Source organism: Streptomyces cinereoruber (assembly GCF_009299385.1).
In the GTDB taxonomy this organism is placed as follows: domain Bacteria; phylum Actinomycetota; class Actinomycetes; order Streptomycetales; family Streptomycetaceae; genus Streptomyces; species Streptomyces bikiniensis.
Window position 1 is genome coordinate 2,277,365 of sequence record NZ_CP023693.1, and the last position, 111,036, is coordinate 2,388,400.

Here is a 111,036-nt window from a genome sequence, read left to right on the forward strand (position 1 = left end):
GAAGACGGAGGCGAGGGTGTAGTTCGCGCCGTCCTTGTAGGACAGGGTGTCGCCGACGCGCTCGGTGTCGTGGTTGTCGACGAAGACGCCGGCCCGGCCGGAGGGCATGTGGCCCCAGGCCTCGCCGAAGTTCTTCAGGTACGCCAGCTTCTCGTTCTGCAGGACGCGCTTGAGGTCGCGGGCGTAGCGGAACTCCTGCACGTCGCCGCTGCCGAGGTACTCGCTCGGTGAGACGGCCTCGCCGGCGCCGTGGATGGCCTCCTGCTTCCAGTACGCGCCGGGGTCGGTGAGCCGCGACTTGATGTTCGCGAGGTCGGCGGCCGGCATGTGCTTGGCGGCGTCGATGCGGAAGCCGTCGACGCCCAGGGAGAGCAGGTCGTTGAGGTAACCGGCTATCCGTCCGCGGACGTGGTCCTCGCCGGTGTCGAGGTCGGGGAGGTGGACCAGCTCGCAGTTCTGGACGTTGCCCCGGTCCTGGTAGTTGGTGATCTCGGCCCGGCAGTCGTCCATGTCGGCGCCCGAGTAGAGGCCCGGGTAGTCGTACTTGGAGAACGGGGTCCCGCCCGTTCCCGTGCCCGACCCGTTCGCCATGTGGTTGACGACCGAGTCCACGACGACCTTCACGCCCGCCGCGTGACAGGTGTCGATCATGCTCTTGAAGGCGGCGCGGTCCCCGAGGCGGCCGGCGATCTTGTAGCTGACGGGCTGGTACGAGGTCCACCACTGGCCGCCCTGCACGTGCTCCTGGGGCGGGGAGACCTGGACGTAGCCGTATCCGGCGGGCCCGAGGCGGTCGGTGCACTCCTTGGCCACCGAGGAGAACTTCCACTCGAACAGCACCGCGGTGACGTCCTTCTCACCGGGCGGTGCGGCCTGGACGGGACTGTTTCCCGTGACGGCCACAGCGGCTCCCGCCACGAGGGCGAGTGCAGCGGCCACGGTCCTTCTGGCCATGTTTCCTCCTGCTGACTTCACTGTCGCAAGAAGTTGCCGAAAATGTCAGCAACTGTTTTCAGCCGTGACCGTATGAGTGCCCCGACGCCCGGTCAACCCTCCGGACGCCGCGACGCAAGTTGTTACGAAAGGACTTGCGGCTCCGCGGAACCCGAAGCGCCCGGGACGTCCCGCACGGGCGGCTGCGCCGTCGAGCCGCGCACCACCAGCTCCGGCTGGAAGACGAACTCGGTGCGCTGCACCGGGTTCCCCTCGATCTCCTCCAGGAGCGCGCCCACGGCGGCCGTGGCCATCGCCTGCACGGGCTGGCGGACGGTGGAGAGCGGCGGGCTGGTGAAGGCGATCAGGGGCGAGTCGTCGAAACCGACGACGGAGACGTCCCCGGGCACGTCGAGGCCCCGGGCGCGGACCGCGCGGATCACGCCGAGCGCCATCAGGTCGGAGCCGCAGACGATGCCGGTGCAGCCCTCGCGCAGCAGGATGTCGGCGGCGGCGTGGCCGCCCTCGACGCCGAAGAGCGTGGGCCTGATGAACCGTTCGGCGTCCGCGCGCTCGACGCCGAGGAGTTCGTACAGCTCGGCGGCGAAGCCCTCGGCCTTGCGGCGGGAGGGGACGTAGCGGGTGGGGCCGATGGCGAGGCCGATGCGCTCGTGGCCCAGCTCGACCAGGTGCCGCACGGCCATCCGCGCGGCGGCCCGGTCGTCCGGGGAGACGAAGTTGGCGTCGATGTGCTCGTTGAAGCCGTTGATGAGGACGAACGGCACGCCCCGGGCGGCGAGCCGGGCGTAGCGGGCCGGGTCGGCGGTGGCGTCGGCGTGGAGCCCGGAGAGGAAGACGATGCCGGAGACCCCGCGCTCCACGAGCTGTTCGACCAGCTCGTCCTCGGTGGCGCCGCCGGGCATCTGGGTGCACAGGACCGGGGTGTAGCCGTGCCCGGCGAGGACCTGCTCGACGACCTGCGCGAACGCCGGGAAGATCGGGTTGGTCAGCTCGGGCACGACGAGCCCGACGAGGCCCGCGCTGCGCCGTTTGAGGCGTACGGGGCGCTCGTAGCCGAGCACGTCGAGCGCGGCGAGCACCTTGTGCCGGGTCGCGCCGGCCACCCCCGCCTTGCCGTTGAGGACGCGGCTGACGGTGGCCTCGCTGACGCCGGACTGGGCCGCGATGTCCGCGAGCCGCGGGGCGCCCGTTCCGGCGCCCCGCGGCAGGGGGATCGTCACACCGCCCACCAGACGGTGGTGTCGGCGGGCAGCTCCACCGTGTCCGTGCCGGGGGCGACGGGCTCGTTGGAGAGGAGGAACCGGCCGGGCAGCGGGACGGAGATGGCCCGGCCGGTGGTGTTGGCGGTGCAGACGAAGCCGTCGCGCCGGAAGGCGAGGACGCCCTCGGGGGCCTCCAGCCACTCGACGCCCTCGCCCGCCCCGAGTCCGGGCTGCGTCCGGCGCACGGCGAGCGCGCTGCGGTACAGCTCCAGGGTGGAGCCCGGGTCCCCGGTCTGCGCCTCGACGCTCAGGGCGCCCCAGGTCGCGGGCTGCGGCAGCCAGGAGCCGCCGGCACCGAAGCCGTACGAGGAGCCCTCGGCGGTCCACGGGATCGGGACCCGGCAGCCGTCGCGGAAGCCGTCCTGGCCGCTGGCCCGCCAGAAGGACGGGTCCTGGCGGACCTCGTCGGGCAGGTCGGTGACGTCGGGCAGGCCCAGCTCCTCGCCCTGGTAGACGTAGGCCGAGCCGGGCAGGGCCAGCATGAGGAGGGTGGCGGCGCGGGCCCGGCGCAGGCCGAGTTCGCGGTCGCCGGCCTCGCGGAGCTGGGTGCCGAGGCCCGCCGGGTTGGCGAAGCGGGTGGCGTGCCGGGTGACGTCGTGGTTGGACAGGACCCAGGTGGTGGGGGCGCCGACCGGGCGCATCGCGGCGAGCGAGGCGTCGATGACGGTGCGCAGCTCGGTGGCGTCCCAGTGGGTGCCCAGGTACTGGAAGTTGAAGGCCTGGTGCATCTCGTCGGGGCGCACGTAGTTGGCGGTGCGGTCGACGGTGGGGGTCCAGGCCTCGGCGACGAGGACGCGCTCGCCGTCGTACTCGGAGAGGACCTTGCGCCAGGAGCGGTAGATCTCGTGGACGCCGTCCTGGTCGAAGAAGGGCATGACGTCGTTGCCGAGCAGCTTGAGCTGGTCGTGGGCGCCGATGTCGGGCAGCCCGGCGGCCTTGACCAGGCCGTGGGCGACGTCGACGCGGAAGCCGTCGACGCCCATGTCGAGCCAGAAGCGCAGGATGGAGCGGAACTCGTCGCGGACGGCCGGGTGCTCCCAGTTGAAGTCGGGCTGCTCCGGGGCGAAGAGGTGCAGGTACCAGTCGCCGGGGGTGCCGTCCGGGTTCTCGGTGCGGGTCCAGGCCGGGCCGCCGAAGATGGACTCCCAGTCGTTGGGCGGAAGTTCGCCGTCCGCGCCCTTGCCGGGGCGGAAGTGGTAGCGCTCGCGCAGCGGGGAGCCGGGGCCCTCGCGCAGGGCCCGCTGGAACCACTCGTGCTGGTCGGAGGAGTGGTTGGGGACGAGGTCCACGATGATCCGCAGGCCCAGGGCGTGGGCCTCGCGGATCACCGCGTCGGCGTCGTGCAGGGAGCCGAACATCGGGTCGATGGCCCGGTAGTCGGCGACGTCGTAGCCGGCGTCGGCCTGCGGGGAGGCGTAGAACGGCGAGAGCCAGACGGCGTCGACGCCCAGGTCCCTGAGGTACGGCAGCCGGCTGCGGACGCCCTCCAGGTCACCCATGCCGTCGCCGTTGCCGTCGGCGAAGCTGCGCGGGTAGACCTGGTAGATCACGGCGTCTCTCCACCAGCCCGTGTGCGTTCCGGTGGTGGGGACGTCGGCCGGGGCGGCGAGATGCTGGGTCATGTCTTCCCTGGGAGGTAAGGAGGGGCGTGCGGGGGCGGTGATCGGGCTCAGCCCTTGACGGCACCGGCGGACATGCCGGTGACCAGGTGCCGCTGGGCGAAGAGGAACACCAGCGCCGCGGGGATGGCGATGAGCACGGAGGCCGCGGACATCGGACCCCACTGGGCGCCGTACTGGTTGACGAACTTCTGGAGTCCGCCCGCGAGGGTGAGGTTCTCGTCGCCGACCATGAAGGCGGAGGCGTAGGCGACCTCGCCCCACGCGGTGATGAAGGAGTAGAAGGCGGTGACGGCGATGCCCGGCTTGGCGAGCGGCAGGATCAGCCGCCAGAAGGTGCCGAAGGGGGTGAGGCCGTCGACGTAGCCGGACTCGTCGATCTCGCGCGGGATGGTGTCGAAGAAGCCCTTCATCATCCAGGCGCAGAACGGGACGGCGATGGTCAGGTACGTGATGACCAGGCCGGCCGGCTGGTTGAGCAGGCCCATCGAGGACATGATGTTGTAGATCGGCACGATCAGGACGGCGACCGGGAACATCTGGGTGATGAGCAGCGTCCACATCAGGCCGCGCTTGCCGGGGAAGCGGAAGCGGCTGACGGCGTAGCCGGTGGTGGCCGAGATGAAGACGCCGACGAGCGTGGTGAGGCCGGCGACGAGCAGCGAGTTGCCGAACCAGGTGAGGAACGGGGTGTCCTTCAGCAGGTTCGTGTAGTTCTCGAAGGTCGTCTCCTTCACGAAGTCCGTGGTGGAGGCGTACTTGGCCGGCTTCAGCGAGGTCAGCAGCACCCAGAGCACCGGGAAGACCGCGATCACCGAGGCGACGATCAGGGTGAGGTGCAGCCCGGCCGAGGCGAGCGGTGAACGGCGGCCGCGGAGCGGGGCGTTCACGGCCTGGGGGTTGGGGGTCGTGGTGGTCACCAGACTTCTCCCTGCTTGCGGAGGACGCGCCGGTAGATCGCGGCGAAGACCATCAGGAGGACCAGGATCAGCACGCCCCACGTGGAGGACTGCGCGAAGTCGCGCGGGCTGATCTCGAAGGAGAACTTGTAGGCCTGGGTGACGAGGATCTGGGTGGCCTCGCCGGGCCCGCCCCGGGTGAGCAGGAAGATCACCGGGAACATGTTGAAGGTCCAGATGGTGGAGAGCAGGATCACCGTCGTGGAGACCGAGCTGAGGCCGGGCATGGTGATGTTCCGGAACCGCTGCCAGGCGCCCGCGCCGTCCATCTCGGCGGCCTCGTACAGCTCGCCGGGGATGGACTGGAGGCCGCCGAGGAGGGCGACCATCATGAAGGGGACGCCGAGCCAGACGTTGACGGCGATGACCGCGAGCTTCGCCACCGTCGGGTCGTTGAGCCAGGGCACGGCGGATATCCCGCCGCCCGCCAGGATCTCGTTGAGCAGGCCGCGGCGCTCGTCGAAGAGGAAGCGCCAGGCGAAGACGGAGACGAAGCCCGGGACGGCCCAGGGCAGGATCAGCAGCATCCGGTAGACGGAGCGGCCGGCGATCCTGCGGTTGAGCAGGTTGGCGAGGCCGAGGCCGAGGGCGAAGGTGATCGAGACGCACGCGACCGTCCAGATGACGGTCCAGACGAGCGTGCCGAGGAACTGGCTGCCGGTGAGCGCGTCGACGTAGTTGTCCACGCCGACGAACTCGTAGGTGGCCGGGATCTGGTTGACGCCGATGGACCGGGCGACGTTCCGCTCGTTCGCGTCGGTGAACGACAGGTAGATGCCACGCACCAGGGGGTAGCCGATGATCACGCCGATCACGACGACCACCGGGGCGACCATCGCCCAGGCGTACCAGTGGGTGGCGAAGGAGCGCTTGCGCGTGCTCCGGCGCTTGCCAGTTCCGCGGCTCCGGCCGCGGGCGACAGTGTCGCCCGCGGCCTTCGCCACCGACTGGCCGGTGGTGTCCACGGCCATCAGCCGGCCTGCCTTCCTTCTTACTTCCAGTCCTTCAGGAGCTTGCGGTAGGACTCGCCGATCGCCTTGGCGCCGGCCTCGGGGGTGGTCTGGCCGGTGAGGACCTTGGTGTACTCGACCTTGACGGGCTCGAAGAGGCTGCCGCCCTCGGGGATCCACGGGCGCTCGACGGACTTCTCGACGACCGGCTTGAAGAAGGCGATCATCTCGTTGGTCGCCACGTCCGGCTTGATGTAGACGGACTCGCGGGTCGGGAGCAGGCTCAGCTCCTTGGCGATCGCCGTCTGGGTCTCGACCGAGGTCATGTACTCGGTGAAGGCGTAGGAGGCGTCGAGGTTCTTGGAGCCCGCGTAGACGGCGAGGTTGTGGCCGCCCTGCGGGGCGCCCTGGCCGCCGGTGCCGCCCGGGACCGGGGCGATGCCCAGGTTGGCCTTGTCGGCGAACTCCTTGCCGGCGTAGGTGTCGGCGACGGCCCACGGGCCGTTGATCATCATGGCGACCTTGCCGTCCTTGAAGGCGGCCTGCATGTTGTCCCAGCCGTTGGTCGCGTCGGTGATCGCGGCCTTCGAGTCGACCAGGTCCTTGACGACCTTGAGCGCCTTCACGCCGGGCTCGCCGTCGATGGTGACCGTCTTCTTCTCGGCGTCGACCAGGTCGCCGCCCTCGCCGTACAGGAAGGAGAGGAACCAGTACGGGTCGTCGCCGCGCAGGTAGAGCCCGGTCTTGCCGGTCTTCTCCTTGATCTTGGCGGAGACGGTCTTCAGCTCGTCGATGTTCTTGGGGACCTCGACGCCGGCCTCCTTGAAGATCTTCTTGTTGTAGAAGATGCCCATGGAGTCGATGACCTGCGGGACGGCGTAGGTCTTGCCGTTGTACTTGGTGGAGGCGGCGGCCTGGTCCAGGAAGTCGTCGGCGTCCTTGAGGGCCGTGGTGCCGTCCAGCGGGGCCAGGTAGCCGAGGTCCGCGAACTCGGGGGTCCAGGCGACCTCGGAGCGGATGACGTCGGGCGCGCCGGAGCCGGACTGCGCGGCGTTCTTGAACTTGTTCTGCGCCTCGCCGAACGGCACGTTCACGTACTTGACGGTGACCTTGGGGTGCTTCTTGGTGAAGTCCTCGGCGATCTTCTTGAAGACCTTGTCCTCGGAGCCGACCGTGGAGGTGTCCCACCAGGTCACGGTGCCGGAGAGCTCGCCCGAGCCCTTCGAGCCGCCGTTGGAACCGCTGTCGCTTCCGCCGCACGCCGCCAGGGTCACGCCCAGGGCCGCGACCAGCGCGGTGGCCGCTATGCCACGCCGCATGTGAACTCCTTCAACTGATCCCGGGGGGACGAGGGGCTGGAACCTTCCTCATGCGACCGCTCCCTCGCGGCGCTCCGGGTTGGCAGGAACGTAACAGGGATGAAAACGAGCCGAAAGACCTTGCGGGATTTTTCTGCAAGACCCGGGGATCGTTACATCCGCGTGTCCCTAAGGTTGCCTACGGGTCGCTTGACAGGGGCGGGAGCACGCCCTTCCGCACCTCGCACGCCCCTGACGTGCCCCCGGCACCCCTCCGGTGCGCCCCGCAAGAACTGCAAGACCTTGCAGGGAGGCGACTCCCGGCCACGGCGGGCGGGGTGTGCCGGGAGTGGTGGACGGGGTGCACCGGGGCCGGCGGGCGGGGTGTGCCGGGGCGGTGGGCAATACGCCCCGTGACCGGTACAGTCCACTCCCATGACCGCGCGGCTCTCCGACATCGCAGCCCAGGCGGGGGTCAGTGAAGCCACAGTCAGCCGCGTGCTCAACGGAAAGCCCGGCGTGGCCAGCGCCACCCGCGAATCCGTCCTCGCCGCGCTCGACGTGCTCGGCTACGAGCGGCCCGTGCGCCTGCGGCAGCGCAGCGCGGGGCTCGTCGGCCTCATCACCCCCGAGCTGGACAACCCGATCTTCCCCGCCCTCGCGCAGGTCATCGGACAGGCCCTGACCCGGCAGGGGTACACGCCGGTCCTCGCCACCCAGACCCCCGGCGGGTCCACCGAGGACGAGCTGACCGACATGCTGGTGGAGCGCGGCGTCGCCGGCATCATCTTCGTCTCCGGACTGCACGCCGACACCACGGCCGACACGTCCCGCTACGACCGGCTGCGCGGCAAGGGCGTCCCGTACGTCCTCCTCAACGGCTTCTCCCCCAAGGTGCAGGCGCCCTTCGTGTCGCCCGACGACCGGGCGGCGATGCGGCTCGCGGTGACGCACCTGGCGGCGCTCGGGCACACCCGGATCGGGCTCGCCGTCGGACCGAAGCGGTTCGTGCCGGTGCTGCGCAAGATCGAGGGCTTCCGGAAGGGCATGGAGGAGCGGCTCGGTCTCTCCCCCGAGGAGTCCGAGGAGCTGATCCAGCACTCCCTCTACACCCTGGAGGGCGGCCAGGCGGCGGCGGGCGCGCTGCTCTCCCGGGGCTGCACGGCGGTCGTCTGCGCGAGCGACATGATGGCGCTCGGCGCGATCCGGGCGGCCCGGCAGCAGGGGCTCGACGTGCCGAGGGACGTCTCCGTCGTCGGCTTCGACGACTCCCCCCTCATAGCGTTCACCGATCCGCCGCTGACCACCATCCGGCAGCCGGTGCAGGCGATGGGGCAGGCCGCGGTCCGCGCGCTGCTCGAAGAGGTGGGGGGCACCCCGGCCCCGCACTCCGAGTTCGTCTTCATGCCCGAGCTGGTGGTCCGGGGCTCCACCGCCTCCGCGCCGTCCGCCGTCAGGCCTCCTTCCCAGGACTGACCGGGTGCGTTCCGGACCCGACCTTGGGATGATCGGTCGGGGGCGGCCATCTGGCAGACTCTCTCCCCATGGGTGAAACGACCGTGAAGAGTTTGGACAACCGGACGACCCCGTCGTCACCCATCGTGGCCGACGGCAGGCTGTCGCGGCTGCGCACGCGCGTGCCCCGGCGTCCCACGATCTGGTTCGAGATCCTGCTCATCGCGGTGAGCTACTGGACGTACTCCCTCATCCGCAACGCGGTGCCGGAGCAGAAGGCCCAGGCGCTCCGGAACGCCGACTGGATCTGGCGGGCCGAGGAGTCCATGGGGCTCGCCTTCGAGCACGCCGTCAACCACGCCGTGAACTCGGTGACGTGGCTGATCGTGGGGATGAACTACTACTACGCGACGCTGCACTTCGTCGTGACCATCGGTGTGCTGGTGTGGCTGTACCGGTGGCAGCCGGGCCGTTACGCGGCGTTCCGCACGGTCCTGTTCGCCACCACCGGCGTGGCCCTGGTCGGCTACTACCTGTATCCGCTCGCGCCGCCCCGGCTCATGAACGGCCAGGACTTCATCGACACGGTCCTGGTCCACCACACCTGGGGCTCGATGGCCTCGGGGAACCTCAAGCACGTGTCGAACCAGTACGCGGCGATGCCGTCGATGCACATCGGCTGGTCGCTCTGGTGCGGGATCACGATCTTCCTGCTCGCGAAGGCGCCCTGGGCGCGGATCCTGGGCCTGCTCTACCCGACGGCCACCCTCGTCGTCATCGTGGCGACCGCCAACCACTTCTGGCTGGACGCGGTCGGCGGCATGATCTGCCTGGGCTTCGGCTTCGCCGTCTCGTACTTCTGGTACGGCTCGCGGCCCCACCGGCTGCCGAAGCTGGTCGAGCCGGTGGAGCCGGTGGGCGTGGTCGCCCACGGCGGTCCGGCCGCGGGGGCGGGGACGGACCGCGAGGACGATCTGGAACGGCCGGTCGACTCCCGCCGCTAGCCGGCCCCCCTTTTTTCAGTTCCCCCGGTGCGTGATCCGGCCGCCCGCGACGGTGAGCCGGACCGGGGCCTCGGCGGTCTCGTCCGCCGGGGCCGTCACCGGGTCCACGGCGAAGGCGGTGAGGTCGGCCCGGAAGCCCGGGGCGATCCGGCCCGCGACCGCCTCCTCCCCCGCCGCGAACGCCGCGTGCGTGGTCATCCCCTCCAGGGCCATCAGGCCCGTGAGCCCGTGCCGGGCCGAGGCGGCGCCGCGCGGGGCGCGGGCGGTGGCGAGGACCTGCCGGGCGTCGTAGTGGGCGATGGGCCAGTCGGAGCCGAGCGCGAGGTGCGCCCCGGCGTCCCGCAGGTCGCGGCAGCGCCAGGCGCGCCCGGCCCGCTCCTCCCCGAGGCGTACGGACCACTCGTCGGTGCGGTCGGCGCGGGTGTACGCGGTGTGCGGGGGCTGCATCGAGGCGGCGACGCCGAGCGCGGCGAAGCGCCCGAGCTGGTCGTCGGGGACGGTCTCGATGTGCTCGATCCGGTGCCGGGGGCCGCCCGTACCGAGGCCTTCGACGGTGTCGAGGGCGTGGCGGACGGCCGCGTCGCCGATGGCGTGGGTGGCGGTGCCGACCCCGGCCCGGTGCAGGTGGGCGACGGCGGCGGAGTACGCGGCCGGGTCGGGCCAGAAGGCTTCGGTGCCCCGGCCGTGGCAGTCGGCGTGCTCCAGCCAGGCGGTGCCGCCCTCGACGGTGCCGTCCATGAAGAACTTCACCCCGCCGATCCGCCACAGCCGGCCGGCCCGTTCCTGGAGCCGTACGAAGGCGTCGAGCTCCCCGGTGGTGACGCCGGGCATGCACCAGGGGGCGAGGCGCAGGCGCAGCGGCAGGTCGCCGTCCTCCTCGATCGCGGCGAGCAGTCCGGGGACGTCGTGTCCGCCGAGGTCCATGACGTGGGCGGAGGCGAGCCCGGTGGCGGCCATGCCGGCGAGCAGGGCGACGAGCCGGTCGCGGCGCTCGGCGTACGGCAGGGCGGGCAGGACCGGGGTCATCAGGTCCATGGCGGCGTGCTCGACCAGATGTCCGGTGGGGCGCCCGTCGGGGTCGCAGACGATCTCGGAGTGCTGGGCGAAGGCGCGGGGCCCGTCGATCCCGGCGGCCTTCAGCGCGGTGCCGCTGACGAGGGCGGAGTGTCCGTCGTAGAGGCGCAGGTGGGCGGGGGCGCCGTCGAGGACGTCCTCGATCAGGTCGCGGTGGACGGGCCGGCCGCCGAAGGCGTTGTGGTCGAGGCCGAAGCCGAGGACCCAGCCGTCGCGGCGCTCGGCGCCCCGGAGCGCGGCCCGCAGCCCGTCGAGGTCGGTGACGGCCGAGAGGTCGGTGCCGGTGAACATCTCCAGGCCCCAGACGGGGTGGCTGTGGGCGTCGGTGAGGCCGGGGGTGAGGGTGGCGCCGGCCAGGTCGACGGTCTCGGTGCCGGGCCCGGCCCAGGCGCGGGCCTCGGCGTCGGTGCCGAGGGCGGTGATCAGCCCGTCGCGGACGGCGACGGCGGTGTGGCCGGTGGGTTCGGGGTCGCGGACGCGGGCGTTGACGAGGACGAGGTCGGGTGCGGACACGGGGACTCTCCAGGTGCGGACGGTGCGGACGGCTCGGAGGACGGTGCGGACGGCTCGGACGGCTCGGCGGCGAAGCGGGCGTAGACCTCGGGGCGGGTGCGGCGGAGCCGGTACGCCAGGAGGAGCCCGAGGAGGAAGACGGCGGGGGTCGCGGAGAGCAGGACCGCGTTGACGGCGGGCGAGGCCCCGGTGAAGAGGTCGACGTGGGCGGCGACGAGGACGATCGCGGCGGCGAGCAGGACGAAGGCGGTGACGGGGGCGACGACCGTGCGCAGGACGCCCTCGTCGTGCCGTATCCGGCGGAAGAAGAACGGCACGGCGAGCGCGGCGAGGAGCTGGAGGAGCATCAGGCCCAGCATCCCGGGGGTGTTCACCCAGAGCAGGAGCTGCTGGTACGGGTCGGCGCCGGCGAGCGCGAAGCCGAGGACGACGACGGCGCCGAGCACGGTCTGGGCGGCCCCGGCGACGTACGGGGAGCGGTGGCGGGGGTGGATGCGGCCGAGGGCCTTCGGCAGGACGCCCTCCTCGGCGAGGGCGAGGGTGTAGCGGTTGATGGCGTTGTGGAAGGCGAGCAGGGAGGCCAGGACGCTGGTGACGATGAGGACGTGCATCAGGTCGGCGGCCCAGGCTCCGACGTAGGTGGTGATGGCGGCGAAGAAGAGGCCGCCGGGGTCGTCGGCGGCGGCCCGGACCACCTTGTCCTCGCCGAACGCCTGGATGACGGTCCAGACGACGAAGGCGTAGAAGAGGCCGAGGAAGGCGACCGCGATGTAGGTGGCGCGGGGGACGGTGCGGGCCGGGTCCCGGGCCTCGCGCCGGTAGATGACGGTGGACTCGAAGCCGGTGAAGGCGGCGAAGGCGAAGGCCAGGACGGCGGCGGTGCCGCCGGTGAGGACGTGGGCGGGGGCGAGGCCGCCGAGGGAGAGTCCGTGGGCCCCGCCGTCGAGGAGGACGCCGCCGGCGAGGAGGACGAGGATGCCGGTCTCGGCGACGAGGAGGACGCCGAGGACCTTGGCGCCGAAGTCGATGGAGCGGTAGCCGCCGTACCAGATGAGGAGCAGGCCGGCGAGGGAGACGGGCAGCCAGGGGACGTCGTGGCCGAGGGCGGCGGCGGTGTCCGAGGTGGCGGAGCCGAGGAGCCCGTACACCCCGATCTCCATGCCGTTGTAGCCGAGCATGGCGACGAGGGCGGCGGCGATGCCGAGGGGGGTGCCGAGGCCGCGCGCGATGTACGCGTAGAAGGCGCCGGCGCTGCGGACGTGGCGGCTCATGGTGGTGAAGCCGACGGCGAAGACGGTGAGGGTGAGGCCGGCCAGGAGGTAGCCGACGGGGGCGCCGACGCCGCCGAGCAGGATGGCGACGGGGGCGACGCCGGCCATGACGGTGAGGGGGGCGGCGGCGGAGACGACGAAGAACGAGATGTCGGCGGTGGTGAGGGTGCCGGTTCTCAGTCCCGGGGGCGCGTCGGGGGCGGGTGCGGACATGGCTGGGGAGGGCCTTCCGGTGGCGGTGGCAGGGGCGTCGGGATGTCCGGCCGGACGTAAACCTAAAGGCTTTCGGTTTGCGCAATGTAGCCTCGGCCCCGACCGTTCGGGAAGACCCGACGGGAATCCGACGGGAACCCGAACAGGAAGTGACGTCCCATGGGCCGGCCGCGCAGACCCCTCCTCGACCGGGAGCGCATCGCCACCACGGCGCTCGAAGTCGTGGACGAGCAGGGCGAGTTCAGCGTCCCGCAGATCGCGAAGCGACTCGGGGTGCAGACGGCCTCCGTCTACCACCACGTGGACGGGCGGGACGGGATCGTGGAGCTCCTGCGCGAGCGGGTGGCCTCCGCCATCGACGGCGGGACCCTCGACCTGGAGCCCTGGGACGCGGCCCTCGTCGCCTGGGCCCGCTCCTACCGGGCCGCCTTCGCCGCTCATCCGCGCGCGATCCCGCTCCTCACCACCTCGCCGGTGCGCGCCCCCGGGGTCCTCGCCCAGTACGAGAAGGCCGTCGGCCGGCTGCTCGACGCGGGCTTCGCCCTGGCCGACGTCATGCCCGTGATCATCGCCCTGGAGAACCTCGTCCTGGGCTCGGCCCTCGACCTGGCCGCCCCCGAGGCGATGTGGGAGCTCGCCGACGAGACGGCCACCCCGCGCCTGGCCCGCGCCCTGGACGCGGTCCCGGAGGGGCGCGCGGACCAGGCGTTCGAGCTGGCGCTGACGGGGTATCTGGCGCACGTGAGGACGCTGCGGGATGCCCCGTAGGGGCGGGGGGCCGTGCTGGTCCCTGGGCCCGCGTCAGCGCCCCGCACCCGCATGGGCCCGCGCACGCCGGAAGCGGGTCGCGTTCGGGGGCGGTCGCGTCTCGGCGGCGTACCCGGAAGGACGCCCCCGCCACCGCCGGAGGCGTCACGCCCCGTAGAACAGTTCCTCCACGACCGCGCGGGCCCGGCGGGTGATGCGCCGGTAGTCGTCCACCATCTCGCCGACGTGACCCGACTCGTACCCCAGGTACCGCCCGACCGCCGCGAGTTCGCGCGGCTGGGAGGGGAAGGTGTCGCCGGGGCGGCCGCGCACCAGCATCACCGCGTTGCGGACGCGGGTGGCGAGGACCCACGCCTCGTCCAGGGTCTGCGCCTCCTCGGTGGGGATCAGCCCGGCCGCGTGGGCGGCGGCCAGCGCCTCGCGGGTACGGGTCGTCCGCAGCCCCGGCTCGGCCCAGCCGTGCCGCATCTGGAGCAGCTGGACCGTCCACTCGACGTCGCTCAGACCGCCGCGCCCCAGCTTGGCGTGGAGCGTCGGATCGGCGCCGCGCGGCAGCCGCTCGGACTCCATCCGGGCCTTGAGGCGGCGGATCTCGCGGACCGCGTCCTCCCCAAGACCCTCGGCCGGGTAGCGCAGCGGGTCGATCAGCTCGACGAACTCCTCGCCCAGGTCCCGGTCGCCCGCCATGTGCTCGGCGCGCAGCAGCGCCTGGCTCTCCCAGACGAGCGACCAGCGGCGGTAGTAGGCGGCGTACGACTTCAGGGTGCGGACCATGGGGCCGCTCTTGCCCTCCGGCCTGAGGTCGGCGTCGATGAGCAGCGGCGGGTCGGCGGTGGGCAGTTGGAGGAGCCGCCGCATCTCGGTGACCACCCGGTTCGCGGCCCGCGCCGCCTCCTGCTCGTCCACGCCCTCGCGCGGCTCGTGCACGAAGAGGACGTCGGCGTCGGAGCCGTATCCCGCCTCGTGGCCGCCGAAACGGCCCATGCCGATGACCGCGAACCGGGTCGGCAGCTCCTCGCCCCACTCGGCGCGGACGGCGGCCCGCAGCGCGCCCGCGAGCGTGGCCGCGTTGAGGTCGGTGACGGCCTCCCCCACCCGGTCGACCAGCGCGCCCGGGTCGGGCTCGCGGGGGCTGTCCTCGGTGCCGTACGAGCCGATGAGGTCGGCCGCGGCGGTGCGGAACAGCTCCCGGCGGCGCACCCCGCGCGCCGCCGCAACAGCCTGCTCGGCGTCGTCCGCGCGCCCGACCGCCGCCAGGACCTCCTGCTCCAGGTGGTTCCGGTCGCGGGGCTTCAACCCCTCCGGGTCGCCGAGGATCGCGACCGCCTCGGGGGCGCGGAGCAGCAGGTCGGGGGCGAGCCGGCCGGCGGAGAGGACCCGGGCGAGGTTCTCGGCGGCGGCCCCCTCGTCGCGGAGCAGCCGCAGGTACCAGGGGGTCTTGCCCAGGGCGTCGGAGACCTTGCGGAAGCCGAGGAGGCCGGCGTCCGGGTCGGCCGAGTCCGCGAACCAGCCGAGGAGCACGGGCAGCAGGGTCCGCTGGATGGCGGCCTTGCGGCTGACCCCGGAGGACAGCGCCTCCAGGTGGCGCAGGGCGGCGGCGGGGTCCGCGTACCCCAGCGCTTCGAGCCGCTGCCCGGCCGCCTTCGGGCTGAGCCGGGTCTCGCCGGGGGCGAGTTGGGCGACGGCGTCGAGCAGCGGGCGGTAGAAGATCTTCTCGTGCAGGCGGCGGACGACGGCCGCGTGCCGCCGCCACTCCTTGGTGAGCGCGGCGACCGGGTCGGTGCGCAGGCCGAGGGAGCGGCCGAGGCGGCGCAGGTCTTTCTCGTCCTCGGGGACGAGGTGGGTGCGGCGCAGCCGGTGGAGCTGGATGCGGTGCTCCATGGCCCGCAGGAAGCGGTACGCCTCGTCCAGCTGGGCCGCGTCGGCCCGGCCGACGTAGCCGCCGGCGGCGAGGGCCGCGAGCGCGTCGAGGGTGGCGCCGCTGTGCAGGGTGGCGTCGCTGCGGCCGTGCACCAGCTGGAGGAGCTGGACGGCGAACTCGACGTCCCGCAGGCCCCCGGGGCCGAGCTTCAGCTCGCGGTCGATCTGGGCTGCCGGGATGTTGTCGACCACCCGGCGGCGCATCCGCTGCACGTCGGGGACGAAGTTCTCGCGCTCGGCGGCCTGCCAGACGAGCGGGGAGACGGCCTCGATGTACCGGTCGCCGAGCTCCTGGTCGCCCGCGACCGCGCGCGCCTTCAGGAGGGCCTGGAACTCCCAGGTCTTCGCCCAGCGCTGGTAGTAGGCGAGGTGGGAGGAGAGGGTGCGGACGAGGGGGCCGTTGCGGCCCTCGGGGCGCAGGTTGGCGTCGACCGGCCAGATGGTGCCCTCGACGGTGGTCTCGGAGCAGATCCGCATCAGGTGGGAGGCGAGCCGGGTCGCGGCCTGGATCGCCTTGCCCTCGTCGGCGCCGTCGGCCGGCTCCCCGACGAAGATCACGTCCACGTCGGAGACGTAGTTCAGCTCGTGGCCGCCGCACTTGCCCATCGCGATGACCGCGAGCCGGCACCGGGCGGCGTCGTCGGGCGCGGCGGCCTCGGCGATGGCGAGCGCGGCGCGCAGGGTCGCCGTCGCCAGGTCGGCCAGCTCGGCGGCGGCCTGGGCGACGTCGGTGGTGCCGCACACGTCGCGGGCCGCTATGGCGAGCAGGCAGCGGCGGTAGGCGACCCGCAGCGCGACCGGGTCGGTCGCGTCGGCGAGCCCCCGCTCGAACTCGGCGACCCCCGGGTGCAGGTCGGCCGCCTCGTACGTGACGAGGGTCTCCCAGTCGCGGGGGTGGCGGGCCAGGTGGTCGGCGAGCGCCTCGGAGGCGCCGAGCACGCCGAGGAGCCGGTCCCGGAAGGGCTTGGCGGAGAGCAGCGTGGCGGTGAACCGCTGCCGCTCGGCCTCGGGCTGCGCCTCGACGAGCCGGACCAGGCCGCGCAGGGCGAGGTCGGGGTCGGCGGTGGCGCCGAGGGCGTCGAGGAGGACGGAGTCGTCGCGCAGCTCGGACAGCTCGGGCACGTCCAGGAGCCGTTCGGCCCCCGAGGGGTCGGTGAACCCGTGTCGCAGCAGACGGGAGAACGTACTGCTCCTGCGTCCCGGCACCGTCATTCCGCCGCTCCCTCCGAGCACGTCCGCGCACGTCCGGGCTTGGGGCGGGCCCGGGGGACCGAGCCTATCCGGCACGGGGGCGGGAGGCGGCCGGGCCTTCGGATCACAGTGGGACACACGTGACTTCCCGCACATTAGTAGCTTTTCGCTGCGGATGAACCGTATTCCTTGAAAGTCCCTCTAGCTGATCGTGAGATCCGCCCATCCGTTCGACCACGGCCTCCACCGGGGCCGGCCTGCTCCTCCGCTCGACCACGGCCCCCACCGGAGCCGATCCGCTCCTCCGCTCGACCGCGGCCCCCTGTCCGGGGCCGTACGCCTGCCCGCCCGACCGGCGCACCGCAGGCCCCCGCACCCGCCCGACCGGGCCCCGCCCGGGGCCCGTACGCCCGAACCACCGCTCTCCCGCACCACCGCCCTCCCGAACCGCCCGGGCTCCCGAGCCACCCGCACTCCGGAGCCGGCCGAGCCCCCGACCCGCCCGGGCTCCCGAACCACCCGCTCCTCGACCCGCCCGATCTCCCGAAAGCGCGCCACCGACCCATGCCCCTCCGCCTTCGCCGCCGCGTCCGTCGCCCCGTTTCCCCGTCCCGCCGCAGGGCCGCCGTGACGGTGGTCACGGCCGCCCTGGTGGGCAGCGTCTTCGCCGGGGCCGTCTCCATGGCGGGAACGCCGGAGGAGGGGACGGCCCACGCGGCCGGCGAGCCGCGCCGGGCCCGCCCCGTCCCGGAGGCCGAGACCCCCGCGAAGGTCCAGGCGCGCCCCGCCCTCCCGAAGGTCCGGCCGTCCGAGATACGGACGCGGCCCGGGACGGTCCCGCCGTCCTCGGTCTCGGTGGTGCAGATCGTCGCGCACCCGGACGACGACCTGTTCTTCATGAACCCGGACATATCCCAGTCGCTCCACTCCGGCAGCCCCCTGGCCTCCGTCTACCTCACCGCGGGCGAGGCCGACGGCGTCAACGCGCGCCCGCGCGACGCCGCCGGGGTCGCGGCCGACAAGGCGGGCTACGCCGAGGCCCGGCAGAACGGCATCCGCGCCGCGTACGCCGAGATGGCGACGGGCAGCAGGACCAGCCCCTGGGACCGGATCGCGATCCCCACGGCCGGCGGGGCGTGGGCCGAGATGGACGTCCTGCGGGCGAAGCCGCACGTCAGGCTGGTGTGGCTGCAGATACGCGAGGCCGGTTCCGTCAACGGCGACCGCCCGCACAGCCTCAACGGCCTCTGGCACGGCCGCATCACGCGGATCGGCTCCCAGCGGTCCACCGGCACTCCGGTCGCCGCCCCCTTCACGTACACCAAGGAGCAGGTCGTCGAGACGGTGGCCGGGCTCCTGGAGCGCTTCCGGCCGACCTTCGTGCGGATGCAGGACCCGAGCCCCGGCCGGGACCAGCGGACGGGGAAGCTCCGGGACCACCAGGACCACCTGTACGGGGCCCGGTTCGCGCAGGAGGCGCTGGACCGGTACGCGAAGAGCCCCGGGCACCCGCACGTCGTGGTGCAGAACTACCTGGGCTATCCGACCAGCGGCCTGCCGCACACCCTCGACGCCGAGGCGGCGGGCGCGAAGCTGAAGACCCTGAAGACGTACGCGTGGCTGGACGGGGTCGCGGACTGCGGGACGGTCGCGGGCTGCGGCGACCTGAAGGTGGCCGCGCGGCCCACCGGTCGGGGCTGGACCCAGACCATTCGCTACGCCCGGTCCACCTCCACCTCCTGGGTGCAGCCGGACCGGGACGGCGGGTTGCTCGCCTTCTCCGTCCTCGACGGGCGCCTCGGGATCTGGCGGAAGACGGCGGACGCCACCGACTGGCGGGGCCCGGAGCTGCTGCCCGGCGACGGCATCGACGGCGGGGTCACCTCCGTGGCCCTGCCCGACGGCCGCGTCTCCGTCTACGGCACCCGGACGGTCCTGAAGGACTACCGCCGGGAGGTGGTGAGCACCACTCAGACCGCGCCGGGCGGCGGCTTCGGCCCGTGGCGCCCGCTCGGCTCCCCCGAGCGGAACGACGCCTCGGGCACCTCGGACATCAGCGCGCCCGCCGTGACCGTGGGCGCCGACGGCCGGGCGCTCCTGGCCGTCCGGGACAGCCGCCTCCGCCTCGCCTCCCGCGAGCAGCGCGCCGACGGCACGTGGGGGCCGTGGCGCGTCCTGGGCGGTACGAACCTGATCGGCGATCCGGTGGCGGCGACGGACGCGAGCGGGCGCGGGTACGTCTTCGCGAGCACCTCGAAGACCGTCCTGGCCTGGACGCGCCTGCTTCCCGGCGCGCCGCTGACGGGCCCGGCGCGGACCGGTCTGCCGCCGACGACGCTGTCGCTGAGCGCGACCGCCTCGCCGTCGGGCGACGGGGTGCGGCTCTGGTTCCGCAAGCCGGCCTCCGGCGACCTGCGCAGCGCCGACTTCTCGGGTACGGCCCCGGCCCCGCCGTTCACGGAGCTGCCGGGCACCGGGGTCGCCGGCTTCGGCCCGGTGAGCGGCGGCGACGGCCTCCTCGCGGTCCGCTCCCGCACCGGTTTCCTGGCGACGATGTCGCAGGGCAGGACGGGGACGGGGAAGACGGGCATCGGGTCGCGGCCGTTGTGGACGCTGGACCGGTTCCAGTTGGCGGGGGCGCCGTACGCGGGTACGGACGGGGTCGCGGCGATGGGCCTGGACGGCCGGCTGCACTGGTCGCCGACGGGTCGCTGAGCGGGGGCTTCCGCGTTCGGGGCCCGGGGGCTTTCGGGCCCGGGGCCTTCCGGGCTCAGGAGTCTTCCGGCCCAGGGCCTTCCGGGCCCGGGGTTTTTCGGCCCCGGGCCCCGGGAGGGTCAGGAGCCGAGGAGGACGGGAAACGCCTCCATGTCGTTCTGCGTCATCACCGGAAGCTTGCGGATGTCGGAGTCCGGCACCGCGAGCCGCAGCCCGGGGAAGCGGGCGAAGAGGGCGGGCAGGGCGATCCCGGCCTCGACGCGGGAGAGGGCGGCGCCGGGGCAGATGTGCGGGCCGTGCCCGAAGGTCATGTGCCGGATCGGGGCGGCCCGGGTGATGTCGAACGCGTCGGCGTCGGGCCCGTGCTGCTCGGGGTCGCGTCCGATCGCCCGGTACGAGATGACCACGCCCTCGCCCTCGGCGACGACGCCGTCGCCGACCTCGATGTCCTCGGTGGCGAACCGCATGAGCAGGTGGGTGGTGGGGGTGTCCCACCGCAGGGTCTCCTCGACGACGGCCTCCCAGGAGACCTCCCCGTCGAGGACCAGCTCGAGCTGGTCGGGGTGGGCGAGCAGGGCCCGTACGGCGTTGAGGATGAGCCCGATCGTGGTCTCGTGCCCGGCGGCGACCATCGCCTTGAGGTTGCCGATGACCTCCTCCTCGGTCAGCGGCTCGCCGCCCTCGTCGGCGAGGATGAGCGCGGAGGTCAGGTCGTCGGTGGGCCGCGCGGTCTTCTCGCGGACCAGATCGGCGTAGAAGACGTCCAGGTCGGCGAGGAGGGCGAGGCGCTCGTCCTGCGGGGTGAGCATCGAGAAGAACTTCTTGTACTGCCGGGTGAGCATGGCGTTCGCGGCGGGGTCGACGCCCATCAGCATGCCGACGACCTTCATGGGCAGCGGCTGCGCGAACACGGACTTGAGGTCGACGACGGCCCCGTCCTTCCCGCCCTCCTCCAGGGCGTCGAGGAGTTCGGCGGTGAACCTCTCGATGTCGGGGCGTATCGCTTCGAGGCGGCGGGGGGTGAGCGCCTGGGAGGTCTTGGCCCGCAGCCGGCGGTGCTCGGCGCCGTCGACGGTGAACATGGAGCGCCCGGCGTCGATCATGCCGATGAGCGGCCAGGCGTGCGTGACCGCGCCGCTGCGCCACAGTCCCCAGGCGTCCAGGTCCTTCACGAGCCGGGGATCGACCAGCAGCCGCCGGGCGTCGGCGTGCCGGGTGACGGCCCAGGCGGGCACCCCGAGCAGATCGATCCGGGCCAGCGGCCCGGCGTCGCGCAGCCGCGCCGTCTCTCCGTCCAGGTCCTGGACCATCGGGTCGATGACGACGGTTCCGCCGTCCCGGGCAGCGGCCTGTGCGGCGGCGTGGGGGCAGGTCACGAGGGGTCTCCTGTCGTACGAACGGGGGTGAAGCGGACGGGGAGCGAGGTGGTGCCGCGCAGGAACGCGGAGGGGCGCCGTACGAGTTCCTCGGCGGGGACGGCGAGTTCGAGGTCGGGCAGCCGGTCGAGGAGGACCTCGATGCCGGTGCGGACGATGGTCTCGGCGATCTCCTGGGCGGGGAACGGGCACCGGTACTCGCCGTGGCTGAACGCCAGGTGCGCGCCGCCGCCCCCGTGGGCGCCGTGGACTCCCTGGCGGATCAGCGGGTCGGTGTTGCCGGCGCCGAGGCCGAGCAGCAGCATGTCCCCGGCCCGGATCTGCCGGCCGCCGAGCCGGGTGTCCCGTACGGCCCAGCGGCCGGCGAGGATCTGGGTGGGGGCGTCCTCCCACAGCACCTCGGTGGTGGCGTCGGAGACGCTGCGCCGGCCGCCGGCCATCGAGTCGGCGAACGCGTCCTCGGTGAGCATCAGGCGCAGGGAGTTGCCGAGCCAGTCGGCGGTGGTGAGGTGCCCGGCGGCCGTGACGGCCATCAGGTCGAGCGCGTACTCCTCGTCGGTGAACTCCTCGGGGAAGGCGAGCATGCGGGAGGTGACGTCGCTCCCGGGCGCGGCCCGCCTGGCGGCGACCAGGCGCGCCATGTGCTCGCCGAACCGCTGGTGGGCGCTCTGCGCGCCGGGCCCGCCGTCGGCCAGGTCCTTCAACACCTTGGCGATGTCCTCGCCCTCGGCGTCGGGGAAGCCGACGAGGCGGGCGAGGACGAGGACGGGCAGGGGTTCGCAGAAGTCGGCCACGAGGTCGGCCGTGCCGCGGCCGCAGACGGCGTCGACGAGCCGGTCGGCGAGCTGCTCGCAGTGCCCGCGGACCTCGAACGGGTCGGCACCCTCCAGGGCGGGCACCACCATCCGGACGTGCCGCCGGTGCTCCTCCCCCGCGGTGAAGTAGATGGACGGCATGGGCCGTCCGACCATCGGGAGCAGCGGCCAGTCGTCGGGGATGTGCGGCCACTGGTTCCAGAGGCCCACGTCGCGCGGGAACAGCTCGCCGTCGCTGGTGACCCGGTGGAGTTCGCGGTACCCGATGACCAGCCAGGCGGGCACCCCGCCGGGCAGCTCGACGGGGACGACGGGCCCGTGGTCGCGCCGCATGGCCCGGTAGAGGGCCTGGGGGTCGACCTGGAAGCCGGGCCCGTCGAGGGAGACGGCGGTGCCTGCGTGCGCGGGGCACCCGGGGGGCGGTTGCTCGGCGGGCGGCTGCCCGGGATGGGGGCGCGTCATGAGTCCTGAACTCCCGACTCCTGGGGCGACAGCCGCACGTGTCGCGTTCCTGTGATCAACGCTGGCTCACTATAGGGAGGTTGTGTGTCGCGGGACCCCTCAATCACGATCGATTCCGCACAGCGGACGGAAGAGAACGGGCAGTTGGCGATCGCGAGCGCGTTACGGAGGAACAAAGAAGGAACAAGGGGGAGCATTCCCGCCCTTGTGCGCGCTCCCGGCTCCGAAACCGGACGGCGGGAGGGACGATTTTCCGTCAGGTCGGTGACGGCGGGTCCCGGCCCCGGCTCCGGCCCTCCGGAGAGGAACGAGGAGAACCCATGAACTGGACACTGGAAGTCGTCCCGGTCCCCGTCACGGACATGGACCGGTCGAAGGAGTTCTACGGCGAGAAGTGCGGCTTCACGATCGACCTGGACGACGAGGTGGCCCCCGGCATGCGGATCGTGCAGGCGACGCCGCCGGGCTCGCGCTGTTCGATCGCGATGCTGAGCGGGATGCCGCCGATGCCGGGCACGAAGCAGACGCCCCCGGGCGGCCTGCACGGCCTCCAGCTCTGCGTCACGGACATCGAGGCGGCGCGGAAGGAGCTGGTGGACAGGGGCGTCGAGGTCTCCCCCGTCCTGCACGTCGGCGAGACGGGCTGGGAGGAGGGGAAGGGCGCCACCTGGAACTCGTTCATGACCTTCGAGGACCCGGACGGCAACGGCTGGGTGGTCCAGGAGGCGCCGACGGAGCTGTCGGAACGCTGAGGGGCCGGGGGCCTCAGCCGGCCGGGGCCTCAGCCGGGCGGAGCCTCAGCCGGGCGGAGCCTCAGCCGGGCGGAGCCTCAGAACCCCAGATAGAAGTGCCGGAGGAGGCCGTCCTCCGCGACGCACCGCATCCCGGCGGCCTCCATGACCCGGTGCGAGGCGAGGTTGTCCAGGTCGGCGTCCCCCTTCACCCCGGCGACGCCGGCCGTCCGGGCGGTTTCGAGGAGCGCGCGCAGGGCCTCGGAGGCGTACCCCTTCCCCCGTACACCGGGCACGAGCCCGTATCCCACGGTCACGACGCCGATGTCGTCGGGCGGCCCGTGAAACCCGATCCCCCCGACGGCAACGCCACTTTCAAGAAGCCGCACCTCGTACGCCCGGAAAACCCCGGGATCCCCGCACCCGAGGGCTTCCCGCAGAAACCCGCCGCACCCCTGGACGTCCCCGTCCTGGGGATACCCCTCCCCCCAGAGGTCCCCGTCACGGGGCGCCCGCGCGACGATCCGCTCGGCCTCGCGGACGGTGAGCGGGTGCAGGAGCAGCCGCGCGGTGGCGACGGGAGGAACCTCCACGCCGAAGGTCCGGGGGATCACCGCGCCTCCATCGGCTCGACCCGCCCGAGCACCTCCGCGAACGGAACTCCGGTCCGCGCGGCGGCGATACGCCGGGCCCGCACCTGGGCCCGCGTCCGTGGCCGGAACTTCGGCTCCCGCCCGCACCCGCACCCCTGGAACCCCTCGTACCGCAGCCCGGCCCGGAGAACGACCGCGACGACCGACCACGCCTTCCGATCACTCCGCCGAGGCGCGGCGAAGTCGTGCCCGGCGCACAGCATGGGCTCGGAGCACCGGGGACACGGATGCCCGGCACCGTTCGGATGCCGCTTAAAACTGATCCGGCACGAGACGCACGCGTAGTGCAGCTTGTAGTGGACGAAGGCGTAAGTACACATGCTCGGACCGTACTTACAGAGCCCGGCGACCGACCACCGGATAACCACCGCCCTACGAAACGAACCGCCGCCCGTCATGAGCCCGCACGTGGGGCCCGGCCCCGTCGAGGGCATCGAGCGGCCGCACGGCATGCACCTCGGCCATCCGCTCCCGGACCTCGCCAGGAGTGAGCCACTCGACGGCGGTGGCCTCGTCGGAGGTCTGGGCGTCCCCGCCCACGGGCCGGCACCGGAACACGAGGGCGACGATCCCCCGGGCAAGGTTCTTGTAGACCCCGGTGAGTTCACCGACCTCGACTCGAACCCCGGTCTCCTCCGAGACCTCCCGCACGACGGCACCAGCCACGGACACGGGGTGCAGGGGTGACATCGCCCGGCCTCAGGCGATCTCCAGGACCACGGAGGGAAGCGGCTCCTCCAGGACCCTGCTCCGGGGCAGGGAGAGGCCGAAGTGGCGTTCGACGACCTGGAGTGAGGTGCGGTGGGCGTCCTCGGCGGGGAGGTTCTCGTCGGGCAGGCCGGCCTCTCCGAGCAGCCGCTCGACCTGCGGGGCCACCTCGGGGTCCCCGTCCACGCCGGCGGAGCCCCAGGAGTGGTCCAGGTGCAGGTTGAAGCCGCACAGGAGGCGCTCGTCGTGGAAGTAGTGGAACCACGGCGGCACCGGCTTGCCGTTCTCCTCCTCGAACTCCAGGTGGAAGACGTGGGCGCCACCGCGCGAGACGGACGCGAGGCTCCCGAACTCGTCCTGCCAACCGCCGTACATGACGGCGAAGACCCGGTCTCCGTCCCGGCCGAGACGCAGGGCCGCCTCCGTGGGGTGGTCCCCGTACTCGTCCTCCAGCGCCTCGATCAGGTCTTCACCGGTCAGTTCTCCCAGCGACCGCAACGTGCGCCGACCCGAGCACACCGCCCCCGCGAGCCGGGACACCAGCTCCTCCTCGTCCAGGCCGCACGTCAACAGCACGCTGTAGCCGCCGTAGGCGATCGACCGAGGAGCTGCGAGCCAGGCTATTCCATCGGTCATGCCGTCATTGTGGCCCGGGCCGAACAGGGCTTTGTCGGTCGGCTCCGATTGGAGAGGGCCGCTATCTTGAATGCTCCTCGAACGGCAACGATCACCTGGACGGCATCGATGAACAGGCTCCCCGTGCAGAACGGCGGCAAGGGCCTCTTCTGCCTGTTCGTCGAACCGTACGGCGAGGACTTCTGGTTGAAGCCCGGGGACGAGTTCACCGTTGTGCCCGACGCCGGCACTCCGGATCCCCAGTTCACGGTGGTCGCCGCCACGGACCGCCTGGTCGTGTGGATCTACGAGGGCGGAGACCCCGACAAGGTGATCGTCGACTACACGGTCGTCGACAGCAGCGGAACCGAGCTGGAGTGCGGCCACCAGTGGTCTGCTGAACGCGATCCCGTCTGACGGCCCGGGAGGAGCGGGGGACGCACCGGAGCCGAACGGTTCGCGTCCGTCGGCCCCGGGCGTCGGTGCGGAGCCCTGCCCGCTGCTACAGCACCGGCAGGTTCTTCCGCAGCTCGAACGCCGTGACCTCGGAGCGGTACTCCTCCCACTCCTGCTTCTTGTTGCGCAGGAAGAAGTCGAAGACGTGCTCGCCCAGGGTTTCCGCGACCAGTTCGCTGCGTTCCATCAGGGAGATCGCCTCGCCGAGGTTCTGCGGGAGGGGCTCGATGCCCATCGCGCGGCGTTCCGAGTCGGAGAGGGCCCAGACGTCGTCGTCGGCGCCGGCCGGGAGTTCGTAGCCCTCCTCGATGCCCTTGAGGCCGGCGGCGAGGAGGACGGCGTAGGTCAGGTACGGGTTGGCGCCCGCGTCGATGGAGCGGACCTCGACGCGCGAGGAGCCCGTCTTGCCCGGCTTGTACATGGGGACCCGGATGAGGGCCGAGCGGTTGTTGTGGCCCCAGCAGATGTACGAGGGGGCCTCGCCGCCCGAGCCGGCCGTGCGCGTCGAGCCGCCCCAGATGCGCTTGTACGAGTTGACCCACTGGTTGGTGACGGCCGAGATCTCGCCGGCGTGCTTCAGGAGGCCCGCGATGAAGGAGCGGCCCACCTTGGAGAGCTGGTACTCGGCGCCCGACTCGTAGAAGGCGTTCCGGTCGCCCTCGAAGAGGGAGAGGTGGGTGTGCATGCCCGAGCCCGGGTACTCCGAGAACGGCTTCGGCATGAAGGTGGCCTGGACGCCCTGCTCCAGGGCCACCTGCTTCATGACCAGGCGGAACGTCATGATGTTGTCGGCCGTCGAGAGCGCGTCCGCGTAGCGCAGGTCGATCTCCTGCTGGCCCGGCGCGCCCTCGTGGTGCGAGAACTCCACCGAGATGCCCATCGACTCCAGCATGGTGATCGCCTGGCGGCGGAAGTCCATGCCGACGTTCTGCGGGGTGTGGTCGAAGTAGCCCGAGTTGTCGGCCGGGGTGGGCCGGGAGCCGTCGAGCGGCTTGTCCTTCAGGAGGAAGAACTCGATCTCGGGGTGGGTGTAGAAGGTGAAGCCCAGGTCCGAGGTCTTGGCCAGGGCCCGCTTCAGGACGTAGCGCGGGTCCGCGAAGGACGGCGAGCCGTCCGGCATCAGGATGTCGCAGAACATCCGGGCCGTGCCCGGGGCCTCCGCGCGCCACGGCAGGATCTGGAACGTGCCCGGGTCCGGCTTGGCGATCATGTCCGACTCGTAGACGCGGGCGAAGCCCTCGATCGCGGAGCCGTCGAAGCCGATGCCCTCGTCGAAGGCCTGCTCCAGCTCGGCCGGCGCCACGGCCACCGACTTGAGGAAGCCGAGCACGTCGGTGAACCACAGGCGCACGAAGCGGATGTCGCGCTCTTCGAGCGTACGGAGCACGAATTCCTGCTGCTTGTCCATTTCCACACCCATCCTCGCTGGTCAGGCCGCCTGATCCCACCGCCTCGGGCACATCGGGGGCACCTGAGCATCCCACCACATGGTTTCGCGCACGTTGCACACCCATACTGCCTGCTCGGGTGTGACTCAGGTAACGGGGGACGGGGGCTTTCCGGCTTCCTCCTCTCCTCTCCCGCCCGGCCTCCGGTACTCGGTGGTACCCCGTTCGGCCCATGGAGCGCCTTCGCCCACTACGATCTCCGCCCATGGGGGCCCCACGGCTCGTACGCCCGTCCCGGCACGCGCGTCCCATGGCACTGGTGAGTGCCGTGGCGACGCTCCTCGCCGCGCTCTTCTTCTGTCTGGGGACGGGGCCGGGGGCGGGAGCCCATCACGGGGCGGGCCCGGAGCCGCAGGGGCGGAAGTCGGGGCAGGACGCGACCGCCGTCGCCGGTCCTGTCCCCGTCACCAGCCCCGTCACCGTCCCCGTCGAGTACGTCTGTCCGTACGACCGCGGCGGCTGCTCCCTCTTCCCCTCCCTGTCCCCCGCGGTGCTCAGCGCGCCCCCGCTCGATCCCCCGCTCCAGGCGGCGGACGGGCTTCCGCGCCTGGCCCCGGTCTCCGGCGACGGGCCGGCGCGCCGCTCCGGCGTCCGGCCGCGCGCGCCGGACCTGCACGTCCTTCAGGTCCTGCGGACATAGGCGGAGGAGAGGGCGGCACCCCGCCCCACCGCCGTACGTCCGTGCCCGGACCGAACCCCACCCCCACCTCCCGAAGAAGGACGACCCACCATGGCCGCCAACCGCTCCTCCAACGCCGACCGCCGCGCCCGAATAGAGGAGATGCGCCGCGCCGAGCAGGCCCGCGAGCGCCGCAACCGCCTGATCACGATCGGCGTCTCGACCGTCGTCGTGCTCGGCCTCGTCGGCTTCGGCAGCTTCGTGCTGATGAAGAAGTCCGACGAGCAGGACAGGAAGGAAGCCGCCGCCAAGGCGCCGATCGCCGCCGAGAAGAGCTGGGACCCCGCCAAGCTCGGCCGCAACCACGTCGAGACGGCCGTGAAGTACGACATGAAGCCGCCGGTCGGCGGTGACCACAGCCAGGTCTGGATGAACTGCGACGGCGACGTCTACACGAAGCCGGTCCCCGAGGTGAACGCCGTGCACTCCCTGGAGCACGGCGCCGTCTGGGTGACGTACAACAAGCAGGCCCCCAAGGGCGACGTGGACGCGCTGGCCAAGAAGGTCGGCAAGACCAAGTACACGCTGATGAGCCCTGTGGACGACCAGGCCGGCGCGATCATGCTGTCCGCCTGGGGCAAGCAGGTGACCGTGGACGGCGCGGACGACCCGCGCATCGACGCCTTCCTCACCAAGTACGTGCAGGGCCCGCAGACCCCGGAGCCGGGCGCGGCCTGCACGGGCGGTCTCGACGCGGAGGGTGCGGGCGGCGCCGGGATGGGCCAGTGAGGCTGAACCGCACGCAGGGGGCGGCGGTCACCGCCGTCGCCCTCGCGGTGCTCTTCGCCGGGGGCGCCGTCACCGTCGCCTCGGCCGACCGTGACGAGGCGCCCGCCACGCCCGTCTCCGCGTCGGCGGACGCCGGGTTCGCCCGGGACATGGCGGTCCACCACCAGCAGGCCGTCGAGATGTCGTTCATCGTCCGGGACCGGACGGAGGACGAGGCCGTGCGCCGGCTCGCGTACGACATCGCCAACACGCAGGCCAACCAGCGGGGCATGATGCTCGGCTGGCTCGACCTGTGGGGGCTGCCCAAGAACGAGTCCGGCGTCGAGCCGATGGCCTGGATGGGCATGGGCGGCTCGGGCGACGACGGCGCGCTGGACGGGGCGGTCATGCCGGGCATGGCGACCAAGACGCAGATCGAGGAGTTGCGGAAGGCCGACGGCCGGGAGGCCGAGGTCCTGTACCTGAAGCTCATGACCGAGCACCACCGGGGCGGGGTCCACATGGCCGAGGCCTGCGTCCAGAAGTGCACCGTGGACACCGAGCGCGCGCTCGCCCAGGGCATGGTCGACGCGCAGAAGTCCGAGATGCTGCTGATGGCGGACATGCTGAAGGAGCGCGGGGCCTGATCCCGGGCCCATGAGCGGAGGCCGTACGGCCCCCGTGACCCGCTGCGGTCGCGGGGGCCGTGCCGTGCGCCGACAATGGGTGGGCTCGGGGATTCGTACGACCGCGTTCGACCGACGACCACGTTCGACGACGAAAGGTACGCGACCCCATGACCACGGCGAAGGACATCATGCACCCCGGGGCCCAGTGGATCCCGGCTCACGAGACGCTCGACCGCGCCGCGCAGCTGATGCGCGACCTGAACGTGGGCGCGCTGCCCATCGCCGACGAGAACGAACGTCTCTGCGGCATCCTCACGGACCGCGACATCGTCGTCGGCTGCGTGGCCATGGGCCACGACCCCTCCAAGGTGACCTGCGGCGAGATGGCCAAGGGCACCCCGCGCTGGGTCGAGTCGGACGCCGACGTGGGCGCCGTCCTGGAGGAGATGCAGAGCCACCGGATCAAGCGGCTGCCCGTCATCGAGGAGAAGCGGCTCGTCGGCATGATCAGCGAGGCCGAGCTGGCGCAGCACCTGTCGGACGAGCAGATCAAGGCGTTCTGCATGAGCGTCTACGCGTCCTCCTGACGGCTCCTGACGGCTCCCGGGCGTTCCCCCGGGGCGTTACGCGCCCTCCTGACCGCTTCGGACGTCCAGGACCGCCCGGGCCACCTGGTCCGGGCGGTCCCGCATGACCAGGTGGCCCGACGGTTCGGCCGTCTCGTAGCGGGCGCCGAGCCGCCGGGCGAGGGCGCGCTGGCGCCGCTCCCAGCGGGCGGAGCCGTCGGGGGCGGCGAGGACGGTGACGGGGAGGCCGGGCGGGAGGGGGCGGTCCTCCCGCAGGGCGAGGAGTTCGGCGGCGACGGCCCCGTAGCGGGCGTTCTCCAGGAGGGTGCCGCGCAGCACCCGCGAGGTGCGGTAGACGCGGCGGACGAGGGCGGGGTCGGTACGGACGGGGGCGGGGCCGAGGTCGGGACCCGGCGCCCCTCTCCGTACGGTCCCGGCCCGGACCGCGAGGTTCCGGACCGCCGGGCCGAGCGCCGCCGGGAGCCCGGCGGCGGCGAGGACGGCGCCGAGGGCGCGGGCGGGCGCGGTGGTGCGGGCCGGGCGGGGGTCCTCCTCCACCGAGGAGTCGACGAGGACCAGGCCTGCGGTGCGGTCCGGGTGCAGCCGGGCGAAGGCCTCCGCGTGGAACCCGGCGATCGAGTGCCCGACGACGACGGCCGGTCCGCGGTGGCCGAGCGCGTCGAGGACGGCCGCGATCCGGTCCGCCTCGCCCGCCGCCGTCGGCGGGGCCGCCGCGGGGGCGGAGAGGCCGTGGCCGGGGCGGTCGAAGCGGACGACCGTACGGTACGGGGCGAGGTGCGGGACGACCGGGTCCCAGTCGAACCAGCTCATGCCGAGGCCGGCGCTCAGGACGCAGACGGGGCCCGAGCCCTCGGCCACCACGTGGTGGGGCACGCCCCCGATGCGTACGAAGGTCACCGCCGTTCCTCCCGGGTGTCCGTGGCGAGGGAGTACGCCAGGACGGCGAGCCACACGGCCACCAGGAGGACCTGGAGCCGCTGTCCCGCGCCGAGCGCCCAGATGCCCTTCCCGGCCTCGAAGGCGGCGACGGCGGCGAGCGTCCATGCGGTGGCGGCGAGCTCCAGGGCGACGAGGACGGGTCCGGTACGGGCGAGGGGCAGGCGGCGGTCGTGGCGGCGGGCGGCGACGGTCAGGGCGACCAGGGCCGCGAGCGCGCCCGTCATCGCGAGGCTCGAACTGACGGCGTGGGCCGCGTGGGTGGCGGGCACGAGCCCGGCGGTCTCGCGCGCCGCGCACACGGGATCGACGGTCGGGGCGCAGCTGAGCGGCAGCCGGGAGTCGGCGACGGTGGCGGCCCCGAAGACGGCGAGGGCGATCCAGCCGCCGAGGGCCCAGGGGTCGCGGCGCGCGTGTCCGTGCGCCCCGGGGCCCTGCCCCGTACGCCCACCGGATCCGCTCTCCGCAGAACTCCGCGCCTCCGGTCCGCCGGGCCCGCCGCGCGCCCGCCACGCCCCCGCCAGGCCCGTCAGGGCTCCCGCCAGGACCAGGAGGCCGGCCGCGAAGTCGGTGGCGCGGAAGAGGCCGCCGAGGGGCTGGTCGGCGGCGGCCAGCTCGGAGACGTACGTCCGGACCGGGTCGAGACCCGTGTGGACGAGGACTTCGAGGACCCAGGCGGTGTACGCGAGCGCGCCGAGGGCCAGCAGGGCGGCGGCCGTTCGCGTGACAGTCCTGGACATACCGGTTCGAACGCCGGGGTACGACCGGAGGTTCCCGGTGGCGGGGCCCGATCGCGGGGAGACCTTCGCGCCGGCGCCTCCGCGCGAGGTCGCCCCCGCGAACGGACACCCGGCCGCCCTCGTCTCCGTACGCGCACCTGCGCGCCGACCCCCGTGTACGGACGTCTCCGCAAACGGGCGCCCCGGCCGCCTCCGTGAGCGACCTCGCGGTCCGGGCCCAGGGCCCTCGGCCGGGATTCCCGACCCGCACCCCAGGACATAGCGTCGGTTTGACGATTACACTGGCCGCGTGCCTCAACTACGCCTCGCCCTCAATCAGATCGACTCGACCGTCGGAGACATCGCCGGGAACGCCGAGGCGATCGTGCACTGGACCCGGCACGCCGCCGGGCAGGGTGCGCATCTCGTCGCGTTTCCCGAGATGGCGCTGACCGGATACCCCGTCGAGGACCTCGCGCTGCGCTCCTCCTTCGTGGAGGCGTCCCGGGCGGCCCTGCGCGGGCTCGCCCGGCGTCTCGCCGAGGAGGGGTTCGGGGAGGTGCCGGTGGTCGTCGGATACCTGGACCGCTCCGAGCGGGCGGAGCCCCGGCTCGGCCGGCCGGCCGGGTCGCCGGAGAACGCCGCCGCCGTGCTGTACGGCGGGGAGGTGGCGCTGCGGTTCGCCAAGCACCACCTGCCCAACTACGGCGTCTTCGACGAGTACCGCTACTTCGTGCGGGGCGACACGCTGCCCGTCGTCCGGGTCCACGGGATCGACGTGGCCCTGGCGATCTGCGAGGACCTCTGGCAGGACGGCGGCCGGGTCCCGGCGGCGCGCGCCGCGCGGGCGGGGCTGCTGCTGTCGGTGAACGCCTCGCCGTACGAGCGGAACAAGGACGACACGCGCCTCGAACTGGTCCGGGCGCGGGCGCGGGAGGCCGGGTGCGTCACCGCGTACCTGGCGACGACCGGCGGCCAGGACGAGCTGGTCTTCGACGGCGACTCGATCGTCGTGGACGCGGAGGGCGAAGTCGTCGCGCGGGCCCCGCAGTTCGTGGAGGGCAGCGTGATCCTGGACCTGGAGCTGCCCGCGTACGACCCGGACGCCCCGGAGGGGCCGGTCGGCGAGGACGGGCTGCGGATCGACCGGGTGGTGCTCTCCGAGAAGCCGCTGCCCGCGTACGAGCCGGAGCTGACGGGCGGCTACGCGCACCGCCTCGACGACGACGAGGAGGTGTACTCGGCGCTCGTCATCGGCCTGCGCGCCTACCTCGCGAAGAACGGTTTCCGCTCGGTCCTGGTCGGCCTGTCGGGCGGCATCGACTCCTCGCTCGTCGCGGCGATCGCCTGCGACGCGCTCGGCGCGGAGAACGTGTACGGGGTGTCGATGCCGTCGAAGTACTCCTCGGAGCACTCGCGCGGCGACGCGGCCGAACTGGCCCGCAGGACCGGCCTGAACCACCGCACGGTGTCGATCGAGCCGATGTTCGACGCGTACACGGGGGCGCTCGGCCTCACCGGGGTCGCGGAGGAGAACCTCCAGGCCCGGCTGCGCGGCACGGCCCTGATGGCGCTCTCCAACCAGGAGGGGCACCTGGTGCTCGCGCCGGGCAACAAGTCCGAGCTGGCGGTGGGGTACTCGACGCTGTACGGGGACGCGGTGGGCGCGTTCGGGCCGATCAAGGACGTGTACAAGTCGGACGTCTTCCGGCTGGCGCGCTGGCGGAACCGGGCGGCCGAGGAGCGCGGCCAGACCCCGCCGATCCCGGAGAGCTCGATCTCCAAGCCGCCGAGCGCCGAGCTGCGCCCGGGGCAGGTGGACACGGACTCGCTGCCGGACTACGCGGTCCTGGACGGCATCCTCGCCCTGTACGTGGACCGGGACCTGGGGCGGGACGGGATCGTGGCCGCCGGGTACGACGAGGAGCTGGTGACGCGGACGCTGCGGATGGTGGACGCGGCGGAGTACAAGCGGCGCCAGTACCCGCCGGGCACCAAGATCTCGGCGAAGGGCTTCGGCAAGGACCGGCGGCTGCCGATCACGAACCGCTGGCGGGAGTCCCCTGCCGGCTGACCTCGGCCCCGGTGTCCTTGAGGGGGCTTCCCGCGACCACGCGGGAGGCCCCCTCCGGCGTGCGGCGGTCGAGCAGGCCCGCCAGCGCGGCGACCGCCAAGCCGACGGCGGTGAGGCCCGCGCCGACCAGGGCCGGGGAGGTCCAGCCCCAGCCGGCGGCGACGGCCGCGCCGCCCGCCCAGGCGCCGCCCGCGTTGGCGAGGTTGAAGGCCGAGTGGTTGGAGGCGGAGGCGAGCGTGGGGGCGTCCGCGGCCTTGTTCATGACCAGCATCTGGAGCGGGGTGGTGGTCATGAAGCCGACCGCGCCGAGCACGACGACCGTGACCAGGGCGAGCCAGGGCACGTGGGCGGTGAAGCGGAAGGCGACCAGGGCGAGGACGAGGGCGGTGAGCGAGCCGTACAGGGTGGGGCGCAGGGCGCGGTCGGTCAGCGGTCCGGCGGCGAGCGCGCCGCCGGTCATCCCGAGGCCGAAGAGGGCGAGGACGACGGTGACGGTGGAGTCGCCGAAGCCCATCACCTCGGTGGTCATCGAGGCGAGGTACGAGTAGACGGCGAAGACGCCCGCGAAGCCGAAGACGGCGGTGAGCAGGCCGAGCAGCACCTGCGGGCGGCCGAGGGCGCGCACCTCGCGGCCCAGGCCCCGGTGTCCCTCGGCGGGGATCGGCGGGACGAGGCGGGCGAGCGCGGCCACGGCGAGCAGGCCGATCGCGGAGACCACGAGGAAGGTGGCCCGCCAGCCGAGGTGCTGCCCGAGGAGGGTCGCGGCGGGCACGCCGAGGATGTTGGCGACGGTGAGGCCGAGGAACATGGTGGCCACCGCCCGCGCCTGCCGCCCCTCGCGGACGAGCCGGGCGGCGACGACCGCGCCGAGGCCGAAGAACGCGCCGTGCGGGAGGCCGGCGAGGACCCGGGCCGCGACGAGCCAGCCGAAGCCGGGGGCGAGCGCGGAGGCCAGGTTGCCGACCGTGAAGAGGGCCATGAGCAGCAGGAGCATCCGCTTGCGGGGGATGCGGGAGCCGAGTGCGGTGAGCAGCGGGGCGCCGACGACGACCCCGATCGCGTACGCCGAGACGAGGTGTCCGGCGGTGGGGACGGAGGTGCCGAGGTCCTCGGCGACCTGGGGCAGGAGCCCCATCATCACGAATTCGGTGGTGCCGATGCCGAAGGCGGAGACGGCCAGGGCGAGCAACGCCAGGGGCATGGGGGGAGAGCCTTCCGGGGGTGGGGCCTGGGATTAGTTCGCAGTCTGAACAAATTGTCGCAGACGGCGGATTCCCGGTGGCTTCCGGAGGGTGAAGGGGACGTTTCGGCCCGGGGCCGGTTCAGAACCGCACGCGGGCGGCGATCGGGAGGTGGTCGCTCCGCGTGGCGGGCAGCGCCCAGGAGGAGACGGGCTCGATGCCCTTGACCATGATCTGGTCGATGCGGGCCATCGGGAACGAGGCCGGCCAGCTGAACCCGAAGCCGTCGCCGGCCGCGCCCTGGGTGGAGCGGAGCTGCGAGGTGACGCCGTTGAGGGCGCGGTCGTTCATGGTGCCGTTGAGGTCGCCGAGGAGGACGATCCGCTCGTTCCGGTCCCGGGAGATGGCCTCGCCGAGCGCGTCGGCGCTGTTGTCGCGCTGGTTGGCGGTGAAGCCGGCGTTCATCCGGACCCGCACGGAGGGCAGGTGGGCGACGTACACGGCCACCTCGCCCTTCGGGGTCACGACGGAGGCGCGCATGGCGCGGGTCCAGCCCATGTGGATGTCGACGGGCCGCGGGTCCCGCAGCGGCAGCTTGCTCCAGAGGCCCACCGTGCCCTGGACGGAGTGGTACGGGTAGGCCTCGGCGAGGCCCTTCTCGTAGACCGGGACCATGTCGCCCTTGAGCTCCTCCAGGGCGAGCACGTCGACGCCGGAGGCGGCGAGCTGCCGGGCCGCGCCCTCCGGGTCCGGGTTCTCGGCGTTCACGTTGTGGGTGGCGACGGACAGGTCGCCGCCGGGGGCCGACTTGTCGGCGACGAGCCCGCCGAAGAGGTTGAGCCACACCGCGGCCGGAAGGAGCAGGGCGATCAGCGCGGTGGCGGACCGGCGCAGCAGGGCGAGGACGAGCAGGAGCGGCACGAAGAGGCCGAACCAGGGCAGGAAGGTCTCGGTGAGGCTGCCCAGGTTGCCGACCCGGTTGGGGATCTCGGCGTGGAAGACCATCACGAGGGTGAGCGCCACGGCGGTCAGGGCGAGCAGGACGCCCCGGCGCCAGATCCCCGGGTCGCGGCGGAGCCCGTCGAGGGCGGCCCGGAACCGGGAACGGGGACGCTCGCCGTTCGCGCCGCCGTACTCGGTCCCCGTCGTGTCCACCCGCGTCATCGCTGCCCTCACTGCCTTGCCGCCGTACTGTCGTGCCTGCTGCCGTGGCCCGACGTCGACACTAGGCGATGACGGGGCGGCCGTACTCCCCCAGGGACGACACCGCGAGCGTGGCGGGTTCCTGCGGAGGTGCCGAAGCGGGGCGGCTGTGACAGAACGCTCATATTCACGGCGGCCGGGGCGGGGCCGGGGATCCGCCGGGCGGTGCTCCGGAGCCGCGCGGACCGGGACCCGGAGCCGCGCGGACCGGGCCCCCGGGCGGTTCCGCGCGGGTTTCACACATTGCGGGGGTGTGAACAGCGCCACTCCGGCCCACTTTCCCGTCCGCCCGCCGAAGTGCCACCATGGACGTGGTCCGGGGACGCCGTGAGGGCGCCTCGAGATGACAACAAGGAGCCGTTCACCATGACGCTTCAGGCTGCCCAGAAGCCGCCCGCCGCCGGCGCCGGCACCAAGTCGCTCTACGGGGGCACGAGCACCCGCCGCCTCACCGTCCACGACATCGCCGCCGCCAAGGCCCGCGGCGAGAAGTGGCCCATGCTCACCGCCTACGACGCGATGACCGCCTCCGTCTTCGACGAGGCCGGCATCCCGGTCATCCTCGTCGGCGACTCGATGGGCAACTGCCACCTCGGCTACGACACCACCGTGCCCGTCACGATGGACGAGATGACCTTCCTGTCCGCCGCCGTCGTGCGCGGGACCAAGCGGGCCCTCGTCGTCGGCGACCTGCCCTTCGGCTCGTACCAGGAGGGACCCGTCCAGGCCCTGCGCAACGCCACCCGGCTCGTCAAGGACGCCGGCGTCGGCGCGATCAAGCTGGAGGGCGGCGAGCGCTCGCTGCCGCAGACCGAGCTGCTCGTCCAGGCCGGCATCCCCGTCATGTCCCACCTGGGCCTGACCCCGCAGTCCGTCAACACCATGGGCTACCGGGTGCAGGGCCGCTCCGACGAGGCCGCCCACCGGCTCCTCCGCGACGCCAAGGCCGCGCAGGACGCGGGCGCGTTCGCGGTCGTCCTGGAGCTCGTACCGGCCGAGCTGGCCGCCGAGGTCACCCGCTCGCTGCACATCCCGACCATCGGCATCGGCGCGGGCGCCGGGACCGACGCGCAGGTCCTCGTCTGGACCGACATGGCAGGTCTGACCGGCGGCAAGGTGCCGCGCTTCACCAAGCAGTACGCCAACCTCCGCGAGACGCTCGGCGACGCCGCGCGCGCCTTCGCCGAGGACGTCTCCGGCGGGGCGTTCCCCGCCGAGGAGCACACCTTCCACTGATCCGGGAACGCCCCTCACAGAGGACCCCGAGAAGCCACTGCGGCACCTCCGACAGCCCGCCGACATCCCCCATCGGCGGGCTGTCGGCCGTCTGTCGGGGCGTTGTCGGTGGCGGCTGGTCTAGTAGGGGCCATGACGCGATCACACACCAACGCCGTCGAGGTACGGGGCCTCGTGAAGCACTTCGGCGAGACGAAGGCCCTCGACGGGGTCGACCTGGACGTCCGGGAGGGCACGGTCCTCGGGGTCCTCGGGCCCAACGGGGCCGGGAAGACCACCCTCGTCCGCTGCCTGTCCACCCTGATCGTCCCGGACGCCGGGACCGCCACCGTCGCCGGCTACGACGTGGTGCGCCAGCCCCGCCAGCTGCGCCGCACCATCGGCCTCACCGGCCAGTACGCCTCGGTCGACGAGAAGCTGTCCGGCTGGGAGAACCTGTACATGATCGGGCGGCTGCTCGACCTCTCCCGCAAGGACGCCCGGGCCCGCGCCGACGAGCTCCTGGAGCGCTTCTCGCTCACCGAGGCCGCCAAGCGGCCCGCGATGAACTACTCGGGCGGCATGCGCCGGCGGCTCGACCTGGCCGCCTCGATGATCGGGAACCCGGCCGTCCTCTACCTGGACGAGCCGACGACCGGCCTCGACCCCCGCACCCGCAACGAGGTGTGGGACGAGGTCCGGCGGATGGTCTCCGAGGGCGCCACCGTCCTGCTCACCACCCAGTACATGGAGGAGGCGGAGCAGCTCGCGAGCGAGCTGACCGTCGTCGACCGCGGCAAGGTCATCGCCAACGGCAAGGTGGACGACCTCAAGGCCCGGGTCGGCGGCCGCACCCTGAAGGTGCGCCCGGTGGACCCGGCCGACCTGACCGCCATGGCCGCCGCGCTGCGCGAGACCGGTCTCGACGGCGTCGCCGGCGCGACCGTCGTCCCCGACGAGGGCGCGCTGTACGTGCCGATCCTCGCCGACGAGCAGCTGACCGCCGTCGTGGGCCTGCTCGGCGCGCGCGGCTTCGGCATCGCCCACATCGGCACCCACCTGCCCAGCCTGGACGAGGTGTTCCTGGCGATCACCGGCCAGAAGACGCCCGTGTCCGACGCGCTTCCCGAGGAGGTCGCCGCATGAGCACCGCCACCACGACCACACCGCTCTCCAAGACCCCCGCCGGCGCCCCGGACCCGGGCACGGGCCCGGCGCGGGCGCTGCCCGGCGAGGGCCGGATCGGCCTGCGGGCCAACCTGCGCCACATCGGCGCCCTGGCCCGGCGCAACGCCCTCCAGATCAAGCAGGACCCGGAGTCGATGTTCGACGCCGTCCTGATGCCGATCGTCTTCATCCTGCTGTTCGTGTACGTCTTCGGCGGCGCGATCGCGGGCAAGGGCAACAACGACGCGTACGTGAACTACGTGACGCCCGGCCTGATGGCGATGATGGGCATGAACATCGCCATGGCCGTCGGCACCGGCGTGAACGAGGACTTCAAGAAGGGGGTCATGGACCGGTTCCGGACGATGCCGATCGCCCGGTCCTCCGTCCTGATCGCCAAGATCGTCGTCGAGGTCGGCCGGATGCTGATCGCCACCGCGATCCTGCTCGGCATGGGCTTCCTGCTCGGCATGGAGATCAAGACCTCGGTCCTCGACCTCTTCGCCGCGATCGGCCTGTCGATGGTCTTCGGCGCCTCGCTGATGTGGATCTTCATCCTGCTCGGCCTCACCATGAAGACGAGCCAGGCGGTCCAGGGGGTCGCGATGCTGGTCCTGATGCCGCTCCAGTTCGGCTCCTCGATCTTCGCCCCGCCGACCTCGATGCCCGGCTGGCTGGAGGCCTTCACCGACTACAACCCGCTCTCCAACCTCGCCGACGCCGCGCGGAACCTCGTCAACGGCGGCCCGGTCGCCCACTCGGTGTGGATGACCCTCGGCTGGTCGGTGCTGATCACGGTCGTCACGGCGCCGATCGCGGTCGCCAAGTTCCGCAAGAAGACCTGAGCCGGGGCGTCCACGGACGGTCAGGACCCGGTGCGCGCCCCGATCGCGTCGACGGCGCGGCCGAGCAGGGCGGCGGCCTCCTCGAAGGAGAGGCCGTCGCCCTCGGCGCGTGCCGCCTCGAACTCCGCGTCGCCGAGCGCGGAACGGGCGAGCGCGACGGCCCGCTCCAGCTGCTCCCGCTCCGTCGGCGGCGGCAGGTGAGCCGGCGGGAGCAGTGCGTCCCTGGCGCCGAGCAGCACCGCGCCGGTCCGCGCCGCAGGTCCGCCGAGTCCGGCCAGGGCCCAGGCGGCGACGATCAGGTGGACCGCCGGCATCTGCGGGCCGATCATCAGCGACAGCGGGCTCAGGGAGTACGCGTACGCCTTCGCGGCGAGGGCGAGCCCGGAGGCGTACCGGCCGTCGAGGACGTCCAGCCAGCCCAGGCCGCCGAAGGCGAAGCCCTCGAAGAGGGCGAGGGCCTCCGAGTCGAACTCCTTCAGCAGCGCCCGGAGGTGCTCGCGGGCCTCGGCGGTGCGTCCGCCGCGGCCGAGCACCGTCGCGAGGATCATGCGGGCGCCGAGCCGGGGTTCGTGCCCCAGGCCGTGGTCGCCGTCCAGGATCTCGCGCAGGATCGCCTCGCCCTCGGCGAACCGCCCCAGCTCGACGAGGACGCCGGCGTACCGGGCGCGCAGGAGCAGCACCTGCGCCTGGGCGCCGATCCGTTCGGCACAGCCGATGGCGGCGGTGAAGTCCGCGGCCGCCTCCGCGAACTCCAGGCGCCGCTCCCGGGCCTCGGCCCGGGAGGAGAACGCCTCGGCCGCGCCCCAGGCGTCCCCGAACCGGGCGAAGAGCTCCAGGCTCTCGTCGGCGTCGGCGAGCGCCTCGGCGGCCCGGTCGCTCCGGTTGGCGAGCATGTTGGCGCGCAGCTGGAGCATGTTGGCGAGGTCCCAGGCGTGGCCGTGCCGGCGGCAGGCCTCGACGGTGGCGTCGAGCAGTTCGCCGAGCCGGCCGGGCTCCCCGATGAGGAGGATCGCGAAGACGGCGAAGGAGCCGGGCAGCCGGCAGGACTGGGGCAGGCCGGGGTCGTACCCGGCGGTCATCTCGCGCAGCCGCCGGACGCCCTCGGGGGTGGTCCAGCGGCCGGTCTCGTGGCTCATGTTGATGAGTTCGACGAGCCGGACCCCGCGCCGGGCCTCCCAGCGCTGCGCCTCGGAGAGCGGCGGCGGCGCGGCCGTGCACGGCTCGGGCAGGGGGACGACGGGGGCGGCGGGCGGCGCGAACGGGTCGGGGCCGAGGGCGGAGGCGGCCTCGGCCCAGTACAGGGCGTCGGTGCGCAGGTCGCGCAGCTGCCAGTACCAGAGCAGGGAGTGGACGAGGACGAGGGCCTCGTCCTCGTCGCGGGCGTCGACGGCCCGGCGCAGGGCGGTGCGGAGGTTGCCGTACTCGGTCCCGAAGCGGGTGATGGCGGCGACCTGTCCCGGCCCGCGCAGCTCCGGATCGGTCCGCCGGGCCAGCTCCCGGTAGTACGCCAGGTGCCGCCGCTCCACCCCCGCCCGCTCCCCCGCCTCCTCCAACCGCTCCCGCGCGTACTCCGCCACCGTCTCCAGCAACCGGTACCGCATCCCCCCGTCCACCGGAGCGGCCACCACCAACGACTTGTCCACCAACGCGCCCAGCACGTCCAGCACGTCCCCGGGCCCGCCGCCGCCGGCGCACACCGCCTCCGCCGCCGCCAGGTCGCACCCGCCCGTGAACACCGAAAGCCGCCGCAGCACCACCCGCTCCGGATCATCGAGCAGGTCCCACGACCAGTCCACCACCGCCCGCAACGTCTGCTGACGCGGCAACACCGTCCGCGCCCCCGCCGTCAACAACCGGAAACGATCGTCCAGACGCTCCGCGATCTGCCGCAACGACAACATCCGCAACCGCGCCGCCGCCAACTCGACCGCCAGCGGCAAACCGTCCAGCCGCCGGCACACCTCCTCCGCCGCCCCCCGGTCCTCCCCCACCACGAACCCCGGCCGCGCCGCCGCCCCCCGCTCCCCCAGCAACCGCAGCGCCATCCCCACCGGCAGCGGACCCAACGGCCGCACCACCTCCCCCGGCACCCCCAACGGCTCCCGACTCGTCGCGAGGATCCGCAGGCCGGGGCAGCGGGCGAGCAGGGTCTCGGCCAGGTCGGCGGCGGCACCGACCACGTGCTCGCAGTTGTCGAGGAGCAGCAGCATCCGGCGTCCGGCGCAGTGCTCCACGAGCCGGGCGAGGGGGTCGTTCCCGGTCCGCAGCTCCTCGGCGCCGGCGCCGCGCAGGACGGTCTCGCGGGCGCCGACGGCGGCGAGGACGGCCTCGGGCACGGCCTCCGGGGCGGTGACGGGGGCGAGTTCGGCGATCCAGACGCCGTCGGGCCAGGCCCCGGCGTCGCGTTCGGCGGCCTCCTGCGAGAGGCGGGTCTTCCCGGCGCCGCCGGGGCCGAGCAGGGTGACGAGCCGGGCCGTCCGCAGGTCCTCCCTGAGGGCGGCGATCTCCTCGTCGCGGCCGACGAAGCTGGTGAGCCGCGCGCGCAGGTTTCCCGGGGCTGGGGCCGGTTCCGGCGCCGCCGTCCTCCCGGCGAGCAGTTCCGCGTGGAGGACGCGCAGGGCCGGGGACGGGTCCGTGCCGAGGCGTTCGGCGAGGGCGCGGCGGATCGACTCGTACGCGACGAGTGCTTCGGCGGCCCGGCCCGTGTCGCGCAGGGCCCTGATCCGTAGCCCCTGGAGGGGTTCGTCCAGCGGGTGGGCCTCGCAGAGGGCGGTGAGTTCGGGGAGGACGGCGGGCGCGTCGCCGAGGGCCAGGGCGGCACCGAGCCGGGCGCGGCGGGCGTCGAGGCGGCGGGCCTCCCACCGGGCGGCCTCGGCGGCCCGGTCCGGCAGGTCGGCCAGGGCGGGGCCGCGCCAGAGCCCCAGGGCCTCGTCGAGCAGGACGGCCGCCCGCCCCGCGTCCCCGGCGGCGAGCGCGGCCGCACCCTCGCCGGCGAGCCGTTCGAAACGGTGGAGGTCGATGTCCTCGGGCCGGGCGTCGAGCCGGTAGCCGCCCTCGGTGGAGACCACCCGGTCCCGGCCGAGGGCCCGGCGCAGCCGCCCGACCAGGGCCTGGAGCGCGGCGACCGCGTCGGCGGGCGGCTCGTCGCCGTACCAGACCTCGTCCACGAGGTCCCGCACGGGCACGGGGCGGCCGGCCCGCAGGGCGAGGACGGTGAGCAGCGCGCGGACCCGGGGGCCGCCGACGGCCACGTCGGTGCCGTCGGGCGCGTGGGCGAGGGTGGGGCCGAGGACGGAGTAGCGCACGGGCCCATTCTCCGTGAGCGCCGGGACCGCGCTCCCGGCGGGGAGCTGTCCGGGGCGGGGCCGCCCGGCGGGGCCGTACGGGCCGGAGCCACCCGGCGGGAAGCCGCCCGGGACGGAGCCACCCCGGTTCTCCGCCCGGTACCGGAACCAGGGACCGGGGGCCGGCACCGGAAGCCGGGACCGGAACCCGGCGCCGGAACCGGACCCGTCCCCGGTACGTTTCCCGCACACCAGACTTCCCCGTCCCCCTGGGAGCCCCCGCGATGACCACGGCCACCACCCGGAGCCACGAACGGCGGATCAGCCCCGTCTTCCTGGCGATCCTCGCCGTCATGGCCGTCACCGGCTGGGCGGTGTGGACGGACTTCGCCGCCCTGCCCGGCCTGGCGGTCTTCCTCTTCGTGACCTCGGCGTGGGTGGTGTCGCTCTGCCTGCACGAGTACGCGCACGCCCGGACCGCACTGCACGGCGGGGACATCACGGTGGGCGCGAAGGGCTATCTGACCCTGAACCCGCTGAAGTACACGCACGCGGTGCTGAGCATCGTGCTCCCGGTGCTCTTCGTGATCATGGGCGGGATCGGTCTGCCGGGCGGCGCGGTCTTCATCGAGCAGGGGCGGATCAAGGGGCGCTGGAAGCACAGCCTGATCTCGGCGGCGGGCCCGCTGGCGAACGTGCTCTTCGCGCTGGTGTGCACGGCCCCGTTCTGGCTGGGCGCGCTGGACGGGGTGCCGCCGGCGTTCCGGTACGCGCTCGCGTTCCTGGCGTTCCTCCAGGTGACGGCGGCGCTCCTGAACATGCTGCCGGTGCCGGGGCTCGACGGGTACGGGGTGGTGGAGCCCTGGCTGTCGTACAAGGTGAAGCGGCAGATCGAGCCGTACGCGCCGTACGGCTTCTTCGTCGTGATCGCGCTGCTGTTCGTCCCGGCGGTCAACGGCGCCTTCTTCGACGCGATCGACGCGCTCATGCGGTCCCTCGGGGTGCCGGAGCTGAGCCGGTACTGCGGTTCGCAGCTGTTCCGGTTCTGGGAGGGAACGCCGCCGGAGGTCTGCGGGGTCTAGCCCCGGGACGGGCCCGGGCCCGGCTCAGGCCTGGGCGGCGGCTTCCTTCTCGGCCTTGGCGCGGCGGAGGTAGTACCAGGCCATGTTGGAGGAGAGGCCGGCCAGGAGGACCCAGACGATGCCGAGGAAGCTGCCCTGGACGAAGGAGACGACGGCCGCGGCGACGGCCAGGGCGCAGACCACGAGGGCGTAGAGGGCGAGGCGGGGCATGGGGGTCGGCTCCTGTCCGGTGCGGATGGGTCTCGGTGCCCGTCCAGTGTCCCCCATGCCCGGAAGCGCCCGTTCTCCGGCTCGCCTCCCCGGCGCGAACGTCCTCAGATGTCGGTGACCCGGAGGCCCGCGTGGGCCTTGTACCGGCGGTTGACCGAGATCAGGTTGGCGACCAGCGACTCGACCTGGTGGGCGTTGCGCAGCCGGCCGGCGAAGACGCCGCGCATGCCGGCGATGCGGCCCGCGAGGGCCTGGACGGTCTCCACGTCGGCGCGCTCCTCGCCGAGGACCATCACGTCGGTGTCGATCTCGTCCAGGGAGGTGTCCTGGAGGAGGACGGCGGAGAGGTGGTGGAAGGCGGCGGTGACCCGGGAGTCCGGGAGGAGCGCGGCGGCCTGCTCGGCGGCGGAGCCCTCCTCGGGCTTGAGGGCGTAGGCGCCCTTCTTGTCGAAGCCGAGCGGGTTGACGCAGTCCACGACGAGCTTGCCGGCCAGCTCCTCGCGCAGCGACTCCAGCGTCTTGGCGTGGCCGTCCCACGGCACGGCGACGATCACGACGTCGCTGCGGCGGGCGGTCTCGGCGTTGTCGGCGCCCTCGACGCCGTGGCCCAGCTCGGCGGCCGCGTCCCGGGCGCGGTCGGCGGAGCGGGAGCCGATGATCACCTTCTGTCCGGCCCGGGCGAACCGGTAGGCGAGGCCGCGGCCCTGCTCGCCGGTGCCGCCGAGGACGCCGACGACGAGCCCGGAGACGTCGGGGAGGTCCCACGGGTCCTTGGGCGCCTTGGCGGCCTCGGGGGTGGGGTCCTGGGGTGCGCTGGAGGAAGTCATGGCCCCGACATTACCGACCGGTCGGACCGCCGGGCCGCCTCCCGTACGGGTGATCCCCCGGCATTCGGCCGCGCGCGGGCCCGGCGTCGTACAGGATGCGTCCGCATGGATGCCGTACGGGTCGCGTTGCTGCGGGAAGTGCTCGCCGGGACGGAGTGGCCGGGGGCGGCCCGCCGGTTCGCGGGGGCGCTGCGGGGTTCGGTGGTCTCGCACGGGGGCGGGCTGCTCCTGGTGGGCACGGAGGAGTACGAGCCGTGGCACCTGGCGGCGCATCTGGTCGACGAGTCCGCCTGGTCGGGGCTGCAGGAGCTGGCGCCGACGCTGGTGCGGCACCGGGTGCGGCCGGACGCCCCGGCGCACCTGGCGGTGGGTCTGGGCCGCCTGGAGGCGGCGGGGCGGGGGGCGACGCTCCTGATGGTGGCGCCGGAGCGGCCGGGGGCGGGGTTGCTCCAGCGGGTGCACGACGCCCGGCGGGCGGGGGCGACGGTGCTGACGCTCGACCGGGGCGATCCGGAGGTGCGGGGGGTCGCGCACGAGACGCTGGCGGTGGCGGAGGGGACGGGAGTGGACCTGGACACGGTGCAGCACCTGGTGAGCGCGGCGGCCGGGGAGAACAGCCTGCCGTCGCCGCGCGGGAGCCGCCGCTTCCGGGACCGCCTCTCGGCCCTCGCGGACCGCCTGACGGCACCGCCGCCGAAGCGCTGGTAGGAGCTTGGAGGCCGGCCCGTCCCCGGGTCGTCGGCGGGTCATCGGCGGGCCCCGCCCCGGCTCGTCGGCGGGGCTCGCCGATAATCAGGTTGCCCTCAGCACCTTTCGGACGGAACATGACCCCTCGTGTCCCCCGCGCTCTCCAAGCTCTCCGCCGTTCTGCCCGATCTGGCGCCCTGGCGCGCCTCCCGCGACTTCCGGCTCCTGTGGGTGCAGGGGCTCGTGACGTTCTTCAGCAGCGCGATGGCGATGATCGCGCTGCCGCTCCAGATCAAGGAGCTGACGAACTCGCCGCTCGCGGTCGGGGCGATGGGCGCGGTCGAGCTGGTGCCGCTCGTGGTCTTCGGCCTGTACGGCGGGGCGCTCGCGGACGCGGTGGACCGGCGGCGGGTGATCCTGTGGACCGAGGCGGGCCTCGGCACGCTCGCCCTGGTCCTGCTGGTCAACGCGATGCTGCCGGAGCCGATGCTCTGGCCGCTGTACGTGGTCGCGGCCGGCGTCTCGGCGCTCGCGGGGCTCCAGCGGCCCGCGCTCGACTCGCTCTTCGCCCGGATCGTGCCGCACGAGCACCAGACGGCGGCGGCCGCCCTCAACTCGCTGCGCTGGCAGATGGGCGCCATCGCGGGCCCCTCGATCGCGGGCCTGGTCGTGGCGTTCGCGGGGCACGCGCCCGCGTACGCGGTGACGGCCTGCGGCTTCGCGGTCTCGGTCCTGATGTGCCGGCGCCTCTCCCCCGCGCCGCCCGCGCACGACGCGGAGAAGCCGTCGTTGCGGGGCATCGCGGAGGGCGCGCGGTACGCCTGGTCGCGGCCGGTGCTGCTCGGCACGTACGCGGTGGACCTGGCGGCGATGTTCTTCGCCTTCCCGAACGCGATCTTCCCGTTCCTCGCGGACGAGCTGGACGCGGACTGGTCGCTGGGCCTGATGTACGCGGCGGGCTCGGTGGGCTCGCTGCTCCTCGGCCTGACCAGCGGCTGGACCTCGAAGGTGCGGCGGCACGGGCTGCTCGTGGCCGGGGGCGCGACGGCCTGGGGCCTGGCGATCGCGGCGGCCGGCTGGTTCGGGAACGTGTGGCTGGTGCTGCTCTGCCTGGCCTTCGCGGGCGCGGGCGACATGCTGAGCGGTCTGGGCCGCTCCACCATCTGGAACCAGACGATCCCGGAGGAGCTGCGCGGCCGGCTCGCGGGCATCGAGGTGCTCTCGTACAGCGTCGGCCCGCAGCTGGGCCAGGTGCGGGCGGGCGTGATGGCGGGCTGGACCGGCACCCGTACGGCGGTCTGGACGGGCGGCGTGGCCTGTGTGGCCTCGGTGGGCCTGCTCTGCCTGACGCTGCCGAAGCTCCTGACGTACGACTCCGAGACCGACGAGGACTCGCTGCGGCGCCGGGCGCGGCAGCGGGAGGCGGCGGCCGGGGAGACCCTTGCGGAGGCCGCCGGGGAGGCCCGCGCGGCGGCGACCGGGGAGGCCCCTGCGGGGGCCGCCGGGGAGACCCGCACGCAGCCCGCCGGGGAGGCCCGCGCGGAGGCCGCCGACACCGCCTGAGCGGCACCGGCGGCGTACGCCCGTCCCGGGTCCCGGCTCCGGGCCGGCCTACTCGGGGCTCTCGTCCTTCTTCCCGCCGGCGTCGTGCCAGCGCGGGTCCGTCTCCCACTCCAGGTTCCGCTCGCGGGCGGTCTCCATGGCGTGGGCGGCCTCCTCACGGGTGGTGTAGGGGCCGAAACGGTTCTTCGAGGGGCATTCGGGGCCCTCCTCGACCGTCTTGTGCTCCAGGCAGTAGTACCACTCGCCCGGTTTGCCCACTGTGCGCTTCTTGAACAGGGCCATCGTCTTCGGCTCCTTCCCTCGGGACCATGCTGCCCCAGACCCGGTCGTTAGACTCGCTGGCATGTCTGGCCAGTCGCTTCTCGTACCGGGGGAGCTCTCCCCCCACCGCTCCGTTCCGGGTTCCATCCGCCGCCCCGAGTACGTCGGGAAGCCCGCACCGACCCCGTACACCGGGCCCGAGGTGCAGGATTCCGACACGATCGAGCGGATGCGGATCGCCGGCCGCATCGCCGCGCAGGCGATGGAGGAGGCCGCCAAGCACATCGCCCCCGGCGTCACCACCGACGAGCTCGACCGGGTCGCGCACGAGTTCATGTGCGACCACGGCGCCTACCCCTCCACCCTCGGCTACCGCGGCTTCCCGAAGTCGCTGTGCTCCTCGGTCAACGAGGTCATCTGCCACGGCATCCCGGACTCCACGGTGCTGCGGGACGGCGACATCGTGAACCTGGACGTCACCGCGTACATCAACGGCGTGCACGGCGACAACAACGCCACCTACCTCTGCGGCGACGTCGACGAGGAGTCCCGGCTGCTCGTGGAGCGGACCCGGGAGGCCCTGAACAGGGCGATCAAGGCGGTGAAGCCGGGCCGCCGGATCAACATCGTCGGGCGGGTCATCGAGTCGTACGCCAAGCGGTTCGGCTACGGGGTCGTGCGCGACTTCACCGGCCACGGCATCAACTCGTCGTTCCACTCCGGCCTGATCGTGCCGCACTACGACTCCCCGCACCACACCACCGAGATCAAGAAGGGCATGACCTTCACCATCGAGCCGATGCTGACGCTCGGCACCCACGACTACGACATGTGGGACGACGGCTGGACCGTGGTGACCAAGGACCGCAAGCGGACGGCCCAGTTCGAGCACACCCTCGTCGTGACGGACGACGGAGCGGAGATCCTGACCCTGCCCTGACGTTGCCCCGCCCCGGGAAGTGGGTAGCTTTTTTACCGACAGGACGTCGGGAACCAGTTGACTTAGGTAAGCCTAACTTGGCAGGATCGTCACCGGTTCCCGTCCCATCGGTCCCGGAGGCACGCCTTGGACACGCCCTTCTCGACGCTCATCCGCACGGCGTCGCACGAGCAGCACACCGAAGCGGAGACGTCGTCCTTCATGGGTGACCTCCTCGGCGGGCGCCTGGGCGTCGACGCCTACGCGCGCTACACGGAGCAGCTCTGGTTCGTCTACCGGGCCCTGGAGGAGGGCGCGGAGGCGCTGCGCGGGGACCCGGTCGCCGGGCCGTTCATACAGCCCGAGCTGTTCCGCACGGCCGCCCTGGAGCAGGACCTCGCCCATCTGCGGGGCCCGGACTGGCGCGACGGCCTCTCGCCGCTCCCGGCCACGGTGGCGTACGCCGAGCGGGTCGCCGAGTGCGCCCGCGAGTGGCCCGCCGGCTACGTGGCGCACCACTACACGCGCTATCTGGGCGACCTGTCGGGCGGTCAGATCATCCGCGACAAGGCGGAGCGCACCTGGGGCTTCGCGCGCAAGGGCGACGGCGTCCGCTTCTACGTCTTCGAGGAGATCTCCAACCCGGCCGCGTTCAAGCGGGCGTACCGGGAGCTGCTCGACGGGGTGAACGCCGACGACCTGGAGAAGCAGCGGATCGTCGACGAGTGCAAGCGCGCCTTCGACTTCAACAGCGCGGTCTTCCACCAGCTCGGGAGCGAGTTCCCGCTGAGCGCGTGATGCCCTTCCGAACGGTACGGGGGGTCAGCGCGTGAGCGTGCCCTCCAGGCGGACGCGTCCGCCGAGTTCCACGATGCCGTCGGGGCCGGGGGCGGTCAGCAGCTGCGAACCCCGGCCCTGCGTGATGTTCAGGGCCCGTCCCAGCTCCGCCGTGAGGAGCAGCGCCGCCGCGCCGGTGGCCTCGTCCTCCTCGATGCCGTCGCCGCGCCCCGGGAAGGCCCGCGCCCTGATCCGCCCGGCGGCCTCCTCCTCCCAGGCCCAGGCGTAGATCCACTCCCCGGGCTCCGGCACCTCCAGGGCCTCCACCTCGGCGGCGGAGGCGTACCGGCGCAGGGTGCGGGGCGGGGCCCACTCCGCGCGCGCCTCGATCCAGGTGAACTCCCCGTCGCCGCGCACCCACACCTCGCCGACCGGCGGGTGGACGACCTCCAGGTCGAGGAGCCAGGCCGCGCCGACGAGCGGGTGCCCGGCGAACGGCAGCCGCAGGCCCGGCGTGTAGATGTCCACGAGCCCGCGCTCCGGGTCGTCCACGAACACCGTCTCGCTGAAGCCGAGCTCCTTGGCGAGCGCCTGCCGCGAGGACTCGTCGGGGTGGGTACGGGCGTCCCGTACGACCCCGAGGGGGTTGCCGTACCGGCCGTCGCCCGCACAGAAGACCCGCAGGACGTCGATGTCAGTGGCGGTCGTGTTCATGGCGGAATTCAACCATCCGTCCGCAAGGGGGCAGGGCCGCACCCGGATTCCGGGTGCGGCCCTGCCTGGTGGGGGGTGGCGGATCAGGAGGCCGTGGCGCGGCGGCGGACCGCGACGACGACGGCCGCGCCGGCCGCGACGGTCAGGGCGGAGACCCCGGCGAGGAGGCCGGTCGGGACGTCCGAGCCGGTGGCGGCGAGGGCCCCGGAGCCGCCGACGGTGCCGGCCCCGCCCGCGGTGCCGCCGCCGACCGTGCCACCGCCCGTGGTGGACGAGCCGCCGGTGCCGGAGGTGCCGGAGCCGGAGGTGCCGGAGCCGGAGGTGCCGTCGGTGGCCGGGGGCAGCGTGGCGCCCTTGTCGAGCGAGAAGGAGACGGTCACCGGGTCCATGGCGGTGCCCGCCGGGTAGCCGCCCTGACCGCCGGGGGCGCTGAAGCTCGCGGAGCCCGCCGCGGTCAGCTTCGCCGGGACGTCCGCGAGGGTGACGACCCGGTCCTTCGCCGCCCAGTCGGCCTTCGACAGGTCCAGGTCGACCAGGGCGACGTCCTGCCGGGTGCCGGTGGCGGAGGTGACGTCGGCGGTCAGGGTGCCGGTGGCGCCGGCCGCCTTCACCTTGAGGTCGGAGACGGTCCACCGGATGCCGTGCGCCTCGCAGACGAAGGCGAGGCGGCCGGAGAAGGCGGCCTCGGCCTTGCGGGCCTGGGCGTCGAGGTCGGCCTTGACGAAGCCGAAGTCGTAGGCCGCGCCGTTCTTCTTCGCGCCCTCGGAGGCGGTGACCGTGCCGCCGCAGATCTCGCCGACGTACCGCTGCCAGCTCTCCTTCACGCCCCAGGTGAGCCTGCCGTTGACGACCTTCGCCGGGCCGGTTGCCGACGGGGTGGTGGTGCCGGTCGGGGCCGGGCTCGTGGGCGCGGTGGTCGTGGGGGCCGGGCCGGTCGGGCCGGTGCTGGTGGGCGCCGGGCTCGTGGGCGTGGTGCTCGTCGGGGCCGGGCCGGTGGGCGTGGTGCTCGTCGGGGCCGGGCTCGTGGGCGTGGTGGTGGTCGGAGTCGGGCTGGTCGGGGTCGGGCTGGTCGGCCGGCTGCCCGCCTTCACGGTGAGGGTGGCCGCGTCGAGCGCGTCGCCCTCCTTGTAGAAGCCCGCGAACGCCGCGGCGCCCTCCTTCGTCAGCTTCGCCGGGATGTCCTTGAAGACCATGGCGCCGCCGTCGCCCCGGCCGGGCTTGACGCCGCTCATGTCGAGGGCGGCGAAGGGGATGTCGGAGCGGGTGCTGAAGGTGCCGTCCTTCTCCTTGGTGACGACGTCGGCGGTGATCTCGCCGGTCGGCGCGGCCGTGCCCTTCGTCGACAGCCTGACGTCCGAGATGCGGATGTCGAGGGCGCCCTGGTGGGCCTCGAAGTGGACGCCGCCCTTGAAGGAGGTGGCGGTGCCGTGGCCGACCGTGTCGTACGTGCCGGTGCCGTCCACGAACGTGAACACGCCGTTGCCGGCGGCCTGCCGGGCGCCGCCCTCGACCGTGGTCTTCCCGTGGGCGAAGGGCTGCGCGAGGTACGAACGGAAGGACTGCTTGATGCCCCAGTCGAGGGTGCCGTCGGTCAGCGTCATCGGGGGGGCACCCTCGGCCGCCGCGGGCAGGGCGAGGGCGAGGGCGCCCGTCCCCAGGGCGGCGGCCGTGGCGACGGCGGCGGCCAGGGTGACGGAACGGCGCATGGTCATGGCCATGGCGGATTCTCCTAATGGTGCGCGGGGCGCGGGGGTGCGCGCGGGGTCGGCCGCACGGGGCGCGCGGCGAGGGGGTGGGGAGCGCCGGGACGGCGGCGCGGTGGGGTGGTTCAGGGAGCGGGGGCGTCTGCGCGGCGGCGGCGTACGACGGCGAGGGCCGCGAGCGCGGCGACGGCGAGGACGCCCGCGCCGATCGCGAGGTACGTGCCGGCGGAGGGGCCGGAGGACGAGGCGGCGGCTGCCGGGGCGGTCGCGGCCGGCTTCGCCGGGGCGGTGGTGGCGGCCGCGGCCGGCGGGGCGGCCGCCGCGTCGCTGCCGAGGTCCGGGAGCGGGGGCAGCTGCGCCTTCTCGTCCACGGTGACGGCGAGCGAGACGGGGTCCATCGCGGTCCCGGCCCTGTACATCCCGCCGAAGGCCCCGGCGCCGCCCTCGGTGAGGGTGGCGGGGGCCTCGGTGACGGCGGCGAGGCCGTTCTTCGGGGCGAGGTCGGGGACGGCGAAGGTGACGAGCGGGACGTTCTTCTCGGTCCTGCCGGAGGTGGTGACGTCGGCGCCGAGGGTGCCCTTGCCGTCCTTCACGCGGACGGTCACTTTGCCGAGGGTGAGGTCGAGGTGGGTGCCGGTGAAGCGGACGCTGCCCGCGAAGGCGGCGTCGAGGGTCTTCCCCGCCGGGTCGTACGTGCCCTTGCCGGCGGTGAAGCGGAAGAGCGCGCCGCCGTCCCGGGCGCCGTCGGCGAGGGTCCACTTTCCCTGCGCGATGCTGCCGGTGACGTACTCGCGGAAGGTGCGGCGGACGCCCCAGTCGACGGCCGCGTCCCGGAAGGAACCGGCGGCCGGGGCCGGGGACTTCGAGGGCTCCGGGGCCTTCGTAGGGGCGGCGGAGGTGGGCGCGGTGGTCGGCGTCTTCGGCCGCGGCGCGCGGACGTCGACGGAGAGGGACACGGGGTCGAGCCGGGTGCCGGCCGGGTAGTAGCCGGCGAAGGCGGTGGCGCCCTGCGCGGTGAGGGTGGCGGGGACGCCGGCGAGGGCGACGGGGCTGCCGCCGCCGCGCATGTCGATGCCGCCGAGGTGCAGGGTGGCGAGCGGGACCTGCGAGGAGACGGTCGTACGGCCGCTGCCCTTGGCCTTGCTCGCCATGTCGGCGTAGAGGGTGCCCCGCCCGCCCTGGACGCGGATCCGGGGGCGGCTGATGGTGAGGTCCAGCTCGTTCGTGCCGTCCGCCTTGCGGTGGCCGGTGAACCGGACGCCGCCCGAGAAGGCCGCCTCGAAGGCGCCGGTCTCCGGGTCGTACGAGCCCCGCGCGGAGTGGAAGCGGAACTGGCTGCCGCCGACCGTGGCGGCTCCGCCGGTGAGGCTCCAGCCGCCCTGCGCGACGGGCCCGGTGACGTAGCTCTGGAAGGAGGACTTGATGCCCCAGTCGAGCCGCCCGCCCTGCACCGTACGGCTCTCCGCGTGGGCGGCGGAGGCCGGGATCAGGGTGGCGAGCAGCGCCGCGAACAGGGTCACGGCGAGCGCGCGGGCGGGTCTGGACAGCAGCATGGAACCCCTCCGAGGGCTGGCAACATAGGTAAGGCTAACCTAAGCTATGCCGAGCTCCGGACGGAATCCCCCGGCCCCGGAGACTGCCGAACCCCCGGCCCCGGGAGTTCCGGAGCCACGACCCGGCCGTACGGGCAGGGCATACGAGCAGGACAAACGGAATGACGACAGGACGGTGCCCGGTGCGCAGAACTCGCCTCGCGGGAGCACTGACGGCAGTGCTCGCCCTCGCCCTCGCGGCGACCGGCTGCGGAAACGGGAGCGGGAGCGGAGACGGCGCCCCCGGCGCGAAGAGCGCCCCCGCCGCGAAGACCGCGGCCGCCCCCGACCGGGTCGAACCGCTCGCCGCCCCGGCCGCGCCCCGCCTGCCCGTCACGGTCGACTCGGCCGACGGACGGAAGGTCACCGTCGCCTCCACCGAGCGGATCGTCCCGCTCAGCGGCTCCCTCAGCGAGATCGTCTTCACCCTCGGCCTCGGCGACCGGGTCGTCGCCCGGGACGTCACCGCCACCTTCGAACAGGCGGAGAAGCTCCCGGTGGTGACCCGCGCCCACGACGTCTCCGCCGAGAGCGTCCTCTCCCTGAAGCCCACCCTCGTCGTCGCCGAGGGCACCACCGGACCGGCCGAGGCGATCGAGCAGATCCGCGACGCGGGCGTCCCCCTCGTCGTCGTGAAGCCCGCCAAGTCCCTCGCCGACGTCGGCACCCGCATCGACGCGGTCGCCGCCGCCCTCGGCGTGCCCGACTCCGGCACCGCCCTGCGCGCCCGCACCCAGGAGCGGATCGACGTCGTGCGGAAGACGATCCCGGCCCGCGCGGAGAAGCCCCGGGTGGCCTTCCTCTACGTGCGCGGCTCGGCCGCCGTCTATCTGCTCGGCGGCGCCGAGTCCGGCGCGAGCTCCCTGCTCGAAGCGGCCGGAGCGGTCGACGCGGGCAAGGAGTCCGGCCTGGTCAAGGACTTCACCCCGATCACCAGCGAGGCCCTGGCGAAGGCCGCGCCCGACGCGATCCTCGTCATGAGCAAGGGCCTGGAATCGGTCGGCGGGATCGACGGCCTGGTGAAGGTCCCCGGCGTCGCCGAGACCCCGGCCGGCACGGACCGCCGGGTCGTCACCGTGGACGACGGCGTCCTCCTCAACTACGGGCCGCGCACCGACCTGGTGCTGCGCTCCCTGGTCGACCAGCTGTACGGGAAGAAGAAGTGACCGCGCTCCAGGAGAACCCCGCGGTGGCCGGACCGTCCGGCAAGGCCCCGGCCGTCCCGCGCGCCCGGCGCGGCAGGGCCACCGTCCTCACCCTCTCCCTGCTCGCCGCCCTGCTCCTCCTCGCGCTCCTGTCCGCCGGGATCGGGGCGTACGAGATCCCGCTCGGGGACGTCCTCGCCTCCCTGCGGCACCGGGCCGGGCTCGGCGGGCACGCGCTCGACCGCACGGCGGAGAGCGTCCTGTGGAACATCCGGCTGCCCCGGGTCGTCCTCGCCGTCCTCGTCGGCGCCTCCCTCGGCTGCGCGGGCGCCCTGATGCAGGGCGTGTTCGGCAATCCGCTCGCCGAGCCCGGCGTCATCGGCGTCTCCTCGGGCGCGGCCGTCGGCGCGGTCGGCGCCATCGCGTTCGGCCTCACCTTCTTCGGCAACTGGACGGTGACCGCCTGCGCCTTCGCCGGCGGCCTGGTGACGGTGGTCGTCGTGTACGCGATGTCCCGTTCGGGCGGGCGCACGGAGGTGGTGACGCTGATCCTCACGGGCATCGCGGTGACCGCGTTCGCGGGCGCGCTCATCGGCCTGTTCATCTTCTTCGCCGACAACGCGCAGATCAGCCAGATCACGTTCTGGCAGCTCGGTTCGCTCGCCCAGGCGACCTGGCCGAAGGTCCTCGCCGTCCTGCCGTGCGCGCTCGTCGGCCTGCTCGTCGCCCCCTTCCACGCCCGCCGGCTCGACCTGCTCGCGCTCGGCGAGCGGCCCGCCCGCCATCTGGGCGTGGACGTGGAGCGGCTGCGGTTCTCCCTGATCCTGGTGGTGGCGCTGCTCACGGCGGCGGCGGTCGCGGTCTCCGGCATCGTCGCCTTCGTCGGCCTGGTGATCCCGCACGTCCTGCGCATGGCGAACGGCCCGGGCCACCGCTTCCTGGTGCCGGGCAGCGCGCTGGGCGGCGCGGTCGCCCTCACCGCCGGCGACCTCGCGGCCCGTACGGTCGCGGCCCCGGCCGAGCTCCCCCTGGGCGTCCTCACCGCCCTCATCGGCAGTCCCTTCTTCTTCTGGCTGCTGCGCAGGACCCGTCGCAAGCAAGGTGGTTGGGCATGACGTCCGTACTGTTCCGGGGGCTCCTCCCGAACCGGCACCCGCGCGGGCTGCCCTCCCCCGCCGCGCCCGGCGAGGTGGTCGCCGAGGCCGTCGGGGTGCGGATCGAGCGGGGCCGGCGGGCCGTGCTCGACGGTGCCGGGGCCCGGGTGCGGGCCGGGGAGGTGCTCGCCCTGGTGGGCCCGAACGGGGCCGGGAAGTCGACGCTCCTCGCCGCCCTCGCCGCCGACCTCGCCCCGGACGCCGGGGAGGTACGGATCGGGGGCAGGCCCGCGCACGCCTGGACGGCCGCCGAACTCGCCCTGCGCCGCTCCGTGCTGCCCCAGGACGCCACCCTGTCGTTCCCGTTCCCCGTCGCCGAGGTCGTACGGATGGGCCGGGCGCCCTGGGCCGGGACCGCCCGGGAGGACGAGGACGACGAGGCGGTCGCGGAGGCGATGGCGGCCACCGAGACCGAGGAGTTCGCCGACCGCCCGTTCTCCGCGCTGTCCGGCGGCGAGCGGGCCCGGGTGTCCCTCGCCCGCGTCCTGGCCCAGCGGGCCGGCCTCCTGCTGCTGGACGAGCCGACGGCCGCCCTGGACCTGCGCCACCAGGAACTGGTCCTGCGGGTCTGCCGGGAGCGGGCGGCGGCCGGGGCCGCCGTGGCGGTGGTCCTGCACGACCTGGGGCTCGCCGCCGCCCACGCCGACCGGGTCGGGGTGCTGCACGACGGGCGGATCGCGGTGGAGGGACCCCCCTCCGAGGTGTTCGGCGCGGAGCTCCTGAGCCGGGTGTACCGGCAGCCGGTGGAGGTGCTGCCGCACCCCCGGACCGGGGTCCCCCTCGTCGTACCCGTACGGCACGCGGACGCGGTCGGTACGCCTTCCCCGAAGGTCCTTTGACGGCCCGTCACCCCTGTCGGCGGTGACCCCGGCCCGGCGGGGCGGGTCCCCGCCGGGGATACTCGTCCGATGGCGGTACGGGGCGGCCGTGACCGGGTCGCCCCCGCACGCGTGACAGCGGGAGGGGAGAGCCGTGTACGGCACCTATCTGTTCGGCCTGCGCGAGGGCCTGGCGGCCGGCCTGGTCGTCTGCCTCCTCGCCGCGTACCTGGTGGGGGCCGGGCGCAGGGACGCCACGGCGCCGCTTCTGGCCGGCGCCGGCGCGGCCGTCGGCGTCTGCCTCGCCCTCGGCACCGCCCTGGAGTCCGGCTCCCGGGAGCTGACCCCGGAGGCACGGGCGCTGATCGGCGGCGCGCTGTCGATCGCCGCGGCGGCCCTGGTGACGTGGACGGTCTTCCGGCTGCGGCGCCCGGGTCGGGGGGCCGTCGGCGCCGGGACGGGCGTGCTCGTCGCCGCCGCCTTCCTGGTGGTGGGCCGCGAGGGCCCGGAGACGTCGCTCTTCGTGGGGGAGTCGGTGCGGGCGGCCGTGCCGGACGGTCCCGGCAGCTCGTTCCAGCCCCTCGTCTGGGTCCTCCTCGGCCTGCTCACGGCGGTCCTCCTCGGCCTGCTGCTCCACCGGGGAGTGCTGCGGATCGGCCCGGCGGGGTTCTTCGCCCGGACCGGCGGAATGCTGCTCGTGGCGGCGGCGGGCGTCCTCGCGCACGGCGTGCGCGACCTCCAGGAGGCGGGGCTGCTCGGCGGCCCGGCGGACGCGCTCTTCGACGTCTCGGCGGCGGTCCCGCCGGACAGTTGGTACGGCGCGCTCCTCGAAGGCGCCCTCGGCCTCCGGCCGGACCCGACGGTCCTTCAGGTCACGGTGTGGGCGCTGTATGCGGTCCCGGCGCTCGCGCTGTTCCTCGCCCCGATAGGGTCGGGTCCGTCCGCGCGGGTGAAGAAGCAGAAGGCGACCGATGAGACGGCTGAGGGTGGGGCGAGCGCCGGAACGACCTCGTGAGCGGTGGCCGGCACGGCCGGTGCGGCTGCTCGCGGCGACGGCGGCCGTGACCGCCCTGGCGCTGACGGCGAGCGGCTGCGTGACGGTGCACGGCGAGCTGGCCCTCGTACCGCCGGCGACGGAGGCCGAGGCGGCGCAGGCCCTGGCGGACTTCACGGACGCCTTCAACCGCGCCGACAAGGCGCACGATCCGGCGCTCGACGCGGACCGGGTCACCGGGCCCCTCGGGGAGATCAACCAGGCGGGGCTGCGCGCCCGCGCGGTCACCAGCCCGGGCGGGAACGCGAAGCACAGGCCGCTGGAGCTGACGGACGCGCGCTTCCTGCTGCCCCGCAAGGCGGGCTGGCCGCGCTGGTTCGTCGCGGACACCGACTCCAACCGGGACGTCGACCAGGGCGACAAGGACCGGCGCTGGCTGCTCGTCTTCGTGCGCAACGGCCCCCAGGAGCAGTGGAAGGCCACCTACCTCAACGTCCTCGGCGTGACCGAGGTCCCGGAGTTCGCCAAGGAGGAGGGGTACGCGGTGCCGGTCGCCGCGGACACCGACGCGCTGGCGGTCGCGCCCGGGAAGCTCGGTACGGAGTACGTCGCGTACCTGAAGGACGGGAAGCCGGGGCCGTTCGCGGCCGGTCCGCACACCAGCGGGTGGCGGGAGCAGCGGGAGCAGAGCGCCCGGCGGCCGGGGCTCGCCACCCAGTACGTGGACCGGATCACCGACCGGGGGGCCTTCGCGCCGCTGGGGCTGCGGACCCGGGACGGGGGCGCGCTGGTCTTCTTCGCGACCCGGTACTTCGAGCGGCAGACGGCGGCGCCGGGCTACCGGCCCAAGGTCCCGAAGGACGTGAAGGCGCTGATGACCGGCGAGGTGAAGAGCACGGTCACCCGGGAGTGGGTGTCCAGCCAGGCGGTCCTGGTGAAGCCGGCGGGCACGGCCCGGGACGGGGTCACGGTCACGGGCCGGCTCCAGGGCGTGGTCGGCGCGGTGGGCTCGTAACGCACCGGTTCTCCTCCGGACCGTTCCGGTTCTCTTCCGGACCGCTCCGGGACGTACGGGTCAGCGGCTCACCGGGTCAGCGGCCAGGCGATCTCGTGGGCCGGGTGCCCGCCGTCGCCGTCCGCGCCACGCTCGGCCGCGTGGCGGGCACAGGCGTCCTGGAGGGTCTCCAGGAGGTTCAGCGGATCGGGCAGCGGGTGCTCGGGGCCGCGGACCCAGGCGACCACCGGGTGGGCGTCCTCGTCGCCGGGGAGGCGGGCCGGGGGGACGAGGACGTAGCTGCCGCGGCAGTGCCAGCGGAGCCCCGGGTGCTCGTCCATGGTCTCGGGGTGGCAGTCCAGCTCACAGGGCCACCACTCGTCCTCGTCCTCGGGGGTGCCGCGGGTGGCGGTGAAGAAGAGCATCCGGCCGCCGCCGGGGCCCGCGGCCGGGGACTCGGCGACGGGGCCGACCTCGACGCCCTCGGCGAGGAGGCGTTCCAGGGCGGCGCGGCCGGCGGCCAGCGGCACGTCGAGGACGTCGTGGACCATGCCGGTGGCGGTGATGAAATTCGCCTCGGGCTCGTTGCGCGCCCAGCGCTCGATCTGGCTCCGGTCGGTGGTCGACTGGGTCTGCCAGGCGAAGGAGACGGGGTGCCGGGCGGGGGTGGGACAGCCGATCCGTTCGCAGGAACAGCTGTAGCCGACGGGGTACGCGGCGGGGGCCAGGGGCAGCCCGGCAGCGGCGACGGCCAGGAGCAGCTTCTCGCGGTCGTTCCCGTCGTCGGCCGCGGTGCGTTTGGGGCGCCTGCGCAGCCACTGTGCGAGTCTGCTCTCCGTGCCGCGGTAGCGGCCGATGCCGTCGCCCATCTATCCCCTCACAACCTCGCGCTCGCCCGTTCGGCTCTGCCCATGGTCCCACCATCCTGCGCCCCGGGTGACCGGAGTGCGGAACCGGGGTGCTTCCCGGCCCCTCAGGACCTCGGGGCGAGACCGTGCAGGACGTGGTCGACCAGGGCGTCCGCGTAGGCGTGGGTGAGCGGCAGGGTGCGGTGGATCCACCGGTGGTGGAGGGGTCCGACCAGGAGTTCGACGGCGAGGCGGGGGTCGGTGCCGGGGTCCACGTCACCGGCCTCCCGGGCGGCCTCGATACGGCGTACGTAGTGCTGGAGCTGGGGTTCGAGCAGCGCCTCGGTGAAGCGGGCGCCGAGGTCGGGGTCGGTGATCCCCTCGGCGGCGAGGGCGCGGGTGGGGCCCTCGAAGGCGGGGGCGTTCATCTCGTCCACGGTGGCGCGCAGGACGTGCTTGAGGTCGGCGGCGAGGTCGCCGGTGTCGGGGATCTCACTTCCGGCGTCGCCGCCCATGGCCTCGGCGGCCCGGGCCTGGAGGTCGAGGAAGGCGTCGAGGAGGACGGCGGCCCTGGAGGGCCACCAGCGGTAGATGGTCTGCTTGCCGACGCCGGCGCGGGCGGCGATGCCCTCGACGGTGGTCTTCGCGTAGCCGTTCTCGGTGACGAGGGCGAGGGCGGCGTCGAAGATGGCGCGCCGGGAGCGCTCGCTGCGGCGGGAGGCGTCGGGGAGGGTTCTGGCCCCGGGACCGGGGCCGGTTCCGCCGTCGGGCTCGGGACCGGACTGGGGACCGGGTGTGGGTTCGGGTTCAGGTGTGGGGCCGGGACCGGGTTCGGGTGTGGGCATGGGGTCAATCTAGCCGTGGGCGAGACGACACGTCTCGCCGTGGCGGGTGGTGCGCGAACCACCCGAACGGTCCACTGCGCGGAGGGCCCCGAGGACGGACCATGGGGTCCACCGCACCTCGGTGCTTCCGCCCGTCCGTCCGTGAGGAGCCTTCTTTGCGCACCACTCCGCGCTCGCCCTCGCCCCGCCGTTACCTGATGTGCCCACCCGCGCACTTCACGGTGACGTACTCCATCAACCCCTGGATGGATCCCGCGAAACCCGTCGATCCGGCGCTCGCCCTCGCCCAGTGGGAGGACCTGCGGGACCGCTACCGCGCGCTCGGCCACACCGTGGAGGTCCTGGAGCCGGACCCGGCGCTGCCGGACATGGTCTTCGCGGCGAACGGCGCGACCGTCGTCGGGGGCCGGGTCCTCGGCGCGCGGTTCGCGTATCCGGAGCGCGCGGCCGAGGCCGACGCGCACCTGGACTGGTTCCGCCGCAGCGGCTGGGCGGAGGAGGACCTGCGGATCCCGCAGCACGTGAACGAGGGCGAGGGGGACTTCGCCGTCACCGCCTCCTGGATCCTCGCGGGGCGCGGCTTCCGCGCCAGCCCGCTCTCGCACGGCGAGGCGCAGGAGTTCTTCGGCCGCCCGGTGATCGGCCTGGACCTGGTGGACCCGCGCTACTACCACCTGGACACGGCACTGTGCGTCCTGGACGACGCCGGGGACGAGGTCATGTACTACCCGGGCGCCTTCTCGCCCGGCAGCCGGGCGGTACTGGCCCGGCTCTTCCCCGACGCCCTGATCGCGACGGAGGAGGACGCGGCGGCCTTCGGGCTCAACGCGGTGAGCGACGGGCGGAACGTCCTGCTGCCGCAGGCGGCGGTGGGCCTCTTCGCCCCGCTCCGCGACCGGGGCTTCGAGCCGGTCGGCCTGGACCTGAGCGAGCTGCTCAAGGGCGGCGGCAGCGTGAAGTGCTGCACGCAGGAGCTGCGCCCCTAGCCCCTCGGCGAGCCCCTTCGTGGAGCCGCCGCCCCCGTACCGCGCCGTGGTACGGGGGCGGCGGTGCGACCACCCCTCTAGCGGGCGTCCGCGGCGCCCGGCACGAAGGCGCCCGCCGCCGCCGCGGCCAGGGCCGCCGTGACGGCCCGTTCGGCGTCGGCGGGGGTCGGCTCCTCGTGGGTGACGACGAACCGGTAGTAGAGCGGGGCCGAGACCGCGCGGAGCAGTTCGAGCGGGTCGGTGCCGGCCGGAAGTTCGCCCCGGGCCACGGCCCGCTCCCCCACCGGGGCCCACTCGGCCAGCCGGGTGCGGTAGAAGCCGCCCAGGGCGCGCGCGCACTCCTCGTCGCAGGCGGCCGCGGCGATGACGGCCCGGAAGACGGCGCCCATCCGGGGGTCGGTGAGGGTCTCCAGGACGAGCGCGGCGTTGGCCCGCAGGTCGCCCGCGAGGCCGCCGGTGTCGGCGGCGCGCAGGGACTGCTCGGCCATGTCGTCCAGGAGGTCGGCGACCAGGCCGACCGGGGAGCCCCAGCGGCGGTAGACGGTGGTCTTGCCGACGCCCGCGCTCGCGGCGATCCGGTCCATGTTCAGGGTGTGGAAGCCCGAGGCCGCCAGGGTCTCCTGGGTGGCGTCGAGGACGGCGCGGCGGACCTTGGCGGTACGGCCGCCGGGCCGCCGGGTGCCGGGCACCGCGGACGGGCCCTCCCCCGAAGCGGCCTCCCCCCCGCCCTCCCCCGAAGCGGCCCCCCCTCCGCCCTCGGCCGACGAGCCCTCGCCCAAACGGGAATCCTGTTCCATTAGCGCTCCTCACTCTGCTACCGTCTGCGTCATCTTAACGGAACCAACGTCCCTTTAAGGGGTCCCGTCATGACCGCGCTCGACACCCCGCCCGCCCCGGCCGCCCCGGCCGCCTCCGAGGCCGTCACCGCTCCCCGCATGGACGGGCGGATGCGGCTCGTCCTCGTCGTCCTCCTCGTCGCCCAGTTCATGCTGGCCGTCGACTTCTCGATCCTGAACGTCGCCCTGCCCGTCATCGGGGAAGGGCTCGGCTTCTCCCTCGGCGGCCTCCAGTGGATCGCCACCGCCTTCGCCCTCGCCGCCGCCGGGTTCACCCTCCTCTTCGGGCGCGTCGCCGACCTCCTCGGCCGCCGCCGGGTCTTCCTCGGCGGCATGGCCGTCCTAGGCGCCGCCTCCCTCGCCGGAGGCCTCGCCACCACGCCCGAACTGCTCATGGCCGCCCGCGTCGCCCAGGGCCTCGCCACCGCCGCCGTCACCCCGGCCGGGCTCTCCCTGCTGACCTCCGCCTTCCCCGAGGGGCCGCTGCGCGACAAGGCCCTCGGCCTCAACGGCGCCCTGATGTCGGCCGGCTTCACCACCGGGGCCGTCCTCGGCGGCGTCCTCACCGACCTGCTCTCCTGGCGGTGGGCGTTCTTCGTCAACGTGCCGGTCGCCCTCGCCGTCCTGCTCGTCGCCCCCGCCGTCATAAAGGAGAGCCGCCCGGCCGAGCGGCCCCGCCTCGACGTCCCCGGCGCGATCACCGTCACCGGCGGACTGCTCGCCCTCGTCTACGGCCTCACCGCCGCCGGCGAGCACGGCTGGACCGATCCCGGCGTCCTCGTCGCCCTGGTCGCGGCCGTCGCCCTGCTCACCGCCTTCCCGTTCGTCGAGCGGCGCTCCGCCGCGCCCCTCGTCCCGATCCGGGTCCTGAAGCGCCGCACCGTCGTCTGGGGCAACCTCGCCGGACTCCTCGCCTTCGCCACCGAGACCTCGCTGGTCTTCCTGATGACCCTGCACCTCCAGGACGTCCTGGGCTTCTCCCCGCTCGCCGCCGGCCTCTCCTTCGGCGTCCTGGGCGCGGGCACGGTCCTCGGCGGACTGCTCGCCCCCCGCTTCATCGGCCGGTTCTCGCCCCGTACCGCCCTGATCGCCGGCGGGGCCCTCCAGGCCGTCGCGACCCTCTCCCTCGTCGGGCTCGGCGACGGACCGGGCACGTACGGGCTGCTGCTCGCCGCCACCTTCGCGGGCGGGATCGGCAACATGCTCGCCATCGTCGGCTTCATGGTGACGGCCACCTCCGGCCTGCCCGACGCCGAGCAGGGCATGGCCACCGGCATCGCCACCATGACGCAGCAGGTCGGCATCACCCTGGGCACCCCGGTCATGAGCGCCGTGGTCGTCACCGCCGCCACGCTCCCCGGCGGCATCGCCCGCGCGGTCCTCGTCAACGCGGCCGTCGTCCTCGTCGCCGCCCTCGCCCCGGCCCTCCTCCTGCGCCGGAACCGGCGGCAGGCGGACAGGCCCTAGAGGGCGTCCGCCTCCGGCGGCCACGGGTCGCCCCACTCCGCGTCACGGGCCTGCTTGTACAGGGGCCCGTGGCGCTTGGTGACGGTGTCGCGGGAGAGTCCCTCGGGGCCGCAGAGCTCCAGCTGGACCAGGCCCTTGCGAATCTGCGGCCTGCGGACGATCCGGGCGGCTGCGGGGTCCACCGGGAAGCGGACGGCGGCCACGTACGCGTACTTCTCGTCCTCGTACGCCAGCGAGCCGCCCTTCACCTTCCGGTGCAGCGAGGAGCGGCTGACCCGGGCCGAGAAGTGGCACCAGTCCGTGCCGGGCGCGATCGGGCAGGCCCCGCTGTGCGGGCAGGGCGCGGCGACGGTGAACCCGGCCCCGACGAGCAGGGCGCGGGCCGCGATGATCCGCTCGTAGCCGTCCGGGGTGCCCGGCTCGACCACCACGACCGCCCGCGCGGCGCGGGCCGCCTCGGCGACGAGCGAGGTCCGGTCGGCCTCGGTCAGCTCCTTGAGGACGTACGAGACGGTGACCAGGTCCGTGTCGGCGAGGCGCAGCGCGCCGCCGATCCGCTCGCGCCGCCACTCCGCGTCGAGGACGCCGCCGGCCAGCTCGCGGCCGAGCGCGAGGGCGGGCTCGGCCCAGTCGAGGACGGTGGTGCGGGGCGGGACCTCGCCCCAGGCCTCCGCGACGGCCCAGGTCGCCGCGCCCGTGCCGCCGCCGACGTCCGTGTGGGTGCGCGGCGCCCAGTCGGGCGCGGCCTCCCGCAGGGCGTCCAGGGCGCCCCGTACCGCCTCGAAGGTCGCCGGCATGCGGTACGCGGCGTACGCGGCGACGTCGGAGCGGTCGCGGAGCACGGGGGCGTCCGTCGGGGTGGTGCCCCGGTAGGTGGCGATCAGCCGGTCGACGGCCTGGGCGGCCCGCTGGGGCGGGAGGCCGTCGAGGAGTCCGGCGAGGGCGGCGCGCAGGGAGTCGGCGGAGGGGGCGGAGGCGTTCACCGAGACAGTCTAGGCGGCCGGGTCCGGTGCCTTCCCGGCTCCGGTTCCGGCGCCCTCCGCGCGCGGGGCGTTCTGCCACGGGCGGCACAGGCCCAGGAAGCAGGCCAGGGCGAGGACGGCGCAGGTGAGCTGGACGACGGCCATCGGGACGGCCGTGTGCTCGCCCGCGATGCCGACGAGCGGGGAGGCGACGGCGCCGACCAGGAAGGAGGTGGTGCCGAGGAGCGCGGAGGCGGACCCGGCGGCGTGCGGGGTGCGCATCAGGGCCTGGGCGTTGGTGTTCGGCATCGCGAGGCCCATCGCGGACATCAGGACGAAGAGCCCGGCGGCCACGGGCGCGAGCCCGACCTTCCCGAAGACGCCGCCGGTCATGAGGAGCAGCGCGATCGCGGCGAGGAGGATGACCGCGAGGCCCCAGCCGAGCACCTTGTCGAGGCTGACGCGGCCGACGAGGAGCTTGCCGTTGATCTGGCCGACGGCGACGAGGCCGATGGAGTTGAGGCCGAAGAGCAGGCTGAAGGTCTGCGGCGAGGCGCCGTAGATCTCCTGCACCACGAACGGCGACGCCGAGATGTAGGCGAAGAGGACGGCGAAGGCGAGGCCGCCGGTCAGCGTGTAGCCGGTGAAGACCCGGTCCGCGAGGAGCCCCCGCATGGTGCGCAGGGCCTGCCCGACCCCGCCCTCGTGGCGCCGCTCGGGCGGCAGCGTCTCGGCGAGGAAGCGCCACACGACGAGGGTGAGCAGGACGCCGACGCCGGTGAGGACGTGGAAGACGCCCCGCCAGTCGGTGACCCGCAGGATCTGCCCGCCGATGAGCGGGGCGACGATCGGGGCGACGCCGGAGATCAGCATCAGGGTGGAGAAGAAGCGGGCCATCTCGACGCCGTCGTAGAGGTCGCGGACGACGGCGCGGGCGATGACGATGCCGGCGGCGCCCGCGAGGCCCTGGAGCAGCCGGAAGCCGATGAGGGTCTCGGCGGTGGGCGCGAGGGCGCAGGCGGCGGTGGCGAGGACGTACACGACCATGCCGGCGAGCAGCGGGCGGCGGCGCCCCCACTTGTCGCTCATGGGGCCGACGACGAGCTGGCCGAGGGCCATGCCGGCGAGGCAGGCGGTGAGGGTGAGCTGGATCGTGGCGGCGGGCGCGCGCAGCGCGCCGGTGACCTCCGGCAGGGCCGGGAGGTACATGTCCATGGAGAGCGGGGGGAGGGCGGTGAGGCCGCCCAGGACGAGGGTGACGAGCAGGCCGGCCCGGCGGGCGGCGGCGACGCCGGGGGCGACGGGCCCGACGGGAGCGGCGGGCCCGCCGGGCGTGCCCGTCACACCGGAGACGGCTTCGCTTATGTTCCCTTGTGTTGTTTTCTGGCCGCTCTCCGGCATCGACAGCTCCATTTCGTTGAATCCTTGCCTATGCTCTCAGCTCGACCGGCATGGTCGAGACCTCTGCGAGACGGGCGGGGGCATGGAGACGGGTGGGGACATGGGCGAGAAGGTGCGCTGGGGGATCCTGGCGACGGGCGGCATCGCGGAGCGGTTCACCACCGACCTGCTGACGCTCGACGACGCCGAGGTGGTGGCGGTGGCGTCCCGCCGCGAGGCGCCCGCGAAGGCCTTCGCGGAGCGGTTCGGGATACCGAGGGCGTACGGCGAGTGGGCCGGGCTCTTCGCCGACGCGGACGTCGACGTGGTGTACGTGGCGACCCCGCACCACGCGCACCGGACGGCGGCCGGCCTCGCCCTGGAGGCGGGCAAGGCGGTGCTCTGCGAGAAGGCCCTCACGCTCAACGCCCGGGAGGCGGCCGAGCTGGTCGCCCTCGCCCGGGACCGCGGCCTCTTCCTGATGGAGGCCATGTGGATGTACTGCAACCCGCTGATCCGGCGGATCGCGGAGCTGGTGCGCGACGGGGCCGTCGGCGAGGTCCGCACCGTCCAGGCGGACTTCGGGCTCGCGGGCCCGTTCGGGGCCGACCACCGGCTGCGGGACCCGAAGACGGGCGGCGGGGCGCTGCTCGACCTGGGGGTGTACCCGGTGGCGTTCGCGCAGCTGCTGCTCGGCGAGCCGGACTCGGTCCAGGCGCATGCGCTGCTCTCGCCTGAGGGCGTCGACCTGAACACGGGGATGCTGCTGGGCTGGTCCGGCACGGGGGCGTCGGCCCTGCTGTCCTGCTCGATCGCCGCGGACACCCCGCTGACGGCCTCGGTGACGGGTTCGCTCGGCCGGATCGAGGTGCCGCGCGGCTTCTTCTTCCCCGAGCGCTTCACCCTGTACCGCGAGGGCGCCGAGCCGGAGGAGTTCACGGCGGAGGCCGATCCGCACGGCTTCCGGCACGAGGCCGCCGAGGTGATGCGCTGTCTGCGGGCGGGCGAGAAGGAGTCCCCGCTGGTGCCGCTGGACGGCTCGCTCGCGGTGATGCGGACGCTCGACGCGGTACGGGACCGCATCGGCGTCCGCTATCCCGGCGAGTGACTTCCGTACGAACGGTCACGCGGGTACGAGCCCCGGATTCCCCGCCTCGGTGACGAAGGAGGCGGCGGTGGTGACGGGGGCGCCCGGCGTCGTCACGTACGGGACCGTGCGGAAGTCGGCGCGGGCGCTCTCGCGGTCGAGCGAGACCTTCACGTACCCCCGCCGCCCGTTGAAGAACCGCAGGTGGGGGTTGGCCTGCGTGAGCTTGTCGTAGTTCGAGGGGCGGTCGGCGCCGTCCTTGCCGCTGCTGATCGAGGTGGTGACGATCTCGGTGCCGACGGTCCGGGAGGACGGGTCGCGGAAGTCGGCCTTGAGGTCGAGGCCGTAGGAGACGTGGACGTCGCCGGTGAGCACCATCAGGTTCTCGACGCCGGCGGCCTCCGCGCCAGCCAGGATCCGCTGCCGGGAGGCGGGGTAGCCGTCCCAGGAGTCCATGGAGAGCTTGAAGTCGGCGGTGGGGCGGTCGCGGCGCTCGGCGAAGACGACCTGCTGCGGCAGGAGGTTCCAGCGGGCCCGGGAGCGGCGCCAGCCGTCGAGCAGCCAGCGCTCCTGGGTGGCGCCGGTCAGGGTGCGCGACGGGTCCTCGGACTCGGGCCCCGGGACCTGCCAGCCGTCGCCGTACGCCTGGTCGGAGCGGTACTGGCGGGTGTCGAGGATGTCGAACTGCGCGAGCCGCCCGAAGCCCAGCCGCCGGTACAGCTTCATGTCGGGGCCGTCGGGGAGCTGGGGGCGGCGCAGCGGCTGGTGCTCCCAGTAGGCGCGGTAGGCGGCGGCGCGGCGGAGCAGGAACTCCTCCGGCGGGACGGTGTTCTCGGGGGTGTCGCCCGCGTAGTTGTTCTCGGTCTCGTGGTCGTCCCAGGTGACGACGAAGGGGTGGGCGGCGTGCGCGGCCCGCAGGTCGGGGTCGGTCTTGTAGAGGGCGTAGCGGAGCCGGTAGTCCTCCAGGGTGAGGGTCTCGCGGTTGAAGACGGCCGGGAGGACGCGGTCGGTGTAGGCGCGGGCGCCGCCGGTGGCGTTGACGGCGTACTCGTACAGGTAGTCGCCGAGGTGGAAGACGACGTCCACGTCCTCCTCGGCGAGGTGGCGGTGGGCGGTGAAGTGGCCGTCGTGGTACGCCTGGCAGGAGACGGCGGCGAGCGAGAGCGACGCGTTGTGCGCGCCGGGGGCGGGGGCGGTGCGGGTGCGGCCGACCGGGCTGGTCCAGGCGCCGACGCGGAAGCGGTAGAAGTACTCCCGGCCGGGTTCGAGGTGTTCGGCCTCGACGTGGACGGTGTGCCGGAACTCGGCGTGGGCGGTGGCGGCCCCGCGCCGCACGGTCCGCCGGAAGCGCTCGTCGCGGGCGAGTTCCCAGTGGACGGTGACGCGCCGGTCGGGCAGTCCGCCGTCGGGCTCGAAGGGGCGGGGCGCGAGCCGGGTCCAGAGCAGGACGGAGCCGGGCAGCGGGTCGCCGGAGGCGACGCCCAGGGTGAACGGGTCCTCGGTGACGCGCCGGGCGTCGAGCTCGGCGGCGGCCGCGGAGCCGGCGGCGGGCAGCTGGGTGGCGAAGGCGAGCGCGGCGGCGGCGCCGGTGACGGTGAGGAACCGCCGCCGCCCGAAGTGCCGTGCGGCGTCCCGCAGTTCTTGCCCGTGCCGATGTGTCTGACTCATGTGCCCCTCCCCTGACGGATGCTGTGCGCTCGTCATTCGAAGGGGCCGGGACGACCATGCGTTGTCGGGTACAGGACATCCACGTGTCGGACGGATGAGTTCACGGTGCACGCGTCTCGCGTACGCTGCGCGCCCATGAGCATCGCAGTGGTGACGGGAGCGGGGTCGGGCATCGGCCGGAGCGTGGCCCTCGCGCTCGCGGCGGCGGGCTGGTCGGTGGCGCTCGCGGGCCGCCGGGCGGAGCCCCTGGAGGAGACGGCGGCACTCGCCCCGGACGGGGACTTCCTGTGCGCCCCGACGGACGTGACGTCGGAGGCGCGGGTCGCGGCCCTCTTCTCGGCGGTACGGGACCGCTACGGGCGCGTGGACCTGCTCTTCAACAACGCCGGTACGTTCGCGGGCGGCGGGACCCCGGTCGAAGACCTGGACCCGGCGACCTGGCGGACGGTCGTGGACGTCAACCTGACGGGCGCGTTCCTGTGCGCGCAGGCGGCCTTCCGGGCCATGAAGGAGCAGGACCCGCAGGGCGGCCGGATCATCAACAACGGCTCGATCTCGGCGCACGTGCCGCGCCCGCACTCGATCGCGTACACGGCGACGAAGCACGCGATGACGGGCCTGACGAAGTCCCTGTCCCTGGACGGGCGCCCGTACCGGATCGCCTGCGGCCAGCTCGACATCGGCAACGCGGCGACCGACATGACGGCCCGGATGCAGTCCGGCATCCTCCAGGCGGACGGCCGGCTGGCGCCGGAGCCGGTGATGGACGCGGCGGACGTGGCGGCGACGGTGGTGCACATGGCGGGGCTGCCGCTGGAGGCGAACGTGCAGTTCGCGACGGTGATGGCGACGGCGATGCCGTACGTCGGGCGGGGCTGAGGCCCCGGCCGCCGCGCGGCACCGCCCCGCGCCCTACGCCTGGCCGGTCTCGAACCGGGCGATCTTCCCGTCCTCGACGGTGAACCGCCAGCGGGTCCGCATCTCGCCCCAGGTGTCGTTGCGGTAGCGGGCGACGAGGTCGCGCCCGTCGGCCTTCTGGGACTCGATCTCCATGTGGCCGCGCGAGGAGAAGACCTCCTTCTCGGTCCACTCGTCGAGGTTCCGGTCGGTGCCGTCGTCGGACATGGTGGCGCCGGGCGTGAGGGCCGCCCGGAAGGCCTCCTGGTCGTTGGCGTTGAGGGCCGCGACGAAGGCGCGCACGGCCGGGTCGGAGAGCTGCTCCACGGGAATGGTCATGCCCTACCCGTACACCGCCCGCCCCGCCCGCCCCCCGGAACCGGGCCGCGCGCCCCGGCGTGTCAGCGACCGGGCTGGGCCACCTGGGCGAGCAGGGCCCGGCTCTCCTCGGCGCTCAGGACGCGCTCCAGGACCAGGTCGCCGGTCATGCCGGGGAAGAACCTGCCGGCGGCCCAGCCCCGCTCGTACGGGGGCGGGTCGAGGACCAGGAGGCGCACGCCGTCCACGACGGGGACGTCGGCGGGGTTCCCCTCGTTCCAGATCCACTCGCCGTCCGCGCCGACCAGGTTGAAGGAGCCGGTGGTGGGCGTCTGGCCGGGCAGGTCCCGGCACATCGCGGCGGCCTCGGGCGAGGGCGCCGTGCCCGGCAGGTGTCCGCCGCCGATCAGGGCGTCGGCGAGGAGGGTGTGGAGCTGGAAGTTGTCGCCGATGCCGGAGGCGCGCAGGGCGAACCCGGCGCCGGTGGCGCGGTCGATCGCGACGAACGGCTCGTCGTCGAGGACGGCGAGGGCGTACACGAGGTACTGGAACGGCTCGCCCGACAGCTCGGCGGCGCGCGCCACGGCGTCCCGGAGTTCGGCCCGGCCGGGGGCGGTCCGGCGTACGGCCGGGGAGTTGAGCACCGCCACGCACGCCATCTCGAACTGCGGGAGCGACTGCCAGGCCATCACCGGTTCGAAGCCGAACCGCTCGAAGTCGGCGTCCTCCAGGCCCTCGCCCTCGTGGGACGGCAGCCCGCCGCGGCCGGCCTCCTTCCAGGAGGCGCAGAAGTCGGCGGCCCGCTCGAACGCGTCCCACGCGCCCGCGAAGAGGGCGGGCGCGCAGGCCACCGGGTCGGCGCCCCGCTCGACGCAGGCGCCGACCAGCACGGCGACCGTGGCGCGAGGACCGGGCGGAACCTCACCGAGGAAGGCCGAGAGACGCGGCCCCGCCGCGTGCAGCTCCGCGTCCCGAGCCTCGCCCACCGTGCCCGTCAACCGGTCGAAGGCGTCCTCCGCGGCATCCGCGTCCCGGGCCCGCACGGCCCTCTCGAAGGCTTCCACAGCGGCCGGGAACGGCCTGCGCTCGTCTGTCACCCGCGCACCCTACCGAAGATCCGTTCGAGCACCGTCCGGGGCGGGGGCGAGGCGGAAAACGATCCGGCCCGGCGGCTTGCGCCCGCCGGGCCGTGGCCGACCGGTCAGCCGGTCGGCAAGCCGCCGTGCCGCTCTGTCACTGGGGCGGCGTGTCCTGGTCGCGGCCCATTTGCCGCTTGAGCTTGTCCTGGGCGGTGTCGACCTGACCGCTGTACTTGCCCTGGGTCTTCTTGTCGGCGAAGTCGCCTGCCTTGTCGACGCCCTTTCCGGCCTGGTCCTCGTGGCCCTTGAGCATCCCCTTGAGCTTGTCCATGACCGACATCGTGGTACTCCTCGAAGTCTGTTCGTCAGCGGGCACCTTCAAGGGTCCCCCCTCACCGCCCCGGCCGCATCCGCGCGCCCCTCAACCCTCGCGGAGAAGGGCCCTGACCTGCGGTTGCGCAGGTCAGGGCCCTGAGGGGCAGACGAGTCGGGCTGTACGCCGGGTTCTGTGCCCCGGGACCTCGCGGTCGTCGGGGTGACGGCCATCCATCTAGGACCGGCGTTGCCGCCGGCCTCCTGCGGTCTACCCGCGGACTCGGGCGAGCAGCCCTCGAACATCCGCGCAGGGACACCGGGGTGTCCCCTCTTGACCTTGCTCCGAGTGGGGTTTACCTAGCCGCCTGAGTCACCTCAGGCGCTGGTGGTCTCTTACACCACCGTTTCACCCTTACCGAGGCCCGTACGGGTACGGTCCCCGGCGGTCTGTTTTCTGTGGCACTGTCCCGCGGGTCACCCCGGGTGGCCGTTAGCCACCACCCTGCTCTGTGGAGCCCGGACGTTCCTCGGGAGGGTCCGAAGATCCCCACGCGGCCGCCCGCCCGGCTCGTCTGCCGTGCCGACCATGCTACCCGCCGCGCCGGCCCGCGCTTGACCCTGCCGCAGCGTCAGGGTTTCTACTGGGCCCATGCGTATCGGCGAGATCGCCGCCCTGGTCGGGGTCACCCCCCGGGCCGTGCGGCACTACCACCAGTCCGGGCTGCTCCCCGAGCCCGCCCGGCGGGCCAACGGGTACCGGGAGTACGGCGTCCGGGACGCCGTCCTGCTCGCCCGGATCCGGCGCCTCACCGAGCTGGGGCTCGGCCTCGACGAGGTACGGGACGTGCTCGCGGGTGACGAGGGGCGCGGGCTCGTGGAGGTCCTGGAGGAGCTGGCCGACGACCTCGCCCGGCAGGAGGCCGTGCTGCGGGAGCGGCGGAAGCGGCTCGCCGTCCTCCTGGACGAGGCCCGGGCCGGGCGGCTGCCCGCCGACGGGCCCGTCTCGCCGGAGTTCGGCGCGCTCCTGGCCGGTCTGGGCGAGCTGCCCGCCTCCCCCATGGCCGTGAAGGACCGGCAGGTCCTCGCCCTGCTCGACGCCGTCGTGCCGGAGGAGGAGCGGGCGCGCCTGATGGAGTCCCTGCGCGGCATGGCCCCGTACGCGCACGAGGTGTACGCGCTGTTCGACGCCCTGGAGGACGCCGCGCCGGACGATCCCCGTGTGGACGGGGCCGCCCGGGTGCTCGCGGACTGTCTGCCGGACCTGCCCGGGGCCGAACCGCCGGAGCCGGAGGGGGTCGAGGGTGGGCGGGACTCCGGAAACCTCCTCGCGGACGCCGTCTTCGCGGACCTCTCCCCCGCCCAGGAGGCGGCCCTGCGCCTCGCGATGCGCCTCGTCCGGGAGCGGCGGGAGGGGGGTTCGTGATGCCCGTGCGTCCGATCCGGGGACGGAGGGAGGGGTCCGTGCGCCCGCTCCCTGGACGGCGGGAGGGGTCCGTGACGTCCGTGCGTCCCCTCCGGGTCCTCGCCTGGGCCGTCCTGCCCCTCGAAGTCGTCCTCGTCGTCTGTCTCGCCGGCGGCGTACGGATACCCGCCGTCGTCCTGGGCCTCGCCGAAGTCCTCGTGGTGGGGCTCCTCCTCGCCGAGGGCATCGTCCTTCTGCGGCTGCGGCGCAGCGGGCTCTCGTGGCGGGACGCCGTGGCGGAGCTGGTGCCCGGGCCCGTGCTGCGGCTCCTCGGGCACGAGCTGCGGCTGCTCGCGAGCCTGGGGCGGTGGGTCGCGCGCCGGCCGCACGGGACCGCCGGCGCGGACGGGGTGTTCCCGCACGCCCGCGACCAGGCCGCGCTGATGTACGGCTTCGCGTTCGTGTGCGTGGTCGAGACCGTCGGCCTGTCGTTCCTGCTCGCCCGCTGGCCCGTCGTCCACGGGATCGTCCTCGTCCTGGACGTCTACACCGTGCTCTTCGTCCTCGGTCTGCACGCCGCCTCCGCGACCCGCCCGCACGTCCTCGCCGGAGGCGTCCTGCGGCTGCGGCAGGCCGCCCACGTCGACCTGCGGATCCCGCTCGACCGGATCGCGTCCGTACGGCGGGAGACCCTCTTCTCCCACGAGAAGACGGACGGCGAGCTGAACCTCGCCGTCGGCGCGCAGACCTCCGTCACCGTCGAGCTGACCGAGCCGGTGGACGCGCCCCGGCTGCTCGACGCGCCCCGGCCCGTACGGGTCGTCAGGGTCCACGCCGACGACCCGCAGGCCCTGTACGGGGCGGTGCGCGAGGCACTCACGCGGGTGCGAACAGCGCCTTCGCCCGACCCGGGTCCGCCTCCGCGAGTCTGACCCGCAGCCACTCCCCCAGCGGCAGCGGGGCCCCGCCGCCCGCGATCCGGGCGACCACCGCCGGGTCCTCCAGGTGGACGGTGCCGGTGGACGGCTCGCGCTCCTTGACGTCGATCACGTACGCGTCGAAGAGTTCCCCGATCCGGTCCTTCAGGAGCGCCGCCTCGACGATGTCGACGCTCTCGCGCTCGACGGAGTTGGCGCGGCGCGAGCCCGTGGCCATCTCGTCGGGGAGCAGGGGCAGCGCGGCCCGCACCCACTCGGGCGGCTCGTCCCCGGCGACCGCCGCCACGCACAGCTCGCTCGCGTACCGGTCCACGAGCCGGCGCAGCGGGGCGGTGCAGTGGGTGTACTCGTCGGCGACGGCGGCGTGCACGGCCGGGTCGGGGACGTGCCCGTCGGTGAAGACGGTGTACCCGGCGCCGCGCAGGAGGGTGGTGCACTCCTGGAGGAACGCGGCGTGGCGCGGGTTCGAGGGGTCGGCGGAGCGGACGACGTCGGCGTACGGGACGTGGTGCGGCCAGTCGACGCCGAGGGCCTGCGCGGAGCGGCGCAGCCGGGCGACGGCGCCGTCGGGCGCGGTGGGGAGGGTGCGCAGGATGCCGGTCCCGGCGGCGGTCATCAGGTCGGCGGCGGCCATGCCGGTGAGCAGGGAGATCTGCGCGTTCCAGCTCTCGGAGGGGAACGGGGCCCGGTAGACCAGGTCGTAGCCGTCGTCCTTCTCGACGATCTCCTGCTCGGGGACGTCGAGGGAGATCCCGCCGCGCTCGATCTCGATGGCCTCGCGCAGGCGCCCGATCTCGCGCAGCAGGGCGATCGGCTCCTCGGCGGTGCCGGAGTCGATCTGCCGCTGCACGCCCGCGTAGTCGAGTTTGGCGCGGCTGCGGACGAGGGCGCGGCGCACGTCGGTGGCGACCCTGCGCCCCTCGGCGTCGAGGTCGATCCGCCACAGCACGGCGGGCCGGGCCTCGCCGGGGAGGAGGCTGGCGGCCCCCTCGGAGAGGACGGCGGGGTGGAGGGGGACCTTGCCGTCGGGGAAGTAGAGGGTGAGGACCCGGCGGTGGGCCTCGGCGTCGAGCGCGGAGCCGGGCGCGACGAAGGCGGCGACGTCGGCGATGGCGTAGTGGACGCGGTAGCCGCCGTCGGCCCTGCGGGCCAGGTGCACGGCCTGGTCGAGGTCGGTGGAGCCGGGCGGGTCGACGGTGTGGAACGGCAGGTCGGTGGCGTCGTGCGCGGGGAGCCGGGGCGCCTTCGCGGCGGCCTCGGCCTCGGCGAGGACGGCGGGCGGGAAGTCCTCGGGGACCGCGAGTTCGGTACGGAGTGCGCGCAGGGCGGCCCGCAACGGAGCCTCGGCTGCGCCGGTCACGTGTAGGGGGCGGCGGGGCATGGACCGAGCGTAGGGGGTGGGGGCGGGCGCGTCATTTCGACGGCGTTTCGGCGGCGGAGGCGGGGCCGGCCGGGCTTCGGTGGGACGGTGCCCCGGGGCGCAGCGGGGCGGCGGCCCGGCCCGGCAGGCCGGCGCCGCTTTGTAGGCTGGGCGGCCGGGGCCGCACCCCCACCCCCGTCCGTACGAAGGAGAACCACCGTGCTCGTGCTGCTGCCGCCCTCCGAAGGCAAGGCTCCGTCGGGGAGCGGGGCGCCCCTCAAGCCGGAGTCGCTGTCCCTGCCGGGGCTCGCGGAGGCGCGGGCGGCGGTCCTGGACGAGCTGGTCGAGCTGTGCGTCGCCGACGAGGAGAAGGCCCGCGAGGTGCTCGGCCTGAGCGAGGGGCTGCGCGGCGAGGTCGCGAAGAACGCCGAGCTGCGGACGGCCGGCGCGCGCCCGGCCGGTGAGGTCTACACGGGCGTCCTGTACGACGCGCTCGGCCTGGCGACGCTGGACGCGGCGGCCCGGGAGCGGGCCGGGGACGCGCTCCTGGTCTTCTCCGGCCTGTGGGGCGCCGTGAAGGTGACCGACCGCATCCCGTCGTACCGCTGCTCGATGGGGGTCAAGCTGCCGGGCCTCGGCGCGCTCGGCGCGCACTGGCGGGGCCCGATGGCGTCCGTACTGCCCGAGGCGGCCGGGGACGGGCTCGTCCTGGACCTGCGCTCGTCGGCGTACGCGACGGCGTGGCGGCCGAAGGGCGAGGTGGCGGCGCGGACGGCGACGGTGCGGGTGCTGCACGCGCCGACCCGGAAGGTGGTCAGCCACTTCAACAAGGCGACGAAGGGCCGGATCGTACGGAGCCTCCTGGAGGCGGGCGCGGAGCCCGGCACCCCGGCCGAGCTGGTGGAGGCGCTTCGGGACCTGCGGTACGTGGTGGAGGAGGGCGGCAGGGCGGGGGCCCTGGACGTCCTGGTGGACGAGGTCCACTGAACTCCGGTTGCATTCTGCGCAACGCTCGTTGCGGGGGACGCTCGGCCTCGTCAGGATGAGGCCATGACGAGCGTGTTCGACCTTGCCCCGGAAGCCCCCGTCGTCCCCGTGGTGGTGATCGAGGACGCCGCCGACGCGGTCCCGCTGGCCCGCGCCCTGGTGGCCGGCGGGCTGCCGCTGATCGAGGTCACGCTGCGGACCCCGGCCGCGCTCGACGCCCTGCGGGCGATCGCGGACGGGGTGCCGGAGGCGGTCGTCGGCGCCGGGACCGTCGTCTCGGCGGCCGGGGTCGCGGACGCGGTCGGCGCCGGGGCCCGGTTCCTGGTCAGCCCCGGCTGGACCGGGCGGCTCCTCGGCGCGATGCGGGAGTCGGGCGTGCCGTTCCTGCCGGGGGTCTCGACGGTCTCGGAGGTCGTGGCGCTGCTCGAACAGGGCGTGGACGCCATGAAGTTCTTCCCGGCGGAGGCGGCGGGCGGCGTCCCGTACCTGAAGTCCCTCGCGGGCCCGCTCCCGCAGGCCCGCTTCTGCCCGACCGGCGGCGTCTCGGCCGCCTCCGCCCCTGCCTACCTCGCCCTGCCGAACGTCGGCTGCGTCGGCGGTACGTGGATGCTGCCGCCCGACGCCCTCGCCGCCCGCGACTGGGCCCGGGTCGAGTCCCTGGCGCGCGGGACGGCGGCGCTGCGGGCGCCGGTCAGCGGGCGGTGAACGCGGCGGTCAGGTGGTCGTTCACCGGGCGGTAGCCGAGCCGCCGGTACAGGGCGTTGCTGGTGGGGTTGGCCAGGTCCGTGAAGAGCAGGACCTGTACGGCCCCGGCGTCCCGGGCGGCGCGGGTGACGGCGGCGGTGACCCCGGCGGCGTACCCGCGTCCGCGCGCGGCGGGCGGGGTGTAGACGAGGTGGACACGGGACTGGCCCTCGGCGACGGGCGAGAAGCAGGCCATGGAGACGGGCCGTCCGTCGTCCGCGTCCCAGAACAGCAACCGGCCGTCGGAGATCCGCTCCGTGACGGGCCCGGTGTAGTCCTCCCCCGGCTCCTCGCCGATGTCCCGGACGAACTCCCTTGCCCAGGCGGCGGCGAGGGGTACGTCGGCGGTGGTGGCGACGCGGGCGCGCCCGGCGGGGGCCGGGTCCGGCGGGGTGAGCGTCCCGAGCCGGAAGAGCCGCATCCGGAAGGTGGCGGTCCAGGGGCGCCCGATGGCCTCCGCGAACGCCTCGACGGGCGCCGTCTCGCCCCGTACGACCGCCAGTCGTCCGTTCTCGGGGAAGTCCGGCGAGGAGGCGAGCGCGCGGGCCGCCTCCGGCGTCACCGTCCCGAAGGTCGGCTCGCCCGGCGCGGCCACCACGAGCACCCCGGTGACCCGCCCGTCGGGCTCGGTCCACCAGCCGAGCCGCCCGGCCGTGTCCACGAGCGTGAGCAGGCCGGTGTTGCGGGCGGGCTCGGCGGCGAGCAGGGCGCCGGCGGCCGCGCGGAAGACGGCCGGGTCATCGGTGAAGTGCCACGTCATGGGTGGTGATGGTGGTACGGGGAGGGGCCCCGTGCCACCCGTTTTCCCCTCGCCCTACCGCAGGTGCGAGGTGTCGTTGAGGAGGCGTACGGAGGCGTTGCCGTCGGCGTAGTAGGCGACGGCCGAGATCGAGGCGGCCGACAGCTCCATGCGGAACAGGGACTCCGGCGGGGCGCCGAGGGCCAGCCGGACCAGGGTCTTGATCGGCGTGACGTGGGTGACGAGGAGGACGGTGCGGCCCGCGTGGGCGGCGGTCAGCCGGTCCCGGGTCGCGGCGACGCGCCGGGCGACGGTCGCGAAGCTCTCGCCGCCGCCGGTCGGCGCGGCCTTCGGGGAGGCGAGCCAGGCGTCGAGGTCCTCGGGGTACCGCTCGCGGACCTCGCCGAAGGTCAGCCCCTCCCAGGCGCCGAAGTCGGTCTCCCGCAGGCCCTGTTCGATCCGCACGTCGAGCCCGAGGCGGGCGGCGACGGCGGCGGCGGTCTGGCGGCAGCGGGTCAGGGGCGAGCTGACGATCTCCTGGATCGTGCCCCGGGCGGCGAGCGCGGCGGCCACGGCCTCGGCCTGTCGCAGCCCGGCCGCCGACAGCTCGGGGTCGCTCCCCCCGCTCCCGGAGAACCGCTTCTCGGGCGTGAGCGCGGTCTCCCCGTGCCGCAGCAGCACGAAGGTCGCGGGCGCCCCCATGTCGGGCCCGGCCCAGCCCTGCGGGGCGGTGCCTCGCGGCTGTACGGGGGTGGAGGCGGGGGCGTCGGCCCGCGTGGCTCCGGTGGTGCGGGCCGCGTGGCCCGTCGGCGCCAGGGCGCCCGCCTCGGCCTCGAAGTCGCCCGAGGCGACCGGGGTGGAGGAGGTCGCGGTGGCGTCCTCGGCGGCGAACAGGCCGTCGTTCGGGCCGTCGCCCGTGGTGGGCCGGGCGCCCGCGCCTGTGTCCGTGCCGGCGTCGGAGGTCCTGGCGGCCGGGGAGCCGGGAGTCCTGGCGGCCGGGGAGCCGGGAGTCCTGGCGGAGGTCCCGGCGGTCGGCGTCCCGGAAGCCCCGGTGCTCGGCGTCCCGGCGGTTCCGGAAAGTGCCGCCCTCGCCCGGGCCGCCCCCGCCCGCGCGTCGCCCGGCGGGCCCGACGGCGGTGGCGCGGCGGCGTTGCGGGCGGCCGAGGCGTCCAGGGACGCGGTGGAGCCGGACGGCTCCCACCGGCGCCCGAGCCGCCCCGCGTCCATCGCCTCGTTCGCCAGCCGGTCCGCGTGCTTGTTCCGCTCGCGCGGGATCCACTCGTAGCGGACGCGGCCCGCCGGGAAGACCCGGCCGGCCTCGGCCGCGAGCGGTTTCATGTCCGGGTGCTTGATCTTCCAGCGGCCGGACATCTGCTCGACGACCAGCTTGGAGTCCATGCGGACGTGGACGGTGGCGTCCGGGAAGAGCTCCCGGGCCGCCTTGAGGCCCGCGACCAGGCCCTTGTACTCGGCGACGTTGTTCGTCGCCACACCGATGTACTCGGCGGCCTCGGCGAGCGTCTCGCCCGTCGCCGCGTCCAGGACCACGGCCCCGTAACCGGCGGGCCCCGGGTTGCCCCGGGAGCCTCCGTCCGCCTCGACGACGAGCTCGCGCGCGGAGGTCATTACAGGCCGGACTCCGAGGTGCGGACGAGGATCCGGCGGCAGTTCTCGCACCGGACGACCGCGTCCTTGGCGGCGGAGCGGACCTCGTTCAGCTCGGTGATGTTGAGCTCGATGTGGCAGCCCTCGCACTTGCGCTGGTAGAGGCGGGCCGCGCCCACGCCGCCCTGCTGCTCGCGCAGCTTCTCGTACAGCTTGAGCAGGTCGGCCGGGACGGAGCCCGCGACGAGCTCGCGCTCCTTGGTGAGGGAGGCGGCCTCGGCGTCCAGCTCGGCCTGGGCGGTGTCGCGGCGGGCGGTGGCGTCGTCGGTCTTGGCCTGGACGGCGGAGACCCGCTCGGTCAGCTCGGCGAGGCGCTCCTGGACGGACTCGCGGCGCTCCATGACCTCCAGGACGATCTCCTCCAGGTCGCCCTGGCGCTTGGCGAGGGAGACGATCTCGCGCTGGAGGTTCTCCAGGTCCTTCGGGGAGGAGACGGCGCCGGAGTCGAGGCGCTGCTGGTCGCGCGCGGCGCGCTGGCGGACCTGGTCGACGTCCTGCTCGGCCTTGGTCTGCTCGCGGCCGCAGTCGCTCTCCTCGGTCTGCGCGGCGACGAGCAGGTCGCGCAGCTGGTTGAGGTCCTTGGTGAGCGCCTCGATCTCGGCGTGCTCGGGCAGCGAGCGGCGCTTGTGGGCGAGCTGCTGGAGGCGGGTGTCCAGGGCCTGGACGTCGAGGAGGCGGATCTGGTCGGCGGGCGCGGCGTTCAGTTGGGGGCTCCAGGAGAAGAGGTGTGGTGGGAGGACCAGGGGTCGGTGACCGTCTTCGAGACGTGGACGCGGAGGTCCCAGCCGTGACGGTCGGAGATCGCGTCGAGCTGCGCGGCGGCCTGCTCGCACCAGGGCCACTCGGTGGCCCAGTGGGCGGCGTCGACCAGGCCCAGCGGGGTCCGCTGGGTGGCCTCGGACACGGGGTGGTGGCGCAGGTCGGAGGTGAGGAAGGCGTCCACGCCGGCGGCGCGCACGGCGTCGAAGAGGCTGTCGCCGGAGCCGCCGCTGACGGCGACCCGGCGCACGAGCATGCCGGGGTCGCCGGCGACCCGGATGCCCTGCGCGGTGGCGGGCAGCCGCGCGGCGGCGCGGGCGGCGAACTCGGCGAGGGTCTCCGGGCGGTCGAGCTCGCAGATCCGGCCGAGGCCGTTCTCGGGGACGAGCGGGCCGGTGACGCGCAGGTCGAGGGCGCCGGCGAGGGCGTCGGAGACGCCGGGGTCGGCGGTGTCGGCGTTGGTGTGCGCGACGTGGAGGGCGATGTCGTTCTTGATGAGGTCGTGCACGACGCGGCCCTTGAAGTGGCCGGCCGCGACCGTCGTCGTACCGCGCAGGTAGAGCGGGTGGTGGGTGACGATCAGGTCGGCGCCGAGGGAGACGGCCTCGTCGGCGATCTCCTGGACGGGGTCGACGGCGAAGAGGACGCGGCCGACCGGGGCGTCGGGGTCGCCGCAGACGGTGCCGACGGCGTCCCACTGCTCGGCCCGGTCGGGCGGCCAGAGGGCGTCGAGTTCGGCGATGACTTCAGACAGACGGGGCACGGGGGAAAGGCTACCTGTCCCGCGTACTCCACCGCCCTGGCCTGTGGACAACCCCGTCCGGACCCCGGCCCCTGTGGACAACCCCGCCCCTGGTCCCGCTCCCGACCCCGGCTCCGGCCGCACCCCCGCCACCGGAGCCACCGACTCCACTTAGGCTCCCCTTACCCGAGGTCACCGCCGGTTACTCCAGCACACCCGTCCTCCCCCGCTCAGCAGAACCGCCGGACGGCCACCCTTATGTGTGAAGTGAGCGGGCTCGTGTTGTTCGGCTGGAAGTACGAAAACTAGCTTCGTCGCCGGAGGTGACGAGTCGATGACAGCGTGTGCCATCGAGACGACGGCCGAGGACGACGACCGCGAAGGGAAGCAGGGCGGGGGCGGCGGTCGGCCGACGGGGTTCACGACCACGGCGAACGGCGCGTACGCGGCCAGGCTCGCGGGCGTCGGCGACGCCCTGTACGTGGAGAGGTGGACCCTCGACGGTCCGGAGCCGTACGCCGTGCCGCTCCCCCTCGACCAGCCGGAGGAGCCGCACACCCAGCTCCTTCCGCTCGCGGACGGCCGGGTCCTCGTCTGCCGCCGCGTGGACGGGCGGCGGCACTCCTTCTCCCTGCTCTACCCGACCGGCCCGGCCACCGGCGAGCTGCGGCTCGGCTCGGTGGACGCGCCCGGCTCCGAGGGGCTCGTGCTGCTCCCGCCCTCGCCGGACGGCATCTGCGCGTACGCGATGTGCGTCGGCCCCGACAGCACGACGCTGTGGCTGGTGGCGGGCGGGGCCTTCGGTCCCGAGCAGGTCGCGGAGGTCGAGGGGCACTGCTCGGGCGGGGTGTGGCTCGACCGTACGGGCCGGATGCTCGCCCTGGACCGGCGGCTCGGCGACGGCCCCGTGAAGGCGGTCGCGATCGACCTGGAGCGGGGCGGGGAGGTGACGCCGCTGCTCCAGATCACCGAGGAGAGCGACGACCGGCTGCTGCTCGCGGACCCGGACAGCGGGCTGCTCCTGATCCGCTCCGACGCGCCGTCGCCGGGTCACGACCGGCTCGGCTGGGGCGTCCTGGGCAGCCTGCTTCCGGTCCGCTTCCCGGACTGCCTGCGGCTGGACGACGCGGCGGTGACGCCGTTCGCCGTGCAGCCGGGGCAGGTGCTCATGCCGGAGGGCTGCGCGGTGGCGCTGCGGATCGACGCGGCGGCCGGGAGCTGGGTGGGGACCTGGCGGCCCTCGTCCCGCCGGATGGACCAGCTGGCGGTCCCGCAGGGCTGGCTGGCGGGCGCGGGCCTGTGGACGCCCGGGGGTGTCCTGCGGCTGCCGTACGCGACGCCGGGGACGCCGTGCGGGCTCGCGGCCCTGGAGCCGCCGCCCGAGCCGGACCCCGTGCCGGAGCCGGAGCCGGTGACGGTCCCCGAGGAGCCCCGGGTGTGCCGTCCCGTACCGCTCCAGCAGGCTCCCCTCACGGACCGCCGGCCGGCTGACTAGACTCTCGGGCCGCACGGCAGAAACAATTTCCACGGGGTGAGTTGCAGCATGTCGGAAGCAAACACGGAGGGTACGGAGTCGCACGGCTCCGGGCGGCATCGTGGTGAGGCCTCGCCGGCGGAGGACTCCTCGTCCTCGCCGCACGGCCGCCACCGCCGCGAGCCCGACGCGCAGTGACCGGCGCGTCCGGGCGACCGGGCGCGCGAAGCGGTGATCCGGAGGGCCCCGGGGGAAACCCCGGGGCCCTCCGGCGTTTCCGATCGCCCTGCACGCGTTCCCGGCCGTCCCGTACGTACTCCGGCCGCCCTGCCCCTTGCTCCCGGCCGCCCTACGCGTGTTCCACGAACGTGTCGGCGAGTACGGGGGCGTCGTCGCGCTCCGCCGCCGCGACCGTCACCTGGGTGCCGCCCTCCACGGTCCACATCCGGATGCGGAGGGTCTCGCCGGGGAAGACGATCCCGGCGAAGCGGGCGCGGTAGGCGCGGACGCGGGTGACGTCCCCGTCGAGCAGGGTGTCCACGACGGCCTTGAGGGTCATCCCGTAGGTGCAGAGCCCGTGCAGGATGGGCCGGTCGAAGCCGGCGAGGGCCGCGAACTCGGGGTCGGCGTGCAGCGGGTTCCAGTCGCCGGAGAGGCGGTAGAGCAGGGCCTGTTCCTCGCGCACGGGCCGTTCCACGGTCCGGTCGGGCACGCGGTCGGGCAGGGGGAGCCGGTCGGAGGGGCCGCGGTCGCCGCCCCAGCCGCCCTCGCCGCGCACGAAGATCCGGGCGTCGCTCGTCCACAGCGGGCCGTCGGCGTCGGCGGTCTCGGAGCGCAGGACGAGGACGGCGGCCTTGCCCTTGTCGTGGACGGCGGCGACGCGGGAGGTGGAGACGGCGCGCCCGCCGGTGGGGAGGGGGCGGTGGAGGGTGATCGACTGGGCGCCGTGCAGGACGCTCATGAGGTCGACGTCGACGCCGGGGGCGGAGAGCCCGTCGACGATCCCCATGCCGCCGCCCGCGACGGTGGCGAAGCTGGGCAGGACGTGGAGCCGGGACTCCAGGGTGTAGCGGAGTTCGGCGGGGTCGGTGGCGGGGGCGCCCGCGCCGAGGCCGAGGTGGTAGAGCTGGACGTCCTTGTGGTCCCAGGCGATCTCGGTGCTGCGGGGTTCGGCGGCGACGGCCTTGGCTGCGTCGATGGGCATCGGGCTGCGGCTCCTCACGGGATGGCCCCGGAGCGCGATCGCTCCGGGGCACGGTCGTCCCGGAGCGCGGTCGCTCTGGAACGTGTTCCAGTTCGGTGGCCCTCATGTATAGCCGAGGCGACGGGGCTTGGGAACCTTCCCTGACGAGACGTCAGAACCCTTACGGGGCCGCCCCCGAGGAAGTACGGGCACCCGGCGTCGGCGGCGGGCCGGTCAGCCGACGATGGCGACCGGGGCGTCCCAGGCGTTGCGGTCGACGTTGATGGTGTGACCGCCGCGGGTCTCCTTGCTGTTGGCCTTGTACTGGTGGCCGCGGCTGTGGTTCGTGTACAGCTTCGGGTCCCAGGGCCAGTCCTTGGTGGTGGTCTCCTGGCCGTTCCACAGGGCGTACCAGAGGTTGCCCGGCAGGTCCGTGCGGTCCTTGGCGGTGGCGATCGCCTTGGCGCTGGAGGTGCTGAAGCCGTAGAGGCCGGCGCGGTAGGTCTTGGCGCGCAGGGTCCTGGTGAAGGAGCGCACGTAGGTGAGGGTGGCGTCGTTGCAGGCCTTGTCGGCGATGTTGTACGACTCCATGTTGAGGTAGATCGGGCTGCCGGGCTTCATGCCGAGGGCGGTGGCCTTGGCGATCGCGTCGTTGGCGTTGGCGGCGCCGACCGAGGCGGCGTTGGCCGCGGTGAACCGCTCCTTGTTGAGGCTCTTCTGGCAGGGCGGCTGGGCGCCGACGTACAGGGGGATGACGCGCCAGCCGAGCTTGTCGACCGACTTCACCCAGGGCTTGGTGAGGTTGGGCTGGGCGCAGCCGCGGTTCTTGCCGCCGATGTAGACGGCGACGCCGCCGTAGTAGGCGTCCTTCTTCCACGCGGTCATCGCGGCGAGCGAGGGCGCCGTGCAGGCGTCGAACGCCCGGCCGGTGTAGGTCTTCTGCGCGGGCCACGCGGGGGCGGCCATCGAGGTCTGCGCCGCGATCCCGGCTCCGGCGACGACGGTGACCCCGGTCGTCGCCAGGGCGATGTAGCGACCTTTTCTGGACAGCCGGTGCTTCGGCATTTCCCCACCCCATACGTGTGCGTTCTGCGGATCGCGGCCCCGTCCCCTCGGGGCGCGCCCACCATAACCCGGCCTTCGCCCGCCCTACGCTGGTTCCCGTGACCGAGATGCCGCGGGACCACCGCCCGGGAAAGTCCGTGAGAGTCCTGCTCGCCGAGGACCAGGGGATGATGCGCGGGGCGCTGGCCCTGCTGCTCGGCATGGAGCCGGACATCGAGGTGGTCGCGCAGGTCGGGCGCGGGGACGAGATCGTGGACGCGGCGGTCGTGGCGCGGCCGGACGTGGCGCTGCTGGACATCGAGCTGCCGGGGCGTTCGGGCCTGGACGCGGCGGCGGACCTGCGGGACGAGGTGCCGGACTGCCGGGTCCTCATCCTGACGACGTTCGGCCGGCCGGGCTATCTGCGGCGGGCGATGGAGGCGGGGGCGGTCGGGTTCCTGGTGAAGGACGGGCCCGTGGAGGAGCTGGCCGAGGCGGTCCGCAAGGCGCTGCGGGGCGAGACGGTCGTCGACCCGGCCCTCGCGGCGGCGGCCCTCGGCGCGGGCCCGAACCCGCTGACGGCCCGCGAGCGGGACGCCCTTGCGGCCTCGGTGGACGGCGCGACGATCGCGGACATCGCGGCCGCCCTCCACCTCTCGGAGTCCACGGTCCGCAACTACCTGTCCTCCGCGATCGGCAAGACCGGCACCCGCAACCGCATGGAGGCGGTGAGGGCGGCCCGGCAGCAGGGCTGGCTCTGAACCCGCGCGGCGCACGTACAGGACCAGCGGGCGGCGGCTCCGCGCGGACATACGTACAAGACCGGCGGGCGGCGGGCCCCGCATCCTCCCTCCATGAGCGAACTCACGGGTGAACACGACACGGGGCGTACCCACGGACCGCGGGCCCACGGACTGCGCGTGGTCCACGACGGTCCGAAGGACGCGCCCCCGCTGCTGCTGATCCACGGATCGGGGGCCTCGGGCGCCACCTGGGGGCCGATGATCCCCGCGCTCGCCCGCCGCCACCACGTCGTCCGGGTCGACCTCCCCGGCTGCGGCCAGTCCCCGCCCGTGCCGTCGTACGACGTGCCCGCGCAGGCGGACCGGGTGGCGGCGGTCCTTGACGGCCTCGGGCTGCGCGCGGTCGCCGTGGCCGGGCACTCCAGCGGCGGTTACGTCGCCACCGCGCTCGCCGAACGGCGCCCCGACCTGGTGGGGTCGCTCGCGCTGATCAGCTCGGGCCCGGCCCCCGACGCGCTGCTCCCGCAGCCGTTCTTCCTCCGGGTCCTGCTGGCTCCGCCCCTCGGCCCGCTCCTGTGGGCGATGCGTTCGGACGCGGTGATCCGCAAGGGGGTCGGCGCGACGGCCGCCCGCCCGGTGGAGGTCCCGGACGCCATGGTCGCCGACCTGCGGCGCGGCACGTACCGCACGACCAGGGCGGTGCTGCGGTGCAACGGCGCCTACATCGCCGAACGGAGCGTGCCCGAGCGCCTCGCCGCCCTCGGGGTGCCCCTGCTGGTGGTCTTCGGCGGCGCCGACCCCCGCTGGGAGCCGTCGTCGGCGCACCGGTACGAGGCGGTGCCGGGCGCGCGGGTCGAGACGCTGCCGGGCGTCGGGCACATGGCCATGCTCGAAGAACCCGGCGGAACCGCCGCACTGCTGCTGGGCTTCACGGCGCCAGGCAGCGACATCCCGCCCGTACGTCCCTAGGCTGGTGCCATGCGGCCGACGGAAGCACCGCTCGACTGGACACGCGTGGACGTCGCGGTCCCCCGCGCCCCGCTCCGGACGCCGGGGGCCGCCATGGCCGGCTTCCGCCACGGCGTCTCCGCGCCCGTGGACATCGCGATGGTCGCGCACCCCGCCGTCACCCTGCTCGTCGATCTGAGCGGGGAGGGGGAGCTCGTCCACCGCGCGCGGGACCGGCACGGGCGCGGCAGTGTCGTCGTCGGGCTGCTCCCCGGTGACTTCCGGGCGGGCGGCCTGGTCGGCGAGTGCCTCCAGATCCGGCTGGAGCCGGTCGTGGCGGCTTCGGTGTTCGGGGTGTCGGCCGGATCGGACGGGGCGGTGGTGTCCCTCGCCGACGTCTGGGGCCGTGAGGCCGAGCGGTTCGAGGAGGGGCTGCGCGCCGCCGGGTCGTGGGAGGACCGGTTCGCGCTCGCGGCGGACGTCCTCGGCCGGCGGCTCGGGGCCGGCCCCCGGGTGGATCCGGAGGTCGCCCACGCCTGGCGGCGGACGTTCGGCCGCCGGGGGCGGGTGAGGGTGGACGGCCTCGCGGACGAGGTCGGCTGGAGCCGCAAGCGCCTGTCGGCCCGCTTCCGTTCCCAGCTCGGGGTGACGCCCAAGCGGGCCGCCCGGCTGGTGCGGTTCGACCGCGCCGCCCGTCTCCTCGCGGCGGGGCACGCCGCCGCCGACGTCGCCGCCGGGAGCGGTTACGCCGACCAGTCCCACCTCCACCGCGAGGTACGGGAGTTCACCGGCCTCACGCCCTCGGCGGTGGCCGTCGCGCCGTGGCTCGCGATCGACGACGTCGCCTGGCCGGCGTCGTCGCCCGCCCGGCGCCCGGCGGACCGCGCCTGAACGGTACGGCTGGTGGGTCGCGCTCCGTACCCGGTACGGGGGCTGCGGGCGGTCCTGGTGGAGCCGGGGCGCCTCCTGACGGCACGGGGAGCCCGGCCGGGGGTGCGGCCTCGGGGCTCACTCGTACAGCGCCGCCCGCAGGTGGGCGGTCAGGGCGTCGCCCGACACCTCGGTCCAGGTCGCCCCGGGCGCCCCGACGCGTACGAACTCGTAGCGCCCCTCGTCCGGCTCGTGCACCAGGACCTGGCGGCTCGCCCCGTCCATCGGGTCCACCCGCAGGCGGACGGCGCGGTGCGTCATCGTCGGGAACGCGTTCCGCAGCACCCCGTCCGCGTGGAGGCGGCGCAGGAGGTCCCGCTGCCCCCGGTGGTACGCGGACGACAGGAGGCCGGCCCACTGCGCGGCCGTGGGCTCCCCGGCCGCGAGCGCCCCGGTGAACCCGGCGAGGTCCAGGAAGCCGAACCGCGCCCCGAGTTCGTCGTACGGCACGCCCTCCCGCCACGTGGCGATCGTCTCCACGAGTGTGCCGAGGTCGTCCGTGGCGCCGATGTCCCAGCCGAAGTCGGGGATGTGGACGCGCAGTCGGAACAGGCGCTCCCCCGGCGCGGGGTCGACCGACAGGTAGCCCCTCGTCGTCTCGACGGCGAGGGCGTCCGTGGCCCAGGGCGGCAGCCCGACGTCACGGCCGCGCCGCGCCGCCTCCGCCCGCAGGGCCGCCACGAGACCGCCCGCTGCGGTCACGTCCGGGTACGGGTCTCCTCCATGGCCCTGCATCTCCGCCTCCTCGCCGGTCGCCCCCGGCTCCGCCCGAAGGCCCGGCGCAGGCGTCCCCGGGGTGGGGGTCCCGGGGTGCGAGGAGAGCAGGTCGAGCATCCGCTCTTCGAGCCGGTCGCGGTCGAGCCGCTGCTTCGGCGCCGGTCCGGCCGGCCGGCCGGGGACGGGGCACGGGCATGGCCGATTGTCCCACCGGCCCGGAGGGCGTTGTCAGTGGGGACTGCCACGATCTCCGCAAGCCCTGACGACGGAGAGAGCGAGTACGCCATGGGTACCTGGGACATCGGCCCCTTCGACAACGACACCGCCGCCGACTTCTCCTACCGGGTGGACGAGGCCCCGGCGGAGAAGAGGGCGGAGGTGCTGCGCGGTGCCTTCCGCGAGGTGAACGACACCGGCGGGGAGTACCTGGACGCGGACCTGGCGGTGGAGGCGATCGCCTCGGCGGCCCTGCTCCCGGCCCAGTGCCCGGGCGGGGAGCCGGTCACCACCTCGTACGGCCCGAAGGAGCCGCTGCCCGTGCTCCCGGCCGCCCTGCGCCCGGAGGCCGTGGCGGCCCTGGACCGCGTCCTCACCGAGCCCTCCGAACTGCTCGAACTGTGGGAGGAGTCGGACGGGGAGGAGTGGAAGGCGGGAGTACGGGGGCTGCGGGCGGTGCTGGCGGGGGCGTGAAGGGCGCCGGGAACCCTCCTCAGCCGTCGAGCGCGTCCCGCAGTCCCCGTCCCGTCATCGCGACGACGGCGGCCGTCTCGCGCAGGCCGTCCGGGAGGTCGGCGCGCCGGGCCCCGTCGCCCACGAGGACGCCGTCCGGGAGGACGACGGCGGCTTCGAGGCGGTGGGCCAGTTCGGCGACGACGTCCAGGACGTCGCCGGACGGGAAGCGGTGCACGCCGACGCCGTCGGTGCTCACGTGCAGCTCCGCCTCTCCGCCGTCGGCCGTCCGGATCACCAGCTCGGTGGCGTCCGGGGACGCGGCGACGACGTGGGGCGCCAGTACGTCCCGTACCACCCGGTCGTCCAGCGCCTGCGGTTCGCCGCCGACGAACCGGTGCAGGGAAAGTCCGTGGCCCACCGCCGGAAGCCCTCAGCCCCGGCCGAAGGCCCGGCGCAGGGGCCCCGGGGGTGGAGGCTCGGCGGGCGGGGGCTCGTGGGCGTGTTCCAGGACGGCGGCGGAGACACGGACGTGGGTGGTCGTCGTGGACGGGCTCCCGGTGGACTCGTCCCAGCGGGAGTGGGCGATCTCCACCAGCCAGTTCGTCTCCGAGACGCGGAAGACCCGGCGGCCCGTGGCCCCGGGGTCGTCGGAGTCGCCGCCGGACGCGCCGCAGGTGCGGGCCAGTTCGGCCGCCCGCGCGAGGGCCCGGTCCCGGTCGCCGTCGACCGGGACCGTGCGGACCAGTTCCCATGCGCGGTGGGTCCAGGTCGTCGTCTCGACCAGGATCCACCAGCTCCCGACGTCGTCCATGCCGCCTCCCCCTCGTCGCGGCCGAGCGTAATCGACGGCCCCCCGGGCACCCGAACGGTGTTCGTTACGCTCCCCGCATGGCGAGCATGCAGGGGGCCGGACACTGGCGCGCGTCCGTCGTGGACCATCGGCGGGCGGAGGGCCTGCCCCCGTACGAGCGGGCCCGGCCCGCCGGTGAACCCCTCGCCCGCCGGGGCGACCTCGCCGTCCACGGCTCCCCCGGAGCCATCACCCTCCGCGACGCCGACGGGCGCACCCGCTGGACCCATGCCTGCGCCGGGCGTCCCGACGCCGCCCACCTCTCCGGCGACCGCGTCCTCGTCACGACCAGCTCCCTGGAATACACCCCCTGGGGCCTCCTCGGCCCCGCGCTCCTCCTCGACCTCGCCGACGGCCGACTCGTCGCCGAGCTCCGGGGCGAGCGCGCCGCCGCGCGGGGCGGCGGACGGTTCGTCCTCGGCCTGGAGGGTTACGGGGAGTTCGTGACGCGTGAGTACGACCGCGAGGGCGCCGAGACCGACCACTGGCCCTCGTACGGGCACTACGTCGTCGGCACCGGGCTGCGCGTGGTCGAGGCCGACCGCCGGCTGCCGACCGGGAACCGGGTCGTCCGGCTCCTCCCCGGCGGCACCGTCGTCCCCGGCCCGCCCCTGAGCGACCCCCAGCCCCCGAAGCCGGTCGTCCTCCCCGACGGGACGGTCCTCCTCCTCGACGGGCCCGCCGTCCGCGCCGTCGGACGCGACCTCGACACGTACGTCCTCGCCGACCTCGGCCCCGCCGCCGGGCCGCGCGCCGCCCCGACCGTACGGGCCCTGCGCCGCGACGGCGACGGCCTCGTGGCCGTGGTCGCGGAACAGCACGCCGCCGAACCGACCCGCTACACCGTGGACACCTGGACCCTCACCCTGCGCGGCGGCGCCTGACCGCGAGCACCACGCTCGCGACGGTCGCGCCGACGGCGGTCACCGCGAGGACGAGCAGCCCCGGGTTCACCCACCACGGCACGATCTCCGTCCCCCGGCACACCAGGCTGACGGGGAGCGCGCTGCTGTGGTCCGGGTAGACCTTCGTCCCCGCCTTGAACCAACAGGCGTCCTCGGGGAACAGGAACGGCATGTACGAGAGGCCGTACAGGTGCAGCGCGCCGCCCGCGAGGTAGGCGAGCGCGGCGATCCAGGCGGCCTTCTTGGCGGCGGTACGAGGGGTGCGGGGCGCCCGGGGCCAGGGCGGTTCGTCGCCCCTGCGGGCCCGCACCAGGCCCACATACGTGATCCCCGCCCAGGTCGGCAGGACCAGGGCGAGGATCACCATTCCCATGAGGGTCGCCACCGTCAGTGGCCGATGCGCCCCTCGGCGGCGGCCGTCACGAAGGCCGTGAACGCGGCCGGGGTGGCGAGGAAGGCGGGGCCTTCGGGGTTCTTGGAGTCCCGGACCGCGATGTGGGCGGCGAGGTCGGCGACCTCGATGCACTCGCCGCCGGTGTCCGAGCTGTACGAGGACTTACGCCAGCGCACGTCCGTCAGGTTCCGGTCGGTCCGCATATCGTTCCTCCATGACGCGGGCGATCAGTTCGACCGACTTCTCCACCGAGAGAGCAGCGGCCCGCAAGTGATCGTAACGGAGCGACCCTTCCCGGAAAGCGGCTGGATCAGCCGTCATATGCCCACGGACGAAGTCCTCGGTATAGACGAGATCCGGGTCGTCCTCGAAACGCAGCATCGTGAAGGAGCCCGGCAGCCCCGCGTGTGCCCCAGCCGAGAACGGGAGGATCTGGATCTTCACCCACTCCCGCTCCTGGATGCGCAACAGGTGGGCGAGTTGTTCTCGCATGACCTGCTTGCCGCCGATCTCCTGATGCAGTACCGCCTCACCCAGGATGACCCAGATCAGCGGCGGGGTCTCGCGGTCCAGGATTCGCTGCCGGTCGATGCGAGCCTCGACCTTGGCGTCGAGGTCGTCCTCGGTCCTGGCGCCCAGGACGGCACGGGCGTACGCATCCGTCTGGAGCAGGCCGTACACCAACTGGGCCTGGAAGGTGGAGATGTACGTCGCTCGCGCCTCCAGGTCCGCGTACGGCTGGAACCACGTAGGCAGCTGGCTCTTCAGCACAAGGCCCACCAACCGCGAGAACGTCCCGCCCGTCATCAACGCGGCGTCGAGTTGTTCCGAGAAGCGCCTCGTCGGGACCTTCTTGGCCGTCTCTATCTGGCCGATGAGCGAACCCGTGCAGTAGACCACCCCACCGAGCTGCCCCTGGTTCAGTCCGGCCGCCTCCCTCAGACGGCGTAATTCCGCTCCGTAATAGTCCAGCGGCGAGGCGCTGGGATCGAGGTTGCGGATGTTGACCACGGCGAGGTCACCCCCCAGATCGACGCGACGAGACGTTGTGTTCGGGTCGTAGCCGAGCGTAACGAAAAGCGTCCACGCTGGGGGCATGAATCAGGCAACAGACCTCTATCCTGCGGAACTTGCATCGAGTTACCGCATGGGCTTCACCGTGGGTGAGCACTCGGCCGGTCACATGCGTCGCATCCTGCACATGTTCCTCACGCGGTGGGAACTCGTCCGATTGTCCGACTCCGCGACCCTCGCGCTCACCGAGCTGGTCGCGAACGTCGTACGGCACGTGCCGGGGCGCCGCTGTTCCGTGCTGATCCTGCGGGAGCCGCACGGGCTGCGGGTGGAGGTGGCGGACGGGGTGCCCGGGACCGTGGTCGCGAAGGCGGGCGGGGAGCTGGACGAGGGCGGGCGGGGGCTCGTGCTGGTGGAGGCCGTGACGGACCGGTGGGGGGTCGAGGAGCGGGCCGGCGGGAAGACGGTGTGGTTCGAGTGCGACGCGTAGGGCACGATGGGCGCCCGTACCGCCGTACTCGTCAGTAGGAGCCACCATGTCCGAGCCCAGCCCCGAGATCCTTGCCGCCTTCGAGGCCGCGAAGGGCTTCATGCCCGTCGGGGAGGGGCTCGCGCTGTACGGGGCGGCGACCGAGGCCGCGAAGCTGGGGCTTCCGCTCCTGGAGGTCGGGACGTACTGCGGGCGGTCCACGGTCCTGCTCGCGGACGCGGCCCGGCGGGCGGGGACGGTCGCGGTCACCGTGGACCACCACCGGGGCAGCGAGGAGCAGCAGCCCGGGTGGGAGTACCACGACCCGACCGTGGTGGACCCCGAGGTCGGGCTCATGGACACGCTGCCGACCTTCCGGCGGACCCTGCGCAAGGCGGGCCTGGAGGAGCACGTGATCGCGGTCGTCGGGCGGTCTCCGCAGGTGGCGAAGGTGTGGGCCGGGCAGCTCGGGTTCGTGTTCGTCGACGGCGGGCACACCGACGAGCACGCCTCGAACGACTACGAGGGCTGGGCCCCCAAGGTCGCGCCCGGCGGTCTGCTCGTCATCCACGACGTCTTCCCGAACCCGGAGGACGGCGGCCAGGCCCCGTACCGGATCTACCTCCGCGCCCTGGAGTCGGGCGACTTCGAGGAGGTCTCGGTGACCGACTCGCTGCGGGTGCTGCGCCGCCGCTGAGGCGGGAACGGGCCGGGAACGGGCGGTGGCCGCCCCCTCGTTCGAGGAGAGCGGCCACCGGTCGGGGACTCGCGTCAGAACCCGGACGTCACGTACAGGCAGTTCGTGTAGCTGTAGTTCGGTTCGATCTTCGTCTTGCTGATCTTCGTGTCCCCGCCCGTCGACGTGCTCGTGCCGGCCCGCTTCTGGAGGAAGTGGTAGTTGCCGGCGGGCAGCAGCAGGGTCGCCTTCGGGTACTTCGAGGCCGGGCCGGTGCACGCCTTGACCTTCTTCGGGTCCAGGAAGACCGAGCTGGGGTACTTGGTGCAGGTCGCGCACGCGTTCAGCGTGATCTTGCCGGTGGTCGGGCCCGTGTAGAGCAGTTCGACCGAGCCGGGGCCGTCGTTGCTCACCACCATGACCATCCGGGCGCCGCCGGGGGCCTTCGCCGGGGGCAGGCTCTTGCCGGCCTCGGGCTCCTCGTCCGCGATCTCGGCGGCGATGGCGATCGAGCGCGCGTGCGCGGCCTTCGGGCTGTTCGGGTAGTCCTTGGCGAACTGGGTCATCGTCGTGGCCGCGTCGCCGAACTCCTTGCTCCTGAACTGCGAGGTCCCGCAGGCGAAGTCGCCCTTCTCGACGGCCGCCGCGGTCTCCCGCGAGGCCCCCGCGAAGGTGGCGTCCGGCAGGGCGTCCACGGAGCTGCGGAGCGCGCGCAGTTCCACGACGGTGCCGCAGGGGACGGCCCCGCCGTCGACGGCCGCGGACCGCGTCTTGATCGCCTCGCGGACGGCCGGTTCGACGCGGGTCGCCTGGGGCGACTGCGGGAAGGTGTCGAGGAGTTCGTTCAGGCTCTTCTCGGCGGGCGGTTCGGCGGTCTGCACGCCGAGCGCGGCCGTCCCGCACCCGTAGAGCGACTCGGCCAGCGGCTCGTCCGTCTTCGCCGGACGGGTGCCCAGGAGGTCCTTGTCGACCGTCCCCGGCAGGCCCCGCAGGTGCTTGAGCGGCGCGACCGCCTTGCAGAAGTCCTTCTTGTCGTACGGGGCGGAGAGCTGCGCGTAGTACGCGTCGAGGCGCGCGGGGACCAGCTTCCCGGCCCGCGAGCCCGCGTGCTTCGTGCCGAGCTCCTGGTAGGTGGCGAGTGCGAGGCGGTAGAGGGGCTCGGCCCGGTCGAAGAGGAGCCCCTGGCCGGACTTCACCCGCTCGTCGGCGACGGTGAGGCGCGCGAGGAGGGCCTCCTCCCTCGCCTCCTCGCGGGCCGCCCCGTACGCGAGGGAGCCGCCGGCGGGCACCGCGAGCAGCACCAGGGCGAGCGGCAGCGCCAGGCGCCGGACGGCGGCGCCGACCCGGAGGGTGGCGCGCAGGCCGCGGCGGAAGCCGTCGGCCGCGGCGGCGAGCAGCAGGACGCCGTAGCCGACGAGGACGCCGATGGGCACGCCGTCGACGTCGGCGGGCAGCGCGACCACCAGCAGGGCGGCGGTGGCGAGCCAGCAGAGCGCGGCGCCGATCCATTGGCGCAGGAGCACGTATCCCAGGCCGAGGCCGGAGAGGTTGAGCAGGGCGATCGCGGCGGCCTGCGCCGGGTTCGCGGGGCCGGGCGGCTGCGCGGGCGGCGGCGGGCCGTACCCGGGAGGCCCGTACCCCGGCGGTCCGTACCCCGGCGGCGGCCCGTAGCCGGGCGCGGTCGCGGGCCCGGGCTGCGGGAAGCCGTACCCGGACGCGGCGGCGGCGCCCGCCCCTACGGGCACGGCGCCGGAGGGGTCGCCGGGCGGCTGGCCGGGGGCGTGCGCCGCGGCCTGCCCGAACGGCTGGCCGGGGGGCTGCCCCGGCTGCTGGCCGAACGGCTGCCCCGGGGCCTGCGGCGGTGGGCCGAAGGCGAGCGTGGGCGTCGCGGGCGGCTGCGCCGGCGGGGGCGGGGTCGTCGGGGCTCCCGGAGAGCCCGGGGGCTCCGGGGCCCGGTCCGCCGGGGGCACGGGGGCCCAGGGCGGTGCCTCCGGCACCGGGGCCACGCGCGGGTCCGGGGGCGCCGGGCTCCGGTGCCGGTCCTGGTCCTGGTCCTGGTCCTGGTTCGGTGCGTGCCCGTCCGGGATCCTGTCGGCCGGTTCGGGACGTGCGTCGTTCGGTTCTTCCCCCACCACGGTCCCCCTCGTGGGTCCATGCGCGGTGGCACCCCACCGTCGCGTCCTATGGCTACCCTTCACCGTCCCCGCACACGCGTCCACCGTTCTTCCCCGGCGGTGACCAACCCGGGACGTACTCCTGCGGGATTTCGCCTCTCGCAAGGCCTAAAGTCGCGGGGTGCCGAACGACCACCGGAAGACCGCCCGCCGCCCCCTCGCCCTCGTCCTCGCCGCCACGGGCTGCTGCGCCGTGCTCGCCGGGTGCGGGGCTGCCCCGGACCCGGCCGCCCCTCCGTCCGGCAAGGGGCCGGAGCGGTCGGCGACCCGGAGCGCCCCGGAGCCGAGTCGTACCCCCTCCTCCCCCGCCCCCACGGCTCCGGAGAACCGTTCCCTCGCCGGGCGGACCGTCGTCGTGGACCCCGGCCACAACCCCGGTAACTTCCAGCACTCCAAGGAAATCAACCAGAAGGTGAACATCGGGACGAACCGCAAGGAGTGCGACACCACGGGCACGTCGACGAACGACGGGTACTCCGAGGCCTCCTTCACCCTCGACGTCTCCCACCGGCTGCGGGACCTGCTCACCGCGCGCGGGGCGAAGGTGGTGCTCACCCACGACGCCGACCGCCCCTGGGGCCCCTGCATCGACGAGCGGGCCCGGATCGGGAACGCGGCCCGCGCCGACGCCGTCGTCTCCGTCCACGCGGACGGTTCGGCCGTCGGCAACCGCGGATTCCATGTGATCCTCCCCGCACGCGTCCGGGAGGGCGCCGCCGACACCGCGAAGATCGTCGGCCCCTCCCGCGAGCTGGGCGAACGGATCGCGGACCGGTTCGCCCGCGCCACCGGCACCGCACCCGCCAACTACCTCGGAAACGGTACGGGGTTGGACGTACGGGACGATCTCGGCGGACTCAATCTCTCAACCGTCCCCAAGGTGTTCGTCGAATGCGGCAATATGCGTGATCCGAAGGACGCGCAGCTGCTCGCGTCGGCGGCGTGGCGGCAGAAGGCGGCGCAGGGGATCGCGGACGGCATCGCCACCTACCTCCAGGGGTAGAACCGGCGGGCGATAGATTCTCCGTACGATGGGGCCGCCCCCCCCTGCCATGACCCGAGCGCCACTCCGACGCGCCGACGACCGACGCGACGACGACCCGACGAAGGACTTCTCACGTGAATATCCGCTCCCTCACCCGAGGCGATGGCGTGCTGATCGGTGCAGCGGTGGTGCTGTTCATCGCCTCGTTCCTCGGCATCTCCGGCTGCGAAGGCCCCGCTTCGTTCTGCGACCAGTTCGACAGCCCGAACTCGTGGGAAGCGTCGCCGCTGGGCTGGGGCTCCTTCTTCCTCGGCATCGTCGGCGCCGGTCTCGTCGTCGCCTCCCGCGCCCTGCCGCAGCAGCGCAAGGTCGCCGGTCTGGAGCTCGGCCAGGTCGGCACCGCGTTCACCATCGCCTCCGCGTGGACCCTGCTCATGTGGATCTTCGAGGCGACCAGCGCCGGCGCCGGTCTGATCCTCGGCCTGATCGCCTCCCTGGTCCTCGCCGCCGCCGCGGTCGCCGGTCCGCTCGTCCCGGCCCTCAAGGCCCCGCTGGTCGGCGCCCCGCGTCCGCAGACCCCGCAGCCGTACGGCATGCAGCCGGGCCAGCCCGGCCCGCAGGGCGTCCCCGGCGGCTACGGCTACCCGGGTGCGCAGCAGCAGCCGTACGGGGGCGCGCACGACGCCTCGCACGGCGCCGGCCACCCGTTCGGCGCGCAGGGCGGCGCCGCCCCGCAGCCCCAGCCGCAGGCCGCCCAGCAGCCCGAGCCGCAGCAGGCACCGGCGCAGCCGGCCTCGGACTTCGCCCCGTTCTGGTTCGCGGTCCCGGTCGCCCGCCCGCTGTACGCGGAGGACGGCGGACAGGCCCCGATCGCCGAGCTGGCACCCGGCACCTGGTACCTGGCGGTCGAGCAGCGCGGCCAGGCCCTGGTGGCCCAGACCCAGGACGGGCGCCGCGGCGTCCTCCAGGACACCACCGGCATCCAGCGCGGCTGACGGCTTCCGTACACGGCTCGCGAACGGCCCCCGAGCGGATCGAGCATCCGGTCGGGGGCCGTTCGCCGTTCCCGGGGCTCAGCCCCCGAGCTGGGACGTGCTGGGGACCTGGTCCTTGACCTCCGCGCCCGCGCTCCTGCCCGCCTCCTTGACGCTGTTGATCACGCTCTCGAAGGCGCCGACGTCCCCCTCGCCCACCTCGCCCTTGCGGAACTTGGTGCCGAGGTCCTTGAGCGAGTCGATCCCGGCGGTGAGCGGCGCGACCGCCTTGGAGAGGAGCGGGTCGCCCTTGGCGTTCTCCGCCGCCGCCTTGAGCCGGTTGTAGGCGAACGCGCCCGCGAGACCGGCCTTCACCAGGGCGAAGGTGCGCCCGTCCGCGCCCTTCTTGAACGTGCCCGCGCGGTACGGCTTCACGATCCACTGGTACGTGGCGCCCGCGGCCAGACCGGCGTTGGCCACGAACCGGGTCTTGGCCAGCTTCTGCCGCTCGGCGCTGCCCGAAGGGGCCGGGGACGCCGACGGGTTCACGGAGGCGCTCGCGCCCGCGCCGTCGTCGCCGCCGCAGGCGGCGGTGGTCAGGAGCAGGGCGCAGCACAGCGGCAGCGCGACGGCTCCGCGCGACAGGGCTTTGCGCGAGAGGGGCCGGGGCGAAGGGGTGCGGGGCGTAAGGGTTCCGGGCACGGCGGGACCTCCTGGGGGCTGTGGCGCCAGCCTCGCCCCGGGCCCGTACGGGCGCCACCGGGGCGACTCCGTACGGGTATCCCCGTCGTCGGGCTCAGGCCCCGCAGCAGTCCGGTTCGAGGCCGGTCGGAAGGCGTTCGCCGCCGAAGACGGCGACCGTGGCCTCCTCGCCGCCGAGCGCGGCCACCGCGAGCAGCAGGGACCCGGCGGTCCAGCTCGTCTGCTCCTCGGGCCACATCGCCTTGTCGGCCTCCGTGGCGCCCTCGAAGACGTACCCCGTCCAGTACATGCCGTTCGCGGCCCGCAGGTGCTGGATGTCCTGGAGGATCGTCAGGGCCCGGTCGGACTCGCCCACCGCCCAGAGGGCGAGGGCGAGTTCGCAGCTCTCGCCGCCGGTGACCCACGGGTTGGGGACCACGCAGCGCACGCCGAGGCCGGGCACGACGAACGCGTCCCAGGACGCGTCGATCCGGGCCTTCGCCTCCTCGCCGGTGACCGCGCCGCCGAGGACCGGGTAGTACCAGTCCATCGAGTAGCGGGACTTGTCGAGGAAGCGCTCGGGGTGGCGGCGGATCGCGTGGCCGAGGGCCCCGGCCGCCAGCTCCCAGTCCGGCTGCGGCTCCTCGCGGGCCTCGGCGACGGCGAGGGCGCAGCGCAGGGCCTGGTGGATCGAGGAGCTGCCGGTGAGGAGGGCGTCGGCGACGGGCTCGCCGGACGGCTCGCGCTTCCAGCCGATCTGGCCGCCGGGCTGCTGGAGCCCGAGGACGAACTCGACGGCGGCGTAGACGACGGGCCACATCCGGTCGAGGAAGGCGTCGTCGCCGGTGGCGAGGTAGTGGTGCCAGACGCCGACCGCTATGTACGCGGTGAAGTTGGTCTCCCGGCTCCGGTCGGTGACCCGCTCCGCGTCGCCGTCGTGGTAGGCGGCGTACCAGGAGCCGTCGCCGTTCTGGTGCCGGGCGAGCCACGCGTAGGCACGGGCGGCGGCGGCGTGCTCGCCGGCCGCGTCCAGGGCCATGGCGGCCTCGGTGTGGTCCCAGGGGTCGAGGTGGTGGCCGCGGAACCAGGGGATCGCGCCGTCCTCGCGCTGGACGGCGAGTATCCCGGCGACGGTCTCGGCGGCCTGCTCGGCGGTGAGGACGCCGGGCAGGACCAGGTGTTCCGCGATCCGCTCGGGACTCGTCACGCGGCATCGGCCTTCGGGAGGTGCGGCTTGGTCGCGTACACCACGAAGCTCTTGCCGACGACCGGGTTGAGCAGCTGCTCGGCGACCCGGGTCAGGGCGGGCTTCTTCATGATGTCCCAGACCAGGAGCTTGTGGTACGCGCGGACCGGCAGGGCCTTGTCGTTGTCGACGCCGAAGGCGCACTTGAGCCACCAGTACGGCGAGTGCAGCGCGTGCGCGTGGTGGGTGCCGTACGGCTTGAGGCCGGCCTGCCGGACCTTGCCGAGGAGTTCGTCGGCCTTGTAGATGCGGATGTGGCCGCCCTCGACCTCGTGGTACGCGTCGGAGAGCGCCCAGCAGACCTTCTCGGGGCCGTAGCGGGGGACGGTGACGGCGATCCGGCCGCCCGGCTTGAGGACGCGGACCATCTCGGCGAGGACGCCCTTGTCGTCCGGGATGTGCTCCATGACCTCGGAGATGATGACGACGTCGAAGGACTCGTCGGGGAAGGGCAGGTTGAGGGCGTCGCCCTCCATCGCGGTGGCGGTCGCGCCGGCGGGGGCCTCCCCGGCCTCCTCCATGGCCGCGAACCACTTGGCGACCTCGCGGATCTCCTCGGCGTTCTGGTCGAGGGCCACGACCCGGGCGCCGCGCCGGTAGCACTCGAAGGCGTGCCGGCCCGCACCGCAGCCCAGATCGAGCACGCGGTCGCCGGGGGCGAGCGGGAAGCGGGTGAAGTCGACGGTCAGCACGAGGGCCTGCCTTCGCGGTCGGGACGGGGGCGGTGCGGGTGGGGGTCGTTCGAGTGGTGCGGGTGCGGGTTCTCCGGGTCGTGCGGGTGCGCGGTCCCGGTCACCGGCGGGGGCCTGGCGAGGCGGCGCCCCGGCGGGCGATCGCCTCGCGGTACAGCTCGGCCGTGCCCTGGGCCGCGCGGGCCCAGGTGAAGCGGTCGAGGACCCGGGCGCGTCCGGCGGCGCCGAGCCGGGCGCGCAGCTCCGGGTCGCCGAGGACCCGGCCGAGGGCGGCGGCGAGGGCGCCCGCGTCGCCGGGCGGCACCGCGAGGCAGGTCTCGCCGTCGGGGCCCGCGACCTCGGGGATCGCGCCGCCGGTGGTGGCGACGAGCGGGGTGCCGGTGGCCATGGCCTCGGCGGCGGGCAGCGAGAACCCCTCGTACAGCGAGGGCACGCAGGAGACCTGGGCGGAGCGGACGAGGTCGACGAGCTCGGCGTCGGTGATGCCCTTGACGAACTCGACGGCGCCTTCGAGGCCGTACCGCTCGATGGCCCGGGCGACCGGGCCGTCCTCGGCCCGCTTGCCGACGACGACGAGGTGCGCGTCGGGGTTCTCGGTGCGGAGCTTGGCGAGCGCCTCGATCAGGTGGATCAGGCCCTTGAGGGGGACGTCGGCGCTGGAGGTGGTGACGATCCGGCCGGGGACCTCGGCGACCGAGGGGTCCGGGGACCAGAGGTCGGTGTCGGCGCCGATGTGGACGACCCGGATGCGGTCCTCCCGTACGCCGAGGTGCTCGACGATCTCCTGGCGGGAGGTGCCGGAGACGGTGAGCACGGACGGCAGGCGGCGGGCGACCCGCTTCTGCATGCTGGTGAAGGCGTACCAGCGGCGGACCGAGAGGCGGCGCTTCCAGCCGTCGGCGGCGTCGAGTTCGAGGCCCCGGTCGACGGTGATGGGGTGGTGGATCGTGGTGACCAGGGGCGCGCCGAGCGCGCGCGGGCCGCCGAGGAGTCCGTACCCGAGGGTCTGGTTGTCGTGGACGACGTCGAAGTCGCCGCGGCGGGCGGCGAGCATGCGCCGGGCCCGCAGGGAGAAGGTGAGCGGCTCGGGGAAGCCGCCGGTCCACATGGTGGCGACTTCCAGGGCGTCGATCCAGTCGCGGTACTCGTCGCGCTTCGGGGTCCGGAAGGGGTCCGGGGAACGGTAGAGGTCGAGGCTGGCGATCTCGGTGAGCGGCACGCCCTCGTCGAGGGTCGGGTACGGCTGGGAGCCGATGACCTCGACGGTGTGGCCGAGGCGGGCCAGCTCGCGGGAGAGGTGCCGGACGTAGACGCCCTGGCCCCCGCAGAAGGGGTTCCCCTTGTACGTGAGGAGAGCGATCCGCAACGTGGGGGTCCCCCCTGTTCGAGCACGGCCGAGAACTCGGGGGATGTCACCGGGGTCGGTGACGCCCTGTCGGGGGCCTGCCTCTACGGCCTCGGCGGTCATGCGCGGCCCCCTTCGAGCGTGCGTTTCGCCGGAGCGTAACCGCTGGCGTTAATCTAGAACAAGTTACAGACTCGCCCGTCGACCGGTCGTTCCCGGCCGCCGTCCGTCCGTCGCCCAGTCGCCGCCCGGCCGTCCGGGAAGGACAGAATCTACCGGCAGGTAGCGCCGCGGTGAGATCCGGAGCGGGTGATTCACGCCACGGCCCCGCCGCCGCCATACTGTCGCTCCCCACCGCACGGAACGGGACCCCATGACCGCAGAGAACAGAGCGGACCTCGGCACCGGCCACGGCGCGGACCACGCCCTCGGCCACGGCACCGCCGCACCCCTGACGGAGCGCCAGGAGGCACGGCGGCGGCGCATCCTGGACGCCAGCACGCGGCTCGCCTCCCGGGGCGGGTTCGACGCCGTGCAGATGCGGGAGGTGGCCGAGGAGGCGGGCGTGGCCCTGGGCACGCTGTACCGCTACTTCCCGTCGAAGATCCACCTGCTCGTCGCGGTGATGCAGGACCAGCTCCGGCACCTGCACACCACCCTGCGCAAGCGGCCCCCGGCGGGCGCGCACCCGGCGGAGCGGGTCGCGGAGACCCTGATGCGGGCCTTCCGGGCGCTCCAGCGGGAACCGCAGCTGGCCGACGCGATGGTGCGGGCGCTGATCTTCGCGGACCGGGGGGCGAGCGCCGAGGTGGACGAGGTCTCGCGGCTGACGACCGCGATCGTCCTGGACGCGATGGGGACCGGACAGCCGACGCCGGAGCGGCTGTCGGCGGTCCGGGTGATCGAGCACACCTGGCACTCGGCCCTGATCACGTGGCTGTCGGGGCGGTCCTCGATCGCCCAGGTGAAGATCGACATCGAGACGGTGTGCCGGCTGATCGGGCCTTCGGCCTGATCGGGACGGCGTCGCCTTCCGGCGGGCCGCCGTTGCGGCTACTGCCCGTCGGTCCCGTCCTCGGAGAACGGGAGGCGGGAGCGGATCTCGTCGGTGCAGGCCTTGTCGGCGGCGCTCACGCTGATCAGTCCCGTCTCGAAGGCCCGGAACTCCGCCGACAGGGTCCAGCCGCGCTTCGTGAAGTACTTGTGGACGATCTGGACCGTCCCGTTCTCGTCCTTGCGCTCGGGCACCTCGAAGGACGGCTGCCAGCCGCGTTCGCGCAGCTCGCCGATCACCGCCTCGTACCGTTCGAGGCCGACCTTCTCGTCCTCCGTCCCGTAGCCGCGGTAAGAGGCATCGCAGCGGGTCGCGGTCATCTCCGCCACGTCCGGATCGTTGGCCGGGGCCCCCGCGTCCGCGGCCGACGCCTCGATGTCCGCCTGGGCCGAGGCCTTCGTGACCGGACCGGTGTCCTCGGCGCGGGGCGTCGCCGAGGGGGCGGCGGACGCCCCGCCCCGCTTCCTCGCGTCGTCCGCCCCGCCGCAGCCCGCGACGCCGAGCACCACGGCCGCCCGGACCGCCGTCCCCTTGCGCATCTTCTTCCCCACCCCTTGTCCCCCGCCCCTGTCGACCGCCACCGGGCGGTGATCGTCCGGCGGCGGTCGCAGGAGTGTCGCGCAGGGCCGGACGTGACGGTCCGTCCGTTTCCGCGGGCCGGTGCGAGGCCGCTCACACCCACCGTGAACAGCGGGTACGGGCCGGTACAGTAAGCGGGTCGTCATCATGCCCGTACGGGGGGAAACCGGTGGAAATCCGGTACTGACCCGCAGCCGTGAGCCGCCCCGAGGGGCAGGTGAGTCGGAATGCCCCGGACGGGACGTGACCGCCGGCACCGTCGAGGAATACGGAGCCGAGCCCGGTGCCCCAGGCGTGCCGTGCCCGGCCGCAGGAGAGGGCCCCATGAACACCGTCCGCCGCGCCGCCGCCACCGCGCTCGCCGCCGTCGCCGTACTCGGCACCGGAGCAGTCGGGCAGGCCTCCGCCGCCCCCTCCCCGACCCCCTCCACCGGGAAGCTCCCGGCCGGCCTGTACGGCACGAAGGACCCGACGTACGACGGCGTCTGGCGCCAGTCGCTCTCCTTCCTCGCCCAGCGCGCCACCGGCTACCAGCCCGCCGACCAGGCCGTGGAATGGCTCCTCGGCCAGCAGTGCGACGACGGCGCCTTCCCCTCCTACCGCGCGGACGCCACGAAGCCCTGCGACGCGAAGACGATGCGGGACACCAACGCCACCGCCGCCGCCGTCCAGGCGCTCGCCGCCGTCCGCCGCCAGAGCGCCGCCCCCCAGAAGGCCGACCAGGCCGTCAAGGCCGGCTCCGACTGGCTGAGGTCCGTACAGAACAAGGACGGCGGCTGGGGCTACAGCGCGGGCGGCGCCAGCGACGCCAACTCGACCTCCGTCGTCGTCGGCGCGCTCGCCGCGACCGGCGTGCGCCCCACCGCGTTCACCTCCGCCGAGGGCCGCACCCCCTACGACGCGCTCCTCGCCTTCGCCCTGCCCTGCTCGGACAAGGAGGGCCCCGGCGCCTTCGCGTACCAGCCGGACAAGGCCGGGAAGCTGTTCGCCAACGCCGACGCCACCGCCGCCGCCGCCCTCGCCGGGCTCGGCAAGAGCATGGTCGCCACCAAGGCCTCCCCCGAACAGGCCCCCACCTGCACCGACCTGTCGAAGCCGACCCCCGAGCGGGCCGCCCTGAACGGCGCCTCCTACCTGGCGAAGACCCTCGCGACGACCCACCACCTCGTCCAGCCGCCGATGCCGGGCGCCACCGACACCGCCGAGCAGCCCGACTTCGGCAACACCGCCGACGCCGTCGTCGCGCTCTCCGCCGCCGGCGCCTCCAAGGAGGCCATGCCCGCCCTGGAGTGGCTGGAGAAGAACTCCGCCGCCTGGGCGAAGGAGAGCGGCCCGGCCGCCTACGCCCAGCTGGTCCTGGCCGCCCGCGCGACGGAGACCGACCCGCGCAAGTTCGGCTCGGTCGACCTGGTCGAGCAGCTCAACGCCGCCGGGCCCGCGCCCAAGAGCCCCGACACCTCCGCCTCCTCCACCACCGCCGACGAGGAGGACTCCGGCTTCGACCTCTGGTGGATCATCGGCATCGGCACGGTCGTCGGCGTCGGCATCGGCTTCCTCCTGAGCGGCCGCAAGAAGTGACCGCCACCGCCGTCGGGACCCCCACGGCCAGGACCACCGCCAGGGTCGCGGGCGCCGCGGCCGGGGCGCTGCTGACCCTCGCCGGGGTCGCGGCCGCCCCGGCGCACGCCGCCGGCTACCGCTACTGGTCGTACTGGGAGAGCGACGGCGGCAAGCCCTGGGCGTACGCCACGCAGGGCCCGGCGACCGCCCGGCCCGCCGACGGCGACGCGGTCGGCTTCCGCTTCGCGGTCAGCAAGGAGGCCGACGACACCGCCAAACCCACCGCCGCCCCGGACTTCACCCGGATCTGCGGGAACGTGGCGGCGAAGGACGGCACGAAGCGGATCGCGGTCGTCGTCGACTTCGGCGGCCCGGCCGACGCGCCGCCCGGCGAGACCCCGCCGACCCCGCGCATCACGACCGGCTGCGCGCAGGTCCGCCCCGACGCGACCGGCGCGGAGGCGCTCGCCGCCGTGGCGAAGCCGCTGCGGTACGACAGCGGGGCCATGCTGTGCGGGATCGCGGGCCATCCGGCGCGGGGCTGCGGCGAGGAGGTGGGCGAGGAGCCGACGGCCTCCCCCGCCGCCGCGGCGAAGGAGAAGCAGGACGACGGCGGTGGTGGTCCGTCCGTCGGCGTGCTCGCCGGCGGGGCGGCCGTCCTGGCGCTCGGCGGGGCGGCGATCTGGAAGGCCCGCCGCCGGGGATGAGCACCGCTTCTGGTCGCGACGGTTCCGGTCGCGACGCCTCCGGTCGTACCGCCTACGCCCGCAGCGCCCCCACTCGCAGCGCTCCTGGCCGTACCGCCTCCGCCCCCACCCCCGCCCCCGCACGCGGCGTGTTCCGGAAGGCGTTCGACGCCCTCTCGGCTCCCGTCGCGACCCGGGCCAACGCCCTGCACGCGGGCGCGTGGTGGTTGTGGGCGCTCGGTCTGGCCGTCGCCGCCTCCCGGACCACCAATCCGCTGCTGCTCGGCCTGATCGTCGGCGTCGCCGGCTACGTCGTCGCGGCCCGCCGCACGGACGCGCCCTGGGCCCGCTCGTACGGCGCGTTCGTGAAGCTGGGCCTGTTCGTGGTGGCCCTCCGCGTCCTCTTCTCCGTGTTCCTCGGCTCCCCGGTCCCGGGCACCCACCTCCTCTTCACCCTGCCCGAGGTGCCGCTGCCCGACTGGGCGCAGGGGGTGCGGATCGGGGGCCGCGTGACGGCCGAGCAGGTGCTCTTCGCGGTGTACGACGGCGCGAAACTGGCGACCCTGCTGATCTGCGTGGGCGCCGCGAACGCGCTCGCCAACCCGGCGCGGCTGCTCAAGTCGCTGCCGGGAGCCCTGTACGAGGCGGGGGTCGCCGTCGTCGTGGCGATGACCTTCGCGCCGAACATGGTCGCCGACGTGGTCCGGCTGCGGACCGCCCGCCGACTGCGGGGCCGCCCCACGGGCGGGGTCCGGGCGGTCCTCCAGATCGGCCTGCCGGTCCTGGAGGGGGCCCTGGAGCGCTCCGTCGCGGTGGCGGCGTCGATGGACGCGCGGGGCTACGGGCGGACGGCCCACGTCCCGGCGGCCGTGCGCCGCACCACGAACGTCCTGACCCTCGGCGGGCTCCTCGGCATCTGCGCCGGCTCGTACGGGCTGCTCGCGGCGGAGGGCGCGGGGTACGGGCTCCCGCTGCTCGGCGCCGGGCTGCTCGCCGCCGTGGCCGGGCTCCGGCTCGGCGGGCGCCGGACCGTACGGACCCGGTACCGGCCCGACCGCTGGGGCGCCCGGTCCTGGCTGGTGGCCGGGTCCGGGGTGGCGGTCGCGGTCCTGATGATCCGGGCGAACGCGTACGCCCCGGAGGCGCTGCACCCCGGGGTGGTCCCCCTGGCGGCCCCGGAGCTGCCGCTGCTGCCCGCGCTGTCGATCCTGGTGGGCCTGGTGCCGGCGTTCGTGGCCCCCGTACCCGAGGAGAACCCGTGATCCGCTTCGAGAACGTCTCGGTGAGGTACGAGGAGGACGCCGAGCCGACGCTCCGGAACCTCGACCTCACCGTCCCGGAGGGCGAACTGGTCCTCCTGGTGGGCCCCTCGGGCGTGGGCAAGTCGACCCTGCTCGGCGCGGTGTCGGGCCTGGTCCCCCACTTCACGGGCGGCACGCTGACCGGCCGGGTGACGGTCGACGGCCGGGACACCCGCACGCATCCGCCGCGCGAGCTGGCGGACGTGGTGGGCACGGTGGGGCAGGACCCGTCGGCCCACTTCGTCACCGACACGGTCGAGGACGAGCTCGCGTACGGGATGGAGTCCCTGGGGCTCGCGCCCGGCGTCATGCGGCGCCGGGTCGAGGAGACCCTGGACCTCCTCGGGCTCGCCGAACTCCGCGACCGGCCGATCGCGACGCTCTCCGGCGGGCAGCGCCAGCGGGTCGCGATCGGCTCCGTCCTCACCCCGCACCCCAAGGTCCTCGTCCTCGACGAGCCGACCTCCGCGCTCGACCCGTCGGCGGCGGAGGACGTCCTCGCGGTCCTCCAGCGCCTGGTCCACGACCTCGGCACGACGGTCCTCCTCGCGGAACACCGCCTCGAACGCGTCGTCCAGTACGCGGACCAGGTCCTCCTCCTCCCGGACGCTGTCATGGGCCCCCCGTCCGCCGTCATGTCCGTCTCCCCGATCCACCCCCCGGTGGTCACCCTGGGCCGCCTGGCGGGCTGGACCCCGCTGCCGCTGACGGTGCGGGACGCGAGGCGGAGGGCGGGGGGCCTGAAGGAGCGCCTGGAGCCCATGGTTTCTGCGGGGATCCCTGCGGGGCCTCTCCCCCTCCCCTCCCCTTCCCGAAACCGGGGCTCCGCCCCGGACCCCGGTCCTCAAACGCCGGACGGGCTGAATACGCACACCAAGGCCGACGCCCCCGGTTTCGGGAAGGGGAGGGGTGGGGGATTCTCCCTCTTCCCGCGCAGCCGACGCCGACCGCAACACACCGACACACCCCCCACCACCCCCCTCGTCCTCACCACCTCCCTCCACGTCCGCCGCGCCCGCGTAGAGGCCCTCCGCAAGATCGACCTCCGCGTCGACCCCGGCGAGACCGTCGCCCTCATGGGACGGAACGGTGCCGGGAAGTCGACCCTGCTGGCCGCGCTCGTCGGCATGATCGCCCCCACCTCCGGCACCGTCCGGATCGCGGGCCGGGCCCCGCACGCCACCGACCCGCGCGAGCTGATCCGGCAGGTCGGCCTGGTGCCGCAGGAGCCGAGGGACCTGTTGTACGCGGACACCGTCGCCGCCGAGTGCGCGGCGGCCGACGCGGACGCGGACGCGGCGGACGGCACCTGCCGGGCCCTGGTGTCCGAGCTGCTGCCGGGCGTCGCGGACGACACGCACCCCCGGGACCTCTCCGAGGGGCAGCGCCTCGCCCTCGCCCTGGCCGTCGTCCTGACCGGCCGCCCCCCACTGCTCCTCCTGGACGAGCCGACCCGGGGCCTGGACTACGCGGCCAAGGCCCGCCTGGTCGAGCACCTGCGCGCCCTCGCGGAGGACGGGCACGCGATCGTGCTCGCCACGCACGACGTGGAGCTGGCGGCCGAGCTGGCCCGCCGGGTGGTGATCGTCGCGGACGGCGAGGTGGTCGCGGACGGCCCGACGGCCGAGGTCGTGGTCTCCTCGCCCGCGTTCTCGCCGCAGGTGGCCAAGATCCTGGCCCCGCAGCCGTGGCTCACGGTCGAGCAGGTGGAGCGGGCCCTGGAGGAGGCGCGGTGAGCGCCCTCCGCCTCGGCCCCCGCTCGGTCGCCGCCCTCGTCCTCGTCTCCCTGATCGGGATCGGCGCCTTCTGCTGGCCCCTCTTCGCGGACGCCGACTCGGCGGTGACGTCGCACGCCGGTGACGCCCCGTGGCTGTTCGCCGCCCTGCTGCCGCTGCTCGTCGCCGTCGTGGTGGCGACGATCGCGGACTCCGGCATGGACGCGAAGGCGGTCGCGATGCTGGGGGTGCTCGCCGCCGTGGGCGCGGCGCTGCGCCCGCTGGGCGCGGGGACGGCCGGCCTGGAGCCGATGTTCTTCCTGATGGTGCTGAGCGGCCGGGTCCTGGGCCCGGGCTTCGGCTTCGTCCTCGGCGCGGTGACGATGTTCGCGTCCGCGCTGCTCACGGGCGGTGTGGGCCCCTGGATGCCGTTCCAGATGCTGTCGATGGGCTGGTTCACGATGGGGGCCGGGCTGCTGCCGGGGCAGCGGACGCTCCGGGGCCGGGCCGAGCTCCTGATGCTCTCCGCGTACGGCTTCGCGGCGGCGTTCGCGTACGGCACCGTCATGAACCTCCAGGGCTGGGTCCTGCTCCAGGGCCTGAGCAGCGGGATCTCCTTCCAGCCGGGCGCCCCGCTGCACGAGAACCTGGCCCGCTTCCTGGCGTACGTCACCGCCACCTCCCTCGGCTGGGACCTGGGCCGGGCCGTGCTCACGGTGGTCCTCACGCTCACGGTCGGCGGCACGCTCCTGCGGGCGCTGCGGCGGGCGACGAAGCGGGCGAACTTCGAGGCCCAGGTCACATTCGAGGGCCCGGAAAAGGCCGCTGCGAGTGAGGCGCCCCACAGGACCTAGGTCACGTACGAACCGGAATAGTAGACGTGCGGAACCACCCAAAGCCCCACTCAAACCTCCATAACCTGCGGAAACGGGACTCACCCCACCCCCGGGACGTTCCTCACGGGTCCGAAGCTTCCTCGTACAGGGGGTCGTTGCGTCGGCGTTCCGGCCCTGCTTCTCTGGTGGACGTCGCCAGGCAGCCGGTGCTCACCGCAGCGCCTCAGGCAGACCGGTTCCCCCAGTCCCCGGGTCCCCCGGGCTCTGGTTCCGGCTTGCCGAAAACGCCCGGCGCGGCCTCTGTCCCCGAAGTTAGGTAGAAACCTTGATCCGCTCGCTCACCACTCGTGTCGCCGCCCGCAAGAAGACCTTCGCCGCCTCCGCAGCCGTGCTGCTGGGTGCGTCGGGTGCGGTGCTCGGCACGACGGGCTCGGCCTCGGCCGCCAGCCCGCAGGATGTCGCGCGACAGATCGTTCCCGCCTCGCAGTACGCGTCCTTCAGCAAGATCGTGGCCCACGAGTCCGGCTGGAACCACAAGGCCACCAACTCCTCCAGCGGCGCCTACGGCCTGGTCCAGGCCCTCCCGGCCTCGAAGATGTCCTCGGCCGGCTCCGACTGGAAGACGAACCCCGCCACCCAGATCAAGTGGGGTCTCAACTACATGAACGAGCGCTACGGCTCCCCGAACGCCGCCTGGGCGTTCTGGCAGGCCAACGGCTGGTACTAAGAGTCCCGCCACCGCACAGCGCGCACACGCAAGGCCCCGCCCTCCTCACGGAGGGGCGGGGCCTGCGGCGTTCCCCGGGCCCCCGCCGCGCGGAACCGGATCTTCCCGCCGTACGTCTGAGCTGCCATGCGGGGGACATACGACATTCTGATCAGAAGATTCCTGACGGCCCTCGTCGCGCTGCTCGCGCTCCAGGCCGGCTCGCTCGTCGCACCGGCGTACGCCTGCGGCTGCGGCGCGATGGTCCCGGACGCGTCGCGGCGGATCGGCGTGGACCGCGAGGAGTCGGCCGTCCGCTGGGACGGGCGCACCGAGACGATCGTGATGCGCTTCCGCGTGCACGGGGACGCCGAGCGGGCGGCCTGGATCATGCCGGTGCCGAGCCGGGCCGACGTCTCCCTCGGCGACCCGGAGCTGTTCGACCAGATCGACCGGCTCACCGCGCCCGAGCGGCGCGACCGCTTCCACTTCTGGCCGCGCGAGGACGACTGGCCGTTCGACACCGGTTACGGGGACGGGGCCGGGGCGATGCCCGGCGCGGGTACCGGCGTCGGTGTCGTGGGCCGCGAGCGTCTCGGGCCCTTCGACGTGGCCCGGCTGACCGCCACCGACCCGGACGCACTCGGCGACTGGCTCCGTACGAACGGCTTCGACCTGCCCGAACGGCTCACCGGCGCGCTCCGGCCGTACGTCGAGCGGAAGTGGGAGTACGTCGCGGTCCGCCTCGCGCCCGAGGAGGAGGGCGCCGTCCTGCGGGGCGAGCTGACCCCGCTGCGAATCGCCTTCGCCTCGCCCGAGCTGGTCTACCCGATGCGGCTGTCGCGGCTCGCGAAGACCCCGCAGACCCTCGGCCTGGCCGTCCTGGCCGACCACCGGATGGAGCCCCGCTCCGCCATCGGCGGCGACCGGCCCGAGGTGACCTTCGCGGGGCGGATCGAGCGGCCGGAGGGCGCGGTGGCCGCGCTCGCGGGCGACCGGCCGGTGCACCTGACCGTCCTGGAGCAGAAGTTCCCGAACCCGGAGCGGATCGACGGCGACCACCACCTGGAGCGGGTCGCCGACACCCCGTACCGCGAAGTGGTGTACACCGACCGGTTGCTGACCGTCGCCGGGATCCCCGCCTGGCTCCTGACGGTGGGCGGCGCGCTGCTGCTCACGGCGGTCGCGGTGATCCTGGCCGTCCGGGCGTCGCGCCGCCGCCGGGCCCCCGTCGCGGGTGTACGTTCGGCCGCATGACCAATCCTCAATGGACGGACGTCGACCGCTACTTCACCGAACTGCTCGCCCCGGGCGACGAGGCGCTGTCCGCCGCGCTCACCGCCTCGACGGCGGCCGGCCTGCCGGAGATCGCCGTCGCCCCCAACCAGGGCAAGCTGCTCCACCTCCTCGCCCGGGTGCAGGGAGCGCGGAACATCCTGGAGATCGGCACCCTCGGCGGCTACAGCACGATCTGGCTGGCCCGCGCGCTGCCCTCCGACGGGCGCCTGATCACCCTGGAGTACGACCCGGCCCACGCCGACGTCGCCCGCTCCAACATCGCCCGCGCCGGGCTGGACGAGGTCGTGGAGGTCCGCACGGGCGCGGCCCTGGACAGCCTGCCGAAGCTGGAGGCGGAGGGCGCGGGCCCGTTCGACCTGGTCTTCGTCGACGCGGACAAGGTCAACAACCCGCGCTATGTGGAGTGGGCCCTGAAGCTCTCCCGGCCGGGCACGGTGATCGTGGTCGACAACGTGGTGCGGGGCGGCAAGGTCGCCACCGAGCACCCGGACGACCCGGCGGTCACCGGCACCCGCGAGATGTTCGACCTGGTCGCCCGCGAACCGCGCCTGGACGCGACCGCGTTCCAGACGGTCGGCACGAAGGGCTACGACGGGCTGCTGGTCGCGCGCGTGGTCGACTAGGCACCGGGCGGCCGGGCGTCGAGCGGCCGGACACCGAGAGGCTGGGCGTCCGGCGGCGCGCTCGACCGCCATCCGGCGAAGAGCGGCAGTTCCCCTTCGGCGTCGAGGACGACGACGCCGAAGGGCCGGTCGAAGGCGATCCGCTCCACCGTCCCCGGCCGGGGCACGGCCCCGCTGCGGGCCATCCTGACCTGGGTGACGGCCGCCGCCTCGACGCCCTCCTCGGCGACCTCGACCACCGCCTCCTGCACCACGTCCTCGATGAAGAGGGGGTCCCCGGAGAGGCCGGAGAAGTCGGCCCCGGGGCGCAGGGCCAGGTCGAGGCCGAGCGCCGTCAGGTGCGGGTGCGCCCCGGTCCTCGTACGGAGGGTGAAGCGCGGCAGCAGGAGCTCGGCCGCGTCGGCGGCGAGCCGCTTGCGGTCCCCGGGCCCGGCCCAGGCGGCGGGCAGCACCTCGCCCGGCCCGGCCCCTTCCGCGCCGAGCACGAACCGCACCAGGGCGGCCCCCTCCCCCGCGCAGGGCAGCTCCACGACGGTGGTCCCGTCGACGTACCGGACCGACGCGGCGGGGATCCGCCGCCGCATGGTCGGTACGGGCCGGGTGTCGCCGTGTCCGTCGGTGAAGGGTTCGTCGCGGGTGAGGTGCCGGGGGAAGGCGATCGCCCAGGAGGCCTTCAGGGCGAGGGCGTTGAGCAGGACGAGCTCCTCGGAGCCGTCGAGGTCGAGCGGCAGCCGGTCGATCCGCCCGCCGGTGGCCTCCCGCACCCACGCGTCGAGCGCGTCCTGGGCGCCCGCGCCCAACTCCCCGAACCGCACGCCGGGCAGCCCCCGCCGGTACTCCTCGCGGACCGGCACCCGGGCCCACACCCCGGTGGCCACCGCGATCCCGTCCGCTCCGGCGAGCCGCCGCCCGACCCCGGTCACGGCCCCGGCGGCCGCCTCCCCCTCGATCCCGAGCAGCTCGTACAGCTCCCCGGCGGTCCGCCCGCGCGCCCCGGCCGCGACGGCCCCGAGCGCCAGCCACAGCCCGACCGGCGAGACGACGAAGTCCCCGTCCCCGAGCCGGGGCAGCCAGCGCGCGGCCAGGGTCCGTACCGTGTCCGCCGGGAGGGCGGGAGGAGTGCGGGTCATATCCTTCCCCTCATGAGCATCGTGAAGATCAACGTCCTGACCGTGCCGGCCGAGCAGCGCGAGGTGCTGGAGCAGCGGTTCGCCTCGCGGGCCGGGGCCGTGGAGGGGTCCGACGGGTTCGAGTGGTTCGAGCTGCTGCGGCCCCTGGAGGGCACCGACCAGTATCTGGTGTACACCCGCTGGCGCAGCGAGGAGGACTTCCAGAACTGGATGAACGGTTCCATGCGGGCCGCCCACCAGGGTGGCGGCGAGGGCGGGGGCGAGCGGCCGAAGCCCGCCGCTTCCGGGTCCACCCTGTGGTCGTTCGAGG

107 protein-coding genes, 1 other RNA gene and 1 riboswitch (2 of these 109 only partly in view) are annotated in these 111,036 nt (G+C 74.1%); of the genes, 52 read left to right on the forward strand and 56 right to left on the reverse strand.

Translation table 11 applies throughout. The features are described from left to right. The 6 genes from CP977_RS10040 to CP977_RS10065 all read right to left on the reverse strand — a co-directional run. Positions 1-954, reverse strand: the 5' portion of a protein-coding gene (locus tag CP977_RS10040; RefSeq protein WP_062756271.1) for a carbohydrate-binding module family 20 domain-containing protein. Its footprint begins 741 nt before the window's first position; the window shows 954 of its 1,695 coding nt (coding positions 1-954); the start codon lies at positions 952-954; its stop codon lies off the left edge, out of view. Between the two features lie 122 nt (positions 955-1,076). After that, positions 1,077-2,183, reverse strand: coding sequence for a LacI family DNA-binding transcriptional regulator (locus tag CP977_RS10045; RefSeq protein WP_062756269.1), 1,107 nt, complete (start codon positions 2,181-2,183; stop codon positions 1,077-1,079). Further along, positions 2,171-3,838 carry a glycoside hydrolase family 13 protein gene (locus tag CP977_RS10050; RefSeq protein WP_062756267.1) on the reverse strand — a complete coding sequence of 556 codons (1,668 nt, stop codon included), beginning with the start codon at positions 3,836-3,838 and terminating at the stop codon, positions 2,171-2,173. The genes CP977_RS10045 and CP977_RS10050 overlap by 13 nt, the downstream gene beginning before the upstream one ends. 47 nt (positions 3,839-3,885) lie before the next feature. Further along, complete coding sequence (locus CP977_RS10055; protein WP_208421784.1) at positions 3,886-4,758, reverse strand: sugar ABC transporter permease; 873 nt, start codon at positions 4,756-4,758, stop codon at positions 3,886-3,888. Beyond that, positions 4,752-5,765, reverse strand: coding sequence for a carbohydrate ABC transporter permease (locus CP977_RS10060; protein WP_152369937.1), 1,014 nt, complete (start codon positions 5,763-5,765; stop codon positions 4,752-4,754). Before CP977_RS10060 ends, CP977_RS10055 begins: the two co-directional genes overlap by 7 nt. 20 nt (positions 5,766-5,785) lie before the next feature. Then, on the reverse strand, positions 5,786-7,063 hold the full coding sequence (locus CP977_RS10065; protein ID WP_062756263.1) for an extracellular solute-binding protein: 1,278 nt from the start codon (positions 7,061-7,063) through the stop codon (positions 5,786-5,788). 414 nt (positions 7,064-7,477) lie between these two features. Here CP977_RS10065 and CP977_RS10070 point away from each other — a divergent pair, with 414 nt between their 5' ends. Together CP977_RS10070 and CP977_RS10075 are read left to right on the forward strand one after the other, a co-directional pair. After that, positions 7,478-8,518 (forward strand): LacI family DNA-binding transcriptional regulator, encoded by a 1,041-nt coding sequence (locus CP977_RS10070; RefSeq protein ID WP_062756261.1) that lies wholly within the window; start codon positions 7,478-7,480, stop codon positions 8,516-8,518. A 68-nt stretch (positions 8,519-8,586) separates the two neighbouring features. After that, a complete protein-coding gene (locus tag CP977_RS10075; protein WP_062756259.1) occupies positions 8,587-9,501 on the forward strand; it encodes a phosphatase PAP2 family protein in 915 nt (304 codons plus the stop codon). Between the two features lie 15 nt (positions 9,502-9,516). Here CP977_RS10075 and CP977_RS10080 read toward each other — a convergent pair whose 3' ends face one another. Both CP977_RS10080 and CP977_RS10085 read right to left on the reverse strand, forming a co-directional pair. Next, positions 9,517-11,088 (reverse strand): amidohydrolase, encoded by a 1,572-nt coding sequence (locus tag CP977_RS10080; protein ID WP_062756257.1) that lies wholly within the window; start codon positions 11,086-11,088, stop codon positions 9,517-9,519. Then, on the reverse strand, positions 10,998-12,572 hold the full coding sequence (locus CP977_RS10085; RefSeq protein ID WP_152369938.1) for an APC family permease: 1,575 nt from the start codon (positions 12,570-12,572) through the stop codon (positions 10,998-11,000). Before CP977_RS10085 ends, CP977_RS10080 begins: the two co-directional genes overlap by 91 nt. 159 nt (positions 12,573-12,731) lie before the next feature. Here CP977_RS10085 and CP977_RS10090 point away from each other — a divergent pair, with 159 nt between their 5' ends. Beyond that, positions 12,732-13,340, forward strand: coding sequence for a TetR/AcrR family transcriptional regulator (locus CP977_RS10090; RefSeq protein ID WP_109185802.1), 609 nt, complete (start codon positions 12,732-12,734; stop codon positions 13,338-13,340). A gap of 144 nt (positions 13,341-13,484) precedes the next feature. Here the strand turns inward: CP977_RS10090 and CP977_RS10095 are convergent, their stop codons facing one another. Continuing rightward, positions 13,485-16,472, reverse strand: coding sequence for a bifunctional [glutamine synthetase] adenylyltransferase/[glutamine synthetase]-adenylyl-L-tyrosine phosphorylase (locus CP977_RS10095; RefSeq protein WP_152369939.1), 2,988 nt, complete (start codon positions 16,470-16,472; stop codon positions 13,485-13,487). 606 nt (positions 16,473-17,078) lie between these two features. On the opposite strand from CP977_RS10095, the gene CP977_RS10100 reads away from it, so the two are divergent. Next, a complete protein-coding gene (locus CP977_RS10100; RefSeq protein ID WP_308017206.1) occupies positions 17,079-19,166 on the forward strand; it encodes a PIG-L family deacetylase in 2,088 nt (695 codons plus the stop codon). A gap of 119 nt (positions 19,167-19,285) precedes the next feature. Here the strand turns inward: CP977_RS10100 and CP977_RS10105 are convergent, their stop codons facing one another. Continuing rightward, positions 19,286-20,542, reverse strand: a complete 1,257-nt coding sequence (locus tag CP977_RS10105) for a cytochrome P450 family protein (RefSeq protein ID WP_062756246.1) — start codon at positions 20,540-20,542, stop codon at positions 19,286-19,288. After that, entirely contained in the window at positions 20,539-21,819 is a 1,281-nt protein-coding gene (locus CP977_RS10110; protein WP_152369941.1) for a cytochrome P450 family protein, read from the reverse strand. Before CP977_RS10110 ends, CP977_RS10105 begins: the two co-directional genes overlap by 4 nt. Positions 21,820-22,139: 320 nt before the next feature. Here CP977_RS10110 and CP977_RS10115 point away from each other — a divergent pair, with 320 nt between their 5' ends. Beyond that, the gene (locus CP977_RS10115; protein ID WP_062756243.1) at positions 22,140-22,571 is read left to right on the forward strand and encodes a VOC family protein; all 432 of its coding nucleotides are present in this window, start codon (positions 22,140-22,142) and stop codon (positions 22,569-22,571) included. A gap of 77 nt (positions 22,572-22,648) precedes the next feature. Here the strand turns inward: CP977_RS10115 and CP977_RS10120 are convergent, their stop codons facing one another. The 3 genes from CP977_RS10120 to CP977_RS10135 form a co-directional block, all read right to left on the reverse strand. Next, entirely contained in the window at positions 22,649-23,164 is a 516-nt protein-coding gene (locus CP977_RS10120; RefSeq protein WP_229991568.1) for a GNAT family N-acetyltransferase, read from the reverse strand. A gap of 411 nt (positions 23,165-23,575) precedes the next feature. Continuing rightward, positions 23,576-23,893 carry an NUDIX domain-containing protein gene (locus CP977_RS10130; RefSeq protein ID WP_152369942.1) on the reverse strand — a complete coding sequence of 106 codons (318 nt, stop codon included), beginning with the start codon at positions 23,891-23,893 and terminating at the stop codon, positions 23,576-23,578. 9 nt (positions 23,894-23,902) lie between these two features. After that, positions 23,903-24,547 (reverse strand): hypothetical protein, encoded by a 645-nt coding sequence (locus CP977_RS10135; protein ID WP_152369943.1) that lies wholly within the window; start codon positions 24,545-24,547, stop codon positions 23,903-23,905. A gap of 108 nt (positions 24,548-24,655) precedes the next feature. Between CP977_RS10135 and CP977_RS10140 the strand changes: the two genes are divergently transcribed. After that, entirely contained in the window at positions 24,656-24,943 is a 288-nt protein-coding gene (locus CP977_RS10140) for a hypothetical protein (RefSeq protein WP_152369944.1), read from the forward strand. An 85-nt stretch (positions 24,944-25,028) separates the two neighbouring features. Here CP977_RS10140 and CP977_RS10145 read toward each other — a convergent pair whose 3' ends face one another. Continuing rightward, on the reverse strand, positions 25,029-26,390 hold the full coding sequence (locus CP977_RS10145; RefSeq protein WP_062756202.1) for a glutamine synthetase family protein: 1,362 nt from the start codon (positions 26,388-26,390) through the stop codon (positions 25,029-25,031). Between the two features lie 290 nt (positions 26,391-26,680). Here CP977_RS10145 and CP977_RS10150 point away from each other — a divergent pair, with 290 nt between their 5' ends. The 4 genes from CP977_RS10150 (at position 26,681) to CP977_RS10165 (ending at position 29,033) form a co-directional block, all read left to right on the forward strand. Beyond that, complete coding sequence (locus CP977_RS10150; RefSeq protein ID WP_229991566.1) at positions 26,681-27,070, forward strand: hypothetical protein; 390 nt, start codon at positions 26,681-26,683, stop codon at positions 27,068-27,070. 90 nt (positions 27,071-27,160) lie between these two features. Next, a complete protein-coding gene (locus CP977_RS10155) occupies positions 27,161-27,838 on the forward strand; it encodes a DUF3105 domain-containing protein (RefSeq protein ID WP_152369945.1) in 678 nt (225 codons plus the stop codon). Next, entirely contained in the window at positions 27,835-28,464 is a 630-nt protein-coding gene (locus CP977_RS10160) for a DUF305 domain-containing protein (protein WP_183953190.1), read from the forward strand. Before CP977_RS10155 ends, CP977_RS10160 begins: the two co-directional genes overlap by 4 nt. Before the next feature lie 149 nt (positions 28,465-28,613). Next, entirely contained in the window at positions 28,614-29,033 is a 420-nt protein-coding gene (locus CP977_RS10165; RefSeq protein ID WP_062756196.1) for a CBS domain-containing protein, read from the forward strand. 36 nt (positions 29,034-29,069) lie between these two features. Here CP977_RS10165 and CP977_RS10170 read toward each other — a convergent pair whose 3' ends face one another. Then, positions 29,070-29,930: an alpha/beta fold hydrolase gene (locus CP977_RS10170; RefSeq protein WP_152369946.1), complete on the reverse strand. Its 861-nt coding sequence runs from the start codon at positions 29,928-29,930 to the stop codon at positions 29,070-29,072. Continuing rightward, entirely contained in the window at positions 29,927-30,709 is a 783-nt protein-coding gene (locus CP977_RS10175; protein ID WP_062756191.1) for a DUF998 domain-containing protein, read from the reverse strand. Before CP977_RS10175 ends, CP977_RS10170 begins: the two co-directional genes overlap by 4 nt. Before the next feature lie 289 nt (positions 30,710-30,998). Here CP977_RS10175 and CP977_RS10180 point away from each other — a divergent pair, with 289 nt between their 5' ends. Beyond that, positions 30,999-32,762: an NAD+ synthase gene (locus tag CP977_RS10180; protein ID WP_062756189.1), complete on the forward strand. Its 1,764-nt coding sequence runs from the start codon at positions 30,999-31,001 to the stop codon at positions 32,760-32,762. On the opposite strand, the gene CP977_RS10185 is transcribed toward CP977_RS10180, so the two are convergent. Next, on the reverse strand, positions 32,728-33,963 hold the full coding sequence (locus CP977_RS10185) for an MFS transporter (protein WP_062756187.1): 1,236 nt from the start codon (positions 33,961-33,963) through the stop codon (positions 32,728-32,730). The genes CP977_RS10180 and CP977_RS10185 overlap by 35 nt on opposite strands. Positions 33,964-34,084: 121 nt before the next feature. Next, positions 34,085-35,107: an endonuclease/exonuclease/phosphatase family protein gene (locus CP977_RS10190; protein WP_062756185.1), complete on the reverse strand. Its 1,023-nt coding sequence runs from the start codon at positions 35,105-35,107 to the stop codon at positions 34,085-34,087. 405 nt (positions 35,108-35,512) lie between these two features. Between CP977_RS10190 and panB the strand changes: the two genes are divergently transcribed. The 3 genes from panB (at position 35,513) to CP977_RS10205 (ending at position 38,373) form a co-directional block, all read left to right on the forward strand. Further along, positions 35,513-36,382: a 3-methyl-2-oxobutanoate hydroxymethyltransferase gene (panB, locus tag CP977_RS10195; protein ID WP_062756183.1), complete on the forward strand. Its 870-nt coding sequence runs from the start codon at positions 35,513-35,515 to the stop codon at positions 36,380-36,382. 132 nt (positions 36,383-36,514) lie between these two features. Next, entirely contained in the window at positions 36,515-37,507 is a 993-nt protein-coding gene (locus CP977_RS10200) for an ATP-binding cassette domain-containing protein (RefSeq protein ID WP_062756181.1), read from the forward strand. After that, on the forward strand, positions 37,504-38,373 hold the full coding sequence (locus tag CP977_RS10205) for an ABC transporter permease (RefSeq protein ID WP_062756179.1): 870 nt from the start codon (positions 37,504-37,506) through the stop codon (positions 38,371-38,373). The genes CP977_RS10200 and CP977_RS10205 overlap by 4 nt, the downstream gene beginning before the upstream one ends. Positions 38,374-38,393: 20 nt before the next feature. On the opposite strand, the gene CP977_RS10210 is transcribed toward CP977_RS10205, so the two are convergent. Then, positions 38,394-41,678 carry an ATP-binding protein gene (locus CP977_RS10210; RefSeq protein WP_152369947.1) on the reverse strand — a complete coding sequence of 1,095 codons (3,285 nt, stop codon included), beginning with the start codon at positions 41,676-41,678 and terminating at the stop codon, positions 38,394-38,396. Positions 41,679-41,941: 263 nt separating this feature from the next. Between CP977_RS10210 and CP977_RS10215 the strand changes: the two genes are divergently transcribed. After that, positions 41,942-42,739 carry a site-2 protease family protein gene (locus CP977_RS10215; protein WP_062756177.1) on the forward strand — a complete coding sequence of 266 codons (798 nt, stop codon included), beginning with the start codon at positions 41,942-41,944 and terminating at the stop codon, positions 42,737-42,739. A 24-nt stretch (positions 42,740-42,763) separates the two neighbouring features. Here the strand turns inward: CP977_RS10215 and CP977_RS10220 are convergent, their stop codons facing one another. Continuing rightward, positions 42,764-43,006, reverse strand: coding sequence for a hypothetical protein (locus CP977_RS10220; protein WP_183953191.1), 243 nt, complete (start codon positions 43,004-43,006; stop codon positions 42,764-42,766). Between the two features lie 47 nt (positions 43,007-43,053). Continuing rightward, complete coding sequence (npdG, locus tag CP977_RS10225; RefSeq protein WP_152369948.1) at positions 43,054-43,776, reverse strand: NADPH-dependent F420 reductase; 723 nt, start codon at positions 43,774-43,776, stop codon at positions 43,054-43,056. 105 nt (positions 43,777-43,881) lie between these two features. On the opposite strand from npdG, the gene CP977_RS10230 reads away from it, so the two are divergent. Together CP977_RS10230 and CP977_RS10235 are read left to right on the forward strand one after the other, a co-directional pair. Continuing rightward, positions 43,882-44,484 (forward strand): hypothetical protein, encoded by a 603-nt coding sequence (locus CP977_RS10230; RefSeq protein ID WP_152369949.1) that lies wholly within the window; start codon positions 43,882-43,884, stop codon positions 44,482-44,484. Positions 44,485-44,610: 126 nt separating this feature from the next. After that, positions 44,611-46,026, forward strand: a complete 1,416-nt coding sequence (locus tag CP977_RS10235) for an MFS transporter (RefSeq protein WP_152369950.1) — start codon at positions 44,611-44,613, stop codon at positions 46,024-46,026. Between the two features lie 48 nt (positions 46,027-46,074). Here CP977_RS10235 and CP977_RS10240 read toward each other — a convergent pair whose 3' ends face one another. Beyond that, a complete protein-coding gene (locus tag CP977_RS10240; protein WP_079131231.1) occupies positions 46,075-46,308 on the reverse strand; it encodes a hypothetical protein in 234 nt (77 codons plus the stop codon). Between the two features lie 61 nt (positions 46,309-46,369). On the opposite strand from CP977_RS10240, the gene map reads away from it, so the two are divergent. After that, positions 46,370-47,227: a type I methionyl aminopeptidase gene (gene map, locus CP977_RS10245; RefSeq protein WP_062756169.1), complete on the forward strand. Its 858-nt coding sequence runs from the start codon at positions 46,370-46,372 to the stop codon at positions 47,225-47,227. A gap of 126 nt (positions 47,228-47,353) precedes the next feature. Further along, a complete protein-coding gene (locus tag CP977_RS10250) occupies positions 47,354-48,004 on the forward strand; it encodes a biliverdin-producing heme oxygenase (RefSeq protein WP_062756167.1) in 651 nt (216 codons plus the stop codon). Positions 48,005-48,028: 24 nt separating this feature from the next. On the opposite strand, the gene CP977_RS10255 is transcribed toward CP977_RS10250, so the two are convergent. The 3 genes from CP977_RS10255 to CP977_RS10265 all read right to left on the reverse strand — a co-directional run bounded on the left by CP977_RS10255 (position 48,029) and on the right by CP977_RS10265 (position 51,953). After that, positions 48,029-48,697: a PhzF family phenazine biosynthesis protein gene (locus CP977_RS10255; RefSeq protein WP_062756165.1), complete on the reverse strand. Its 669-nt coding sequence runs from the start codon at positions 48,695-48,697 to the stop codon at positions 48,029-48,031. Positions 48,698-48,780: 83 nt separating this feature from the next. After that, positions 48,781-50,415 (reverse strand): HtaA domain-containing protein, encoded by a 1,635-nt coding sequence (locus tag CP977_RS10260; RefSeq protein ID WP_152369951.1) that lies wholly within the window; start codon positions 50,413-50,415, stop codon positions 48,781-48,783. 110 nt (positions 50,416-50,525) lie between these two features. Further along, positions 50,526-51,953: an HtaA domain-containing protein gene (locus CP977_RS10265; protein WP_152369952.1), complete on the reverse strand. Its 1,428-nt coding sequence runs from the start codon at positions 51,951-51,953 to the stop codon at positions 50,526-50,528. 161 nt (positions 51,954-52,114) lie between these two features. Between CP977_RS10265 and CP977_RS10270 the strand changes: the two genes are divergently transcribed. From CP977_RS10270 to CP977_RS10290, 5 genes are all read left to right on the forward strand, one after another. Next, positions 52,115-53,158, forward strand: a complete 1,044-nt coding sequence (locus CP977_RS10270; RefSeq protein ID WP_152369953.1) for a heme/hemin ABC transporter substrate-binding protein — start codon at positions 52,115-52,117, stop codon at positions 53,156-53,158. Beyond that, positions 53,155-54,252: a FecCD family ABC transporter permease gene (locus CP977_RS10275; RefSeq protein WP_152369954.1), complete on the forward strand. Its 1,098-nt coding sequence runs from the start codon at positions 53,155-53,157 to the stop codon at positions 54,250-54,252. Before CP977_RS10270 ends, CP977_RS10275 begins: the two co-directional genes overlap by 4 nt. Continuing rightward, a complete protein-coding gene (locus tag CP977_RS10280) occupies positions 54,249-55,130 on the forward strand; it encodes a heme ABC transporter ATP-binding protein (RefSeq protein WP_152369955.1) in 882 nt (293 codons plus the stop codon). Before CP977_RS10275 ends, CP977_RS10280 begins: the two co-directional genes overlap by 4 nt. 133 nt (positions 55,131-55,263) lie before the next feature. After that, a complete protein-coding gene (locus CP977_RS10285; protein ID WP_062756161.1) occupies positions 55,264-56,124 on the forward strand; it encodes an FTR1 family iron permease in 861 nt (286 codons plus the stop codon). Then, positions 56,081-57,118 (forward strand): SCO2278 family lipoprotein, encoded by a 1,038-nt coding sequence (locus CP977_RS10290; RefSeq protein WP_208421729.1) that lies wholly within the window; start codon positions 56,081-56,083, stop codon positions 57,116-57,118. Before CP977_RS10285 ends, CP977_RS10290 begins: the two co-directional genes overlap by 44 nt. A gap of 68 nt (positions 57,119-57,186) precedes the next feature. Here CP977_RS10290 and CP977_RS10295 read toward each other — a convergent pair whose 3' ends face one another. Both CP977_RS10295 and CP977_RS10300 read right to left on the reverse strand, forming a co-directional pair. Then, entirely contained in the window at positions 57,187-57,966 is a 780-nt protein-coding gene (locus CP977_RS10295; RefSeq protein WP_062756157.1) for a bifunctional DNA primase/polymerase, read from the reverse strand. 104 nt (positions 57,967-58,070) lie between these two features. Then, on the reverse strand, positions 58,071-58,790 hold the full coding sequence (locus CP977_RS10300; RefSeq protein ID WP_152369957.1) for a TetR/AcrR family transcriptional regulator: 720 nt from the start codon (positions 58,788-58,790) through the stop codon (positions 58,071-58,073). A gap of 155 nt (positions 58,791-58,945) precedes the next feature. On the opposite strand from CP977_RS10300, the gene ddaH reads away from it, so the two are divergent. After that, entirely contained in the window at positions 58,946-59,776 is an 831-nt protein-coding gene (gene ddaH / locus CP977_RS10305; RefSeq protein ID WP_341874323.1) for a dimethylargininase, read from the forward strand. A 77-nt stretch (positions 59,777-59,853) separates the two neighbouring features. Here the strand turns inward: ddaH and CP977_RS10310 are convergent, their stop codons facing one another. After that, a complete protein-coding gene (locus tag CP977_RS10310; protein WP_229991674.1) occupies positions 59,854-60,465 on the reverse strand; it encodes a TetR/AcrR family transcriptional regulator in 612 nt (203 codons plus the stop codon). A gap of 177 nt (positions 60,466-60,642) precedes the next feature. Here CP977_RS10310 and CP977_RS10315 point away from each other — a divergent pair, with 177 nt between their 5' ends. Beyond that, positions 60,643-62,079 carry an MFS transporter gene (locus tag CP977_RS10315; protein WP_152369959.1) on the forward strand — a complete coding sequence of 479 codons (1,437 nt, stop codon included), beginning with the start codon at positions 60,643-60,645 and terminating at the stop codon, positions 62,077-62,079. Here the strand turns inward: CP977_RS10315 and CP977_RS10320 are convergent. After that, entirely contained in the window at positions 62,076-63,062 is a 987-nt protein-coding gene (locus CP977_RS10320; protein ID WP_062756153.1) for a small ribosomal subunit Rsm22 family protein, read from the reverse strand. The genes CP977_RS10315 and CP977_RS10320 overlap by 4 nt on opposite strands. A gap of 9 nt (positions 63,063-63,071) precedes the next feature. Continuing rightward, a complete protein-coding gene (locus CP977_RS10325) occupies positions 63,072-64,442 on the reverse strand; it encodes a Bcr/CflA family multidrug efflux MFS transporter (protein WP_062757120.1) in 1,371 nt (456 codons plus the stop codon). 100 nt (positions 64,443-64,542) lie between these two features. Here CP977_RS10325 and CP977_RS10330 point away from each other — a divergent pair, with 100 nt between their 5' ends. Continuing rightward, complete coding sequence (locus tag CP977_RS10330) at positions 64,543-65,529, forward strand: Gfo/Idh/MocA family protein (RefSeq protein WP_109185823.1); 987 nt, start codon at positions 64,543-64,545, stop codon at positions 65,527-65,529. Positions 65,530-65,544: 15 nt separating this feature from the next. On the opposite strand, the gene CP977_RS10335 is transcribed toward CP977_RS10330, so the two are convergent. Beyond that, the gene (locus CP977_RS10335) at positions 65,545-67,176 is read right to left on the reverse strand and encodes an alkaline phosphatase D family protein (RefSeq protein ID WP_109185824.1); all 1,632 of its coding nucleotides are present in this window, start codon (positions 67,174-67,176) and stop codon (positions 65,545-65,547) included. Positions 67,177-67,311: 135 nt separating this feature from the next. On the opposite strand from CP977_RS10335, the gene CP977_RS10340 reads away from it, so the two are divergent. Further along, positions 67,312-68,055: an SDR family oxidoreductase gene (locus tag CP977_RS10340; RefSeq protein WP_062756146.1), complete on the forward strand. Its 744-nt coding sequence runs from the start codon at positions 67,312-67,314 to the stop codon at positions 68,053-68,055. A 33-nt stretch (positions 68,056-68,088) separates the two neighbouring features. Here the strand turns inward: CP977_RS10340 and CP977_RS10345 are convergent, their stop codons facing one another. The 4 genes from CP977_RS10345 to rnpB form a co-directional block, all read right to left on the reverse strand. Beyond that, positions 68,089-68,412 carry a nuclear transport factor 2 family protein gene (locus CP977_RS10345; RefSeq protein WP_062756144.1) on the reverse strand — a complete coding sequence of 108 codons (324 nt, stop codon included), beginning with the start codon at positions 68,410-68,412 and terminating at the stop codon, positions 68,089-68,091. Between the two features lie 62 nt (positions 68,413-68,474). Beyond that, positions 68,475-69,488 (reverse strand): hypothetical protein, encoded by a 1,014-nt coding sequence (locus tag CP977_RS10350; protein ID WP_152369960.1) that lies wholly within the window; start codon positions 69,486-69,488, stop codon positions 68,475-68,477. A gap of 136 nt (positions 69,489-69,624) precedes the next feature. Next, positions 69,625-69,810, reverse strand: a complete 186-nt coding sequence (locus CP977_RS10355) for an antitoxin (protein ID WP_062756140.1) — start codon at positions 69,808-69,810, stop codon at positions 69,625-69,627. 139 nt (positions 69,811-69,949) lie between these two features. Beyond that, positions 69,950-70,356, reverse strand: an RNA gene (rnpB, locus tag CP977_RS10360) — RNase P RNA component class A. Between the two features lie 78 nt (positions 70,357-70,434). Here rnpB and CP977_RS10365 point away from each other — a divergent pair. Both CP977_RS10365 and CP977_RS10370 read left to right on the forward strand, forming a co-directional pair. Then, the gene (locus CP977_RS10365) at positions 70,435-71,208 is read left to right on the forward strand and encodes a MerR family transcriptional regulator (RefSeq protein WP_062756138.1); all 774 of its coding nucleotides are present in this window, start codon (positions 70,435-70,437) and stop codon (positions 71,206-71,208) included. Between the two features lie 71 nt (positions 71,209-71,279). Then, the gene (locus CP977_RS10370; protein ID WP_152369961.1) at positions 71,280-72,119 is read left to right on the forward strand and encodes a hypothetical protein; all 840 of its coding nucleotides are present in this window, start codon (positions 71,280-71,282) and stop codon (positions 72,117-72,119) included. Here CP977_RS10370 and CP977_RS10375 read toward each other — a convergent pair. Beyond that, a complete protein-coding gene (locus CP977_RS10375) occupies positions 72,064-73,506 on the reverse strand; it encodes an RNB domain-containing ribonuclease (protein WP_152369962.1) in 1,443 nt (480 codons plus the stop codon). The two genes, CP977_RS10370 and CP977_RS10375, sit on opposite strands and share 56 nt — an antisense overlap. A 198-nt stretch (positions 73,507-73,704) precedes the next feature. On the opposite strand from CP977_RS10375, the gene yaaA reads away from it, so the two are divergent. Beyond that, on the forward strand, positions 73,705-74,472 hold the full coding sequence (yaaA, locus tag CP977_RS10380) for a peroxide stress protein YaaA (RefSeq protein WP_152369963.1): 768 nt from the start codon (positions 73,705-73,707) through the stop codon (positions 74,470-74,472). Between the two features lie 63 nt (positions 74,473-74,535). Beyond that, the gene (gene eda, locus CP977_RS10385) at positions 74,536-75,177 is read left to right on the forward strand and encodes a bifunctional 4-hydroxy-2-oxoglutarate aldolase/2-dehydro-3-deoxy-phosphogluconate aldolase (RefSeq protein ID WP_152369964.1); all 642 of its coding nucleotides are present in this window, start codon (positions 74,536-74,538) and stop codon (positions 75,175-75,177) included. On the opposite strand, the gene CP977_RS10390 is transcribed toward eda, so the two are convergent. Genes CP977_RS10390 through CP977_RS10405 form a run of 4 tightly spaced genes read right to left on the reverse strand, consistent with a single transcriptional unit; the run spans position 75,164 to position 79,142 of the window. Next, complete coding sequence (locus tag CP977_RS10390; RefSeq protein ID WP_062756126.1) at positions 75,164-75,976, reverse strand: GNAT family N-acetyltransferase; 813 nt, start codon at positions 75,974-75,976, stop codon at positions 75,164-75,166. The genes eda and CP977_RS10390 overlap by 14 nt on opposite strands. Before the next feature lie 54 nt (positions 75,977-76,030). Then, the gene (locus tag CP977_RS10395) at positions 76,031-77,581 is read right to left on the reverse strand and encodes a bifunctional RNase H/acid phosphatase (protein ID WP_152369965.1); all 1,551 of its coding nucleotides are present in this window, start codon (positions 77,579-77,581) and stop codon (positions 76,031-76,033) included. Then, on the reverse strand, positions 77,581-78,324 hold the full coding sequence (locus CP977_RS10400; protein ID WP_183953205.1) for a zinc ribbon domain-containing protein: 744 nt from the start codon (positions 78,322-78,324) through the stop codon (positions 77,581-77,583). The genes CP977_RS10395 and CP977_RS10400 overlap by 1 nt, the downstream gene beginning before the upstream one ends. After that, the gene (locus tag CP977_RS10405; RefSeq protein WP_062756122.1) at positions 78,321-79,142 is read right to left on the reverse strand and encodes a Nif3-like dinuclear metal center hexameric protein; all 822 of its coding nucleotides are present in this window, start codon (positions 79,140-79,142) and stop codon (positions 78,321-78,323) included. The genes CP977_RS10400 and CP977_RS10405 overlap by 4 nt, the downstream gene beginning before the upstream one ends. Before the next feature lie 313 nt (positions 79,143-79,455). Between CP977_RS10405 and CP977_RS10410 the strand changes: the two genes are divergently transcribed. Then, positions 79,456-80,616 (forward strand): hypothetical protein, encoded by a 1,161-nt coding sequence (locus CP977_RS10410; RefSeq protein ID WP_152369966.1) that lies wholly within the window; start codon positions 79,456-79,458, stop codon positions 80,614-80,616. 328 nt (positions 80,617-80,944) lie between these two features. On the opposite strand, the gene CP977_RS10415 is transcribed toward CP977_RS10410, so the two are convergent. After that, a complete protein-coding gene (locus CP977_RS10415) occupies positions 80,945-81,799 on the reverse strand; it encodes a MaoC/PaaZ C-terminal domain-containing protein (RefSeq protein ID WP_152369967.1) in 855 nt (284 codons plus the stop codon). Between the two features lie 213 nt (positions 81,800-82,012). Next, positions 82,013-82,843: a glycoside hydrolase domain-containing protein gene (locus CP977_RS10420; protein ID WP_062756114.1), complete on the reverse strand. Its 831-nt coding sequence runs from the start codon at positions 82,841-82,843 to the stop codon at positions 82,013-82,015. A gap of 107 nt (positions 82,844-82,950) precedes the next feature. Between CP977_RS10420 and CP977_RS10425 the strand changes: the two genes are divergently transcribed. The 3 genes from CP977_RS10425 to CP977_RS10435 all read left to right on the forward strand — a co-directional run bounded on the left by CP977_RS10425 (position 82,951) and on the right by CP977_RS10435 (position 85,404). Beyond that, positions 82,951-83,583: a response regulator transcription factor gene (locus CP977_RS10425; protein ID WP_062757118.1), complete on the forward strand. Its 633-nt coding sequence runs from the start codon at positions 82,951-82,953 to the stop codon at positions 83,581-83,583. 93 nt (positions 83,584-83,676) lie between these two features. Further along, on the forward strand, positions 83,677-84,534 hold the full coding sequence (locus CP977_RS10430) for an alpha/beta fold hydrolase (protein WP_152369968.1): 858 nt from the start codon (positions 83,677-83,679) through the stop codon (positions 84,532-84,534). 9 nt (positions 84,535-84,543) lie between these two features. Continuing rightward, positions 84,544-85,404 (forward strand): helix-turn-helix domain-containing protein, encoded by an 861-nt coding sequence (locus CP977_RS10435; RefSeq protein ID WP_152369969.1) that lies wholly within the window; start codon positions 84,544-84,546, stop codon positions 85,402-85,404. 117 nt (positions 85,405-85,521) lie between these two features. Here CP977_RS10435 and CP977_RS10440 read toward each other — a convergent pair whose 3' ends face one another. Then, complete coding sequence (locus CP977_RS10440) at positions 85,522-86,178, reverse strand: hypothetical protein (RefSeq protein WP_109186112.1); 657 nt, start codon at positions 86,176-86,178, stop codon at positions 85,522-85,524. Positions 86,179-86,445: 267 nt separating this feature from the next. On the opposite strand from CP977_RS10440, the gene CP977_RS10445 reads away from it, so the two are divergent. Then, positions 86,446-86,850: a DUF4259 domain-containing protein gene (locus CP977_RS10445; RefSeq protein WP_152369970.1), complete on the forward strand. Its 405-nt coding sequence runs from the start codon at positions 86,446-86,448 to the stop codon at positions 86,848-86,850. A gap of 19 nt (positions 86,851-86,869) precedes the next feature. On the opposite strand, the gene CP977_RS10450 is transcribed toward CP977_RS10445, so the two are convergent. Both CP977_RS10450 and CP977_RS10455 read right to left on the reverse strand, forming a co-directional pair. Beyond that, positions 86,870-87,250: a hypothetical protein gene (locus CP977_RS10450; protein WP_152369971.1), complete on the reverse strand. Its 381-nt coding sequence runs from the start codon at positions 87,248-87,250 to the stop codon at positions 86,870-86,872. 12 nt (positions 87,251-87,262) lie between these two features. Beyond that, entirely contained in the window at positions 87,263-87,643 is a 381-nt protein-coding gene (locus CP977_RS10455; RefSeq protein WP_109185833.1) for a hypothetical protein, read from the reverse strand. A 77-nt stretch (positions 87,644-87,720) separates the two neighbouring features. On the opposite strand from CP977_RS10455, the gene CP977_RS10460 reads away from it, so the two are divergent. Continuing rightward, positions 87,721-88,566 carry a hypothetical protein gene (locus CP977_RS10460; RefSeq protein WP_152369972.1) on the forward strand — a complete coding sequence of 282 codons (846 nt, stop codon included), beginning with the start codon at positions 87,721-87,723 and terminating at the stop codon, positions 88,564-88,566. Here the strand turns inward: CP977_RS10460 and CP977_RS10465 are convergent. From CP977_RS10465 to CP977_RS10475, 3 genes are read right to left on the reverse strand one after another with little or no spacing between them, the layout of a single operon-like run. After that, entirely contained in the window at positions 88,544-88,960 is a 417-nt protein-coding gene (locus tag CP977_RS10465) for a hypothetical protein (RefSeq protein ID WP_152369973.1), read from the reverse strand. The genes CP977_RS10460 and CP977_RS10465 overlap by 23 nt on opposite strands. A 14-nt stretch (positions 88,961-88,974) precedes the next feature. Continuing rightward, positions 88,975-89,157 (reverse strand): DUF397 domain-containing protein, encoded by a 183-nt coding sequence (locus tag CP977_RS10470; RefSeq protein WP_229991673.1) that lies wholly within the window; start codon positions 89,155-89,157, stop codon positions 88,975-88,977. Next, positions 89,144-89,992 (reverse strand): helix-turn-helix domain-containing protein, encoded by an 849-nt coding sequence (locus tag CP977_RS10475; protein WP_109186113.1) that lies wholly within the window; start codon positions 89,990-89,992, stop codon positions 89,144-89,146. The genes CP977_RS10470 and CP977_RS10475 overlap by 14 nt, the downstream gene beginning before the upstream one ends. A gap of 85 nt (positions 89,993-90,077) precedes the next feature. On the opposite strand from CP977_RS10475, the gene CP977_RS10480 reads away from it, so the two are divergent. After that, a complete protein-coding gene (locus CP977_RS10480; RefSeq protein WP_062756095.1) occupies positions 90,078-90,485 on the forward strand; it encodes an ATP-binding protein in 408 nt (135 codons plus the stop codon). A 46-nt stretch (positions 90,486-90,531) separates the two neighbouring features. Continuing rightward, positions 90,532-91,161 carry a class I SAM-dependent methyltransferase gene (locus CP977_RS10485; RefSeq protein WP_062756093.1) on the forward strand — a complete coding sequence of 210 codons (630 nt, stop codon included), beginning with the start codon at positions 90,532-90,534 and terminating at the stop codon, positions 91,159-91,161. A gap of 74 nt (positions 91,162-91,235) precedes the next feature. Here the strand turns inward: CP977_RS10485 and CP977_RS10490 are convergent, their stop codons facing one another. Beyond that, positions 91,236-93,272 (reverse strand): hypothetical protein, encoded by a 2,037-nt coding sequence (locus CP977_RS10490; protein ID WP_229991682.1) that lies wholly within the window; start codon positions 93,270-93,272, stop codon positions 91,236-91,238. 163 nt (positions 93,273-93,435) lie between these two features. Here CP977_RS10490 and CP977_RS10500 point away from each other — a divergent pair, with 163 nt between their 5' ends. Next, positions 93,436-94,317, forward strand: a complete 882-nt coding sequence (locus CP977_RS10500) for an N-acetylmuramoyl-L-alanine amidase (protein ID WP_152369974.1) — start codon at positions 93,436-93,438, stop codon at positions 94,315-94,317. Positions 94,318-94,433: 116 nt separating this feature from the next. Next, positions 94,434-95,294 carry a DUF5336 domain-containing protein gene (locus CP977_RS10505; RefSeq protein ID WP_079131224.1) on the forward strand — a complete coding sequence of 287 codons (861 nt, stop codon included), beginning with the start codon at positions 94,434-94,436 and terminating at the stop codon, positions 95,292-95,294. Between the two features lie 78 nt (positions 95,295-95,372). Here CP977_RS10505 and CP977_RS10510 read toward each other — a convergent pair whose 3' ends face one another. The 4 genes from CP977_RS10510 to CP977_RS10525 all read right to left on the reverse strand — a co-directional run bounded on the left by CP977_RS10510 (position 95,373) and on the right by CP977_RS10525 (position 99,360). Further along, positions 95,373-95,918 carry a hypothetical protein gene (locus CP977_RS10510; RefSeq protein ID WP_062757115.1) on the reverse strand — a complete coding sequence of 182 codons (546 nt, stop codon included), beginning with the start codon at positions 95,916-95,918 and terminating at the stop codon, positions 95,373-95,375. A gap of 151 nt (positions 95,919-96,069) precedes the next feature. Further along, positions 96,070-97,161 carry a glucosidase family protein gene (locus tag CP977_RS10515; protein WP_062756086.1) on the reverse strand — a complete coding sequence of 364 codons (1,092 nt, stop codon included), beginning with the start codon at positions 97,159-97,161 and terminating at the stop codon, positions 96,070-96,072. Beyond that, positions 97,158-97,892 carry a class I SAM-dependent methyltransferase gene (locus CP977_RS10520; protein ID WP_062756084.1) on the reverse strand — a complete coding sequence of 245 codons (735 nt, stop codon included), beginning with the start codon at positions 97,890-97,892 and terminating at the stop codon, positions 97,158-97,160. The genes CP977_RS10515 and CP977_RS10520 overlap by 4 nt, the downstream gene beginning before the upstream one ends. Positions 97,893-97,992: 100 nt before the next feature. Then, entirely contained in the window at positions 97,993-99,360 is a 1,368-nt protein-coding gene (locus tag CP977_RS10525) for a glycosyltransferase family 4 protein (protein ID WP_062756082.1), read from the reverse strand. Positions 99,361-99,610: 250 nt separating this feature from the next. Here CP977_RS10525 and CP977_RS10530 point away from each other — a divergent pair, with 250 nt between their 5' ends. Then, entirely contained in the window at positions 99,611-100,252 is a 642-nt protein-coding gene (locus CP977_RS10530) for a TetR family transcriptional regulator (RefSeq protein WP_062756080.1), read from the forward strand. A gap of 38 nt (positions 100,253-100,290) precedes the next feature. On the opposite strand, the gene CP977_RS10535 is transcribed toward CP977_RS10530, so the two are convergent. Then, complete coding sequence (locus tag CP977_RS10535; protein WP_152369975.1) at positions 100,291-100,830, reverse strand: hypothetical protein; 540 nt, start codon at positions 100,828-100,830, stop codon at positions 100,291-100,293. Between the two features lie 199 nt (positions 100,831-101,029). Beyond that, positions 101,030-101,103: riboswitch (cobalamin riboswitch) on the forward strand. A 91-nt stretch (positions 101,104-101,194) separates the two neighbouring features. Here CP977_RS10535 and CP977_RS10540 point away from each other — a divergent pair. From CP977_RS10540 to CP977_RS10575, 8 genes are all read left to right on the forward strand, one after another. Beyond that, a complete protein-coding gene (locus CP977_RS10540) occupies positions 101,195-102,448 on the forward strand; it encodes an SCO2321 family membrane protein (protein ID WP_062756075.1) in 1,254 nt (417 codons plus the stop codon). Then, positions 102,445-103,137 carry an SCO2322 family protein gene (locus tag CP977_RS10545; RefSeq protein ID WP_152369976.1) on the forward strand — a complete coding sequence of 231 codons (693 nt, stop codon included), beginning with the start codon at positions 102,445-102,447 and terminating at the stop codon, positions 103,135-103,137. The genes CP977_RS10540 and CP977_RS10545 overlap by 4 nt, the downstream gene beginning before the upstream one ends. Next, positions 103,134-104,378 (forward strand): energy-coupling factor transporter transmembrane component T, encoded by a 1,245-nt coding sequence (locus tag CP977_RS10550; RefSeq protein ID WP_229991672.1) that lies wholly within the window; start codon positions 103,134-103,136, stop codon positions 104,376-104,378. The genes CP977_RS10545 and CP977_RS10550 overlap by 4 nt, the downstream gene beginning before the upstream one ends. After that, entirely contained in the window at positions 104,375-106,153 is a 1,779-nt protein-coding gene (locus CP977_RS10555) for an ABC transporter ATP-binding protein (protein WP_152369977.1), read from the forward strand. The genes CP977_RS10550 and CP977_RS10555 overlap by 4 nt, the downstream gene beginning before the upstream one ends. Continuing rightward, entirely contained in the window at positions 106,150-106,986 is an 837-nt protein-coding gene (locus tag CP977_RS10560; protein WP_152369978.1) for an ECF transporter S component, read from the forward strand. The genes CP977_RS10555 and CP977_RS10560 overlap by 4 nt, the downstream gene beginning before the upstream one ends. Before the next feature lie 307 nt (positions 106,987-107,293). Continuing rightward, positions 107,294-107,695, forward strand: a complete 402-nt coding sequence (locus tag CP977_RS10565) for an aggregation-promoting factor C-terminal-like domain-containing protein (RefSeq protein WP_030208416.1) — start codon at positions 107,294-107,296, stop codon at positions 107,693-107,695. A gap of 126 nt (positions 107,696-107,821) precedes the next feature. Further along, on the forward strand, positions 107,822-108,931 hold the full coding sequence (locus tag CP977_RS10570; protein ID WP_152369979.1) for a DUF2330 domain-containing protein: 1,110 nt from the start codon (positions 107,822-107,824) through the stop codon (positions 108,929-108,931). After that, the gene (locus CP977_RS10575) at positions 108,928-109,596 is read left to right on the forward strand and encodes an O-methyltransferase (protein WP_062756062.1); all 669 of its coding nucleotides are present in this window, start codon (positions 108,928-108,930) and stop codon (positions 109,594-109,596) included. Before CP977_RS10570 ends, CP977_RS10575 begins: the two co-directional genes overlap by 4 nt. Here the strand turns inward: CP977_RS10575 and CP977_RS10580 are convergent. Next, a complete protein-coding gene (locus tag CP977_RS10580) occupies positions 109,593-110,726 on the reverse strand; it encodes a serpin family protein (protein ID WP_109185846.1) in 1,134 nt (377 codons plus the stop codon). The two genes, CP977_RS10575 and CP977_RS10580, sit on opposite strands and share 4 nt — an antisense overlap. 12 nt (positions 110,727-110,738) lie before the next feature. Between CP977_RS10580 and CP977_RS10585 the strand changes: the two genes are divergently transcribed. Next, a protein-coding gene (locus tag CP977_RS10585; RefSeq protein ID WP_030208427.1) for an antibiotic biosynthesis monooxygenase family protein crosses the window boundary here: on the forward strand, positions 110,739-111,036 show its 5' portion. It continues 29 nt past the right edge of the window; 298 of the gene's 327 nt are visible here — the first part of the coding sequence; its start codon is at positions 110,739-110,741; its stop codon lies off the right edge, out of view.

Bases quoted from the DNA above. Each gene is read 5' to 3' on its own strand.
- CP977_RS10075 (WP_062756259.1), top strand. From the start codon at position 8,587: ATGGGTGAAACGACCGTGAAGAGTTTGGACAACCGGACGACCCCGTCG.
- CP977_RS10570 (WP_152369979.1), top strand. From the start codon at position 107,822: ATGCGGGGGACATACGACATTCTGATCAGAAGATTCCTGACGGCCCTC.
- CP977_RS10130 (WP_152369942.1), bottom strand. From the start codon at position 23,893: ATGTCACCCCTGCACCCCGTGTCCGTGGCTGGTGCCGTCGTGCGGGAG.
- CP977_RS10300 (WP_152369957.1), bottom strand. From the start codon at position 58,790: ATGCCCACACCCGAACCCGGTCCCGGCCCCACACCTGAACCCGAACCC.
- CP977_RS10410 (WP_152369966.1), top strand. From the start codon at position 79,456: ATGACAGCGTGTGCCATCGAGACGACGGCCGAGGACGACGACCGCGAA.
- CP977_RS10540 (WP_062756075.1), top strand. From the start codon at position 101,195: ATGAACACCGTCCGCCGCGCCGCCGCCACCGCGCTCGCCGCCGTCGCC.
- CP977_RS10230 (WP_152369949.1), top strand. From the start codon at position 43,882: ATGGATGCCGTACGGGTCGCGTTGCTGCGGGAAGTGCTCGCCGGGACG.
- CP977_RS10430 (WP_152369968.1), top strand. From the start codon at position 83,677: ATGAGCGAACTCACGGGTGAACACGACACGGGGCGTACCCACGGACCG.
- CP977_RS10425 (WP_062757118.1), top strand. From the start codon at position 82,951: ATGCCGCGGGACCACCGCCCGGGAAAGTCCGTGAGAGTCCTGCTCGCC.
- CP977_RS10535 (WP_152369975.1), bottom strand. From the start codon at position 100,830: ATGCGCAAGGGGACGGCGGTCCGGGCGGCCGTGGTGCTCGGCGTCGCG.
- CP977_RS10065 (WP_062756263.1), bottom strand. From the start codon at position 7,063: ATGCGGCGTGGCATAGCGGCCACCGCGCTGGTCGCGGCCCTGGGCGTG.
- CP977_RS10445 (WP_152369970.1), top strand. From the start codon at position 86,446: ATGGGTACCTGGGACATCGGCCCCTTCGACAACGACACCGCCGCCGAC.
- CP977_RS10390 (WP_062756126.1), bottom strand. From the start codon at position 75,976: ATGACGTGGCACTTCACCGATGACCCGGCCGTCTTCCGCGCGGCCGCC.
- eda (WP_152369964.1), top strand. From the start codon at position 74,536: ATGACGAGCGTGTTCGACCTTGCCCCGGAAGCCCCCGTCGTCCCCGTG.
- CP977_RS10090 (WP_109185802.1), top strand. From the start codon at position 12,732: ATGGGCCGGCCGCGCAGACCCCTCCTCGACCGGGAGCGCATCGCCACC.
- CP977_RS10280 (WP_152369955.1), top strand. From the start codon at position 54,249: ATGACGTCCGTACTGTTCCGGGGGCTCCTCCCGAACCGGCACCCGCGC.
- panB (WP_062756183.1), top strand. From the start codon at position 35,513: ATGACGCTTCAGGCTGCCCAGAAGCCGCCCGCCGCCGGCGCCGGCACC.
- CP977_RS10465 (WP_152369973.1), bottom strand. From the start codon at position 88,960: ATGGGAATGGTGATCCTCGCCCTGGTCCTGCCGACCTGGGCGGGGATC.
- CP977_RS10085 (WP_152369938.1), bottom strand. From the start codon at position 12,572: ATGTCCGCACCCGCCCCCGACGCGCCCCCGGGACTGAGAACCGGCACC.
- CP977_RS10525 (WP_062756082.1), bottom strand. From the start codon at position 99,360: ATGACCGCCGAGGCCGTAGAGGCAGGCCCCCGACAGGGCGTCACCGAC.
- CP977_RS10265 (WP_152369952.1), bottom strand. From the start codon at position 51,953: ATGCTGCTGTCCAGACCCGCCCGCGCGCTCGCCGTGACCCTGTTCGCG.
- CP977_RS10395 (WP_152369965.1), bottom strand. From the start codon at position 77,581: ATGACCTCCGCGCGCGAGCTCGTCGTCGAGGCGGACGGAGGCTCCCGG.
- CP977_RS10420 (WP_062756114.1), bottom strand. From the start codon at position 82,843: ATGCCGAAGCACCGGCTGTCCAGAAAAGGTCGCTACATCGCCCTGGCG.
- CP977_RS10060 (WP_152369937.1), bottom strand. From the start codon at position 5,765: ATGGCCGTGGACACCACCGGCCAGTCGGTGGCGAAGGCCGCGGGCGAC.
- CP977_RS10580 (WP_109185846.1), bottom strand. From the start codon at position 110,726: ATGACCCGCACTCCTCCCGCCCTCCCGGCGGACACGGTACGGACCCTG.
- CP977_RS10115 (WP_062756243.1), top strand. From the start codon at position 22,140: ATGAACTGGACACTGGAAGTCGTCCCGGTCCCCGTCACGGACATGGAC.
- map (WP_062756169.1), top strand. From the start codon at position 46,370: ATGTCTGGCCAGTCGCTTCTCGTACCGGGGGAGCTCTCCCCCCACCGC.
- CP977_RS10205 (WP_062756179.1), top strand. From the start codon at position 37,504: ATGAGCACCGCCACCACGACCACACCGCTCTCCAAGACCCCCGCCGGC.
- CP977_RS10375 (WP_152369962.1), bottom strand. From the start codon at position 73,506: ATGCCCCGCCGCCCCCTACACGTGACCGGCGCAGCCGAGGCTCCGTTG.
- CP977_RS10335 (WP_109185824.1), bottom strand. From the start codon at position 67,176: ATGAGTCAGACACATCGGCACGGGCAAGAACTGCGGGACGCCGCACGG.
- CP977_RS10255 (WP_062756165.1), bottom strand. From the start codon at position 48,697: ATGAACACGACCGCCACTGACATCGACGTCCTGCGGGTCTTCTGTGCG.
- CP977_RS10215 (WP_062756177.1), top strand. From the start codon at position 41,942: ATGACCACGGCCACCACCCGGAGCCACGAACGGCGGATCAGCCCCGTC.
- CP977_RS10575 (WP_062756062.1), top strand. From the start codon at position 108,928: ATGACCAATCCTCAATGGACGGACGTCGACCGCTACTTCACCGAACTG.
- CP977_RS10365 (WP_062756138.1), top strand. From the start codon at position 70,435: ATGCGTATCGGCGAGATCGCCGCCCTGGTCGGGGTCACCCCCCGGGCC.
- CP977_RS10480 (WP_062756095.1), top strand. From the start codon at position 90,078: ATGAATCAGGCAACAGACCTCTATCCTGCGGAACTTGCATCGAGTTAC.
- CP977_RS10530 (WP_062756080.1), top strand. From the start codon at position 99,611: ATGACCGCAGAGAACAGAGCGGACCTCGGCACCGGCCACGGCGCGGAC.
- CP977_RS10315 (WP_152369959.1), top strand. From the start codon at position 60,643: ATGACCGCGCTCGACACCCCGCCCGCCCCGGCCGCCCCGGCCGCCTCC.
- CP977_RS10415 (WP_152369967.1), bottom strand. From the start codon at position 81,799: ATGCCCATCGACGCAGCCAAGGCCGTCGCCGCCGAACCCCGCAGCACC.
- CP977_RS10140 (WP_152369944.1), top strand. From the start codon at position 24,656: ATGAACAGGCTCCCCGTGCAGAACGGCGGCAAGGGCCTCTTCTGCCTG.
- CP977_RS10355 (WP_062756140.1), bottom strand. From the start codon at position 69,810: ATGTCGGTCATGGACAAGCTCAAGGGGATGCTCAAGGGCCACGAGGAC.
- npdG (WP_152369948.1), bottom strand. From the start codon at position 43,776: ATGACTTCCTCCAGCGCACCCCAGGACCCCACCCCCGAGGCCGCCAAG.
- CP977_RS10050 (WP_062756267.1), bottom strand. From the start codon at position 3,838: ATGACCCAGCATCTCGCCGCCCCGGCCGACGTCCCCACCACCGGAACG.
- CP977_RS10190 (WP_062756185.1), bottom strand. From the start codon at position 35,107: ATGACGCGGGTGGACACGACGGGGACCGAGTACGGCGGCGCGAACGGC.
- CP977_RS10110 (WP_152369941.1), bottom strand. From the start codon at position 21,819: ATGACGCGCCCCCATCCCGGGCAGCCGCCCGCCGAGCAACCGCCCCCC.
- CP977_RS10095 (WP_152369939.1), bottom strand. From the start codon at position 16,472: ATGACGGTGCCGGGACGCAGGAGCAGTACGTTCTCCCGTCTGCTGCGA.
- CP977_RS10290 (WP_208421729.1), top strand. From the start codon at position 56,081: ATGAGACGGCTGAGGGTGGGGCGAGCGCCGGAACGACCTCGTGAGCGG.
- CP977_RS10150 (WP_229991566.1), top strand. From the start codon at position 26,681: ATGGCACTGGTGAGTGCCGTGGCGACGCTCCTCGCCGCGCTCTTCTTC.
- CP977_RS10240 (WP_079131231.1), bottom strand. From the start codon at position 46,308: ATGGCCCTGTTCAAGAAGCGCACAGTGGGCAAACCGGGCGAGTGGTAC.
- CP977_RS10200 (WP_062756181.1), top strand. From the start codon at position 36,515: ATGACGCGATCACACACCAACGCCGTCGAGGTACGGGGCCTCGTGAAG.
- CP977_RS10340 (WP_062756146.1), top strand. From the start codon at position 67,312: ATGAGCATCGCAGTGGTGACGGGAGCGGGGTCGGGCATCGGCCGGAGC.
- CP977_RS10070 (WP_062756261.1), top strand. From the start codon at position 7,478: ATGACCGCGCGGCTCTCCGACATCGCAGCCCAGGCGGGGGTCAGTGAA.
- CP977_RS10135 (WP_152369943.1), bottom strand. From the start codon at position 24,547: ATGACCGATGGAATAGCCTGGCTCGCAGCTCCTCGGTCGATCGCCTAC.
- CP977_RS10155 (WP_152369945.1), top strand. From the start codon at position 27,161: ATGGCCGCCAACCGCTCCTCCAACGCCGACCGCCGCGCCCGAATAGAG.
- CP977_RS10550 (WP_229991672.1), top strand. From the start codon at position 103,134: ATGAGCACCGCTTCTGGTCGCGACGGTTCCGGTCGCGACGCCTCCGGT.
- CP977_RS10345 (WP_062756144.1), bottom strand. From the start codon at position 68,412: ATGACCATTCCCGTGGAGCAGCTCTCCGACCCGGCCGTGCGCGCCTTC.
- CP977_RS10460 (WP_152369972.1), top strand. From the start codon at position 87,721: ATGGCGAGCATGCAGGGGGCCGGACACTGGCGCGCGTCCGTCGTGGAC.
- CP977_RS10435 (WP_152369969.1), top strand. From the start codon at position 84,544: ATGCGGCCGACGGAAGCACCGCTCGACTGGACACGCGTGGACGTCGCG.
- CP977_RS10145 (WP_062756202.1), bottom strand. From the start codon at position 26,390: ATGGACAAGCAGCAGGAATTCGTGCTCCGTACGCTCGAAGAGCGCGAC.
- CP977_RS10325 (WP_062757120.1), bottom strand. From the start codon at position 64,442: ATGCCGGAGAGCGGCCAGAAAACAACACAAGGGAACATAAGCGAAGCC.
- CP977_RS10220 (WP_183953191.1), bottom strand. From the start codon at position 43,006: ATGGGGGACACTGGACGGGCACCGAGACCCATCCGCACCGGACAGGAG.
- CP977_RS10295 (WP_062756157.1), bottom strand. From the start codon at position 57,966: ATGGGCGACGGCATCGGCCGCTACCGCGGCACGGAGAGCAGACTCGCA.
- CP977_RS10260 (WP_152369951.1), bottom strand. From the start codon at position 50,415: ATGGCCATGACCATGCGCCGTTCCGTCACCCTGGCCGCCGCCGTCGCC.
- CP977_RS10165 (WP_062756196.1), top strand. From the start codon at position 28,614: ATGACCACGGCGAAGGACATCATGCACCCCGGGGCCCAGTGGATCCCG.
- CP977_RS10440 (WP_109186112.1), bottom strand. From the start codon at position 86,178: ATGCAGGGCCATGGAGGAGACCCGTACCCGGACGTGACCGCAGCGGGC.
- CP977_RS10485 (WP_062756093.1), top strand. From the start codon at position 90,532: ATGTCCGAGCCCAGCCCCGAGATCCTTGCCGCCTTCGAGGCCGCGAAG.
- CP977_RS10185 (WP_062756187.1), bottom strand. From the start codon at position 33,963: ATGCCCCTGGCGTTGCTCGCCCTGGCCGTCTCCGCCTTCGGCATCGGC.
- CP977_RS10330 (WP_109185823.1), top strand. From the start codon at position 64,543: ATGGGCGAGAAGGTGCGCTGGGGGATCCTGGCGACGGGCGGCATCGCG.
- CP977_RS10455 (WP_109185833.1), bottom strand. From the start codon at position 87,643: ATGGACGACGTCGGGAGCTGGTGGATCCTGGTCGAGACGACGACCTGG.
- CP977_RS10270 (WP_152369953.1), top strand. From the start codon at position 52,115: ATGACGACAGGACGGTGCCCGGTGCGCAGAACTCGCCTCGCGGGAGCA.
- CP977_RS10175 (WP_062756191.1), bottom strand. From the start codon at position 30,709: ATGTCCAGGACTGTCACGCGAACGGCCGCCGCCCTGCTGGCCCTCGGC.